General features: G+C 65.3%; 111 protein-coding genes and 3 tRNA genes (1 of these 114 running past the window's edge). 53 read left to right on the top strand and 61 right to left on the bottom strand.

Going from position 1 to position 109,508, the window contains the following annotated elements:
- The 3 genes from ACSSV8_RS02330 to ACSSV8_RS02320 all read left to right on the top strand — a co-directional run.
- On the top strand, nucleotides 1-510 hold the final stretch of the coding sequence (locus ACSSV8_RS02330; RefSeq protein WP_454281381.1) for a dihydrolipoyl dehydrogenase family protein. It extends 909 nt beyond the left edge of the window; 510 of the gene's 1,419 nt are visible here — the last part of the coding sequence; the start codon falls outside the window, past its left edge; its stop codon occupies nucleotides 508-510.
- A 21-nt stretch (nucleotides 511-531) separates the two neighbouring features.
- On the top strand, nucleotides 532-1,923 hold the full coding sequence (locus ACSSV8_RS02325) for a sensor histidine kinase (protein WP_454281380.1): 1,392 nt from the start codon (nucleotides 532-534) through the stop codon (nucleotides 1,921-1,923).
- A gap of 55 nt (nucleotides 1,924-1,978) precedes the next feature.
- Nucleotides 1,979-2,055: transfer RNA gene (locus ACSSV8_RS02320), tRNA-Arg, on the top strand.
- 99 nt (nucleotides 2,056-2,154) lie between these two features.
- Here the strand turns inward: ACSSV8_RS02320 and ACSSV8_RS02315 are convergent.
- From ACSSV8_RS02315 to ACSSV8_RS02300, 4 genes are all read right to left on the bottom strand, one after another.
- On the bottom strand, nucleotides 2,155-4,770 hold the full coding sequence (locus ACSSV8_RS02315) for a DEAD/DEAH box helicase (protein ID WP_454281379.1): 2,616 nt from the start codon (nucleotides 4,768-4,770) through the stop codon (nucleotides 2,155-2,157).
- Nucleotides 4,770-6,407 (bottom strand): site-specific DNA-methyltransferase, encoded by a 1,638-nt coding sequence (locus ACSSV8_RS02310; protein WP_354537031.1) that lies wholly within the window; start codon nucleotides 6,405-6,407, stop codon nucleotides 4,770-4,772. The genes ACSSV8_RS02315 and ACSSV8_RS02310 overlap by 1 nt, the downstream gene beginning before the upstream one ends.
- 328 nt (nucleotides 6,408-6,735) lie before the next feature.
- Nucleotides 6,736-6,810: transfer RNA gene (locus ACSSV8_RS02305), tRNA-Val, on the bottom strand.
- A gap of 18 nt (nucleotides 6,811-6,828) precedes the next feature.
- Nucleotides 6,829-7,239, bottom strand: a complete 411-nt coding sequence (locus ACSSV8_RS02300; RefSeq protein ID WP_354537029.1) for an HU family DNA-binding protein — start codon at nucleotides 7,237-7,239, stop codon at nucleotides 6,829-6,831.
- A 278-nt stretch (nucleotides 7,240-7,517) separates the two neighbouring features.
- On the opposite strand from ACSSV8_RS02300, the gene ACSSV8_RS02295 reads away from it, so the two are divergent.
- On the top strand, nucleotides 7,518-7,982 hold the full coding sequence (locus tag ACSSV8_RS02295) for a hypothetical protein (RefSeq protein ID WP_454281378.1): 465 nt from the start codon (nucleotides 7,518-7,520) through the stop codon (nucleotides 7,980-7,982).
- Nucleotides 7,983-8,024: 42 nt separating this feature from the next.
- Here ACSSV8_RS02295 and lon read toward each other — a convergent pair whose 3' ends face one another.
- Nucleotides 8,025-10,436 carry an endopeptidase La gene (gene lon, locus ACSSV8_RS02290; protein WP_354537027.1) on the bottom strand — a complete coding sequence of 804 codons (2,412 nt, stop codon included), beginning with the start codon at nucleotides 10,434-10,436 and terminating at the stop codon, nucleotides 8,025-8,027.
- A gap of 420 nt (nucleotides 10,437-10,856) precedes the next feature.
- Between lon and ACSSV8_RS02285 the strand changes: the two genes are divergently transcribed.
- A complete protein-coding gene (locus ACSSV8_RS02285) occupies nucleotides 10,857-11,624 on the top strand; it encodes a hypothetical protein (protein WP_454281377.1) in 768 nt (255 codons plus the stop codon).
- Between the two features lie 49 nt (nucleotides 11,625-11,673).
- Here ACSSV8_RS02285 and ACSSV8_RS02280 read toward each other — a convergent pair whose 3' ends face one another.
- The 4 genes from ACSSV8_RS02280 to ACSSV8_RS02265 are packed head-to-tail and all read right to left on the bottom strand — an operon-like array spanning nucleotide 11,674 to nucleotide 13,705.
- Entirely contained in the window at nucleotides 11,674-12,162 is a 489-nt protein-coding gene (locus ACSSV8_RS02280) for a periplasmic heavy metal sensor (RefSeq protein WP_354537025.1), read from the bottom strand.
- Nucleotides 12,162-12,494 carry a hypothetical protein gene (locus ACSSV8_RS02275; protein ID WP_354537024.1) on the bottom strand — a complete coding sequence of 111 codons (333 nt, stop codon included), beginning with the start codon at nucleotides 12,492-12,494 and terminating at the stop codon, nucleotides 12,162-12,164. Before ACSSV8_RS02275 ends, ACSSV8_RS02280 begins: the two co-directional genes overlap by 1 nt.
- On the bottom strand, nucleotides 12,478-13,071 hold the full coding sequence (locus ACSSV8_RS02270) for an RNA polymerase sigma factor (RefSeq protein WP_454281376.1): 594 nt from the start codon (nucleotides 13,069-13,071) through the stop codon (nucleotides 12,478-12,480). Before ACSSV8_RS02270 ends, ACSSV8_RS02275 begins: the two co-directional genes overlap by 17 nt.
- Nucleotides 13,072-13,129: 58 nt before the next feature.
- The gene (locus tag ACSSV8_RS02265; RefSeq protein WP_354537022.1) at nucleotides 13,130-13,705 is read right to left on the bottom strand and encodes an EF-hand domain-containing protein; all 576 of its coding nucleotides are present in this window, start codon (nucleotides 13,703-13,705) and stop codon (nucleotides 13,130-13,132) included.
- Nucleotides 13,706-13,924: 219 nt separating this feature from the next.
- On the opposite strand from ACSSV8_RS02265, the gene ACSSV8_RS02260 reads away from it, so the two are divergent.
- A complete protein-coding gene (locus tag ACSSV8_RS02260; protein WP_454281375.1) occupies nucleotides 13,925-15,115 on the top strand; it encodes a sugar-transfer associated ATP-grasp domain-containing protein in 1,191 nt (396 codons plus the stop codon).
- A gap of 103 nt (nucleotides 15,116-15,218) precedes the next feature.
- Here the strand turns inward: ACSSV8_RS02260 and ACSSV8_RS02255 are convergent, their stop codons facing one another.
- Both ACSSV8_RS02255 and tgt read right to left on the bottom strand, forming a co-directional pair.
- Nucleotides 15,219-16,295 (bottom strand): alkene reductase, encoded by a 1,077-nt coding sequence (locus tag ACSSV8_RS02255; protein ID WP_354537020.1) that lies wholly within the window; start codon nucleotides 16,293-16,295, stop codon nucleotides 15,219-15,221.
- 203 nt (nucleotides 16,296-16,498) lie between these two features.
- Nucleotides 16,499-17,623: a tRNA guanosine(34) transglycosylase Tgt gene (gene tgt / locus ACSSV8_RS02250; protein WP_354537019.1), complete on the bottom strand. Its 1,125-nt coding sequence runs from the start codon at nucleotides 17,621-17,623 to the stop codon at nucleotides 16,499-16,501.
- Between the two features lie 90 nt (nucleotides 17,624-17,713).
- Between tgt and ACSSV8_RS02245 the strand changes: the two genes are divergently transcribed.
- From ACSSV8_RS02245 to tpiA, 6 genes are all read left to right on the top strand, one after another.
- Nucleotides 17,714-18,604, top strand: a complete 891-nt coding sequence (locus ACSSV8_RS02245) for an SPFH domain-containing protein (protein ID WP_454281374.1) — start codon at nucleotides 17,714-17,716, stop codon at nucleotides 18,602-18,604.
- Complete coding sequence (locus ACSSV8_RS02240; protein WP_354537017.1) at nucleotides 18,604-18,876, top strand: hypothetical protein; 273 nt, start codon at nucleotides 18,604-18,606, stop codon at nucleotides 18,874-18,876. The genes ACSSV8_RS02245 and ACSSV8_RS02240 overlap by 1 nt, the downstream gene beginning before the upstream one ends.
- A 67-nt stretch (nucleotides 18,877-18,943) precedes the next feature.
- The gene (gene rimK, locus ACSSV8_RS02235; RefSeq protein WP_354537016.1) at nucleotides 18,944-20,347 is read left to right on the top strand and encodes a 30S ribosomal protein S6--L-glutamate ligase; all 1,404 of its coding nucleotides are present in this window, start codon (nucleotides 18,944-18,946) and stop codon (nucleotides 20,345-20,347) included.
- A gap of 99 nt (nucleotides 20,348-20,446) precedes the next feature.
- On the top strand, nucleotides 20,447-20,806 hold the full coding sequence (locus tag ACSSV8_RS02230; protein ID WP_454281373.1) for an SUF system Fe-S cluster assembly protein: 360 nt from the start codon (nucleotides 20,447-20,449) through the stop codon (nucleotides 20,804-20,806).
- 28 nt (nucleotides 20,807-20,834) lie between these two features.
- Nucleotides 20,835-21,185 (top strand): HesB/IscA family protein, encoded by a 351-nt coding sequence (locus ACSSV8_RS02225; RefSeq protein WP_454281372.1) that lies wholly within the window; start codon nucleotides 20,835-20,837, stop codon nucleotides 21,183-21,185.
- A gap of 36 nt (nucleotides 21,186-21,221) precedes the next feature.
- The gene (gene tpiA / locus ACSSV8_RS02220) at nucleotides 21,222-21,968 is read left to right on the top strand and encodes a triose-phosphate isomerase (RefSeq protein WP_354537013.1); all 747 of its coding nucleotides are present in this window, start codon (nucleotides 21,222-21,224) and stop codon (nucleotides 21,966-21,968) included.
- Between the two features lie 72 nt (nucleotides 21,969-22,040).
- On the opposite strand, the gene ACSSV8_RS02215 is transcribed toward tpiA, so the two are convergent.
- On the bottom strand, nucleotides 22,041-22,502 hold the full coding sequence (locus ACSSV8_RS02215; RefSeq protein WP_354537012.1) for an Lrp/AsnC family transcriptional regulator: 462 nt from the start codon (nucleotides 22,500-22,502) through the stop codon (nucleotides 22,041-22,043).
- Nucleotides 22,503-22,649: 147 nt separating this feature from the next.
- Between ACSSV8_RS02215 and cobA the strand changes: the two genes are divergently transcribed.
- The 6 genes from cobA to ACSSV8_RS02185 all read left to right on the top strand — a co-directional run bounded on the left by cobA (nucleotide 22,650) and on the right by ACSSV8_RS02185 (nucleotide 27,476).
- Nucleotides 22,650-23,420 (top strand): uroporphyrinogen-III C-methyltransferase, encoded by a 771-nt coding sequence (cobA, locus tag ACSSV8_RS02210; RefSeq protein WP_454281371.1) that lies wholly within the window; start codon nucleotides 22,650-22,652, stop codon nucleotides 23,418-23,420.
- A gap of 1 nt (nucleotide 23,421) precedes the next feature.
- Entirely contained in the window at nucleotides 23,422-23,733 is a 312-nt protein-coding gene (locus tag ACSSV8_RS02205; RefSeq protein ID WP_354537010.1) for a DUF2849 domain-containing protein, read from the top strand.
- Nucleotides 23,734-23,760: 27 nt separating this feature from the next.
- Nucleotides 23,761-25,431, top strand: a complete 1,671-nt coding sequence (locus ACSSV8_RS02200) for a nitrite/sulfite reductase (protein WP_454281370.1) — start codon at nucleotides 23,761-23,763, stop codon at nucleotides 25,429-25,431.
- Entirely contained in the window at nucleotides 25,418-26,152 is a 735-nt protein-coding gene (locus tag ACSSV8_RS02195) for a phosphoadenylyl-sulfate reductase (RefSeq protein WP_454281369.1), read from the top strand. Before ACSSV8_RS02200 ends, ACSSV8_RS02195 begins: the two co-directional genes overlap by 14 nt.
- Nucleotides 26,149-26,553: a DUF934 domain-containing protein gene (locus tag ACSSV8_RS02190; RefSeq protein WP_354537007.1), complete on the top strand. Its 405-nt coding sequence runs from the start codon at nucleotides 26,149-26,151 to the stop codon at nucleotides 26,551-26,553. The genes ACSSV8_RS02195 and ACSSV8_RS02190 overlap by 4 nt, the downstream gene beginning before the upstream one ends.
- A gap of 71 nt (nucleotides 26,554-26,624) precedes the next feature.
- Nucleotides 26,625-27,476: a ferredoxin--NADP reductase gene (locus tag ACSSV8_RS02185; protein ID WP_354537006.1), complete on the top strand. Its 852-nt coding sequence runs from the start codon at nucleotides 26,625-26,627 to the stop codon at nucleotides 27,474-27,476.
- Between the two features lie 240 nt (nucleotides 27,477-27,716).
- Here the strand turns inward: ACSSV8_RS02185 and ACSSV8_RS02180 are convergent, their stop codons facing one another.
- Nucleotides 27,717-28,472 (bottom strand): translation initiation factor 3, encoded by a 756-nt coding sequence (locus tag ACSSV8_RS02180; protein WP_454281368.1) that lies wholly within the window; start codon nucleotides 28,470-28,472, stop codon nucleotides 27,717-27,719.
- Between the two features lie 130 nt (nucleotides 28,473-28,602).
- Between ACSSV8_RS02180 and infC the strand changes: the two genes are divergently transcribed.
- From infC to ACSSV8_RS02160, 4 genes are all read left to right on the top strand, one after another.
- A complete protein-coding gene (gene infC / locus ACSSV8_RS02175; RefSeq protein WP_454281367.1) occupies nucleotides 28,603-29,232 on the top strand; it encodes a translation initiation factor IF-3 in 630 nt (209 codons plus the stop codon).
- Between the two features lie 13 nt (nucleotides 29,233-29,245).
- Complete coding sequence (locus tag ACSSV8_RS02170; protein ID WP_454281366.1) at nucleotides 29,246-29,584, top strand: hypothetical protein; 339 nt, start codon at nucleotides 29,246-29,248, stop codon at nucleotides 29,582-29,584.
- Between the two features lie 160 nt (nucleotides 29,585-29,744).
- The gene (locus ACSSV8_RS02165) at nucleotides 29,745-30,368 is read left to right on the top strand and encodes a J domain-containing protein (RefSeq protein ID WP_354537003.1); all 624 of its coding nucleotides are present in this window, start codon (nucleotides 29,745-29,747) and stop codon (nucleotides 30,366-30,368) included.
- A gap of 96 nt (nucleotides 30,369-30,464) precedes the next feature.
- Nucleotides 30,465-30,668 carry a YgaP family membrane protein gene (locus ACSSV8_RS02160; RefSeq protein WP_354537002.1) on the top strand — a complete coding sequence of 68 codons (204 nt, stop codon included), beginning with the start codon at nucleotides 30,465-30,467 and terminating at the stop codon, nucleotides 30,666-30,668.
- A 100-nt stretch (nucleotides 30,669-30,768) separates the two neighbouring features.
- Here ACSSV8_RS02160 and uvrA read toward each other — a convergent pair whose 3' ends face one another.
- The 3 genes from uvrA to ACSSV8_RS02145 all read right to left on the bottom strand — a co-directional run bounded on the left by uvrA (nucleotide 30,769) and on the right by ACSSV8_RS02145 (nucleotide 34,935).
- Nucleotides 30,769-33,627: an excinuclease ABC subunit UvrA gene (gene uvrA, locus ACSSV8_RS02155; protein WP_454281365.1), complete on the bottom strand. Its 2,859-nt coding sequence runs from the start codon at nucleotides 33,625-33,627 to the stop codon at nucleotides 30,769-30,771.
- A 244-nt stretch (nucleotides 33,628-33,871) separates the two neighbouring features.
- Complete coding sequence (locus ACSSV8_RS02150; protein WP_454281364.1) at nucleotides 33,872-34,429, bottom strand: methyltransferase; 558 nt, start codon at nucleotides 34,427-34,429, stop codon at nucleotides 33,872-33,874.
- Between the two features lie 44 nt (nucleotides 34,430-34,473).
- Nucleotides 34,474-34,935 carry a Fe-S cluster assembly transcriptional regulator IscR gene (locus tag ACSSV8_RS02145; RefSeq protein WP_354536999.1) on the bottom strand — a complete coding sequence of 154 codons (462 nt, stop codon included), beginning with the start codon at nucleotides 34,933-34,935 and terminating at the stop codon, nucleotides 34,474-34,476.
- Between the two features lie 157 nt (nucleotides 34,936-35,092).
- Here ACSSV8_RS02145 and ACSSV8_RS02140 point away from each other — a divergent pair, with 157 nt between their 5' ends.
- A complete protein-coding gene (locus ACSSV8_RS02140) occupies nucleotides 35,093-35,746 on the top strand; it encodes an alpha/beta hydrolase (protein WP_354536998.1) in 654 nt (217 codons plus the stop codon).
- Nucleotides 35,747-35,756: 10 nt separating this feature from the next.
- Nucleotides 35,757-36,020 (top strand): hypothetical protein, encoded by a 264-nt coding sequence (locus tag ACSSV8_RS02135; protein WP_354536997.1) that lies wholly within the window; start codon nucleotides 35,757-35,759, stop codon nucleotides 36,018-36,020.
- Between the two features lie 66 nt (nucleotides 36,021-36,086).
- Here the strand turns inward: ACSSV8_RS02135 and ACSSV8_RS02130 are convergent, their stop codons facing one another.
- Nucleotides 36,087-37,028 carry a hypothetical protein gene (locus ACSSV8_RS02130; protein WP_454281363.1) on the bottom strand — a complete coding sequence of 314 codons (942 nt, stop codon included), beginning with the start codon at nucleotides 37,026-37,028 and terminating at the stop codon, nucleotides 36,087-36,089.
- 376 nt (nucleotides 37,029-37,404) lie between these two features.
- Here ACSSV8_RS02130 and ACSSV8_RS02125 point away from each other — a divergent pair, with 376 nt between their 5' ends.
- On the top strand, nucleotides 37,405-39,813 hold the full coding sequence (locus ACSSV8_RS02125) for a GcvT family protein (protein WP_454281362.1): 2,409 nt from the start codon (nucleotides 37,405-37,407) through the stop codon (nucleotides 39,811-39,813).
- A 76-nt stretch (nucleotides 39,814-39,889) separates the two neighbouring features.
- Here ACSSV8_RS02125 and ACSSV8_RS02120 read toward each other — a convergent pair whose 3' ends face one another.
- Nucleotides 39,890-40,762, bottom strand: coding sequence for an NAD(P)-dependent oxidoreductase (locus ACSSV8_RS02120; RefSeq protein ID WP_454281361.1), 873 nt, complete (start codon nucleotides 40,760-40,762; stop codon nucleotides 39,890-39,892).
- A gap of 92 nt (nucleotides 40,763-40,854) precedes the next feature.
- On the opposite strand from ACSSV8_RS02120, the gene ACSSV8_RS02115 reads away from it, so the two are divergent.
- A complete protein-coding gene (locus tag ACSSV8_RS02115) occupies nucleotides 40,855-43,329 on the top strand; it encodes a penicillin acylase family protein (RefSeq protein WP_454281360.1) in 2,475 nt (824 codons plus the stop codon).
- A 52-nt stretch (nucleotides 43,330-43,381) separates the two neighbouring features.
- On the opposite strand, the gene ACSSV8_RS02110 is transcribed toward ACSSV8_RS02115, so the two are convergent.
- The 7 genes from ACSSV8_RS02110 to ACSSV8_RS02080 all read right to left on the bottom strand — a co-directional run bounded on the left by ACSSV8_RS02110 (nucleotide 43,382) and on the right by ACSSV8_RS02080 (nucleotide 51,536).
- Nucleotides 43,382-44,170, bottom strand: a complete 789-nt coding sequence (locus ACSSV8_RS02110) for an FAD binding domain-containing protein (protein ID WP_354536992.1) — start codon at nucleotides 44,168-44,170, stop codon at nucleotides 43,382-43,384.
- A 102-nt stretch (nucleotides 44,171-44,272) separates the two neighbouring features.
- Nucleotides 44,273-46,636 carry a xanthine dehydrogenase family protein molybdopterin-binding subunit gene (locus ACSSV8_RS02105; RefSeq protein WP_454281359.1) on the bottom strand — a complete coding sequence of 788 codons (2,364 nt, stop codon included), beginning with the start codon at nucleotides 46,634-46,636 and terminating at the stop codon, nucleotides 44,273-44,275.
- A gap of 118 nt (nucleotides 46,637-46,754) precedes the next feature.
- Nucleotides 46,755-47,240 carry a (2Fe-2S)-binding protein gene (locus ACSSV8_RS02100; RefSeq protein ID WP_454281358.1) on the bottom strand — a complete coding sequence of 162 codons (486 nt, stop codon included), beginning with the start codon at nucleotides 47,238-47,240 and terminating at the stop codon, nucleotides 46,755-46,757.
- 109 nt (nucleotides 47,241-47,349) lie between these two features.
- Nucleotides 47,350-48,342 carry a molybdopterin-binding protein gene (locus ACSSV8_RS02095; protein ID WP_454281357.1) on the bottom strand — a complete coding sequence of 331 codons (993 nt, stop codon included), beginning with the start codon at nucleotides 48,340-48,342 and terminating at the stop codon, nucleotides 47,350-47,352.
- On the bottom strand, nucleotides 48,339-49,301 hold the full coding sequence (locus ACSSV8_RS02090; RefSeq protein WP_454281356.1) for an XdhC family protein: 963 nt from the start codon (nucleotides 49,299-49,301) through the stop codon (nucleotides 48,339-48,341). Before ACSSV8_RS02090 ends, ACSSV8_RS02095 begins: the two co-directional genes overlap by 4 nt.
- Nucleotides 49,301-50,563, bottom strand: a complete 1,263-nt coding sequence (locus ACSSV8_RS02085) for a vWA domain-containing protein (RefSeq protein ID WP_454281355.1) — start codon at nucleotides 50,561-50,563, stop codon at nucleotides 49,301-49,303. The genes ACSSV8_RS02090 and ACSSV8_RS02085 overlap by 1 nt, the downstream gene beginning before the upstream one ends.
- 64 nt (nucleotides 50,564-50,627) lie before the next feature.
- Entirely contained in the window at nucleotides 50,628-51,536 is a 909-nt protein-coding gene (locus tag ACSSV8_RS02080) for an AAA family ATPase (protein WP_454281354.1), read from the bottom strand.
- A 201-nt stretch (nucleotides 51,537-51,737) separates the two neighbouring features.
- On the opposite strand from ACSSV8_RS02080, the gene ACSSV8_RS02075 reads away from it, so the two are divergent.
- Entirely contained in the window at nucleotides 51,738-52,679 is a 942-nt protein-coding gene (locus ACSSV8_RS02075) for a phosphoadenosine phosphosulfate reductase (RefSeq protein ID WP_354536984.1), read from the top strand.
- Nucleotides 52,680-52,714: 35 nt separating this feature from the next.
- Here the strand turns inward: ACSSV8_RS02075 and ACSSV8_RS02070 are convergent, their stop codons facing one another.
- The 3 genes from ACSSV8_RS02070 to rplM form a co-directional block, all read right to left on the bottom strand.
- Nucleotides 52,715-53,989, bottom strand: coding sequence for a flavin-containing monooxygenase (locus tag ACSSV8_RS02070; RefSeq protein WP_454281353.1), 1,275 nt, complete (start codon nucleotides 53,987-53,989; stop codon nucleotides 52,715-52,717).
- Between the two features lie 155 nt (nucleotides 53,990-54,144).
- Nucleotides 54,145-54,633, bottom strand: a complete 489-nt coding sequence (rpsI, locus tag ACSSV8_RS02065; RefSeq protein WP_454281352.1) for a 30S ribosomal protein S9 — start codon at nucleotides 54,631-54,633, stop codon at nucleotides 54,145-54,147.
- Nucleotides 54,633-55,097: a 50S ribosomal protein L13 gene (gene rplM, locus ACSSV8_RS02060; protein ID WP_454281351.1), complete on the bottom strand. Its 465-nt coding sequence runs from the start codon at nucleotides 55,095-55,097 to the stop codon at nucleotides 54,633-54,635. The genes rpsI and rplM overlap by 1 nt, the downstream gene beginning before the upstream one ends.
- 364 nt (nucleotides 55,098-55,461) lie before the next feature.
- Between rplM and speD the strand changes: the two genes are divergently transcribed.
- Both speD and speE read left to right on the top strand, forming a co-directional pair.
- Nucleotides 55,462-55,986 (top strand): adenosylmethionine decarboxylase, encoded by a 525-nt coding sequence (speD, locus tag ACSSV8_RS02055; RefSeq protein WP_354536980.1) that lies wholly within the window; start codon nucleotides 55,462-55,464, stop codon nucleotides 55,984-55,986.
- On the top strand, nucleotides 55,983-56,828 hold the full coding sequence (gene speE, locus ACSSV8_RS02050; protein ID WP_454281350.1) for a polyamine aminopropyltransferase: 846 nt from the start codon (nucleotides 55,983-55,985) through the stop codon (nucleotides 56,826-56,828). The genes speD and speE overlap by 4 nt, the downstream gene beginning before the upstream one ends.
- Nucleotides 56,829-56,847: 19 nt before the next feature.
- Here speE and ACSSV8_RS02045 read toward each other — a convergent pair whose 3' ends face one another.
- Nucleotides 56,848-57,528, bottom strand: a complete 681-nt coding sequence (locus ACSSV8_RS02045) for an FkbM family methyltransferase (protein WP_454281349.1) — start codon at nucleotides 57,526-57,528, stop codon at nucleotides 56,848-56,850.
- Between the two features lie 74 nt (nucleotides 57,529-57,602).
- Between ACSSV8_RS02045 and pth the strand changes: the two genes are divergently transcribed.
- The 4 genes from pth (at nucleotide 57,603) to ACSSV8_RS02025 (ending at nucleotide 60,385) form a co-directional block, all read left to right on the top strand.
- Complete coding sequence (gene pth / locus ACSSV8_RS02040) at nucleotides 57,603-58,283, top strand: aminoacyl-tRNA hydrolase (protein ID WP_454281348.1); 681 nt, start codon at nucleotides 57,603-57,605, stop codon at nucleotides 58,281-58,283.
- Between the two features lie 95 nt (nucleotides 58,284-58,378).
- A complete protein-coding gene (locus ACSSV8_RS02035; protein ID WP_454281347.1) occupies nucleotides 58,379-59,542 on the top strand; it encodes a serine hydrolase domain-containing protein in 1,164 nt (387 codons plus the stop codon).
- Between the two features lie 63 nt (nucleotides 59,543-59,605).
- Nucleotides 59,606-59,986, top strand: coding sequence for a DUF2237 family protein (locus ACSSV8_RS02030; protein WP_454281346.1), 381 nt, complete (start codon nucleotides 59,606-59,608; stop codon nucleotides 59,984-59,986).
- 3 nt (nucleotides 59,987-59,989) lie between these two features.
- The gene (locus ACSSV8_RS02025; RefSeq protein WP_454281345.1) at nucleotides 59,990-60,385 is read left to right on the top strand and encodes a carboxymuconolactone decarboxylase family protein; all 396 of its coding nucleotides are present in this window, start codon (nucleotides 59,990-59,992) and stop codon (nucleotides 60,383-60,385) included.
- Nucleotides 60,386-60,391: 6 nt separating this feature from the next.
- Here the strand turns inward: ACSSV8_RS02025 and trpB are convergent, their stop codons facing one another.
- Nucleotides 60,392-61,621 carry a tryptophan synthase subunit beta gene (gene trpB, locus ACSSV8_RS02020; protein ID WP_454281344.1) on the bottom strand — a complete coding sequence of 410 codons (1,230 nt, stop codon included), beginning with the start codon at nucleotides 61,619-61,621 and terminating at the stop codon, nucleotides 60,392-60,394.
- 115 nt (nucleotides 61,622-61,736) lie between these two features.
- Here trpB and ACSSV8_RS02015 point away from each other — a divergent pair, with 115 nt between their 5' ends.
- From ACSSV8_RS02015 to pqqE, 6 genes are all read left to right on the top strand, one after another.
- Nucleotides 61,737-62,411 (top strand): response regulator transcription factor, encoded by a 675-nt coding sequence (locus tag ACSSV8_RS02015; protein WP_354536972.1) that lies wholly within the window; start codon nucleotides 61,737-61,739, stop codon nucleotides 62,409-62,411.
- A gap of 106 nt (nucleotides 62,412-62,517) precedes the next feature.
- Entirely contained in the window at nucleotides 62,518-62,613 is a 96-nt protein-coding gene (gene pqqA / locus ACSSV8_RS02010; protein WP_354536971.1) for a pyrroloquinoline quinone precursor peptide PqqA, read from the top strand.
- 24 nt (nucleotides 62,614-62,637) lie between these two features.
- Nucleotides 62,638-63,534: a pyrroloquinoline quinone biosynthesis protein PqqB gene (gene pqqB / locus ACSSV8_RS02005; protein ID WP_454281343.1), complete on the top strand. Its 897-nt coding sequence runs from the start codon at nucleotides 62,638-62,640 to the stop codon at nucleotides 63,532-63,534.
- The gene (pqqC, locus tag ACSSV8_RS02000) at nucleotides 63,531-64,280 is read left to right on the top strand and encodes a pyrroloquinoline-quinone synthase PqqC (RefSeq protein ID WP_454281342.1); all 750 of its coding nucleotides are present in this window, start codon (nucleotides 63,531-63,533) and stop codon (nucleotides 64,278-64,280) included. Before pqqB ends, pqqC begins: the two co-directional genes overlap by 4 nt.
- Complete coding sequence (gene pqqD / locus ACSSV8_RS01995; RefSeq protein WP_354536968.1) at nucleotides 64,280-64,555, top strand: pyrroloquinoline quinone biosynthesis peptide chaperone PqqD; 276 nt, start codon at nucleotides 64,280-64,282, stop codon at nucleotides 64,553-64,555. Before pqqC ends, pqqD begins: the two co-directional genes overlap by 1 nt.
- Nucleotides 64,552-65,655 (top strand): pyrroloquinoline quinone biosynthesis protein PqqE, encoded by a 1,104-nt coding sequence (gene pqqE / locus ACSSV8_RS01990; RefSeq protein ID WP_354536967.1) that lies wholly within the window; start codon nucleotides 64,552-64,554, stop codon nucleotides 65,653-65,655. The genes pqqD and pqqE overlap by 4 nt, the downstream gene beginning before the upstream one ends.
- A gap of 12 nt (nucleotides 65,656-65,667) precedes the next feature.
- Here pqqE and ACSSV8_RS01985 read toward each other — a convergent pair whose 3' ends face one another.
- Nucleotides 65,668-67,257 carry an ATP-binding protein gene (locus tag ACSSV8_RS01985; protein WP_454281341.1) on the bottom strand — a complete coding sequence of 530 codons (1,590 nt, stop codon included), beginning with the start codon at nucleotides 67,255-67,257 and terminating at the stop codon, nucleotides 65,668-65,670.
- Between the two features lie 69 nt (nucleotides 67,258-67,326).
- On the opposite strand from ACSSV8_RS01985, the gene ACSSV8_RS01980 reads away from it, so the two are divergent.
- Nucleotides 67,327-67,512, top strand: coding sequence for a hypothetical protein (locus ACSSV8_RS01980; protein WP_454281340.1), 186 nt, complete (start codon nucleotides 67,327-67,329; stop codon nucleotides 67,510-67,512).
- A gap of 10 nt (nucleotides 67,513-67,522) precedes the next feature.
- On the opposite strand, the gene ACSSV8_RS01975 is transcribed toward ACSSV8_RS01980, so the two are convergent.
- From ACSSV8_RS01975 to ACSSV8_RS01935, 9 genes are read right to left on the bottom strand one after another with little or no spacing between them, the layout of a single operon-like run.
- Nucleotides 67,523-68,314: an ABC transporter permease gene (locus ACSSV8_RS01975; RefSeq protein ID WP_354536964.1), complete on the bottom strand. Its 792-nt coding sequence runs from the start codon at nucleotides 68,312-68,314 to the stop codon at nucleotides 67,523-67,525.
- Nucleotides 68,311-69,027, bottom strand: a complete 717-nt coding sequence (locus tag ACSSV8_RS01970) for an ABC transporter ATP-binding protein (RefSeq protein WP_454281339.1) — start codon at nucleotides 69,025-69,027, stop codon at nucleotides 68,311-68,313. The genes ACSSV8_RS01975 and ACSSV8_RS01970 overlap by 4 nt, the downstream gene beginning before the upstream one ends.
- Nucleotides 69,014-69,697, bottom strand: coding sequence for an ABC transporter ATP-binding protein (locus tag ACSSV8_RS01965; RefSeq protein WP_454281338.1), 684 nt, complete (start codon nucleotides 69,695-69,697; stop codon nucleotides 69,014-69,016). Before ACSSV8_RS01965 ends, ACSSV8_RS01970 begins: the two co-directional genes overlap by 14 nt.
- Nucleotides 69,661-70,413: an ABC transporter permease gene (locus ACSSV8_RS01960; RefSeq protein WP_454281337.1), complete on the bottom strand. Its 753-nt coding sequence runs from the start codon at nucleotides 70,411-70,413 to the stop codon at nucleotides 69,661-69,663. Before ACSSV8_RS01960 ends, ACSSV8_RS01965 begins: the two co-directional genes overlap by 37 nt.
- Complete coding sequence (locus ACSSV8_RS01955; RefSeq protein ID WP_454281336.1) at nucleotides 70,403-71,368, bottom strand: ABC transporter substrate-binding protein; 966 nt, start codon at nucleotides 71,366-71,368, stop codon at nucleotides 70,403-70,405. Before ACSSV8_RS01955 ends, ACSSV8_RS01960 begins: the two co-directional genes overlap by 11 nt.
- Nucleotides 71,369-71,396: 28 nt before the next feature.
- On the bottom strand, nucleotides 71,397-71,657 hold the full coding sequence (locus tag ACSSV8_RS01950; RefSeq protein WP_454281335.1) for a PepSY domain-containing protein: 261 nt from the start codon (nucleotides 71,655-71,657) through the stop codon (nucleotides 71,397-71,399).
- Nucleotides 71,658-71,673: 16 nt separating this feature from the next.
- The gene (locus tag ACSSV8_RS01945) at nucleotides 71,674-72,135 is read right to left on the bottom strand and encodes a hypothetical protein (RefSeq protein ID WP_454281334.1); all 462 of its coding nucleotides are present in this window, start codon (nucleotides 72,133-72,135) and stop codon (nucleotides 71,674-71,676) included.
- 26 nt (nucleotides 72,136-72,161) lie between these two features.
- On the bottom strand, nucleotides 72,162-73,133 hold the full coding sequence (locus tag ACSSV8_RS01940; protein WP_454281333.1) for a YVTN family beta-propeller repeat protein: 972 nt from the start codon (nucleotides 73,131-73,133) through the stop codon (nucleotides 72,162-72,164).
- A gap of 11 nt (nucleotides 73,134-73,144) precedes the next feature.
- Complete coding sequence (locus tag ACSSV8_RS01935) at nucleotides 73,145-74,332, bottom strand: ABC transporter substrate-binding protein (RefSeq protein ID WP_454281332.1); 1,188 nt, start codon at nucleotides 74,330-74,332, stop codon at nucleotides 73,145-73,147.
- A 142-nt stretch (nucleotides 74,333-74,474) separates the two neighbouring features.
- Between ACSSV8_RS01935 and ACSSV8_RS01930 the strand changes: the two genes are divergently transcribed.
- Genes ACSSV8_RS01930 through ACSSV8_RS01920 form a run of 3 tightly spaced genes read left to right on the top strand, consistent with a single transcriptional unit; the run spans nucleotide 74,475 to nucleotide 76,412 of the window.
- Complete coding sequence (locus ACSSV8_RS01930; protein ID WP_454281331.1) at nucleotides 74,475-74,963, top strand: DUF3280 domain-containing protein; 489 nt, start codon at nucleotides 74,475-74,477, stop codon at nucleotides 74,961-74,963.
- The gene (locus ACSSV8_RS01925) at nucleotides 74,960-75,502 is read left to right on the top strand and encodes an SRPBCC family protein (RefSeq protein WP_454281330.1); all 543 of its coding nucleotides are present in this window, start codon (nucleotides 74,960-74,962) and stop codon (nucleotides 75,500-75,502) included. The genes ACSSV8_RS01930 and ACSSV8_RS01925 overlap by 4 nt, the downstream gene beginning before the upstream one ends.
- Nucleotides 75,503-75,515: 13 nt before the next feature.
- Nucleotides 75,516-76,412: a YncE family protein gene (locus tag ACSSV8_RS01920; RefSeq protein WP_454281329.1), complete on the top strand. Its 897-nt coding sequence runs from the start codon at nucleotides 75,516-75,518 to the stop codon at nucleotides 76,410-76,412.
- Here ACSSV8_RS01920 and ACSSV8_RS01915 read toward each other — a convergent pair.
- The 7 genes from ACSSV8_RS01915 to ACSSV8_RS01885 all read right to left on the bottom strand — a co-directional run bounded on the left by ACSSV8_RS01915 (nucleotide 76,406) and on the right by ACSSV8_RS01885 (nucleotide 82,618).
- On the bottom strand, nucleotides 76,406-76,945 hold the full coding sequence (locus ACSSV8_RS01915) for a PQQ-dependent catabolism-associated CXXCW motif protein (protein ID WP_354536952.1): 540 nt from the start codon (nucleotides 76,943-76,945) through the stop codon (nucleotides 76,406-76,408). The two genes, ACSSV8_RS01920 and ACSSV8_RS01915, sit on opposite strands and share 7 nt — an antisense overlap.
- Nucleotides 76,942-77,787: a substrate-binding domain-containing protein gene (locus ACSSV8_RS01910; RefSeq protein ID WP_354536951.1), complete on the bottom strand. Its 846-nt coding sequence runs from the start codon at nucleotides 77,785-77,787 to the stop codon at nucleotides 76,942-76,944. Before ACSSV8_RS01910 ends, ACSSV8_RS01915 begins: the two co-directional genes overlap by 4 nt.
- The gene (locus ACSSV8_RS01905) at nucleotides 77,771-78,265 is read right to left on the bottom strand and encodes a c-type cytochrome, methanol metabolism-related (protein ID WP_354536950.1); all 495 of its coding nucleotides are present in this window, start codon (nucleotides 78,263-78,265) and stop codon (nucleotides 77,771-77,773) included. Before ACSSV8_RS01905 ends, ACSSV8_RS01910 begins: the two co-directional genes overlap by 17 nt.
- A gap of 74 nt (nucleotides 78,266-78,339) precedes the next feature.
- Entirely contained in the window at nucleotides 78,340-80,142 is a 1,803-nt protein-coding gene (gene xoxF5, locus ACSSV8_RS01900; protein ID WP_454281328.1) for a lanthanide-dependent methanol dehydrogenase XoxF5, read from the bottom strand.
- 132 nt (nucleotides 80,143-80,274) lie between these two features.
- Nucleotides 80,275-80,655 (bottom strand): c-type cytochrome, encoded by a 381-nt coding sequence (locus tag ACSSV8_RS01895; protein WP_454281327.1) that lies wholly within the window; start codon nucleotides 80,653-80,655, stop codon nucleotides 80,275-80,277.
- Nucleotides 80,652-81,509, bottom strand: a complete 858-nt coding sequence (gene fghA / locus ACSSV8_RS01890) for an S-formylglutathione hydrolase (protein ID WP_354536947.1) — start codon at nucleotides 81,507-81,509, stop codon at nucleotides 80,652-80,654. Before fghA ends, ACSSV8_RS01895 begins: the two co-directional genes overlap by 4 nt.
- Entirely contained in the window at nucleotides 81,506-82,618 is a 1,113-nt protein-coding gene (locus ACSSV8_RS01885) for an S-(hydroxymethyl)glutathione dehydrogenase/class III alcohol dehydrogenase (RefSeq protein ID WP_354536946.1), read from the bottom strand. The genes fghA and ACSSV8_RS01885 overlap by 4 nt, the downstream gene beginning before the upstream one ends.
- A gap of 179 nt (nucleotides 82,619-82,797) precedes the next feature.
- Between ACSSV8_RS01885 and ACSSV8_RS01880 the strand changes: the two genes are divergently transcribed.
- A complete protein-coding gene (locus ACSSV8_RS01880) occupies nucleotides 82,798-83,439 on the top strand; it encodes a hypothetical protein (RefSeq protein ID WP_354536945.1) in 642 nt (213 codons plus the stop codon).
- A gap of 10 nt (nucleotides 83,440-83,449) precedes the next feature.
- On the opposite strand, the gene ACSSV8_RS01875 is transcribed toward ACSSV8_RS01880, so the two are convergent.
- The 5 genes from ACSSV8_RS01875 to ACSSV8_RS01855 form a co-directional block, all read right to left on the bottom strand.
- The gene (locus ACSSV8_RS01875) at nucleotides 83,450-83,989 is read right to left on the bottom strand and encodes an RSP_2648 family PIN domain-containing protein (RefSeq protein WP_354536944.1); all 540 of its coding nucleotides are present in this window, start codon (nucleotides 83,987-83,989) and stop codon (nucleotides 83,450-83,452) included.
- Nucleotides 83,986-85,182 carry an RSP_2647 family RNA methyltransferase gene (locus ACSSV8_RS01870; RefSeq protein WP_454281326.1) on the bottom strand — a complete coding sequence of 399 codons (1,197 nt, stop codon included), beginning with the start codon at nucleotides 85,180-85,182 and terminating at the stop codon, nucleotides 83,986-83,988. The genes ACSSV8_RS01875 and ACSSV8_RS01870 overlap by 4 nt, the downstream gene beginning before the upstream one ends.
- Before the next feature lie 38 nt (nucleotides 85,183-85,220).
- A complete protein-coding gene (locus tag ACSSV8_RS01865; protein WP_454281325.1) occupies nucleotides 85,221-85,856 on the bottom strand; it encodes a DUF6778 family protein in 636 nt (211 codons plus the stop codon).
- Nucleotides 85,857-85,959: 103 nt separating this feature from the next.
- Entirely contained in the window at nucleotides 85,960-86,232 is a 273-nt protein-coding gene (locus ACSSV8_RS01860) for a hypothetical protein (protein ID WP_354536941.1), read from the bottom strand.
- Nucleotides 86,233-86,235: 3 nt separating this feature from the next.
- On the bottom strand, nucleotides 86,236-89,022 hold the full coding sequence (locus ACSSV8_RS01855; protein ID WP_454281509.1) for a [protein-PII] uridylyltransferase family protein: 2,787 nt from the start codon (nucleotides 89,020-89,022) through the stop codon (nucleotides 86,236-86,238).
- 92 nt (nucleotides 89,023-89,114) lie between these two features.
- On the opposite strand from ACSSV8_RS01855, the gene ACSSV8_RS01850 reads away from it, so the two are divergent.
- On the top strand, nucleotides 89,115-89,582 hold the full coding sequence (locus ACSSV8_RS01850) for a YbaK/EbsC family protein (protein ID WP_454281324.1): 468 nt from the start codon (nucleotides 89,115-89,117) through the stop codon (nucleotides 89,580-89,582).
- Between the two features lie 131 nt (nucleotides 89,583-89,713).
- Here ACSSV8_RS01850 and rsmA read toward each other — a convergent pair whose 3' ends face one another.
- From rsmA to lptF, 6 genes are read right to left on the bottom strand one after another with little or no spacing between them, the layout of a single operon-like run.
- A complete protein-coding gene (rsmA, locus tag ACSSV8_RS01845; RefSeq protein ID WP_454281323.1) occupies nucleotides 89,714-90,565 on the bottom strand; it encodes a 16S rRNA (adenine(1518)-N(6)/adenine(1519)-N(6))-dimethyltransferase RsmA in 852 nt (283 codons plus the stop codon).
- Complete coding sequence (gene pdxA / locus ACSSV8_RS01840; RefSeq protein ID WP_454281322.1) at nucleotides 90,562-91,518, bottom strand: 4-hydroxythreonine-4-phosphate dehydrogenase PdxA; 957 nt, start codon at nucleotides 91,516-91,518, stop codon at nucleotides 90,562-90,564. The genes rsmA and pdxA overlap by 4 nt, the downstream gene beginning before the upstream one ends.
- Nucleotides 91,515-92,762 carry a peptidylprolyl isomerase gene (locus ACSSV8_RS01835; RefSeq protein WP_454281321.1) on the bottom strand — a complete coding sequence of 416 codons (1,248 nt, stop codon included), beginning with the start codon at nucleotides 92,760-92,762 and terminating at the stop codon, nucleotides 91,515-91,517. Before ACSSV8_RS01835 ends, pdxA begins: the two co-directional genes overlap by 4 nt.
- Before the next feature lie 2 nt (nucleotides 92,763-92,764).
- Nucleotides 92,765-94,939, bottom strand: a complete 2,175-nt coding sequence (locus tag ACSSV8_RS01830; protein ID WP_454281320.1) for an LPS-assembly protein LptD — start codon at nucleotides 94,937-94,939, stop codon at nucleotides 92,765-92,767.
- Nucleotides 94,939-96,030, bottom strand: a complete 1,092-nt coding sequence (gene lptG, locus ACSSV8_RS01825; protein WP_354536934.1) for an LPS export ABC transporter permease LptG — start codon at nucleotides 96,028-96,030, stop codon at nucleotides 94,939-94,941. The genes ACSSV8_RS01830 and lptG overlap by 1 nt, the downstream gene beginning before the upstream one ends.
- Entirely contained in the window at nucleotides 96,027-97,175 is a 1,149-nt protein-coding gene (gene lptF, locus ACSSV8_RS01820; protein ID WP_454281319.1) for an LPS export ABC transporter permease LptF, read from the bottom strand. Before lptF ends, lptG begins: the two co-directional genes overlap by 4 nt.
- Before the next feature lie 131 nt (nucleotides 97,176-97,306).
- Here lptF and ACSSV8_RS01815 point away from each other — a divergent pair, with 131 nt between their 5' ends.
- Both ACSSV8_RS01815 and ACSSV8_RS01810 read left to right on the top strand, forming a co-directional pair.
- A complete protein-coding gene (locus tag ACSSV8_RS01815; protein WP_454281318.1) occupies nucleotides 97,307-98,779 on the top strand; it encodes a leucyl aminopeptidase in 1,473 nt (490 codons plus the stop codon).
- Nucleotides 98,779-99,237 (top strand): DNA polymerase III subunit chi, encoded by a 459-nt coding sequence (locus ACSSV8_RS01810; protein WP_454281317.1) that lies wholly within the window; start codon nucleotides 98,779-98,781, stop codon nucleotides 99,235-99,237. The genes ACSSV8_RS01815 and ACSSV8_RS01810 overlap by 1 nt, the downstream gene beginning before the upstream one ends.
- Before the next feature lie 17 nt (nucleotides 99,238-99,254).
- On the opposite strand, the gene ACSSV8_RS01805 is transcribed toward ACSSV8_RS01810, so the two are convergent.
- Nucleotides 99,255-100,943 (bottom strand): acyl-CoA dehydrogenase family protein, encoded by a 1,689-nt coding sequence (locus ACSSV8_RS01805; protein ID WP_454281316.1) that lies wholly within the window; start codon nucleotides 100,941-100,943, stop codon nucleotides 99,255-99,257.
- Nucleotides 100,944-101,088: 145 nt separating this feature from the next.
- On the opposite strand from ACSSV8_RS01805, the gene ACSSV8_RS01800 reads away from it, so the two are divergent.
- From ACSSV8_RS01800 to ACSSV8_RS01775, 6 genes are all read left to right on the top strand, one after another.
- Nucleotides 101,089-101,862: a sulfite exporter TauE/SafE family protein gene (locus tag ACSSV8_RS01800; protein ID WP_454281315.1), complete on the top strand. Its 774-nt coding sequence runs from the start codon at nucleotides 101,089-101,091 to the stop codon at nucleotides 101,860-101,862.
- Between the two features lie 61 nt (nucleotides 101,863-101,923).
- Nucleotides 101,924-102,013, top strand: a tRNA-Ser gene (locus tag ACSSV8_RS01795).
- Nucleotides 102,014-102,630: 617 nt separating this feature from the next.
- Nucleotides 102,631-104,847: a DNA methyltransferase gene (locus tag ACSSV8_RS01790; protein WP_454281314.1), complete on the top strand. Its 2,217-nt coding sequence runs from the start codon at nucleotides 102,631-102,633 to the stop codon at nucleotides 104,845-104,847.
- Nucleotides 104,844-105,662, top strand: a complete 819-nt coding sequence (locus tag ACSSV8_RS01785) for a hypothetical protein (protein ID WP_454281313.1) — start codon at nucleotides 104,844-104,846, stop codon at nucleotides 105,660-105,662. Before ACSSV8_RS01790 ends, ACSSV8_RS01785 begins: the two co-directional genes overlap by 4 nt.
- Nucleotides 105,655-106,890, top strand: a complete 1,236-nt coding sequence (locus ACSSV8_RS01780) for a DUF262 domain-containing protein (RefSeq protein ID WP_454281312.1) — start codon at nucleotides 105,655-105,657, stop codon at nucleotides 106,888-106,890. Before ACSSV8_RS01785 ends, ACSSV8_RS01780 begins: the two co-directional genes overlap by 8 nt.
- Entirely contained in the window at nucleotides 106,890-107,969 is a 1,080-nt protein-coding gene (locus ACSSV8_RS01775) for an MAE_28990/MAE_18760 family HEPN-like nuclease (RefSeq protein ID WP_454281311.1), read from the top strand. Before ACSSV8_RS01780 ends, ACSSV8_RS01775 begins: the two co-directional genes overlap by 1 nt.
- Before the next feature lie 138 nt (nucleotides 107,970-108,107).
- Here the strand turns inward: ACSSV8_RS01775 and ACSSV8_RS01770 are convergent, their stop codons facing one another.
- Entirely contained in the window at nucleotides 108,108-108,509 is a 402-nt protein-coding gene (locus tag ACSSV8_RS01770) for a hypothetical protein (protein WP_454281310.1), read from the bottom strand.
- Nucleotides 108,506-109,508: recombinase family protein (locus ACSSV8_RS01765; protein WP_454281309.1), on the bottom strand; the 1,003-nt coding region annotated here is incomplete at its 5' end. The genes ACSSV8_RS01770 and ACSSV8_RS01765, both read right to left, overlap by 4 nt.

The following is a 109,508-nucleotide window of genomic DNA, read 5'->3' as shown; positions in this document are numbered from 1 at the left end:
GTGGCGGGCGGGCTGCAATTCACCCATGTCGCGGGCTATCAGGCAGGGCTGATCATCCGTCAGGCGCTGCTGTCGCTGCCCGCAAAAAACCGCACCGATCACATCCCCTGGGCCACCTATACCGATCCCGAACTGGCGCAGGTCGGCCTCACCGAGGCGCAGGCGCGCGAGGACCATGGCGGGAATCTCGAGGTGGTGCGCTTTCCCTACAACCACAACGACCGCGCCATCGCCGAGCGCAAGACCGAAGGCCTTATCAAGGTCATGGTGGTTCGCGGGCGGCCCATCGGCGTGTCCATCGCGGGCGCGCAGGCGGGCGAGCTGATCAATCTCTGGGCCTTCATCCTCGCCAACCGGCTCAAGATGAAGCATGTGGCGAACATGGTCGCCCCCTACCCCACGCTTGGCGAAATCAACAAGCGCGCGGCGGGGGCCTATTTCTCGCCAAAGCTGTTCGAGAGCCCTATGGTGAAACGGGTGGTCGGCCTCATTCAACGCTGGCTGCCCTGACCGGGGCTTGGGAGGGCGCGCGTGTTAAGATCGCTTTCGGGGCGTTTCCTGATCCTCACGGCCATCTTCGTGATGCTGGCCGAGGTGCTGATTTTCGTGCCCTCCATCGCGCGGTTCCGTGAGCAATTCCTGCTCGACCGGCTGGAACGCGCGCAGATCGCGTCGCTCGTGCTTCTGGCCGCGGGCGAGGTGACGCCGGAGCTTCAGGAAGAGCTGTTGCGCAATGCCGAGGTGTTCAACGTCGTGCTCGCCCGTGACGAGGCCCGCCAGCTTGTGCTTTCCTCGCCCGTGCCCGCGCCCGTGACCGGCACCTTCGATCTGCGCAACGCCCCCGCCCTAACGCTCATCGGCGACGCCATGCACCGGCTCAGGACGCCCGAGCCGGAGGTGATCCGCGTCATCGGCGCGCCGGTGCGGATGGGCGGGCTGCTGATCGAGGTCACACTGGAAACCAGCGCCCTGCGTGCGGCGATGGTCGATTACGGGTTGCGAATCCTTTGGTTGTCGCTGGTGATCTCGGTCTTTACCGCGACCCTTCTTTTTGTTGTGGTGCAATGCTTTCTGGTGCGCCCGATCCGGCGCGTGGTGCGCAACATGCGCGACTATGCCGCCGATCCCGAGGATGCGCGCCTCGTGATCAAACCGAGATCCACCATCACCGAGTTGCGCGAAGCCGAAGAAAGCCTGCAAACACTCCAGACCCAGCTCACCGCCGCGCTCAAGCAAAAAGAGCATCTTGCCCAGCTTGGCGGTGCCGTGGCCAAGGTCAGCCACGATCTGCGCAACATCCTGACCTCGGCGCAGCTTTTCACCGACCGGCTCGAGATGAGCGAGGATCCGGGCGTCAAGCGCATGGCCCCGAAGCTGGTCAATTCGCTGACCCGCGCGGTGCATCTGTGCGAGGCGACGCTGGCCTATGGCAAGGCCGAGGAACCCGCCCCGACCCTTGCCCGCCACCGCCTGCGCGACCTTGTGGCCGATGTGATCGACAGCGAACGCATGGCTGCGGAGGGCCTTGATCTGCGCCTCGCGAATGCCGTTCCCGATGAATTGGTCCTGCTGGCCGATGGCGAGCAACTTCACCGGGTGATGTCCAATCTCATACGCAATGCCCGGCAGGCGATCACGCGCAGCGGCACGCCGGGAGAGATCACCGTCAGCGCCGCCGAGGATGCCCGCGAGTGGATCATCCGCGTGGCCGACACCGGCCCCGGCCTGCCGCCCAAGGCGCGCGAGCACCTTTTCAAGCCGTTTCAGGGCGGGGTGAGCAAGGGTGGCACCGGTCTTGGCCTGACCATCGCCGCCGAACTGATGCGCGGCCATGGCGGCACCCTGATGCTGGAAAAAAGCGACGAGAGCGGCACGTCCTTCTGCATCACACTGCCCAAGGGAAATTTCGCGGCGGTGTCATAAATCTGTCCCCTGCCCCTTGCATCACCCGGCGGCAAAGTCTAAACGCTGCTCCAACGGACCGATAGCTCAGCTGGATAGAGTACTTGACTACGAATCAAGGGGTCGGGGGTTCGAATCCTCCTCGGTCCGCCAAGCGCCATTGAAATCATGAGATAAAGTGGCGACTCTGGCGAAATACCCTGTACAAAGCCGCACTTGTCAGAATTCTTTGTGCGGACTGTGTCGGCAGGATCAGGGACGTCCCGCGACCAGTGCGGGCAACTGCGTGGTAATGTTCTCCATCAACACAAGAGCGCACTCCACCGTCTCGCCCGTCATCGCAATCTGAAGCTGCCCCGCAGGCACGGCTTGATCCCACGCGAAATTTGCCGTGAGAAAGTCCAGCACGGCGCGCTTGTAGTCCGTGTCGGGGTTTTGCAGGTGATCGCCTTTTGTCTCCAGCACCACGACACGCCCCGCGCCCGCCTTGCCGCCCGCAGCAAAGATGAAGTCAGGATAGATCCGCCTGCGTTTCCAGCCTTGAAGGCTCATGCCGTAACCAGCCTTTGCCACGTTCCTGTGCCACCACTTAACCGTGCTGTCGCCGTCCAAGTGAACGGCCACATTCTGTTCCTCGTCGTTCAACTCGTTTCGGAAGACCGGGCAAAACAGGCTGCGCTCCATGGGCCCGCCAGTGCCATTCTTCAAATCCGGCGCGTCTGCCGGTTCGGTCGTCGGCATGTGGTCAGGCATCGGCCAGTTGTTGCCGTCCAGACGCAGACGGAACTGAATGTGCCCCGCCCTCACGCCATTGCGAAACACGGTCTCGGCGCGGGCATCGCGCTCCTTGGTCAAGGCCAGCCGCAGAGCATCTATGATGACACCGGATGCGGCCCCCAGCTTTGCCGCGTCGAATCCCCGCACTTGCAGCCCCGCGACCAGATCGGCCACGATCCCGCGCGCCACGAACGGGTTGGGCACCAGATCGGAAATCGCCCGCACCGCGTAGGACGGGTCAAAGCGCAGCGCCTCCGCCGCAGCGGCCAGAACCTCGTCTTTGAAGAATTTGTCTTCTCCGGCGTCGGTCAGGGCTATGCGTTGCATCTGCCCGGCGGCCCGCGTCGGGTTGTCGGGAATCTCTGCGACAACGGACGCGGGCGCATAGTCCCGCCAGTCGATAGCCGCAAGGATATCGGTCTCGTAGTCGAGGTCGCGCTGATCCTCGCCGTCAACCCGCAGCACCTTTGGCAGATAGATTTTCAGGCTTTTGAATTCCGCGCGCCGCTCGATCTTGCGTGCCTCGCCGGAATTGCCCGTGGCCCCGCCGGGCGGCATTTCGATCACCAGATCGGCCAGGCCGTCGCGTTCAAGCCCGGTCTTGATCGCCCCCACCACGTCGCGCGTCGCCGCGTGATGCGTGACCACATAGCATTCATCCAGCGCCGCCACGCCGGTTTTCAGCGCATAGGGCTGGCGCAGGATGCGCCCCACAAGCTGCGTCATGGCCGATTGGTTCGACGCCGCCGCCAGCGAACAGAGCACATAGGCAAAGGGGCAATCCCAGCCCTCTTGCAGCGCCGCCTTGGTCACGATCACCCGCACCCGGTTCTGACGCGACAGAAGGTCCTGGTTCTCGGGTTGCTTCAAATCGTTCTGTTCGGCGGTCTTGATCGCAATTTCCGCCTCATCCAGCCCGGACGCCAACAGCCACTCCTTCACGTCTTCGGCGTGGATGTGCTGGCCGTCGCGCTGATCTCTGCCTGTCCGTTCCACCTGCACCAGCATGATGGGCCGGATATAGCCCAGCGCGCCCCGGTCAGCGCCATAGGCGGTTGCCTCGGCTTGCAGGATGTTGAGCCGGTCCAGCGCCGCCGTCAGCGTGCCGCGCCAGTCGGTGCCTTGCCGGGGGTCGAGGTTCAGCGGCATCTTGATCATGTCTTCGGCGTGCAGCTCGCGCCCCGTCACCTCCACCAGCAGGTTGGCATGGCGCGCCGGGCACGGGTTGGTCCCGCTCCGTGCCGCTACATCCTTGGGCGTCGCCGTCAGTTCCAGCACGAAAACGGGGTTGAAGCCATAAAGCGTGTCATGCGCCAGTTGCGACGTGGCCTTTTGCCCCTCATCCATCACCACGACCGGTTGGATTTTCCGCAAGGCGTTGCCAAGCGAATCCTTCACCATCGGCAACATGCCCTGATATCCGTCAAGGTTCGGCACCGCATCGAATTCGCGCGCGTGTGCCGCCTGATCGCCCTCGGGCGCGAAGAAGCCGTGCACATCGCCCCGGTCGCGGAACATGCGCAGGGTTTCCCTGTTCTGCCGGTTCCCCGATTGCAGCATCAACACCATGACGCACAGGTTGCTGTCCACGTCGCGCGCGTGCAGACGATCCCCTTTTTCCATGATCTTGACGCGCCCCGCCGCCGTGCGGTCAAGGGCCTGGCGATAGGGGTGCTGGCGGTTTTTCAGGCTCTTGAGGGTCTGGGAATAGATCGCCTCGTTCGGCACGACCCACAGGACAAAGCCGGTATTCTTGCCCAGATAGCGCCCCATGATCCGGCTCACCGCGTTGACCGCCAGCCAGGTCTTGCCGCCGCCCGTGGGCACCTTCAGCGTGGCATTGGGCACAGGGCGGCCAATGCCGTCCCGGCGCGGGGAAAACGGGATCGTGGCGCGCGATGCAGGCAAGCGGCCCGCCTCTTTCAAATTCGCCCATGCTTTCGCGGCGAAGTCGGGCACTTCCAGCCCAAGGTCCGGGTCGGCCTCTGCCATGGCAGCAATCTTTTCGGCCCGCGCCTTTTCCGGTTTCAACGCGTCCAGCCAGGCATCCAGCGTCTCCAGCACGCGCACCTGATAATCGAGCGTGCGCATCAGGTGCGGTCCACGCGGTAGAGGGCAAAGGGCAAGGGGGCGAAGTCCACCGCCAGACCTTCGGCATCGAGAAGCCGCTGCGACACGTAGCGCGCCGGGGCAAAGACAAGGTGGCGCGCGTCGGGCTGCGCCTCGGCCAATTGCCGCGCGAAGCTGAGCGTCAACGCCGCCTCGGGCGATTTCAGCCAATCCAGATCGGGGCGGTAGATGAGCCAGACATGGGTGCCGCCCGCCTGCCCGACATAGGCGTGCGCCTCGTCCATCTGCGCGGGGTCGAGCGCTTGCGAGGTGGCCATGTGAAACAGCACCCCCGCAAGGGCGGCAAAGCCGGGCAAATCCCGCCCGGTCAGGATCGCATCGAGCGCCACCGGCGCGCCCAGCGTGCAATAGGTGAATTCACCGCCAAGCCCCTCGGCGCGCTCCTCTACCCGGCGCTCGCCGGTGACGATCAATTCGCCGCCCTTCACCTGCTTGGTGATCCGGTCATATTCATGGCCGTGCAGGTTCTCGATCTTTTCGACCTGTTCGGTCAGGCGGTCGGCCTTTTGCAGCTTGGACCATGTGAGGGGTTCGCGCAGCAATTCGGTTCGCTGCGTGCCGGTAAAGGCATAGCCGTTGATGACGCGCCGCACCCGCTCGGCGGTGAGCCGGTCGGCATAGTCCTCCATCTCCACAAGGATGAAGCGCCGGTTGCCCCCGTCGCGCTTGTTGGCCTCCAGCACGGCATGGGCGGTGGTGCCGGACCCGGCGAAGGAGTCGAGGATGATGGAATCGCTACGAGTTGCTATCTCAATAACTCGACGAATTACATCAACGGGTTTTGGCGCGTGTATTGTCAAATCGTCTTCTGAATACTCGGAGAATATTTCTAGAAGCAGTTTCTTTGAACCCTCTGTGGTTCCAACTTCGGCGGCAGGCCAAAGCGTCATTGGCACAAGCCCCTTGGCTTCCTCAGGGAACTGCTTGATACGGGGCTTTCCCGCGCCGTTCTTGGGCCAATAGACAAGATCAAGTTTCTTGAGATTTTCAAATTCTGCCTCTGTAGCCCCCCAACACCGCCCTTTCGGCGGTCGATGTGTAACGCCTGTGGGTGTAGTTATCGGATAAACTTGGTTTTCACGAAAGCCTTGTGCTGAGAACGGGATTGAAGCCCAAGCGCCACGAGGATCGCTGTCAGGGTTCGAATAACCGCTATCTTTCGGTATGAGCCGATTACGTCTCAACTTCCAAGTGTCTTTAAGGGCTTTGGAATAAACTAGGATATGATCAAAACTTGGAGACAAAACTGCGCGATTCTCTCGGGACGTGCGTTTTTGCCAGACGATTTGACCGATTGAACAGTCTTCACCGAAGATCTCATCCAGCATTGCCCTCCCACGATGCACCTCATTGTCATCCAGCGTTATCCAGATGCTGCCATCATCAGCGAGCAATTCATGCAACAACCGCAGCCTCGGCCACATCATCGCGCACCATTTGTCGTGGCGCAGCCCGTCCTCGATCCCGATGGGGTTGGCGTCCATCCACTCGCGGATCATCGGCGCGTTGACATTGTCGTTATAGGCCCAGCCTTCTTCGCCGGTATTGTAGGGCGGGTCGATGAAGATGCAGTCCACCTTGCCCGCATACTGCGGCATCAGCGCCTTGAGCGCGTGCAGGTTATCGCCCTGAATGATCAGGTTGCCATCCAGCCGGGGCGCGCCAATGCCCTTGTCGGGGTGTGGGTCAAGGGGCCGAAACGGCACCGCAAGGTGATGATTCCAGACGAATTCCTTGCCCTTGAATACCAGTTCCGTCATCGCACGCCCCCTGCTCTGCCCCGATAGAACAGAAAACAGCACGCCGGGGCAAGGGCCGGATTGCCGCTCAGGCCATGCCCCGCATCAACCCGCCCTGCCGTGACGGCGACACGGGGTCAACAGGCGCGCAGCGCGGTGGCGGGAAGGGTCGTGGAAATCGTTGCGATGGTGGGTGATAAGAGATTCGAACTCCTGACATCTTCGATGTGAACGAAGCGCTCTACCACTGAGCTAATCACCCGTGACGCGGCTTTTAGCGTCACTCCAATGGCTCTGCAACCACCTCTTTCATCTCTTCGTCATCTTCTGCATCACGCTCGGCGCGCCCTGCCGCGCCCTGCCGGATGCGGGCGATAATGACGCGCCCTTTGCCCAAGTCTCGAACGCGGTTGATCTTGACCTTGCCCATGGGCGCAAGGTTGAGATCGCGCCCCTCCGCAAGGGCCTCGCCGATCACCGCAAGCGCGGCATCGAGCACCGGTTTGGCCAATTTCTTCTTGATATCGGCGCGCTTGACCACCTGCGCCAGCAATTCCTGCCGCTTCAACTCGGGCAGGGACGGCATTTCGGCTCCTGAGCTGTCCGCGACGACCAGCTTGGGTTTGTCAGCACCGGGCCGGGTCGCGGCGGGCTTGCGGGTCGTGCTGCGCGTGGAGGGTTTGGTCGCCATGGGGTGCCTCTGACTGGGTGCGATTGTTTCACATCTGGAAACACGCTAGCCGCTTATCCGCACCAAGGCCAGCGTGAGTTTATGGGCAAGTTGACGGGCGTCGTGACCTGTCGCGCGCCATTCGGTGCCATGGCTGCGCAAGCACGCAGACAGATTTTAAATTTATTGCTCAATAGTGTATTTTCATGATACAATATTTCGCATCGCGGCGTGCGTCATCAGTTGCCTGCGTTACCCGGTCTTGTTCGCCCGCGATCAAGTTACCTGGGGGAAGAACCATGAAAACCAAACTCATTTCTGCGGCTCTGGCCGCATCGCTTGTCGTGGCGGGTGCCGTGCAGGCCCGCGAACAGGCACGCATGTCCGCCGATCAGGTCCGCACGGCAACCCTGTCGACCAGAGGCAGCGCGCCCGGCAGTGCGCGTCCCGAGATCGTCATCTGGGCAATCCTCATTCTCGTGACCATCGCCGCCATCGTCTCGACCGCCAGCGCCGGCGGCGGCAACTATCCTTACATGATCGCCAGCGACGAGGCGCTCAAGACCGAAATCAAGCGGGTCGGCACCTCGGCACAAGGCTTCGGCATCTTTGAATTCCGCTACAAGGGCCATCCGCAGCGCATCCGCGGTGCCATGGCGCAGGATGTCGCCCGCATCCGCCCCGAAGCTGTCAGCCGCCACGAAAGCGGGTTTCTCATGGTCGATTACAGCCTGATCGACGTAACCCCGGCCTTGCTCGACTGACTGATCGGCGGCACGGGGGTGCCCCCGCGCCGCGTCACCGGATCAATGTGCCACGGCACCCCGGCCTGCGTCACCGGATTGCCGCGCGGCGTCTGCGGCGGCGGCCTCTTCGGCGGCCTCGTCCCAATCCACCGGCTCGGGCGTGCGCACCAGGGCCAGCTTCAACACGTCGCGCACGTGATCGACGGGGATGATCTCCAGCCCCTGCTTCACGTTCTCGGGGATCTCGGCCAGGTCCTTCTCGTTTTCGCGCGGGATGAGCACCGTCTTGATGCCGCCGCGCAGCGCCGCCAGCAGCTTTTCCTTCAAGCCCCCGATGGGCAGCGCATTGCCGCGCAGCGTCACCTCGCCGGTCATGGCGATATCCTTGCGGATCGGGATACCCGTCAGCACCGACACGATGGAGGTCACCATTGCCAGCCCCGCCGAGGGGCCGTCCTTGGGCGTCGCCCCCTCGGGGACGTGGACGTGGATATCCCACTTCTCGAACTTGGGCGGCTTCACCCCGATTTCGGGCGCGATGGAGCGGACATAGCTTGACGCGGCATCGATCGATTCCTTCATCACGTCGCCCAGCTTGCCGGTGGTCTTCATCCGGCCCTTGCCGGGCAGGCGCAGCGCCTCGATGTTCAAAAGCTCGCCCCCCACCGAGGTATAGGCAAGCCCGGTAACCACGCCCACCTGATCACTCTCCTCGGCCAGCCCGAACTTGAACTTGCGCACGCCAAGGAAATCGTTGAGGTTTTCGGGCGTCACGGTCACGCTCTCGGCCTCCTTGCGGATGATCTTCGTCACCGCCTTGCGCGCGATCTTGGCAATCTCGCGTTCAAGGTTCCGCACGCCCGCCTCGCGGGTGTAATAGCGGATGATGTCGGTGAGCGCCGCATCGGTCAGCTCGAACTCGCCCTTTTTCAGGCCGTTGTTCTTCACCTGCTTCTCGAGCAGGTGCTGTTTGGCGATCTCGCGCTTTTCGTCCTCGGTATAGCCCGCGAGCGGAATGATCTCCATCCGGTCCAGAAGCGGCCCCGGCATGTTGTAGCTGTTGGCCGTGGTCAGGAACATCACGTTCGAGAGGTCATATTCCACCTCGAGATAGTGATCGATGAAAGTCGAGTTCTGTTCCGGGTCCAGCACCTCGAGCATGGCGCTTGCCGGATCACCCCGGAAATCCTGCCCCATCTTGTCGATTTCATCGAGCAGGATGAGCGGATTCGTGGTCTTGGCCTTCTTCAGCGCCTGAATGATCTTGCCGGGCATGGAGCCGATATAGGTCCGGCGGTGGCCGCGGATCTCGCTTTCGTCACGCACGCCGCCCAGGGAGATGCGGATGAATTCGCGCCCCGTCGCCCGCGCCACGGATTTCCCGAGGCTGGTCTTGCCCACGCCCGGCGGGCCGACAAGGCACATGATCGGGCCTTTCAGCTTCTTGCTGCGCTGCTGCACCGCCAGATATTCGACGATCCGCTCCTTGACCTTCTCAAGCCCGTAATGATCGGCATCGAGGACCTCCTGTGCCTTGTGCAGGTCCTTCTTGGTGCGGCTCGTGACACCCCACGGGATCGACAGCATCCAGTCGAGATAGTTGCGCACGACGGTGGCCTCTGCACTCATCGGGCTCATGCTCTTGAGCTTTTTGAGTTCCGCCTGCGCCTTTTCGGCGGCTTCCTTGCTCAGTTTCGTCGCGGCGATACGCTCTTCCAGTTCGGCGATCTCGCCTGCGCCCTCCTCGCCATCGCCAAGCTCGCGCTGAATGGCCTTCATCTGCTCATTGAGGTAATATTCGCGCTGCGTGCGCTCCATCTGGGATTTCACGCGCGTCTTGATCTTCTTCTCGACCTGCAAGACGCTCATCTCGCCCTGCATCAGGCCGTAAACCTTCTCGAGCCGCTCACTCACGCTCAGCGTTTCCAGAAGCTCCTGCTTGCGTTCGACATCGAGGCCAAGATGGCCCGACACGAGATCGGCGAGCTTGGCTGCATCCTCGGCCTCGCTTACGGCCGCGAGCGCCTCGTCGGGGATGTTCTTGCGGATCTTGGCGTAACGCGCGAATTCCTCGCCCACCGTGCGCAAGAGCGCCGTCACCGTGGTCGGATCGCCCGGCATTTCGTCAAGCGCCTCGGCGCGGGCCTCGAAATAGGCGTCATTGCCGATATATTCGACGATCCGCACGCGGCGCACACCCTCCACCAGCACCTTTACGGTGCCATCGGGCAGCTTCAGCAGTTGCAGCACATTGGCCAGCACGCCGACGCGAAAGATGCCATCGGTCTCGGGATCGTCATCGGCAGGGTCGATCTGGCTCGACAGCAGGATCTGCTTGTCGTCGGCCATCACCTCTTCCAGCGCCCGCACGGATTTCTCGCGCCCCACGAAAAGCGGCACGATCATGTGCGGAAACACCACGATATCGCGCAGCGGCAGCACCGGGTAGGAGGCGTTGAGGGGGTCTTGCATGATCTATCCTTATAGTAGCAAACCGGTGCGGCCCCGCCAAGCGGCGGCGGCATCGGATCCTGTCAGACGGTTAAACTGGTGCAAACTGCGAGACTTTTCAACCGCACACGCCCGATTTGCCCCAAAATGCCTGCGCGTCGCGGACACCGCAAGGCACCAATTCGCCCGGAGTCCAAAAAGCCTGACCCCGCGAGAGCCAACTCCGCCGTAGCGGCCGGACTTGCGCTTATGTCCGAGACCCGTCACAGTCTCTCCGAGGATGGTCCCAAACCAGCCGCATGGACCGTGTATTGATCACTCGTCAACAAGGACACGCCGCCATGAAAGCTGTGATTTCGAAGCTGCTCTACTCCCGCGAGTTTCGCAACTCGGTGTGGGGGGGCCTTGGCGCGATGGCTGATCAGGCAAACCGCGCAGCGCATGAAATATTCGCTCGATTTCCAGGTCGATATGCTAGCCGTCGATCGCCCGCATTACGCCTGGTGCATGCTCAATGCCGCACGCCTTGCCAAGCGGCTGGGGCATGACCGGATTTCGGCCATCGAATTCGGCGTGGCGGGCGGGAACGGGCTGGCCTACATGTGCGAATTCGCCCGCGAGGTCGAGCGCGTGACCGGCGTCGGGATCGATTGCTACGGCTTTGACACCGGCACAGGGATGCCCGCGCCCGAAGGACCGTTCGACCTGCCCTACTGGTTCGCCGCGCAGCAATACCGGATGGATCAGCCTGCGTTGCGCCTGCGCGTGCCGCAGGCGCAACTGGTGATCGGCGACATCCGCGAGACGATCGCGGGCTTTCTCGACACGCATCGGCCCGCGCCCATCGGGGTCATGTTCAACGATACCGATTACTACAGCTCGACCCGCGAAAGCCTGCGCATTTTCGAGCAGGCAGCCGAGAAGCCCGAGCATTTCCTGCCGCGTCTGTTCATGTATTTCGACGATGTGCTGGGCTCTGAGCTGGAAATGTATGGCACGCATAACGGGCAGTTGCGCGCCATATCCGAATGGAACGCCACACAGGAGGGGGTGCGCATCCACCTCAACCAGAACCTGATCCATCAGGATTTCCTGCCCTATCGCCATCAGATCTATTGCGCCCATATCTTCGGGCATCCCGAATACGACACCTATATCGGCGACGGACGGCAGGAGGCGATAGAGGAACTGCTCAAGCTGCGCACCTAAGTATCGGAAGCTGGGCTGATGACACGACGCGGTAAGGCGCACGCACCGCTCAGTTCCGCCGCCGCGCGCCATAAGCGGCGATCTCGGCTTCCAGCCGGTCGGCATAGGCGGCGCGCTCGGACACGCTCATGGCGTCGAGATGCCCGACAAGCGCCGCCTGTCCCATCTCGAACCGCGCGGCAAAGACGGCGCGCTGTTCGGCCAGTCGCGCGGCGACCTTTCCGGCATCGAACGGCTCGGTGCGCAGATCGGCCACCAGCGCCGTCATGCTCTCGCGCAGCGCGCCGCGCGACCCGCCTTGCGCGCGCATGGCCTCGCGCATCCCGCGCGCGATTTCGCGCCGGTCGCCCTCGCTCAGCGCGCGGCTCAAAGGCCCGCCCGCCATGTCGAGCCGCGCCGGATGGTGCCCGTGATGCGCCCCGCCATGGCGCAGCCACCAGCCCGCCGCGATGCCCGCCACCGCAAGGTTGAGCGCCAGCGACACCACCAGCACCGCCCGCAAGCCTCCTGACAGGCCGTTGTTCCGCTCTGTCGCCATCAGAAATCCCCCGCCAGATCGAACGCCAGTTCCGGCGCGACATCGACCAGATACGCCGCTTCCGCCGCGCCGATAACCGCCTCGGGCAGTGCCGTGCCGATCCAGACCCCCGCCGCCGCCGCCGTGGCCAGCCCCGCGAGCGCGGGCCAGCCGCCGAACGCCTCGCGCAGCCGCGCCACCAGCGATGCACGGGGCGCGGCGGGCTGCACCCCTTCGGCCGCGCGCAGAACCGCCGCCATCAGCGCCGCTGACGGCTCGGGCGGGGTCCCGCGCGCCGCCTCGAAAAACGTCTCGAGCCGCGCATCCTCGTGCCTGTCATCGCTCATCGGCATAGCCCAATTCCTCTTTTCTCGTGCCGAGCGCCGCCGCCAGCGCGCGCCGTCCGCGCGTGGTCAGGCTCTCGACCGCCTCGACACTGGCCCCCATGATCCCGGCGATCTCGGGATTGGCCAGCCCCTCGATATGGCGCAGCACCACCGCCTGTCGCTGCCGCTCGGGCAGATCGTTCAACGCGGCCTGCAACGCCTCTGCGCGGGTGCGCATCTGCATCCGTTCGGCCACCCCCGGCTGAGGGTCGGGCGGCTCGGGCACCGCGTCGAGCGGCACAGCGCCACCCCGCGCCCGCCGCCGCCGGTCGATGCACAGATTGGCGGTGACGCGGTAAAGCCAGGTCGTGACCTTCGCCTCGCCCGCGCGCCAGTCGGGCGCCTGCCGCCAGAGCCGCAGCATCGCCTCCTGCGCCACCTCCTCGGCCTCGGCCCGGTTGCCCGACAGGCGATAGGCATGGGCCAGCACGCGCGGTGTCAACCGCATCGTCAGCACCCGCGCCGCCGTCCGGTCGCCCGCGGCAAAGGCCGCAAGCAGCGCCTCGTCGGGCGTGGTATCGGGGTCGTCAAAGGGCATGGCCATCGCGCGAGGCTACATCCGGCCCGCCACCGCCACAAGCGGCGGGCGGGCCGGCACCGCATCAGCGGTTGTAGTAATAGTGGTGGTGGATCACCGGCCCCTGCTCGCCCTGGCCCATGCCATGACCGCGATAACCGCCCTGCCGGTCGCCCTTGCCGTGATGGCTGCGCATCCCGTCGCCGTAACCGCCCTTGCCATGACCGCCCATGCCGTGTTGCCCGCCCTGCATCATCTGGCGCATCTCGCGCATCTTGGCGAATTCCTCGGACGATATGGCCCCGTCGCCATCGGCATCGAGCCGCTCGAACATGCGCGACATCGGCCCGGCCTGCAATTCCTCGATGCTGACCATGCCGTCGCCGTCACCGTCATGATGCTCGATCATCCGGTCGGCGCGGGTGGCCACCTGTGCGGTGGCGCGCTCGGTCATGCGGGCGACGATCTCATCGCGGCTGAGTTGCCCGTCACCATCGGTATCGGCCCCCTCGAAGCGCGTGGCCATGTCGCCCATGCCCATCATGCCCTGGCCCATCATGCCTTCCCTCGCACCTTGCTCCGTGCCTTGCGCTCGCACCTCGCTCAGCGCGCCAAGGCCGATGGCCATTGCAAGCCCAGTCATGAGAACGGTCTTTTTCATGGTGATCCCTCCTTCAGGGTCCGATTTGATACTCTTGCGACGCAGTCCTGTGACCCGCATCTGCAAGCTGATACGCCGCGCGCCGCCCATTCCGTCGCAAAAAACCCGCTGACCGGATTGCATCCATAAAATGGCCACAGTTTTGCGGTCTGATCAGCAGCCAGAGGCAGATCGGAAGATCAGGACACACGACAAGATCAAGAAACGACGGGGCATGAAATGACAAAACACAGCGCAGACCTGACCGCAGACACCAGCGCGACGGCCATCGACCACAAGATATGGTCCGAAGGCCAGAAGCCGAAATCAGTAGGGGAATTCCTCACCTTTGCGGCCAAACGCAGCGGGCTGTCGCCCCTGCATCTGGGCCGGGACTACATGCGCCACGCCAGGTCGGGGCGCGGCATCGAAATCACCGATTACGTCAACCACCAGCTCTGGGACAAGGCGATGCATCCGGGCGACACAGCGGATCGCTTCGTCGGGGCCAATACCAACTGGCCGATATCGCACAGCGTGAACTCCCGCACCTGGTGGGCGGCAACCGAAGACAAGTTCATGATGCAGACGATCCTCGCCTCCGCCGGCATCGCCATGCCGCGCACCCTTGGCGTGATCGACCTCCACTCGGCCCGGCTCTATCCCGGCGTCACGCGCATCACCACGCCCGAGGCGCTCCGCGAACTTGTTCTCGGACACCCTCCGGCAAGCCTCTTCGCCAAGACGCTGGACGGCATGATCGGTCGCGGCGCGCTCGTCATCGAGGCGGCGACCGACACCCATCTCACGGTCAGCGGGCGCGCGCCGGTGACATGGGCGCAGGCCATCGACACGATCTTCGGCACCACCTGCTATCTGATCCAGGAGCGCATCGAGAACCATGCAAGCCTCGCGCCCTTCTGCTCCGGTGTGCCCTCGGTGCGTCTGCCCGCGTTCATCACCGGCGACCGGGTCGAGGCCCCGATGGCCGCGCTCAAGCTGCCGCGCGCGGGCAATGTGACCTGCGCTTACTGGCGCAAGGAAAATCTCGCCTGCGGCATCGACCCCGAGACCGGACAAATCAACCGGGTGGCCGGACATGACGGCCCGGTCACGGCGGCCCTGCCCGATCATCCCGACCGGCCCGGATTGCTCGGCCTGCAACTGCCCTTCTGGGACGAGGTGCGCGCGATGCACGACGAAGCGGTGCGCGTTTTCGGCGCGATTCCCTATCAATCCACCGACATCGCCATTACCCCGACAGGGCCGGTCCTGATCGAGTTGAACTATGCAGGATCGTTCGACATCCTTCAGAACGCGACCGGCAAGGGCTTCCTGCAACCCGAGGTGCGCCGCTTCTTTGCGAGCCGCGATGTGAACTGGACGCCCGCGCCCCGGCGCGGCCTGTTGGAACGGCTCACCCGGCGCTGAGAGGGCCCGAAGAGCGGGATACCACAGCCATGGCTCTCGACACGGCATGAAAAAAAGCCGCCCCCCAAAAGGGGGCGGCGCGTTGGCGTCCATGGGCCTCCGCTCAGACCGCCTCAAGCGTGGGGTAATCGGTATAGCCCTCGGCCCCGCCGCCATAATAGGTGGCCTGATCGCCCTCGTTCAGGGGCGCGTTGGCCGCCAGCCGCTCTGCCAGATCGGGATTGGCGATATAGGGCCGCCCAAAGGCCACCAGATCGACCTTGCCCGACCCGACACGCGCCATCGCCAGATCGCGGTCATAATCGTTATTGGCCATGTAGACCCCCTGCCATTTGGCGCGCAGCGCGTCAAAGCCGCCCTCGCGCGCGCCGCCGGTGCTGCCCTCGATGAGGTGCAGATAGGCCAGCCCGCGCCCGTTCAGCCGCTCCACCACCCAGCCGAAGGTGGCATCGGGGTCGCTGTCCACGGCATCGTTGAACCCCGACCACGGCGAGAGGCGAATGCCGATCCGCCCCGGTGCCCAGACCGTTTCCAGCCCATCCAGTACCTCGAAGAGCAGTCGCGCGCGGTTCTCGACCGGCCCGCCATAGCCATCCTCGCGCCGGTTCGGCCCGTCCTTGAGGAACTGATCGAGCAGGTAGCCATTGGCCGCGTGCAACTCGATCCCGTCGAACCCGGCCGCCTTGGCGTTGCGCGCGGCCTGCACGTAATCGGCCACGATGCGCGGCATCTCGTCCTCGCGCAGCGCGCGCGGGGTCGATGTGTCCTCGAACCCCTTGGGGGTAAAGGTCTGCGCCTTGGCGGCAATCGCCGACGGGGCCACCGGGGCCTGCCCGCCGGGCTGCAAGGAGACATGGCTGATGCGCCCGACATGCCAAAGCTGCATGACGATGCGCCCGCCTTTCGCATGCACCGCCTCGGTCACGCCCTGCCACGCCGCGACCTGCTCGGCGCTGTGGATACCGGGGGTGGCGATGTAGCCCTTGCCCTCGGGGCTGATCTGCGTGGCCTCGGTGATGATGAGGCCCGCACTGGCGCGCTGCGCGTAATACTCGGCCTGCAAATCACCCACCTCGCCGCTCACATCATCGGCGCGGTTGCGCGTGAGCGGGGCCATGACGATCCGGTTGGGCAGGTCGAGGGTGCCGACCCGGATGGGGGAAAACAGGGTGTCGGACATGGGGGATGCTCCTTGAGGATGCTGTTGTCGGTCGGATCAGAGATATGCCCCGGACCCGACAGCACAAAGCCCTGCTCCCTCACAGCCACCCCCACAGGAATGCACAACGCCCGCCCCTTGACAGCGAGGGGCGCGACTGCGGGCGGGATGAACGGCGCGTGGCACATGATGCACCGAGCCGCGCGAGCGCCCGTCCTCCCCCCTCACAGCGGCGCAATATCGCCCTCGGCGCGGCCCGCGTGAAATTCCGCCTCCCAGGCCGCAAAGCGGCCTTCGGCAATCGCCGCCCGCATCCCCGCCATGATGTCCTGATAATAATGCAGGTTGTGCCATGTCAGCAGCATCCCCGCGATCATCTCGCCCGCGCGGTAGACATGATGCAAATAGGCGCGGCTATAGCCCCGGCAGGCGGGGCAGGTGCAGGCCTCATCGAGCGGGCGCGGATCGTCGGCGTGGCGCGCGTTCTTGAGGTTGATCTGCCCGTGGCGCGTCCAGGCCTGCCCGGTCCGGCCAGAGCGCGACGGCAGCACGCAATCCATCATGTCGACGCCGCGCTTGACCGCGCCCACGATATCGTCGGGCTTGCCCACCCCCATCAGGTAGCGCGGCCGGTCCTCGGGCAAGAGATCGCAGGCGTAATCGAGCACCGAAAACATCGCCTCCTGCCCCTCGCCCACGGCCAGACCGCCGATGGCATAGCCGTCGAAACCGATGGCGCGCAGCGCCGCCGCGCTCTCCTCGCGCAAGTCGCGCGTCACGCCGCCCTGCATGATGCCAAAGAGCGCATGGCCGGGCCGGTCCCCAAAGGCCGCCTTCGAGCGTTCCGCCCACCGCATCGAGAGCCTCATGGCGCGCGCCACCTCCGCATCCGAGGCAGGAAGCGCAGGACATTCATCGAAACACATCACGATGTCCGAGCCCAGAAGCCGCTGGATCTCCATCGAACGTTCCGGGCTCAGCATGTGGCGCGAGCCGTCCACATGGCTCTGGAATGTCACGCCCTCCTCGCTCAGCTTGCGCAGCCCGGCAAGGCTCATCACCTGGAAGCCGCCCGAATCCGTCAGGATCGGCCGCTCCCAGTTCATGAAGCGATGCAGACCGCCCAGCCGCGCCACCCGCTCCGCGCCGGGGCGCAGCATCAGGTGATAGGTATTGCCCAGAAGGATATCCGCGCCCGTCGCGGCCACGCTTTCGGGCAGCATCCCCTTGACGGTGGCGGCCGTGCCCACAGGCATGAAGGCGGGCGTGCGGATCTGCCCGCGCGGCGTGGTGATCGCCCCCGTCCGCGCCGCCCCGTCGCGCGCCGCCACCTGAAATCCAAACCCCATCGCCCGACCCTCTTTTCGGCTTTTGCCCTCCCTTAAAGGGGTTTACCCTGACGCGGAATACCCCTTGCCACGACATTCAAAGGCCAGACCATGACCGAAGACATGATTTTCGAGCTGATTTCCGCCAATATCCTCTGGGTCCTCCTTGCGATCTTCGGGCTGCTGATCATCACACGCGGCCTTCAGATCGTGCCGCAATCCGAGCAATACGTGGTCGAACGCTTCGGCAAGCTGCACAAGGTGCTTGGCCCCGGCATCAACCTGATCGTGCCATTCCTCGACAAGGTGGCGCATCGCATCTCGATCCTGGAGCGCCAGTTGCCCAACGCGAGCCAGGACGCGATCACCCGCGACAACGTGCTGGTGCAGGTGGAAACCTCGGTCTTCTACCGCATCCTGCAACCCGAAAAGACCGTCTACCGCATCCGCGAGGTGGACGGGGCCATCGCCACCACCGTGGCGGGGATCGTGCGCGCCGAGATCGGCCAGATGGACCTCGACGAGGTTCAGTCCAACCGCTCGCAACTCATCACCAAGATCAAATCGCTGGTGGAAAACGCCGTCGATGACTGGGGCATCGAGGTGACCCGCGCCGAGATCCTCGATGTCAATCTCGACGCGGCCACCCGCGCGGCCATGCTGCAACAGCTCAACGCCGAACGCGCGCGCCGCGCGCAGGTGACCGAGGCCGAGGGTTCGAAACGCGCGGTCGAATTGCAGGCCGATGCCGAGCTTTACGCCGCCGAGCAGCAAGCCAAGGCCCGCCGCATCGCCGCTGATGCCGAGGCCTATGCCACCGGCGTGGTGGCACAAGCCATCGCCGAGAACGGCCTTGCGGCGGCGCAATACCAGGTGGCTCTCAAGCAGGTCGAGGCGCTTGACGCCATGGCGCGCGGTTCGGGCAACCAGACCATCGTTCTGCCCGCCAACGCGGTCGAGGCCTTCGGCAATGCCTTCCAGATGCTGAAAGGGCGTGGCTGATGGGCGCGCTCTGGCAGGTCTGGTGGGTCTGGGCAGCGGCGGCGCTCCTCCTCGCCATTCTCGAAACGGTGCTGCCCGGCTTTGTCCTCCTGGGCTTTGCCTGTGGTGCCGCGCTGGTGGCACTGCTCGTGCTCTTGCCGCTCGATCTTGGCCTTTCGGCCCTGCTGGCGATCTTCGTGCTCTTCTCGCTCCTCTCCTGGATCGTGCTGCGCCGCGCCCTGCGCCGCCCCGACGACCAGACCCGCGTGATCCGTGAGGATATCAACAAGTAACCCGCCCTTGCGGGCCTGACCCTATCGCGGCTATGTCCTGCGCGCGCGCCCGGACAGGAGCAAGGCCATGACCGACGACACCGCACCCCAGCCGCTGCAATTCGGCTGGGAGGAATGGATTTCGCTGCCTGAGCTTGGCGTGCCCGCGATCAAGGCCAAGGTTGATACCGGCGCGCGCACCTCCGCGCTTCATGCCTTCGACATCGAGACCTTCGGTCCCTCGGCGCGCCCCAAGGTGCGCTTTACCGTCCACCCGATCCCGGGGCGCGACGATCTGGTGATTCCGTGCTCGGCGCTGATCATCGACCGGCGCGAAGTGGCCTCCTCCAATGGCGAGCGCGAATTGCGGTATGTGATCCAGAGCACGCTGTCGGTGAACGGCGATCACTGGCCCATCGAGATCACGCTGACCAACCGCTCCACCATGGCGAGCCGGATGCTGCTCGGGCGGCAGGCGCTCAAGGATCATATCTCGATCGTCGCCACCGATCGCTTCCTGCAACCCGAACTCAGCTACGATGTCTACCACACCTCGAAAATGCGCAGCGTCCAGCCCAAGCGCGCGCTGCGCATCGCCGTGCTCTCGCGCGAGAACAATTTCTCCACCCGCCGTCTTGTCGAAGAGGGCGAGGCGCGCGGCCATTCGGTCGAGGTGATCGACACAACGCGCTGTTACATGGCGATCAACGCGCTCGCGCCCGAGGTGCATTACGACGGCAAGCGGCTGCCGCGCTATGACGCCGTGATCCCGCGTATCGGCGCCTCGATCACCGCTTACGGTGCCGCCGTGATCCGCCAGTTCGAGACCATCGGCACCTTTTGCGTGAACCCCTCGGCGGGTATCACCGCCAGCCGCGACAAGCTCTATGCGCATCAACTCATGGCGCGCGCGCGGGTGGGGATGCCCAACACCGCCTTTGCCGCCTCGCCCAAGGATACCGGCAACCTCATCGGCCTCGTCGGCACCGCGCCGCTGATCGTCAAGCTGCTCGAATCAACGCAAGGAAAGGGCGTGGTGCTGGCCGAGACCAAGAAGGCCGCCGAATCGGTGATCGACGCCTTTCGCGGGCTCAAGGCCAATTTTCTCGTGCAGGATTTCGTCAAGGAGGCGGCGGGCGAGGATATCCGCTGCCTTGTCATCGGCGGCCGCGTGGTGGCGTCGATGAAGCGCACCGGGGCCGAGGGCGATTTCCGCTCCAACCTGCATCGCGGCGGCTCGGCCAGATCGGTGCGCATCACCAAGGCCGAGCGTGAAACCGCGCTGCGTGCCGCGCGGGTCTTTGACCTCGGCCTCGCGGGGGTCGATCTCCTGCGCGCCGATTCGGGGCCGAAGGTGCTCGAGGTGAATTCCTCTCCGGGCTTCGAGGGGATCGAGGGGGCCACCTCCAAGAACATCGCGGGCGCGCTCTACGACATGATCGAAGCGCGCGTTCGCCCCGCCCCGGTGCGACGGCGCAAGACCGCCGGATGAGGCTTTCGCGTCGCGCACACCGGCGTGAGCCGCGTGCCACTGGACGCGAGGCCGGATAAATCTTATATCTTTGGTCGGAATAAGCGCAGGACAATCAGCATGACCGCAGCCGAACCTCTCGAAGGGGCCCCGCTCATCGCCCCCTCCACCACGGATCACCCGCTCTACGAGCAGGTCGTCGAGGCCTGCCGTGGCGTCTATGACCCTGAAATCCCCGTCAATATCTACGATCTCGGGCTGATCTACACCATCGACATAACCCCCGAGAACGCGGTCAGCATCACCATGACGCTGACCGCGCCTGGCTGCCCCGTCGCCGGCGAGATGCCCGGCTGGGTCGCCGACGCGATAGAGCCTCTGGCGGGCGTCAAACAGGTCGATGTGCACCTGACATGGGAGCCGCAATGGGGCATGGACATGATGAGCGACGAGGCCCGGCTAGAGCTGGGTTTCATGTAGAAAACCAATAACCTGAAGGGCAAAGCTCATGTTCGGAATTCCCGGAAGACAAGCCGTAACCCTGACCCCGGCGGCGGTCTCGCAGATCACGCGGCTGATGGCACGCGACGGGGCCAAGGGCCTGCGTCTCGGCATCAAGAAGGGCGGATGCGCCGGCATGGAATACACCATGGAATATGTTTCGGAGGTCGATCCCCATGACGAGGTGGTCGAGCAGGACGGCGCGCGTGTGCTCATCGCCCCGATGGCCCAGATGTTCCTCTTCGGCACCCAGATCGATTACAAGAACGCCCTGCTCGAATCGGGCTTCGTTTTCAACAATCCGAACGTGACCGAGGCGTGCGGGTGCGGTGAGTCGATCAAGTTCGCCGAACAGTGAGAAGCGCCCCGCAAGGCACGCAAAGGTAATCCGAATATGCGAAAGATGGCTGCCGGAAACTGGAAGATGAACGGCACCGGGGACAGCCTGGCCGAGATCGCCGCACTCGCCGCCGCGCATCCCGCCCCCTCTGTCGATATCCTGATTTGCCCGCCCGCGACACTTCTGGCCCGGGCGGCGTCGATTGCCGCGCAGAGCGCCCTCATGCTCGGCGCGCAGGATTGTCACCCGTCCCCCTCGGGCGCGCATACCGGTGACATCTCCGCCCCGATGCTGGCCGATGCGGGTGCGCGCGCGGTCATTCTCGGTCATTCCGAGCGCCGCGCCGATCACGGGGAAACCAGCGCGCTTGTCGCGCAGAAGGCGCGCGCCGCCCATGCTGCGGGCCTCATCGCGGTGATCTGCCTTGGGGAGACCCTGGCCGAGCGCGAAGCCGCGCAGACCCTCGCCGTCGTGACCGAGCAATTGCGCGCCTCGCTGCCCGAGACCGCCAACGCCGCCAATGCCGTGATCGCCTACGAGCCGGTCTGGGCCATCGGCACCGGGCTCACGCCCAGCAGCGCGCAGATCGCCGAGGTGCATGGCGTGCTGCGCGCGGTCCTGACCGACCGTCTCGGCGCAGAGGAGGCGGGCACCCTGCGCCTGCTCTATGGCGGCTCGGTGAAGCCGGCCAACGCCGCCGAGATCTTCGCCATTGCAGAGGTCGATGGCGCGCTTGTCGGCGGCGCAAGCCTCACGGCAGAAGCGTTTTCCCCGATCATCGCCGCCCTCGGGGCCACCTGAGGCTTCACTGTTCCGGAAATACTCCGGGGGAGTCGGCCCGCAGGGCCGGCGGGGGCAGCGCCCCCTGCCCGCTCAGACCGGCAGCATCGTGGTCGATTTGATCTCTTCCATCGACAATAGCGCGGTGACGTTGTGGATCTTCACCTCCGCGATCAGCGCCTGATAGAACACGTCATAGGCGCGCGCATTGGCCACGCGCACCTTGAGGATATAGTCGATATCGCCCGCCAGCCGATGCGCTTCCATCACCTCGGGGCGCTTGTTCAGGGTCTCCAGAAACCGCGCCTGCCAGGCGGCCTCATGTTCCGAGGTGCGGATCAGCACGAAGAAACAGGCCTCCAGCCCAAGGGCCTCGGCATCGAGCAGGCAGGTCTGCTGCCGGATCACGCCCGCCTCACGCAGCTTGCGGATGCGATTCCAGACCGGCGTCTTGGAAGAGCCGACATTGCGCGCGATATCGTCAAGCGATTGTCCGGCATCCTCTTGCAGTTGCGCAAGGATTTTCCGGTCGAGATCGTCGATGCGGACGGGCATTCCAAATTTCCTCCAATCGAGGGAAGCCTTGCCACCTTGCGGTCGAATACGGAACAAACATCCTTATTAAGCGCCGCATATGGCCTTTAGCCGGGAATATTTCCTATATTGAAGAGGAAGTCAAACAACCCCGGACACGCTGCCGCCATGCCCGTCACCACACCCCCGACCGCCCCTGTCGCCTTTGTCGGCGCAGGCCCCGGCGACGCCGATCTGCTGACCGTGAAGGCGCTGCGTCTCATCGCGGCGGCGGATGTGGTGATCCATGACCGGTTGGTCAATGCGGATATACTCGCACTTGCCCGGCCGGGTGCGCACCTCATCGCGGCGGGCAAGGAGGGGTTCGGCCCCTCCACCCCGCAGGAGGCGATCAATGCGATGATCGTGGGGCACGCACTCACCGGGGCGACCGTGGTGCGGCTCAAGGGCGGCGATCCGGTCGTGTTCGGCCGGCTCGACGAGGAAATCGAGGCGGTCGAGGCCGCAGGCCTGCCCTATGAGATCGTGCCGGGCATCACGGCGGCCTCTGCTGCCGCCGCCGCCATCGGCCAGAGCCTGACCAGACGCGGGCGCAACGCCGCCGTGCGCTTTCTGACCGGCCACGACATGGCAGGCTTTGCCGATCACGACTGGCGCACGCTGGCACGCCCCGGCGAAGTGGCCGCGATCTACATGGCCAAGAAATCCGCGCGCTTCATCCAGGGCCGCCTCGTCATGCACGGGGCGGACCGCGCCACGCCCGTGACCGTGGTCGAGAACGCCGCCCGCCCCGATCAACGCGTCATTGCCACCACGCTGGGATGCTTGCCTGCCGACCTCAAGGCCGCCGCCCTCACCGGCCCGGCGCTCACCTTTCTCGGTCTCAGCCCCCGCGCGGCCGAGGCCCGGATGTCACAGACACAACAGGAGCTTGCCTGACATGGCCCGCGAATTCACCCCCAAGGTCGTGACCGCCAATGCCCTGATCGAGGGCGACGTGGTCTATCTCACCGCCGATGACCGCTGGACGCGGCACCTCTCGGAGGCCGAATTGCTGATCGACGAGGCCGATGCCGACTATCGGCTTTTGCAGGCGCAGGCGCGCACCGGTGAAATCGTCGGCGCCTATCTGGCCGACATGCGCCCCGGCGAGAGCGGCCCGGAACCCGCCCATTTCCGCGAGGATTTCCGCCGCAAGGGCCCCTCGAACCTCTTTCATGGCAAGCAGTCCGAAGGACTGTCCCACGCCTGACCCACGCGACCCGCGCAGGAGCGACCCATGTATCACTACACCGATTTCGACACCGCCTTTCTCGCCGAGCGCAACCGGCAGTTCCGCGCCCAGGTCGAGCGGCGCATCGACGGAAGCCTCACCGAAGACGAGTTCCGTCCGCTGCGCCTGATGAACGGGCTTTACCTGCAACTCCATGCCTACATGCTGCGCGTGGCGATCCCCTATGGCTCTCTCGATCCCGCCAAGCTGCGGCAACTGGCCTATCTGGCCGAGCGGTGGGACAAGGGCTATGGCCATTTCACCACCCGCACCAATATCCAGTATAACTGGCCGAAACTGAGCGATGTGCCCGACATGCTCGACGCGCTCGCAAAGGTGGGGATGCACGCCATCCAGACCTCCGGCAACACCATCCGCAACGTGACCTCGGATCACTTTGCGGGTGCTGCGGCGGATGAGCTGACCGATCCGCGCCCGGTGGCCGAACTGATCCGGCAATGGTCCACCGACCACCCCGAATTCCAGTTCCTGCCGCGCAAGTTCAAGATCGCCGTGATCGCGTCCGAGGCCGACCGCGCGGTGATGAAAAGCCACGATATCGGCCTGCGCATCATCGAGCGGGACGGCACGCGCGGCTATCAGGTCTGGGTCGGCGGCGGCATGGGCCGCACGCCCATGGTGGCCAAGCTCTTGCGCGATTTCCTGCCCGAGGCGGACCTTCTGCCCTATCTCGAGGCAGTGCTGGCGACCTATAACCGCCTCGGTCGGCGCGACAACAAATACAAGGCGCGCATCAAGATCACCGTGTTCGAGAACGGCCTCGACACCTTCCGCGACGCCGTCGAGGCGCTCTTTCCGCAGCGCCGCGCCGTGTTCTCGGGCGTGGATCAGGACCGGCTTGCCGATATCCGCGCGCGCTTTGTCACCCCCACCCTGCCCGAACGCGACGCGGCCGCCTATTATTCCGCGCGTGACACCGATCCGGTGTTTCGCGCCTGGGCCGATACCAACGTGACGCCGCACAGACACGCCGATCACGGCATCGTCTCCATCAGCCTCAAGGCACACGGGGCAACGCCGGGCGACGCCTCCGCCGATCAGATGCGCCTTGTCGCCGATCTTGCCGAACGTTACGGCCACAACGACATCCGCGTGAGCCACGCACAGAACCTCGTGCTGCCGCATGTGGCACTGGCGGACATTCCCGCCGTTCACGCGGCGCTGCGGGAGGCGGGGCTGGGCACGGCCAATATCGGCCTTGCCTCGGATATCATCGCCTGCCCCGGCATGGATTACTGCGCGCTCGCCACCGCCCGCTCGATCCCCGTGGCCCAAGGCATCGCCACCCGGCTTGAAGAGCTCAAGATCGAGCACGAGGTGGGCCATCTCCAGATCAAGATCTCGGGCTGCATCAACGCCTGCGGCCATCACCATGTCGGGCATATCGGCATTCTCGGTCTCGACCGCGCGGGGGTGGAGAATTACCAGATCACCCTTGGCGGCGATCCGTCCGAGACCACCGCCATCGGCACCCGCACAGGACCGGGTTTCGCCTATGACGAGATCGTGCCGGCGGTGGAGCGTCTGATCTTTGCCTATCTCGACCTGCGCGAGGGGCCCGAGGAGACGTTCCTCGAAACCTATAACCGTATCGGGATGGAGCCGTTCAAATCCGCGCTCTACGACGAGGAGGCCCGCGCCCATGCCGCCGAGTGACCTCAGCGAGCGGGTTGCGGCGCTCAACGACCGGTATCGCCACCATTCAGCGATCTCGGTGCTGGAGCACGCGCTGCGCGACCCGGAGGCCGGTCGCCTCGTGCTGGTCTCCAGCTTCGGGGCCGAGTCGGTCGTGCTCTTGCACATGGTCTCGGTCACGCGCGCGGCGACGCCGGTGATTTTCATCGACACCGAGATGCTCTTTGCCGAAACGCTGGTCTATCAGCAGGAACTGGCCGAGCGGTTGAATTTGCGCGATCTGCGCATCATCCGCGCGGACCCCGCCGACCTGCGCCAGCACGACCCCGACGACACGCTCCATCAGCGCGATACCGATGCCTGTTGCGCGCTGCGCAAGGCCCTGCCCTTGCAGCGCGCGCTTGCCGGGTTCGACGGCTGGATCACCGGGCGCAAACGCTATCAGGCGGGCACCCGCGCCGCGCTCGATTTCTTCGAGATCGAGGAGGGCACCGGGCGCATCAAGGTCAACCCGCTGGCCCATTGGGCGCGGGACGACATCCGCACCTATATGGAGGAAAACCGCCTGCCCCGGCATCCACTGGTGGCGCGCGGCTATCCCTCCATTGGCTGCATGCCCTGCACCACCCCGGTGCGCGCCGATGAAGACCCCCGCGCCGGCCGCTGGCGCGATCAGGACAAGACCGAATGTGGCATCCATTTCGCGAACGGCAAAATGGTGCGTAGAGGAGTTTCCGCATGACCATCATCGTCACCGACGCGGGCTTTGGCCCCGACACCTGGACCACCCCCATCGTGCCCCTGGAAGAGGCGCGCCGCGGCGTCGGCATCACTCTGCCCGCCAGCGCCGATCCGCTGGAACTGGCCGGACGTCTGCCCGAGGTGCAGATGATCAAGGTGCATTTCCCGAGCGTCGCCGACGGGCGCGGCTTTACCATCGCGCGGCAATTGCGGCTCATGGGCTACAAGGGACGGCTGCGCGCCTATGGTCACGTGATCGCCGATCAATACGCCATGGCGCGGCGCGCCGGGTTTGACGAGGTCGAGATTTCCGACGATCTCGCAGCGCGCCAGCCCGAGGCTCAGTGGCTGTCGCGCAGCGACTGGCAAGCGCATGACTATCAGGCGCGGTTGCGCGGCTGATAATCGCCTTCCCCTGACCTAGGTCAAAGATTAAAAGAGGATGTCGGTTTAATGGACCGGCAGTTGACACCATGAACGAGATGACCGCCGTGACACAAGCCACCGCAAAAGCGCCGAAAACCCTCGCCCTGCCCGACGCGCAGACGGTGACGCGGGTGACACACTACACCGACCGGCTCTTTGCCTTCCGGGTGACGCGGCCAACGAGCCTGCGCTTTCGCTCGGGTGAGTTCGTGATGATCGGTCTCATGTCAGAGGACGAGAAGACCGGCCGCGAAAAGCCGCTCCTGCGCGCCTATTCCATAGCCTCGCCCTCCTGGGATGACGAACTGGAATTCTACTCGATCAAGGTGCAGGATGGTCCGTTGACCTCTCGCCTGCAACATATCCAACCCGGTGACGAGATCATCCTGCGCCCGAAACCCGTGGGCACGCTGGTGCATGATGCGCTCCTGCCGGGCAAGCGGATCTGGTTCTTTGCCACCGGCACCGGGATCGCCCCCTTCGCCTCGCTGCTGCGCGACCCGCAGACCTATGAGGATTACGACGAGGTGATCCTGACCCATACCTGCCGAGAGGTGGGCGAGCTGACCTATGGCAAGGAGTTGATCGACAACATCCGCAGCGACGAAATGCTGGAGGAGTTGATCGGCGAGGGCTTTGCCGACAAACTACGCTATTACCCGACCACGACGCGCGAGGAGAGCCCCAAGATGGGCCGCATCACGGACCTCATGCGCAAGGGCGAGGTGTTCGCCGATCTCGGCGTGGCCCCGCTTTCGCCGGAAACCGACCGCGCCATGGTCTGCGGCAACCTCGCCTTCAACCTTGAAATCAAGGACATGCTCGAAGGCTACGGCCTGCGCGAGGGCGCGAATTCGGCCCCTCGGGAATATGTGGTGGAAAAGGCGTTCCTCGACTGAGGCAACATGGCGCCCTCGGACGTGACCCGAGGGCCTCCTGTTGCAAGAGATCCTCCGGTCAGGCCGGAGGATGACGCCGACCACAAACGCCCGTCACCCTCGGACTTGATCCGAGGGTCTCTGGTTGCCCGACGGTCTTTCGTTCAAGGAGATCCTCCGGCCAAGCCGGAGGATGACGTCGCATGAAAAAGCCCGCACAAGGATCGCCTTGCGCGGGCTTTTTCGTGTCAGCGGCCTTGCTCAGTAGCCAAGCGCCGTGCGGGCCGCCTCAAGCGCGGATTTGAGCAGATCGGGATTGTTCTGCGCCGCCCGGATGCCTTCGATAAGCATGGTTTCCTGCATCGAACCAAGTCCCGCGCCCTCGATCAGGCTACGCGCCTGCTCGAGGTCGAACCCGCCCACGGTCAGCGCCTCGGGGACCTCTGCCGCGGCCTGCGCGGCCGCTTGCTCTTCCGCAGAGGGTAGACTGTCGGTCACCGCCTCTTGTGCGGCCTCGGTCGCACTCTCGGTCGCCTGATCGGCCGCATCCGTGGCGGCATCTGCTGCATCGGTCGCCGTGTCGGTCGCGGCATCCACCGCGTCAGACGCCGCATCGGTCGCAGTGTCTGCGGCTTCGGTCACGGTCTCGGACGCCGTGTCCGCCGCACCGGTCGCAGCCTCCTGCGCCGCTTCGACGGCTTCGTTGGCAGTCTCGGCCACAGCGCTCGCGGCCTCGCTCGCCGCCTCCTGTGCCGCCCCGACCGCCTCGGTCGCGGCGTCTGCTGCCCCTTCTGCGGCCTCGGCCACGGCCCCCGCAGCCTCGCTTGCGGCGTCCTGTGCGGCTTCCACCGCCTCGCCCGCTGCGGTCGCGGCCTCTTCCAGTGCCGCCGGTGCCTCGACCTCCGGCGTGGTCTCGGTCACGCTCTCGACCACCTCATTGACCGACTTGCCGGTGACGAGCATGTAGCCGCCCCCCAGCACCACGACCGCAACAACGACCCATATCAGATTTTTCATCACCCATACTCCTGTCCATGCCGGGAAAGCGCCTAAAACGCCCCCGTTCACAATCCGGTGTGACAGATGGCCCCCCCGGAGAAAAGCCGCAAGGGGAAAAAGCCCTGATTTCGGCCCGCTCCCGCCGATTTTGCCGCTTGAAAGCCCGCGCCCCCGCGTTTACCGTGCCCAGCCTGAATACACCGGCAAAATCAACTATCGAAGGACCAAAGCCATAGCCCGCAGACCCCACAATGCGCCCCCCACGCGCGAAACCGGCCCCCGCGTCAATGATCGTATTCGCGGCGATGAAATCCGCCTGATTGGCGCCGATGGCGAGAATGTCGGGGTCGTGACCCCGCAACGCGCGCTGGAAATGGCCGAAGAGGCCGGGCTGGACCTGGTGGAAATCTCTCCCAGTGCCACGCCACCGGTCTGCAAGATCATGGATTTCGGAAAATACAAATACGAAACCCAGAAGCGCGAGGCCGAGGCCCGCAAGAAGCAGAAGATCATCGAGGTCAAGGAGGTCAAGTTCCGCCCCGGCACCGACACCCATGATTATGACGTGAAAATGCGCAATGTTCTGAAGTTTCTTGAAGGCGGCGACAAGGTGAAGATCACCCTGCGCTTTCGCGGCCGCGAGATGGCGCATCAGCATCTCGGGCGCGAATTGCTCGAGCGCATCGCCGACGATGTCAAGGAGGTGGGCCGGGTCGAGAACATGCCCAAGATGGAAGGCCGACAGATGATCATGGTCATCGGCCCCGGCCCGAAATGAACGCGCGGCACCCGTGACCCTGCCCCGCTGCGAATACCGTGTCATCCCCGCGCCCACGCGCGGGCGCAAGGCCCCGGGCGTCAAGACGCCCGAGGGCCGTTTCGCGCTCGGGCTGGAGGATGTGCTCAACGAGATGGCGCGCGAGGGCTGGACCTATCTGCGCAGCGACATCCTGCCCAGTGAGGAACGTCAGGGGCTGACCTCGACCGCCACGGTCTATCGCTCGGTGCTGGTCTTCTCGCGCGACGTCGTCCCCCGCGCGCCCCTGCAATCGCCCGTGCCCGAGGCGCGGGCGGCCCTGCCGCCCGAGGATGCGGCCTCAAGCCTTCGCCCGTTGCTCCGGGCCGACTGACCGACGCCTGTTTTCATCGTGATTCGAACCGCTTGCGCGCGCGTGCCCGGCGCCGCATGGCGGATTTGTCATCAGAATATCACCGATTTTTTCGCCTGCCCCCCTTCTCATCGGCGCGTTTTGGCATACACTCTGCGCCCTGACTCGTTGAGGTTTGCCAATGTCCAAGACTGATCCTTTCGGTTTCGATATGTCGGTGTCGTCGGCCAAGCGCAAGAATCCGCGCGGGCGGCGGGGCATGTCGGGGGCGTCCGAAACCTCGACCCGCGTGTGCGAACATCCGGGCTGCCAGGAGGCGGGGCTTTACCGCGCGCCGAAATCGCCGGACGTGCTCGACGACTATCTCTGGTTCTGTCAGGAGCATGTGCGCGAATACAACCTGAAATGGAACTTCTTCGAAGGCACCACCGAGGCAGAGCTGAACGCGCAGATGTCGCGCGACAAGGTCTGGGAACGCGAGACGCGCCGCTTCACCGACCCCGAGGCGCGCGCCTGGGCGCGGCTTGGCATCGAGGACCCGCATCAGGTTCTGGGGAACAACGCCACCCGCAATCCCGGCCGCAAGCAGGGCGGCGGGCGCAAGCTGCCGCCGACCGAACGCCGCGCGATCGAAATCCTCGAGGCCGCCGACAGCTGGACCAAGGCCGAGCTTCGCCAGGCCTACAAATCGCTCATCAAGGTGCTGCACCCCGATATCAACGGCGGCGACCGCAGCCAGGAAGAGCAGTTGCAACAGGTGGTCTGGGCCTGGGATCAATTGAAGGACAGCCGCAATTTCAAGTGAGCCTTGGTGACAGGATCACCGAACCGCGCAGAGCGATATGCGATCATGGTGCCATGAAGCCGGGCTTGTCGTCCGGTCGCTTTGAAAGGCAGTATCATGCTCCGCAAAAACGTTGGCACCACCGACCGCGCGCTGCGCATTCTCCTCGGCCTCGCGCTGCTGGCCGGCTTCTTTCTCAACCGGGACGGGGCCTATAGCTGGCTCTACCTCATTGGCGTCGTGCCGCTGGTCACGGGGCTGATGTCCTCCTGCCCGCTCTATTCGATCCTCGGGCTGAGCACCTGCCCGATGAAGAAGTGACTGACAAGCAGCGTCACCCTCGGACCTGATCCGAGGGTCTCTCGCCGCACGGGATCCTCCGGTCGAGCCGGAGGATGACGGCGGGGTTCAGACTGGCGTCTTACTCCGCCGCCACCCGCCGCGCGGCCAGTATCTCCTTGAGGTAGTGCCCGGTATGGCTGCGGGGTTCTTCCGCCACCTCTTCGGGCGTGCCCTCGGCCACGATCTCACCGCCGCCGTCACCACCCTCGGGGCCGATGTCGATGATATGATCGGCGGTCTTGATGACATCGAGATTGTGCTCGATCACCACCACCGAATTGCCCTGATCGACCAGTTCGTGCAGCACCTCGAGCAGCTTCTTCACATCCTCGAAATGCAGACCCGTGGTCGGCTCGTCGAGGATATAGAGTGTGCGGCCCGTCGAGCGTTTGGCGAGTTCCTTGCTGAGCTTCACCCGCTGCGCCTCGCCGCCCGAAAGCGTGGTCGCCTGCTGGCCCACCTTGATATAGCCAAGCCCCACGCGCATCAGCGCATCCATCTTCTCGCGGATCGAGGGCACGGCCTGGAAAAATCCCTGCGCCTCTTCCACCGTCATATCAAGAACGTCCGCTATGCTCTTGCCTTTGAAGCGGATTTCCAGTGTCTCCCGGTTATAGCGCGCGCCCTTGCAGGTCTCGCATTCGACATAGACATCGGGCAGGAAATGCATCTCGATCTTGATCAATCCGTCGCCCTGGCACGCCTCGCAGCGCCCGCCCTTGACGTTGAAGCTGAATCGCCCCGGCTTGTAGCCGCGCGCCTTGGCCTCGGGCAGACCGGCGAACCAGTCGCGGATCGGGGTGAAGGCCCCGGTGTAAGTGGCTGGATTCGAACGAGGAGTTCGGCCAATGGGGCGTTGGTCGATATCGATCACCTTGTCGAGATGCTCCAGCCCCTTGATCGTCTCGCAGGGTGCGGGCGTCTGCCGCGCGCCGTTCAATCGCATCGACGCGGTCTTGAACAGCGTCTCGATGGTCAGCGTTGACTTGCCCCCGCCCGACACGCCCGTCACGCAGACGAATTTGCCCAGAGGAAACTCGGCGGTAACTGCTTTAAGATTGTTCCCTGTCGCATTGACAACAATAAGTTTTTTCTTGTTTCCCTTGCGCCGCATCTCGGGCACCGCGATCTCGCGCGTGCCCGACAGGTATTGCCCGGTCAATGACGCCGGATCGGCCGCCACCGCCTCGGGCGTGCCATGGCTCACCACGCGCCCGCCATGCACGCCTGCGCCGGGGCCGATGTCAAAGACATAGTCGGCGGTGCGGATCGCCTCTTCGTCATGCTCCACCACGATCACCGTATTGCCCTGATCGCGCAGATTGCGCAGCGTCTGCAAAAGCCGCCCGTTGTCGCGCTGATGCAGGCCGATCGAGGGTTCATCGAGCACGTAAAGCACGCCGGTGAGGCCGGACCCGATCTGGCTGGCCAGCCGGATACGCTGGCTCTCGCCGCCCGAGAGCGTGCCCGCGTTGCGCGACAGCGTGAGGTAATCGAGGCCCACATTGACCAGAAAGCCCAGCCGCTCGCGGATTTCCTTCAGAATCGCCCGCGCGATCTCGTTTTTCTGGTTGCTGAGGTGCGCGGGCACCGTCGCGCACCAGTCATGCGCCTCGCGGATCGACATCTGCACAACCTGCCCCACATGCAGGCCCGCGATGCGCACCGCCAGCGCTTCGGGGCGCAGGCGGTAGCCCTCGCAGGTGCCACAGGGGCGGTTATTCTGGTAGCGCTCGAATTCCTCGCGGATCCAGGCCGAATCCGTCTCGCGGTAACGCCGTTCCATGTTGGGGATCACCCCTTCGAAGCTGCGCGCAACCTGATAGACGCGGCCCCCCTCGTCATAGCGAAAGGTGATCTCCTCCTCGCCAGAGCCATGCAGGAACACCTGTTTCACATGGGCGGGCAGGTCGCGCCATGCGGTCGCCTTGTCGAATTCGTAATGCTTTGCCAACGAGTTGATCGTCTGGGTGAAGTAGGGCGATTTACCCTTGCGCCAGGGCGCGATGGCCCCGTCCGTCAGTTTGAGCGCCTCGTCGGGGACGACCAGACGCTCGTCAAAGAAAAGCTCCGCCCCCAGCCCGCCGCAATCGGGGCAGGCCCCGAAGGGCGCGTTGAAGGAAAAGAGCCGCGGCTCGATCTCGGGAATGGTGAAGCCGCTGACCGGACAGGCGAAATTCTCGGAAAACGTGATCCGCTCCGGCTCTCCCTCGCGCGGGGCGGTTTCCAGAACGGCGATGCCCTGCGCCAGATCGAGCGCGGTGCGGAAACTGTCGGCAAGCCGCGTCTCCAGCCCCTCTTTCACCACGATCCGATCTACCACCACGTCGATATCGTGGCGGAATTTCTTGTCGAGCACGGGCGGCTCGTCCAACTCGTGGAATTCGCCGTTCACCTTGACCCGCTGAAACCCCTGCTTGCGCAGGTCCAGGAATTCCTTGCGATATTCGCCCTTCCGGTCGCGCACGATGGGGGCCAGAAGATAGGCGCGCGTGCCCTCCTCCATCGCCATCACGCGGTCCACCATATCCTGAACCTGCTGCGCCTCGATGGGCAGGCCGGTGGCAGGGCTGTAGGGCGTGCCGACGCGGGCAAAGAGCAGGCGCATATAGTCGTAGATCTCGGTGACGGTGCCCACGGTCGAGCGGGGGTTCTTCGAGGTCGTCTTCTGCTCGATGGAAATCGCAGGTGACAGCCCGCTGATGTGGTCCACATCCGGCTTTTCCATCATGTCGAGGAACTGCCGCGCATAGGCGCTGAGCGATTCGACATAGCGCCGCTGCCCCTCGGCATAGATCGTGTCAAAGGCCAGCGAGGACTTGCCGGATCCGGAAAGACCGGTGATCACAACGAGTTGGTCGCGCGGAATGTCCACGTCGATGTTCTTGAGATTGTGCTCGCGCGCGCCGCGCACGGAGATCGTCTTGAGTTCGGCCATGAGAGCCCCCTTGCCACCCGTCCTGACATAGAGGAGTGGGGCGAGTCGTCCAAGCCGAAATTGTGAACGAAGCATGAACACGCAGAAACGAGGCACCGCGCCTGCCCGCCCTGCCCCCGTCATCCCCGCACAGGCGGGGTTCTCCGCGCGGCAAGAGATCCTCGGGTCAGGCCCGAGGATGACGGCAAGGGGGCAAGAGATCCTCGGGTCAGGCCCGAGGATGACCGGCCCTGGACCCGCGATGCTATTTCTGCGCGATCGCCCAGGCGCAGATTGGAAATTGCGGATCGTCGGTCAGGTCATCGGTTTCGGGATGATGCGTCGGCGGCCAGATGTCCTCGAGGTTGCGCCGCGCGGCGGCGCGGTTGCCCCATTGGCGGGCGGTGATGTTGGCCTCGGCGAAACCGGCCTCGATGAGCAGGTTCTTCAGCCCCCGCGCCGACCAGCGCGAGCAATCCACCGGGTCGCCGTGATACGGGATGAAGAACGGCACGGCGAGCCAGAACCACCCCCCCTCGCGCAGCATGGCGCGCACGTTCTGCGTGGCGGCATAGGGCCGGTCGAGATGCTCCCAGACCTGATTGGCGAGGATGATGTCATATTGCGCCACCCGGCCCGCCTCGTCGGTGAACGGGCCCTTGCAGATGTCGTGGCGCGGATAGCGGTAGCGGGTATAGCTGCGAAACTCGAAGCGCCGCCCGAACTTGCCCGAGATTTCGGCGGCATCCATGCTTTCGGGGTCCAGCGCCGAGAGCCAGCGCCGCGTGGCCTTCTGCATGACGATGCGGTTGAGACTGGCCACGATGCTGCCTTTCTGCCCGGTTCAGGCCTAACAGAGAACGCGCGCTACTCGTCGTCAACCAGCGAGAAGAGGTGCGGCACCGCCGGACAGGGGGCCAGCGTGTTGCCGGCCACATCGCTCAGCCGGGTCTGGTGCAGGAAAACATAGACATGCGCGCTCAGCCCCTCCCAGAGACGGTTTGACAGCGATTGCGCGCGGCTTCCGCTCGCCCCGCCCGAGGCCCCCGCCCCCTTGTGCATCGCATCCACCGTCTCATCCACCGCCGCCAGCACATCGGAGACGCGGATCTCGGAGGCGGGCCGCGCCAGCCGGTAGCCGCCCCCCGGCCCGCGCACCGAGATCACCAGATCGGCGCGCCGCAGCTTGACGAAAAGCTGCTCGAGATAGGGCAGAGAAATGTCCTGTCGCCGCGACACCTCGCTCAGCGTGACCACGCTGCCCGAAGGCTGAAGCGCGATATCGACCAGCGCCACCATCGCATAGCGCCCCTTTGTGCTGAGTTTCATGGCCTTCTCCCCCGACCGTCACCGATTGACCTTGGCCGATACAGGGCTTATCTGCAATCGGACCGGTCCGGGACCGATCATATCCGAACCACGCCCAGGGATGCGAGAGCGAATGCATCATACCGATCGCCCGCGCGCGCAAGAAGGACAGTAGCACATGCCAGAGGTTATATTTGCCGGCCCCGAGGGCCGTCTGGAAGGCCGTTACCATCCGCAGCGCGACCGCGATGCGCCGATTGCCATCGTGCTGCATCCGCATCCGCAATTCGGCGGCACGATGAACAACAAGGTGGTCTACAACCTGCATTATGCGTTCTACAACATGGGCTTTACCGTGCTGCGGTTCAATTTCCGCGGCGTGGGGCGCAGCCAGGGCGAATACGATCAGGGTCTGGGCGAATTGTCCGATGCCGCCTCGGCGCTCGATTACCTGCAATCCATGAACGCCAATTCCAAGCATTGCTGGGTGGCGGGGTTTTCGTTTGGCGCGTGGATCGGGATGCAGCTTCTGATGCGGCGTCCGGAGGTGACGGGGTTCATCTCGGTGGCGCCACCCGCCAACATGTATGATTTTTCGTTCCTCGCCCCCTGCCCCGCCTCCGGCCTCATCATCAACGGCACCGGCGACCGGGTGGCACCGCCGGCCGACACGGCCTCATTGGTGGGCAAGTTGCAGGAACAGCACGGCATCACCATCACCCATCAGGAAATCGAGGGTGCCGATCACTTCTTCAAGGAGCCGCACATGGAGACGATGATCGACAGCGTGACCGGCTATGTCAAACGCCGCCTGACCGAAACCACACGCTGAGGGCCGCGCCATGGGCATCACCGAGGACATGGCCGACGAACTGGCCCGGGACGTGCTCAAGGCGATCGAGGTGACGGGCGACGAAGACCTCTTTGGCGTCATCGCCAAGGTGCTGGCCGAAAGCTCTCAAACCGCCGAAGAGGCCTTCCTGACGGCCTTCCGCGTGCGCCGCGCCAATGCCAAGGCGCGGGCGCTGCTGGTCGAGAAGCTTCAGAAGTTCAAGGCCGCGAAAGAGGCCGCTGCGGCACCACCGCCCAAATCAGACGAGGCGTGATCCGGCACAGGCGCCGCAAAAAGGGGCGGTCGCCCGCCCCTTTCGTCGCGCTAGGCACATGCCATATCAGACAAAGTCGAACACATCAGTCGTTTCGGGCACATCAGTGAGCCCGAACACATCAGTGTAAAGATATGTCTTATCGATCGCGTTGGTCGGCTGGACATTCGCGCTCGTTCCGCCACCTGGAACGTTTTCGTCTGGCAGGGCGAACCCGATCCCCTCAGGAAGATCATCGGCCTCCGTGCCATTGGTGTTGTTGTCCCCAAAGGCAAAGAACTCGGTCGCCGCCTGATTGCCGCCCTTGATCACCACGCCCAGAAGATCGCTGTCCGCCGTGATGAACTCATCATTTGCAACAAGATATGCAAGGATATCGTCGATCGAGTTGTCGAGGTCATCATCACCCTCGTTCGGCCAGTTGTCGATCTTGACGGTGTAGAAGCCATCGCCATCGGGGGTGGGTTTCGTATCCCCGTCCTTCTGATCAAACACCAGAACGACGTTGGAGATATCCTGCGGCCATTCCGGGAAATCGTCCTTCGGCTCTTCGGGATCAACCGGTTCTTCCGGCACAGCGATGGTCTTGATCGATCCCTCCGGCGTGCTCGTGCTGGTTGCACGAATGCCGAGAAAATCGATCTGGTCAAGGCTGCTCAGACCGTCAAGGGTCAACGTCACGCTCTCGCCTTCCTGCAAGAAGGTTTGCTTGTCCTCACCCTCCTTGCCCAGACCGGCCGAGGACAGCTTTTCAGCGCCGTCCCACTCGACGGCCTCGCCCTCGAAGGTCGAGCCTTCGGCACCGTTCATGTTGAGGCTCTTGTCGCGCCCGCCAAATCCGTCGAAATCGGAATTGCCGGCAACGTCATCCCCCCAATAGATCGCGTTGAAGTCGGCGTAACCTTCTTCGACGTTGATTGTCGCCTTGAAGACCCCGCCTTCCTCGAAAACAGTCACGCTGAACTTCAACCCGTCAAGCTCGTAGTTGAAAACTTTACTGTCTGTCATGGTTTCCCCCAATGATGGAATGGTCGGGAAACTGCCCCGAACCTGCCATGATTTTACCATAATCGCGGTTGGTTGCTCTGATTTAAATCAATGAATATAGTGGCAACACTCTGTTTCTAAAGAGTTTTTCAACCGAAGGGTGCGCTCCAGTTGATGGAAACTCAGCTTCAGGGTACCAAAAGATTGTTTTTATATTGCATTTTTGTATTACCCACACGCAGTAGATGGCTCGCTGATTCGAAGACTTCCATCATGATCCGACACGCGACACAGCAACCGCGCCGCCCCCAAGAAAAACGACCGAACCTGTCGCAAACCGACATGCGCGCGGCGTCCGGGTGGCCAGTGTGGCCGAAACGATCCTCGGGAGGCGTCCATGAAAACCACCACGCGCGTTTGCGTCATCGGCGGCGGTGTCGTCGGGTGTTCGGTGCTCTATCACCTGACCAAGCTGGGCTGGTCGGACGTGATGCTGCTGGAACGCTCGGAGCTTACCTCCGGGTCCACCTGGCATGCGGCGGGGGGGTTTCACACGCTCAACGGCGATACCAACATGGCAGCCCTTCAGGGCTATACCATCCGGCTCTACAAGGAACTCGAAGAGATCACCGGCATGTCCTGCGGGCTGCATCATGTGGGCGGCGTGACGCTGGCCGACAACCGCGACCGCTTTGACATGATGCTGGCCGAGCGCGCCAAGCATCGCTACATGGGCCTCGATACCCATATCGTCACCCCCGAAGAGATCGCGCAGATTGCGCCGGTGACCAATATAGACGGCATCATCGGCGGGCTTTACGACCCGCTCGACGGCCATCTCGACCCGTCGGGCACCACCCACGCCTATGCCAGGGCCGCCCGCATGGGGGGCGCGCAGATCGAGACCCATTGCATGGTCCGTGAAACCAGACAGCGCCCCGACGGCACATGGGATGTGGTGACGGACAAGGGCACCATACACACCGAGCACGTGGTCAACGCGGGTGGCCTCTGGGCGCGCGAGGTGGGGGCGATGGCGGGCGTCTATCTGCCGCTGCACCCGATGGAGCATCAATATATCGTCACCGACGAGATCCCCGAAATCTACGAGCGCGACAGCGAACACCCGCATGTGATGGACCCCGCCGGCGAAAGCTATCTGCGCCAGGAGGGGCGCGGCCTCTGCATCGGCTTTTACGAGCAGCCCTGCAAACCCTGGGCGGTGGACGGCACGCCATGGGACTTCGGTCATGAGCTTTTGCCCGACAACCTCGACAAGATCGAGGCCAGCATCGAGTTTGCCTATCGCCGTTTCCCGGTGCTGGAAAAGGCGGGCGTCAAATCGGTCATTCACGGTCCCTTCACCTTCGCCCCCGATGGCAACCCGCTCGTGGGTCCCATCCCCGGCCTGCGCGGCTATTGGTCGGCCTGCGGGGTGATGGCGGGCTTTTCCCAGGGCGGCGGCGTGGGGCTGATGCTGGCGCAGTGGATGATTCATGGAGAGTGCGAGCGTGACGTGACCGCGATGGATGTCGCCCGCTTCGGCGACTGGATCGGACCGGGCTATACCCGCCCGAAAGTCATTGAAAACTATCAGAAACGTTTCTCCGTCAGCTACCCCAACGAGGAACTGCCCGCCGCGCGCCCCCTGCGGCAAACGCCGATGTATGACATCTTTGACAGCATGGGCGCGGTCTGGGGGGCGCAATATGGGCTGGAGGTGGTGAATTACTTCGCAGAAGGGGACGAGCCGCGGTATGAGACGCCCTCTTTCCGCCGCTCCAACGCCTGGGAGGCGACCGCGCGCGAGGTGCGCGCCGTGCGCGCGGGCGTGGGCATCAACGAGGTGCATAATTTCGGCAAATACCTTGTCACCGGGCCGGGGGCGCGCGACTGGCTCGACCGGATCATGGCGGGGCGCATCCCCAAGCCGGGGCGGCTCTCGCTCACGCCCATGCTCTCGCCCAAGGGGCGGCTATGGGGGGATTTCACCGTGTCCTGCCTCGATGACAAGACCTTTCAGTTGACCGCCTCCTACGGCGCGCAGGCGGTCCACATGCGCTGGTTTCAGCAGAACGGGGCGACGGGCGTGCGGGTGGAGAACATCTCGGACCGCCTCACCGGGTTTCAGATCGCGGGACCAAAGGCGCGCGAGGTGCTGATGGCCTGCACGCGCAATCCGCTGGGCGAGATGCGCTTCATGGATGTGCGCCGCGCGACCCTGGGCATGGTCGATTGCCGCGTGCAGCGCGTGAGCTACACCGGCGATCTGGGCTATGAGATCTATTGCGACCCGATGGCGCAACGCGCGCTCTGGCAGGTGCTGTGGTCCGAGGGTCAGAACCACGGGATGCGCCCCTTCGGGATGCGCGCGATGATGTCGCTGCGGCTGGACCGGTTCTTCGGCTCCTGGCTGAGCGAATTCTCGCCCGACTACACCCCCGGCGAGACGGGCATGGACCGCTTCATCGCGTGGACCAAGAATACCGATTTCATCGGGCGTGCCCCGGCCGAGGCCGAGCGCGCCATTGGGGCCGCGCGGCGGCTCGTGGCCTTCGAGGTTGACGCCACGGACGCCGATGTGAACGGTTATGAGCCGGTCTGGATCGAGGGCACCGTGCGCGGGTTCTGCACGTCGGGTGGCTATTCGCACCATGCGGCCAGGTCGATCGCTCTGGCGCTCATTCCGGCGGAGATGGCGCAAGCGGGGCTCGAGGCCGAGATCGAGATCCTTGGCCAGCGCCGCGGGGCCCGGCTCATCACCGAGCCGCTTTTTGACGCGGACGGCGCGCGCATGCGCGGCTGAGCCATCCGGCCTGACCGTCGGACTTGAGTATTTCAAGAACGGTGAAGGGGCAGGCGCGGCCCTGCCCCCGGCCCGGTCAGCCCAACTTGCGCAGGCGCGCCAGCAGGCTCGAGGTATCCCAGCGCCCGCCGCCCATCTTCTGCACATCCTTGTAGAACTGATCCACCAGCGCGGTGACCGGAAGGCTTGCGCCCACCTCGTCGGCGGTATCAAGGCAGATACCCAGGTCCTTGCGCATCCAGTCCACCGCGAAACCGTGGGTCCAGTGATCGTCGAGCATGGTCTGGTAGCGGTTCGACATCTGCCACGAACCGGCCGCGCCCTGGCTGATCACCTCGACCACCGCGCGCCCGTCAAGCCCGGCCTTCTCGGCGAAATGCAGCGCCTCGGAAAGGCCCTGCACCAGCCCGGCAATGGCGATCTGGTTGGCCATCTTGGTCATCTGGCCCGCGCCGCTCTCGCCCAGGCGGCGGCATAGCTTGGCATAGGTGGTGATCACAGGCTCGGCGGCGGCATACTGCGCCGCATCGCCGCCGCACATGATCGACAGCTGCCCGTTCTCGGCCCCCGCCTGCCCGCCCGAGACCGGCGCATCGACAAAACCGAGACCGGCCGCCCCGGCCGCCTCATACATCTCGCGCGTCACCTTGGCCGAGACCGTGGTGTGATCGACAAAGACGGCGCCCTTGCCCATCCCCGCGAAGGCCCCGTCCGCGCCGAGGCAGACGCTGCGCAGATCGTCGTCATTGCCGACGCAGGCCATCACGAAGGCCGCCCCCTCGGCCGCCTCGCGCGGGGTCGGCGCGTGCCGCCCGCCATGCTGGGCCGCCCATTTTTCCGCCTTGGCCGCCGTGCGGTTGAAGACACAGACATCGTGCCCCGCCGCCTGCAGATGGCCCGCCATCGGATAGCCCATCACCCCCAGACCCAGAAATGCCAGTTTCGCCATGTCATCTTCCTCCTGTCGCGTTACCGTTGTCTCGGGCCGGATTTCTGACTATCCCCGTCGGGGATGCAAGCAGAAACTCCGAAAGGCCCCTCATGCCGGTGATCCTCAAATGGCTGATGCGTATCGCGGGCGGGCTTGTCGTTCTGGCGGTGATCGCGGTGGGCGTGCTCTACCTTCTGCTGGCGCGCTCGCTGCCCGATTACGACAAGCAGATCGCCGTGACGGGCCTTGCCGCGCCGGTGGAAATCGTGCGCGACAATGCCAATGTGCCGCATATTTTCGGGCAGAGCGACGCCGATACCTTCTTCGGGCTGGGCTATGCCCATGCGCAGGATCGGCTGTGGCAGATGATGATGATGCGCCGCACCGTTCAGGGGCGGCTTTCGGAGGTGTTCGGCGCGCGCACGGTCAGGATCGACACGACGCTCCGCCGGTTTGATCTCTACACCCTGGCGCGGGCCTCGGTGGCGGCGCAGGATGCCGAGACGCTGGCCGCGCTCAAGGCCTATTCCGACGGGGTCAACGCGCGCCTCACCGAGATCAACCGCGAGGCGCTGGGGCGTGGCGCGCCCGAGCAGTTCCTTTTCAACGCGCCGATCGCGCCCTGGCAACCGGCGGATTCGATCGCCCTGATCAAGTTGATGGCGGTGCAATTGTCGGGACATCTCAGCCGCGAGGTGCTGCACGCGCGCGCGGCCCTCGCGCTCGAGGATCCGGCGCGGCTCGAGGATATCGTGCCGCTGGCACCGGGGGGCGGGATTGCGGCGCTGCCAGATTATGCCAGCCTCTTTCCGGGTCTCGAACCGGCGCGCGCGCCGCAGATGGCCGAGGCGGACCCGCTCTCGCCCTTCCCCCGACCCGCCTTTGCGGGTGCGTCCAATGCCTGGGCTGCGGCCCTGTCGCGATCGGCCACCGGCGGCACGCTTCTGGCCAACGATCCGCATCTGGGCTTTTCCGCCCCCGCGATCTGGTATCTGGCGCGACTGGAGCTTGAGACGGGCGGCGTGATCGGCGGCACCATCCCCGGCATCCCCGCGATTCTCACGGGGCGCAGCGCGCGGCTCGGCTGGGGCCTCACCTCGTCTTATCTCGATGACCAGGACGTGTTCATCGAAGAGGTGAACCCCGACAACCCGGATGAATACCGCACCCCCGACGGCTGGAAACCCTTCCGCACGGCGCGCTCGATCGTCGAGGTGAAGGGGGCCGATCCGGTCACGCTGACGCTGCGCTGGACCGATAACGGCCCGGTCCTGCCCGGCAGCCACTACGATCTTGCCGAGGTGACACCGCCGGGCCATGTCGCCGCCGTTGCGTGGACCGCGCTTTCGGACCGCGACACCACGATGACCGCCGGGATGCGCCTGATGCGCGCGCGGTCCGTGTCCGAGGCGCTGGAGAGCACCACGCTACACATTGCCCCCTCGCAGAACCTGACGCTGGCCGATGAGCGCGGCATCGCACTCAAGCTCATCGGCGCCATGCCCCGCCGCGATGCCCGCCACGAAAGCCGGGGCCGGATGCCCAGCCGGGGCTGGGTGAGCGAGAACCGCTGGCAAGGGATACTGCCCGACAGCGCCAATCCCGTCTTTGTCGATCCCTCGGGCGGCATCCTCGGCAACACCAACAACAAGATCGTGGATCGCCCCTTTCCGATGCATGTGAGCCATCACTGGGGCGATACGCAGCGCATCCACCGCTGGCGCCGCCTCATGCAGGGGCGCGAGGTGCATACCCGCGACAGCTTCATCGAGGCGCAGCTCGATACCGTCAGCTTTACCGCGCGCTCGCTCCTGCCGCTCATCGGCGCGGACCTGTGGTTCACCGGCGAGGCGGCCCCGGAGGGCACGCAAGAGCGCCTCCGCCAGCGCGCGCTTGGCCTGCTCGCCGACTGGAACGGCGAGATGAACGAACACCTGCCCGAGCCGCTGATCTATGCCGCCTGGATGCGCGCGCTGATGGACCGGCTCACCCGCGACGATCTCGGGCCGCTCTCGCGCGAATTCGACCACCCCGACCCGGTTTTCATCGAGCGCGTCTTCCGCGACGTGAACGGCGCGGCCGCCTGGTGCGACGTGCGGCAATCGGCGGCTGTCGAGACATGCACGGACATCGCGCGGCTGGCGCTCGATGATGCGCTGATCTGGATATCGGAGCGCTACGGGCGCGCCCTCGAAAGCCTGCGCTGGGGCGACGCGCATCAGGCCACCCATGACCACCAGGTGCTGGGCGAGGTCCCGCTCTTGCGCTATTTCGTCAATATCCGCCAGTCCACCTCGGGCGGCGACAACACGCTTCTGCGCGGGCGCACCCGGGGCGGTGACGGGCCGGACCCGTTCCAGAACGTCCATGGCGCAGGCTATCGCGGCGTTTATGACTTCGCCGATCCCGACAGCAGCGTCTTCGTCACCTCCACCGGGCAATCGGGCCATTTCCTCAGCCGCCATTACGACGACATGTCCCGCCTGTGGCGACGGGGGGAATATATTCCGATGTCGCTTGACCAGGACCTTGCGCGCGCGGCCCCCGTGGGGATCACCGTGCTGATGCCGGAGGGACAGGAATAGAAAGGGCCGCGCCTCTGCCAAGGCGCGGCCCCGGTTTGAAATCTGCCCGGGCTCAGTGCGCCGCCGCCACCGCGCGCCGCGTCATCACGCCCACCAGATGCGCGCGATACGCGCCCGACCCGTGCAGGTCCGCGATCATGCCATCCCCCGAGAGGCTCAGCCCGTCGAGGGCACCGGGCGTGAAGCTGCGCGACAGCGCCGCCTCGGCCTCGGACCAGCGGAACACACCCTCCTCCGAGGCCCCCGTGACCGCCACGCGCACGCCATCGGCATATTTCACCACGAACACGCCCACGAGGGCAAAGCGCGAGGCGGGTTGCTCGAACTTCTGATAGCTCGCCACCTCCGGCACCGGAAAGCGCACCTCGGTGATGATCTCGCCATCCGCAAGCGTGGTGGTGAACATCCCCTCAAAGAAGTCGTCCGCCGCGATCTGCCGGTTGGTGGTCACCACCACCGCCCCCGATGCCAGCACCGCCGCCGGGTAGCAGGCCGACGGGTCGTTGTTGGCGAGGCTCCCGCCGATGGTGCCGCGATTGCGCACCGCGGGATCGCCGATATTGCCCGCCAGTGCCGCCAGCGCCGGATAGGCACCCGCCCCCGCCGCCACATCGGCATGGGTCGTGCCCCCCCCGATGCAGAGCGCGCCATCGTCGGCGGTGCAGATGCCCTTGATCTCGGCCACGCCCGACAGCGCCACCAGCCGCGCCGGTGACGCCAGTCGCTGCTTCAGCGCCGGGATCAGGGTCTGCCCGCCCCCCAGCGCCTGCGCCTCCTCGGCCCCCAGCGCCGTCACGGCATCGGCCAGGGACGTCGGCCGGTCAATCTCGAATGCATACATCTCTCTCTCCTCCCATGGGCCAGAGCGCCTCATCGCCGCTTCTTCTGGCCGGAAATATCCCGGGGGGCCGAGGGGCTGGCCCCCCGGCCCTTCCCTCACGCCTCAGCCCTGCATCGCCGCCCAGACGCGCGAGGGCGTCAGCGGCATGTCGATATGGGTGATATCCCTGCCCGCCGATCGCAGCGCATCCACCACCGCGTTGACCACCGCAGGCGGGCTGCCGATGGCCCCCGCCTCGCCACAGCCTTTTACCCCCAGCGGGTTGTGGGTGCAGGGCGTCTGGCAGGAATGATCGACCGCAAAGAACGGCAGATCGTCGGCGCGCGGCATGGCGTAATCCATGTAGCTGCCGGTCAGAAGCTGCCCCTGCTCGTCATAGGCGCAGGCCTCGAGCAGCGCCTGCCCGATCCCCTGCCCGATCCCGCCATGGACCTGGCCCGAAACGATCATCGGGTTGACCACATTGCCGAAATCATCCGCCGCCGAGAACCGCTCTATGGTGACGCGGCCCGTATCGGGATCGACCTCCACCTCGCAGGCATAGGCCCCGGCAGGATAGGTGAAGTTCGACGGGTCGTAAAACGCCGTCTCCTCCAGCCCCGGCTCGAGATCCGCCAGCGGGTAGTTGTGCGGCACGTAAGCGGCAAGCGTGACATCGCCCCAGGCCACGGATTTGTCCGTGCCCGCGACGCTGAACCGGCCATCCTTCAGCTCGATATCGCCCTCGGCGGCCTCCATCAGATGCGCCGCGATCTTGCGCGCCTTGTTGATGATCTTCTCGGTCGCGCGCACCATGGCGGACCCCCCCACCGCAAGGCTGCGAGAGCCATAGGTGCCCATGCCCATCGGCGAATTGGCGGTGTCGCCATGCACGATCTCGACCTGATCGGCGTCGATTCCGATCATCTCGGAAATCACCTGGGCAAAACTCGTCTCGTGCCCCTGCCCGTGGCTGTGGCTGCCGGTCATGACGGTGATCCCGCCGGTGGCGTTGACGCGCACCGTGGCACTCTCGTAGAGGCCCGCACGCGCGCCCAACTGCCCGACAAGGTTCGACGGCGCGATGCCGCAGGCCTCGATATAACAGTTGACGCCAAGCCCGCGCAGACGGCCCTTGGCCTCGCTCTCCTTGCGCCGCGCGGCAAAGCCCTTGAGATCGGCAATCTCCTCGAGCTTGTCCATCGTGGCGTTGTAATCGCCGGTGTCGTATTCCACCGCGACCGGCGTGGCATAGGGAAACTCGGTGATGAAGTTCTGGCGGCGCAGCGCGATCGGATCGACGCCCAATTCGCGCGCCGCCTTGTCAATCACGCGCTCAAGCTGATAGGTCGCCTCGGGCCGCCCCGCGCCGCGATAGGCATCGACCGGCACGGTATTGGTGAACACCGCCTTGACGTTCACATAGATATGCGGCGTCTTGTAGTTCCCGGCCATCAGCGTGCCATGCAGCCATGTCGGGATCGACGGCGCGAAGGTCGACAGATACGCGCCCATATTCGCATAAGTCTCGGTGCGGATGGCGGTAAAGTTGTTGTCCTTGTCGAGCGCCAGTTCGATCTTCGTCACATGGTCGCGGCCATGGGCGTCGGACATGAACGCCTCCGACCGGCTCGAGGTCCACTTGACCGGGCGGTTCAATGCCTTGGCCGCGAAAGTGCAGAAGGCCTCCTCGGCATAGTGGTAGATCTTGGAGCCGAACCCCCCGCCCACATCGGGGGCCACCACGCGCAGCTTGTGCTCGGGGATGCCCAGAACGAAGGCCCCCATCAGCAGCCGGATGACATGCGGGTTCTGGCTGGTGGTGTAAAGCGTGTGATCGCCGGTCGAGCGGTTGTAATCGCCCACCGCCACACGCGGCTCCATCGGATTGGCGACAAGGCGGTTGTTGACCAGCTCCAGCGTGGTGACATGCGCGGCGTTCTGGAACGCCTCGTCCACCGCGCCCTTGTTCTCCTCCACGAACCCCCAGTCATAGCAGAGGTTCGAGGTCAGATCGTCATGCACCTTGGTCGCGCCGTCCTTGAGCGCGGCCATCATGTCCACCACGGCAGGCAATTCCTCGATATCGAGCACGATGGCCTCGGCGGCGTCGCGCGCCTGTTCGCGCGTCTCGGCCACCACGGCGGCGATGGGATCGCCCACATGGCGCACCTTGCCATGGGCCAGCACCGGATGCTTCGGTTCCTGCATCACCTCGCCGAACCGGTCCGTCACCTGCCAGCCGCAGGGCAGCCCGCCCAGGTCGGCAAAGTCCGCGCCGGTGAAGATGCGCAGCACACCGGGCATCGCCTCGGCAGCAGCGGTATCGACCGATGTCAGCCGCCCATGCGCCACATCCGAGCGCAGGAAATGCACATAGGCCTGCCCGCGCAGGTTGATGTCATCGGTATAATGGCCGTTGCCGGTCAGAAACCGCACGTCCTCGCGCCGCTTGGTGCTGGCGCCTATGCCTCCGTCTTTCGGCATGTCTCATCCTCCCTGTATGATCCGGGGCTTCCCCCGTCAGAACCTGCCGCGCTTCATCTTGCCCGAAATATCCCGGGGGAGCGCCGCAGGCGCGGGGGCAGCGCCCCCATTGCATCGCCTATTCCGCCGCGATCCGGCTCACGTCCTGACCGGACGCCGCCAAAATCGCCTTGACGATGTTGTGATAGCCCGTGCAGCGGCAGATATTGCCTTCGAGATAGTCCCGCACCTCGGCCTCCGTGGGCGTCGGGTTCTCGGCCAGAAGGGCTGCCGCCGACATCACCATCCCCGGCGTGCAAAAGCCGCATTGCAGCCCGTGATGCTCGCGGAACGCGGCCTGAATCGGGTGCAGCGTGCCATCGGGTTCGGCCATCCCCTCGATGGTCCTGATCTCGGCCCCGTCGGCTTCGGCGGCGAACATGGTGCAGGCCTTGACGGCGCGTCCGTCCACATGCACCACGCAGGCCCCGCATTGGCTGGTATCGCAGCCCACATGCGTGCCCGTCAGGTTCAGGGTATCTCTCAGAAAATCGACAAGAAGCGTGCGGCCCTCGATCTGGCCCTTCGCTGGCTTGCCGTTCACGGTCATGGTGACCTCTGGCATCGGCTCCTCCCTAATTTTCGTGACTTGAACCGGAGGGTAGCGCACCCGTCCCGGCTGTCACCCGCGACTAAAGCATGGGATCGGCGTTCTGAGAACCCCGTTCTTTGCCTCAGCCGCGCGGGGCGCGCCGGGGCTGCGGGCGTGTGGGGATCTCCTTGAGAAGCCCCCCCACCCCCATGCCTGCGATCTCGGCCGCGCCGCAGGGCAGCCCGCAGGCCACCCGCGCCAGCACCCAGTCGGCCCCGTGCAGCACCGGGCTGCGGGCACTGCCCGGCAGACCGATCACCGGCTTGCCCATGAACTCGCCCAGAAAGAGCAGGTTGCCCGGATCGACCGGCATCCCGAAGCGGATGAGCCGTCCGCCCGCAAGGCAAAGCGCGGCAGGCGCGGTATCGCGCGAATCGGATGTGGCCGAGGCGGTGAGGATAAGCACGATCTCGCCCCGCGCCGCCGCGATGGCCCGCGCGAGCGGCGCCTCGTCATGCGCCACCACCACCGTCTCGATCAGGTCCATGTCCAGCGCCGCGATCCGCGCCCCCACGGCCTCGGCCCCCTTCGCCGCCGGTGCCCCCGCCGTCTCGGTCAGAATGAGGCTCGCCGTGGCATGGCGCGGGGCCGCCACCCGCAGCGCGCCGCGCGCCGCGTCGGCCGCGCGGGCCACAAGCGCGCCCGCCACGCCATAGGCGATGATCTTGACCGTGGCCGCCATGCCGCCCGCGCGGATCTGGTGAAAGGGCGCGACCGTGGCCACCGTGATCATCGGATCGACCGCGTTGGCCGCGTGGATGGCATCGGTGTCGAGCGTAACCACGCCCGCGCGCGCCGCGATGACATTGACCCTGCCGGTGAACGGCGCCGACAGCGTCAGCCCTTCGGCGCCTTGGACCAGCGCGCGCGCCAGCACCTCGGCGGCGGCGTCCTCGTGCAGGTCGCCCGGATCGAGCCGCGCCACCGTGACCTCGGCATGGCCCGCCGCGCGCAGCGCCGCGATAGCCTCGGCCCCCAGCACGACACCCTTGCGCAACCGCCCCGCCTCCACCCGCTCGGAATGGGCGAGGATCGCGCCCAGGGCCTCCTCGAGCGGCACCGGGCCGAACCTCATCCGCCGCGCCTCAGCACCCGCGTCATCTCGGCGAGGATGCTGACCGCGATCTCCGCAGGTCCCGCCGCCCCGATATCAAGCCCGATGGGCCCGTGAATCCGCGCGATCTCGGCCTCGGAAAACCCCGCCTCATGCAGCCGCGCCACCCGATTGGCATGGGTGCGCGTCGAGCCGAGCGCGCCGATATAGAACACGTCCGAGCGCAAACCCGCCATCAGCGCCGGATCGTCAAGCTTGGGATCATGCGTCAGCAGAACAAGGCCCGTGCGCCCGTCCAACCCCAGCGCCGCCACCGCCTCGTCGGGCCAGTCCGCAATGAGCCGCGTGCCGGGAAAGCGCGCCGGGCTGGCAAAGCTCTCGCGCGGGTCGATCACCACCGGATCATAGCCCAGGGTCCGCGCCATCGGCACCAGGGCTTGCGCGATATGCACCGCGCCGACGACGATCAGGCGCAAAGGCGGGTTATGGATGGCGACAAACGTCTCGCCATCCTCCAGCAACCCCGAGCGATCCATGCGAAAGCGGTCTTCATGACCCGCCCGCTCCAGCCTGCGTCCCGCCGGCCCGGTGACATAGGCCACGGCCTCGCGCGCCGCCCGCGCCGCCACCAGATCGGCCAGGAGCGCCTCGGGCAGGACGCTGCCCACCGGCTCCACCAGCACCCGTATCGTGCCGCCACAGGCAAGCCCCACGGCAAAGGCATCGCCGTCCGAGACGCCGTATTCCAGCATCACCGGCCTGCCCGCCGCCATGGCATCGAGCGCCTCGACCACCACCGCGCCCTCGACACAGCCGCCCGAGACCGAACCGGCGATCTCGCCCGCGCCGGAAATCGCCAACTGACTGCCCACACGGCGCGGCGCGCTGCCCCATGTCTCGACCACGGTGGCCAGCGCCGCGCCCTTGCCCGCCCGGTGCCAGGCCAGCGCCGTCTCGGGTATGTCGTCGAACCGGTCCATCATCCCCCCATCGCGGCCATCAGCCGCGCCTTCTCGCCGCCATCCTCGCCGCGCGAGAGCGCCTCGGCAAGCGCCTCGAGCGTGGCGATGGAATGGCCCGCGCGGAAGGCGTCCACATGCGGCAGCATCGCGCGGATGCCTGCCGCCTTGGGGGCGAACCCCTCCCACCGCAGAAGCGGGTTGAGCCAGATGAGCCGCCGCGCCGAGAGATGCAGCCGCTCCATCTCATGGGCTAACTGCCCCGCCTCCTCGCGGTCAAGACCGTCGGTGATCAAGAGCACCACCGCGCCCGCGCCCATCACCCGGCGCGACCAGTCGCGGTTGAAGGCATGCAGCGAGGCCCCGATGCGCGTGCCACCCTCCCAGTCCTGCGCCTCACGCCCCGCCGCCGCCAGCGCCGCATCCACGTCGCGCGTGGCCAGATGCCGGGTGATGTTCGTGAGCCGCGTGCCGAAGGTGAAGGCATGGACCTTCGACCAGCCCGCCCCCTTGTGATTGGCAACGGCATGAAGAAAATGCAAAACCATTCGGCTGTATTGGCTCATGGAGCCGGAAATATCGCAAAGCACCACCAGGTTGGGCCAGCGCTCGCGCGGGGCCTTGCGGTGCAGGCGGCGCATCTCTCCGCCCCGCCGCAGCGCCGCGCGGATCGTGGCGCGCGCATCGAGACGACGCCCGTGCGGATCGGCAATGCCGCGCCGCGACGGCAGCGGGCGCACCGGCAGGGTGAGGCGCGCCAGCATCCGCTTGGCCTCTGCCATCTCGGCATTGGACATCTGCTCGAAATCAAGCCGCCGAAGACGCTCCTCGCGCGACATGGTGGCGGTGGCGTCGATCTCGATCACCACCTCCTCGCCCGGCGCGTCCTCGCCCGTCTCGGGCGGGGCGCGGTCCACGCCGTCCAGCAGCGCCTCGGCCGCGCGTTTCTCGGCGGGGGCGGCGGCGCGCTCCTCCTGCACGCCGCGAATGGCGGGCAGCATCATCGCCATCATATGCTCCATATAGCGCGGGTCGCGCCAGTAGAGCCGAAAGATCTGCGCGAAAACAACCATATGCTCGGGCCGCGTCACAAGGCAGGCGCGCAGGGTATAGAAGAAATCCGCGCGGCTCGTGAAGCCCACGGCGGCCACCGCGCGCACCGCATCGATCACCCGACCGGGGCCAACGGGCAGGCCCGCCGCCCTGAGCGCGCGCGCGAAATGGGTGATGTTATGGGTGAGCTTGGGATCGTCCGGCAATCCGAGCGTCGGGAATTCGGTCATGGCGCGCCACGGGGGGCTGTCTGCCCCCCGCACCCCCCGAGGAATTTTGCGGCCAGAAGAAACATCACGCGGGATCGAGCGTGGCGCGCGCCTCGTCCAGAAGCCGCTTGGCCTCCGACCCCTGCAACCGCGCGATGTCGTCCTGATATTTCAGCACCGCGCCAAGCGTATCGGCGATCACCTCGGGCGAGAGCGCGACCACGTCGAGCGCCAGCAGGCATTTGGCCCAGTCGATCGTCTCGGCCACACCGGGTTTCTTGAAGAGGTCCTCGGTGCGCAGGCGCTGGACGAAGGCCACCACCTCGCGGCTGAGGCGCTCGGAGGCCTCCGGCGCGCGGGCGCGCAGGATCTCGATCTCGCGGGTGAAATCGGGATAATCGACCCAATGATAGAGGCAGCGGCGCTTGAGCGCATCATGCACCTCGCGGGTGCGGTTCGAGGTCAGGATGACGATGGGCGGCTCGGGGGCGATGATCGTGCCAAGCTCGGGGATCGTCACCTGATAGTCGCTGAGCGCCTCCAGAAGAAACGCCTCGAACGGCTCGTCGGTGCGGTCGATCTCGTCGATGAGCAGCACCGGCGCGCCGCCGGGTTGCGGGCGCATGGCCCGAAGAAGCGGGCGCTCGATCAGAAATTCTTCGGTGAAGAGTTCGTTCCTGAGATGGGTGCGATCCACCCCGCCCGCCGCCTCGGCGGTGCGGATGGCGATCATCTGCTCGGCAAAGTTCCATTCATAGACGGCCGTGGCCGCATCGAGCCCCTCGTAGCATTGCAGGCGGATGAGGCGGCGGCCGAGGGCAAGGCTGAGCGCCTTGGCAATCTCGGTCTTGCCGGTGCCCGCCTCGCCCTCCAGAAAGAGCGGGCGGCCAAGCGTCAACGCCAGATACGTCACCGTGCCGAGCGCGCGCCCGCAGACATAGCCTTGCGCGCCCAGCATCTCCTGCACGCCGTCGATGGATGTGGGTTTGTGCACCTCGGTCCGCCTCTGTCCTGTTGCCCCGCACAGGACTGCATGGCGGGGGCGTGCGGGTCAAGGGCGCGCGCTTGCCACCTTGGTCGCAAATGCCCCTGCTTTCTCCAAAGTTTCGCCCCATTCGACCGGCAGTTTGAGCCGCAAGCACGGGCACAGACCCGCAGAGGCAGCACGGCACACGGCACGAAGGGCGACGAGCGGATGCAGGACAGCAGCGACATTTTCGAGGCCGATCTTTCCGGTCTGGACTGGCAGGACTGGCTCGGGCGGGCCGGGGAGCTTGCCGGCGAGGCGGGCTATTGCCAGCCGCTGGGTGAGCGGCACGCCGCCCTGCTGATCGAGCGCAAGCCGGTGTTGCTGGTGAGTTTCGAGAATTTCGAGCGCCTCGAAGTGACCTCGGACCTCGGTCAGCCGCTTGGCTGGACGATGATGGAGGCGCTTGGCTGGTCACATCTGTGCCTTCTGAGCGAGGGCGAGACATGGTTTCGCGACGCCCGTGTCTATGGCTATTTCGACCGGCTCGTCGACGACGGGTTCTTTGACGGCTACGACGAGGTGATCTTTTACGGCGCGGGTGCCTGCGGCTATGCGGCGGCGGCGTTTTCGGTGGCAGCACCGGGGGCGCGGGTGCTGATGCTGCGCCCGCAGGCGACGCTTGATCCGCGCGTGACCGAATGGGACGACCGCTATGTGACCATGCGGCGGACCTCCTTCACCGACCGGTACGGCTATGCGCCCGACATGCTCGACGCCGCCGCGAATGCGGTGCTGCTCTACGACCCCGAGGTGGAGCTTGACGCGATGCATTCGGCGCTTTTCAACCGCGCCAACGTCTTGCGGTTCCGCACGCGCCACATGGGCTATGACATCGAGGAGCGGCTGGCGCGCATGGGGATGATCGCGCGCCTGCTGGCACAGTTGAGTGCGGGCAAGCTGTCGGAACTGAGCCTTGCGCGGCTGTGGCGGGGGCGGCGCGAGGATACGCCCTATCTGTTCAACCTGCTGCGCCGCCTCATGACCGATCAGCGCGACCACCTTACCGTGATGCATTGTCGCAACGCGCTCACCCGGCGGGTGGGCGGACCGCGGTTCCGCAAGGCGATGCACCTCGCCGAGGCCCGCCTGCAAGGTGCCGGGGGCTAGGTCGGGCGGGACAGCGGGGCGTTTGTCAGGCCAGATCAGGGGCTGGACGCGCCGCGCATGTCGCCGCTCTCGGCGTCGTGGCGCTGCATGTAGCCGCGCTGGATGGCGATCTGATCGGCGATGAATTTTGCATCATGCCAGACCCCCCAGATGAACGACGAGCCGCGCCGCGTCTGCCAGGGCAGGCCGACGAAGTAGAGCCCGCGCTCGGGGCTCACGCCACGGCTGTGGACCGGGCGGCCACGGTCGTCGAACGTGTCGATGTCAAGCCATCCGTAATCGAGCCCATAGCCCGTGGCCCACAGGATCGTGCCCACGCCCTCGGCTGCAAGATCGAGGCTTCGGAGCGGCGCGCGCACGCAATCGGGGTCCTCCGGGATGAGCCGCGCCTCGGGTTCCTCGGGCAGATCAAGCCCGTTGGCGGCGGCAAAGGCATCGGCCGCGTCGAGCATCGAGAGGTAATCGGCATCGCCCGCATCGAGGGTCTGCTTGAGATCGCCATCAAACCGCATGGTGCCCCCCTCAAAGCCAGCGGTGCGCCCGACCAGCACCATGCCGCGCTGCGCGAGGCGGCGGAAATCGACGGTCCTGCCGCCGTCCGCGCCGCTCACGGCGATGGTCACGTGTTCGGTGCCGGGGCCGGGGGTGTCCATGTCCCACTCGCCCAGAACCCCGAGCCACCAGACGTTGTCGCGCCCGCGATAGCGGCGCGGCGGGCGGCCATGGGGCCCGACCGAGAGGAACACCTTGCGCCCCGCCGCCATCAGCTCTTCGGCGATCTGTGCCCCGGAGGAGCCCGCGCCCACCACCAGGACCGCGCCCGCGGGCAGGTGATCGGGGTTGCGATAGTCAGCGGAGTGGAGTTGGTGGACCGGCGCGCTTTCCGGAACCAGGGGCGGGATCATCGGGCGCTGGAACGGGCCGGTGGCGGCGACCACGTTCAACGCCTCGATGACGCCCTCGGAGGTCTCGACCCGAAAACCGCGCGCGCCCTTGCGGCGCGTGACGCGCCGCACCTCCACGCCTTCGCGGATCGGCGCGTTCAGCATGCGGGCATAGTCGACGAAGTAATCGGCAACCCGCTCCTTGGCGGGGAACGCCCCCGACGGGCCGGAAAATTCCATCCCCGGAAACCGGTCATGCCAGGCCGGGCCATTGGCCACCAGACTGTCCCAGCGGGCCGAGCGCCAACGCTCGGCGATGCGGGCGCGCTCGAGCACCACATGCGCGATGCCCAGGCGTCCGAGATGCTCGCTCATGGCGATGCCCGCCTGTCCGCCCCCCACCACAACCGTGTCCGTCCGTTCCATCGCGCTGCCCTTCGTCGCCTGCGTCCGGGGCAGATTAGACCGGGAAGCGCGTGATCGAAACCTGCCAATCGTGAAGCCTTGGCAAGGGCGCGGCTAAGCCAGACGCAAAAGGGCCACCCGAACGGGCGGCCCTTTTCTCTTTTTGTCCGTAAAGCTCAGCGCTTGGAGAACTGGAAGCTCTTGCGCGCCTTGGCCTTGCCGTATTTCTTGCGTTCCACCACGCGGCTGTCGCGGGTGAGGAACCCGGCGGCCTTGAGCGCGGCGCGCAGGGTCGGATCATAAAGCTGGAGCGCCTTGGAGACGCCATGCTTGACCGCGCCCGCCTGCCCCGACAGACCACCGCCCTTGACGGTCGCCATCACGTCGAACTGGCCTTCGGTGCCCGACACGGTGAAGGGCTGCTTGAGGATCATCTGAAGCACGGGGCGCGCGAAATACTCGTTGATCGGCTTGCCGTTGACGACAACCTTGCCCGAGCCGGGCTTGATCCAGACGCGGGCGACCGCATCCTTGCGCTTGCCGGTGGCATAGGCGCGGCCAAGCGCATCGCGCTCGGGTTCGCGCGGGGCGGCCATGGCGACGGCGGCACTCGCACCGCCGGCCACGGATTCGAGACCTTCGAGGGTTTTGATCGTGTCGCTCATCAGTAGGCCACCCGCGTATTCTTGCTGTTCATGGATTTCACATCGAGCACTTCGGGGCTTTGTGCCTCGTGGGGATGCTCGGCGCCGGCATAGACGCGCAGATGGGTCATCTGCGTGCGCGACAGGCGGTTGCCGGGCAGCATCCGCTTGACGGCCTGCGTGACCACGCGCTCGGGGTGCTTGCCCTCGAGGATCTCGCCGGTGGTGCGGCTCTTGATCCCGCCGGGATGGCCGGTATGCCAGTAATTCGGCTTCTCGCGCTTGTTGCCGGTCAGCTGCACCTTGTCGGCATTGATCACGATGACATTGTCACCCATGTCCATATGCGGGGTAAAGGTGGCCTTGTGCTTGCCGCGCAGGCGCATGGCGATGATCGAGGCGAGACGGCCCAGAACCACGCCTTCGGCGTCGATCAGGATCCATTTCTTGTCGATATCTGCCGGTTTTATGGAAAACGTCTTCATTTTTTGGCAGAACCTTGTTGTTGTTCCAGTTCGGGCGGTCCGGGCACGCGGTCCGGTCCGGTGATGGGCGGGTTATACGCGGAAGATTTGGCGCGTCAACGGTGAATGTTCCAACATAATACAACAAAATCAATGTCTTGAAAATTAGGTATCATAATACCCCAAAATTTTGCACCCCCGGAACATCACAATCGGATATCGGCTCCATGAAATTCTCGCAGTTGCAGCAAAAACCGCTTGCGCGTTTCGTCCCCTGCCCCTATCTGCGCCTCACTTGATCGGGACCGATCCCAACTTCGGATGTCTTCCGGGGGGGCGCTAAGGGACCGACTGGATTCAATCTGCTGGAACGAAGGGGAGCGCCATGAAGGACGCCAGCCTCTTCCAACTGGGGATCGGTCTGGAGACAGGCGCCCAAGAGGAAGACACCGCACGCGGGAACACCCCCGCGAACGACCACACCATTTTGCCCCGCGACGTGATGGACGAGGGCCGCGATGATCATTTCATCCGGCGCGACGGTGCCGTGTTCGCGGGCACCCATCTGATCATCGAGGTGGTGAATGGCCACGGGCTCGATGACGAGGCGCGTATCCAGAAGGCCTTCCGCGACTGCGTGGAGACGTGTGGTGCCACGCTGCTGCACATCCACACCCACAAATTCAACCCGCAGGGCGTGTCGGGCGTGGCCGTGCTCGCCGAAAGCCACATCTCGGTCCACACCTGGCCCGAGATCGGCTATGGCGCGTTCGACGTCTTCATGTGCGGCGAGGCAAAACCATGGCTTGCCGTGGACGTGCTGAAAGCCGCCTTCGGGACCTCGGATGTCCGCGTCAAGGAGCTGTTGCGCGGCGAGGGTGTCGTGCTTGAGGCCGGGATCGCGGCATGAGCGGCTGGCTGCGCGAGCCCCTGCATCCCGACTACGCGCAATCGCTTCGCGTGGGAAAGATGCTTTATGACAGCGAGACCGACCATCAGCGGCTGAAGGTGTTCGAGAACGGCACCTTTGGCCGGGTGCTGACGCTGGATGATGTGGTGCAGGTCACCGAGGGCGACAATTTCATCTATCACGAGATGCTCACCCATGTGCCGATCCTCGCCCATGGCGCGGCGCGCCGCGTGCTGATCATCGGCGGCGGTGACGGCGGCATGGCCCGCGAGGTCCTGCGCCACACAACGGTCGAGCATGTCACCATGGTCGAAATCGACGCGGGCGTGGTGGAGTTCTCGAAGGAATACCTGCCGATGCTGAGCGCGGGGGCGTTTGACGATCCCCGCCTTGAATTGGTCATCGCCGACGGGGCCGCGTTCATCCGCCGGACCACGGCCGGCTATGACGTGATCATCGTCGATTCGACCGATCCGGTCGGCCCCGGCGAGGTGCTCTTTACCGACAGCTTCTACGGCCATGCCAAGCGCGCGCTGGCCCCTGACGGCATTCTTGTCACGCAAAACGGCGTGCCCTTCCTGCAAGGGGACGAGTTGCACAACACGATGCGCGCCTTTCGCGCGCTGTTCGTCGATGCCACCTGCTATCTGGCCACCATTCCCACCTATGCGGGGGGGCCGATGGCCTTTGGCTGGGGCACCGATAGCCCGGCGCGGGCCACGCCGCCTGACGTCCTCCAAGGCCGGTTCGACGCCGCCGGGATCGCCACGGATTACTACACCCCCGAGGTCCACAGCGCCGCCTTTGCCCTGCCGGGATACGTCGCGCGCCTTCTGCCCTGACCTCGGCGACACGGGACACCTATTCCCCCCGCACCCGGCGAAAACACAGGATCCGCCCGCGCGACGGCCCCGGATCATAGGTCAGGTGGGATGCGGACATGCAATCGACGATGCGCTTGATCACCGTGTCGCCATAGCGGCCCGGATGCAGCTCCATCATCACATGGCGCACATGCTCGGGCCACGGCGCGTCAAAGAGATGCGCCTCGGCCCCCTCGATATCCATGATCACCACATGCGGGCTCACGCGGTTCAAAAGATCACCCAGCCCCAGATGCGGCACCTCGGCCAGTGTCTCGGGCCGCGCCCCCTCATCGGCGATGCGCGCGGCCCAGAAGCTGCGCGCGGCGTCAAAGGCCAGCGGTGCCGCGCCCCCCGTCATGCCCCCCACAGCCCCATGCACAAGCGTCACCGCGCCAAATCCGTTACGCTCCAGATTGGCGCGGATGACCGGCAGCATCACGGGGTTGGCCTCGACCGTGGTGACATTCTGCGGCCCCACCACCCGCGCGCAGACCGAGGCGATATAGCCGATGCCAGACCCGAGTTCGAGCACGCGGTGGCGCGGCTTGAGCCGCATCGCGGCGGCCTGCGCCTCGTGCGCCTCATACCCGCCCGAGGCAAGCTTGGCGTGGATGCGCTCGTTCAGAAGGGCCTCGGGCACCTCGAGGCGCAGCCCGTCGATCTCATACTCTGCCATGCCCTGCCCCTTGCCGTTGATTCCGCGCGGCCAAACCCCTAGACCATCCACATCAAAGAACGGGGACGCGGGCAATGCAACTCTATGTCGGGCTTGGCAATCCGGGCGCGAAATATGCGGGCAACCGCCACAATATCGGGTTCATGGCCGTGGATGCCATCGCCGGGGCGCATGGCTTTGGTCCGTGGCGGGCCAAATTTCAGGGACAGGTGAGCGAGGGCGTTCTGGACGGCGAAAAGGTGATCCTGCTCAAGCCCGAGACCTTCATGAACCTTTCGGGGCAATCGGTCGGAGAGGCCGCGCGTTTCTACAAGATCGCGCCCGAGGCCGTGACCGTCTTTCATGACGAGCTTGACCTTGCCCCGGCCAAGCTGCGCGTCAAGCGCGGCGGCGGGCACGCGGGCCATAACGGGCTTCGCTCGATCACGGCCCATATCGGGGCCGAGTTCCAGCGCGTGCGCCTTGGCATCGGTCATCCGGGGCACAAGGACCGGGTGGCGGGGTATGTGTTGCAGGATTTTGCCAAGGCGGATGCCGCGTGGCTCGACGACCTGATGCGCGGCATCGCCGAGGGCGCGCCGTGGCTGGCCAAGGACAAGCCCGATCGGTTTCAGACCGCAGTGGCGCAACGCATGGCGCCGGCAAAGCCCGAAAAGACCCGGCCCAAGCCCGAAGCCGAAACCAAGTCCGCGCCGGATGCGCCCGAAGAGGACACCCGCAGCGCGCTCCAGAAACTCATGGACCGGTTTCGCTAGCCGAAGTCCCTGCCCCCCTGCCCGGAAACGCCGTCGCGTCACCCTTGATTTTGCCTGCGCCGTTGGCTCCTCTTGGGTGGCAGGGAGGACGGAACATGCGCGCAGGTTTGAAATGGCTCACCCGGATCTTTCTGGCGCTTGTGCTCGCGGCACTGGTCGTGGGCCTGTGGAAGCGCGAGGAGATCACGCGCCTCATGGCGGTGAACACGCTCTTTGACGAGGGGCGGATCGTCTCGAATTTTTCCAACATGGACCGCGCCTTTCTCAGCGTGCCGGTGCCGCGCGGCGCGGGGCCGGTCTCGGACCTGCCGCAGGGCACGGCGATGAGCCTGCCCGACGGCGTGGCGGGCTGGATCGAGCGCCGCGCCGTCACCTCGCTTCTGGTGCTGCATGAAGGGCGCATCGTGCACGAAAGCTATCACCGGGGCACCGGCCCCGAGGACCGGCGCATAAGCTGGTCGGTGGCCAAAAGCTTTCTGTCCGCGCTTTTCGGCATCGCGGTGGCCGAGGGCCATATCGCCTCGCTCGACGATCCGGTGACGGCCTATGCGCCCATGCTGGCGGGCAGCGTCTATGAGGGCACCACCATCCGCCACCTTTTGCAGATGACCAGCGGGGTGGAGTTCGACGAGGATTATCTCGATTACGAGTCCGACATCAACCGCATGGGCCGGGTGCTGGCCCTTGGCGGGACGATGGACGGGTTTGCCGCCTCTCTGACCGCCCGCGCCGCCCCGCCCGGCACGCGCTGGCACTATGTCTCGATCGACACGCATGTGCTGGCCATGGTCCTGCGCGGTGCCACCGGGCGCGCGCTGCCCGGTCTCATGTCGGAAAAGCTCATCGTGCCCTTGGGCTTCGAGGCAGAGCCCTATTTTCTCACCGATGGCGAGGGGGTGGCCTTTGCCCTTGGCGGGCTGAACCTGACCACGCGGGATTATGCGCGCTTTGGCCTGATGGTCGCGCGGATGGGGCGCCATGGCGGAGTGCAGATCGTGCCCGAGGACTGGATCGCCGCCTCGACCACCCCGAGCGCGCCCACCGAACCGGGCAAGCTGCAATACGGCTATCAATGGTGGATGCCGTCGGATGCGCGCGCGGGCGAGGTGTTCGGCCACGGCATCTACGGACAATACATCTATATCGACCGCGCGCGCGATGCGGTGATCGTCGTGACCTCCGCCGACCGGGGCTTTCGCGCGCCGGGGGTGACGGAGGGCAACATCGACATCCTGCGCCGGATCGCCGCCGCACTCTGAGGCGCGCTTGCCCCCGCCCCGCCCCGCCTTATAGTGAGAGGGGATCAACAAGGAGGCGCGCGCATGAGCATCAGGATGGTTCCATCGGAAAACGTGCTGGGCGGCACGCTTGCGCCCTGCTCTTCCGCCCCGGTCACAGGCTTTTTCCGCGACGGGCATTGCAATACCTGCGCCGAGGATACCGGCAGCCACACGGTCTGCGCGGTGATGACCGCCGAGTTTCTGGCCTTCTCCAAATATGTCGGCAATGACCTGAGCACACCGCACCCCGAGTTCCGCTTTCCGGGGCTGAAGCCCGGCGACCGCTGGTGCCTGTGCGCGGGCCGCTTTCTTCAGGCCCATGACGAGGGCTGCGCGCCGAAAGTCGATCTGGCCGCGACCCATGCCCGCGCGCTCGACATCGTGCCGCTTGCGGTCCTGCGCGAACACGCGGCGGAGGTCTGAGCGATGACCACGGTCCCGCTTTTGTCGGATGCGGAGATGAGCGCCGAGGCGCGCGCGGTGCTCGACGATATCCGCGCCGCTCGCGGCTCGGATTTCATCAACAATTTCTGGCGCGCGCTGGCCCATGACCCGGCGCTGTTGCGCGCCACATGGGACCGGCTCAAGGCGGTGATGGCCCCCGGCGCGCTCGACCCGTTGACCAAGGAGTTGCTCTATATCGCCGTCTCGGTGGCCAATGGCTGCGACTACTGCGCCCATTCCCACACCGCAGCGGCCCGCGCCAAGGGCATGACGCCCGAACAGCATGGCGAGCTTCTGTCCGTGATCGGCATGGCCGCGCAAACGAACGCACTCGCCACCGCGCTGCAAGTGCCGGTGGACGAGGCGTTCAAGGCCTGACCCGGCTCAGCCCGTGTTGATTTCGGTTCCCAGATGCTTGGCGACGGTAAAGATGTCCTTGTCGCCGCGACCGCACATGTTCATCACCAGCAGGTGATCGCCCGGCAGGGTGGGCGCGATCTTCATCACATGGGCCAGCGCATGGGACGGCTCCAGCGCCGGGATGATCCCCTCCATCGCACAGCAAAGCTGGAACGCCTCCAGCGCCTCCTTGTCGGTGATAGAGACATATTTGGCGCGGCCCGTCTCGTGCAGCCAGCTATGCTCGGGGCCGATGCCGGGATAATCAAGCCCCGCCGAGATCGAGTGCCCTTCAAGGATCTGACCGTCATCGTCCTGCAAGAGATAGGTGCGATTGCCATGCAGCACACCGGGCCGCCCGCCGGTCAATGACGCGCAATGCTCCATCCGGTCATCGACACCGTGGCCGCCGGCCTCGACCCCGATGATCGCCACCTCCTTGTCATCGAGGAAGGGATAGAACAGCCCCATCGCGTTTGAGCCGCCACCAATGGCCGCGACCAATGTGTCGGGCAGACGGCCCTCGGCCTCCTGCATCTGCTCGCGGGTTTCCTTGCCGATGATCGCCTGGAAATCACGCACCATCGCCGGGTAGGGGTGCGGGCCCGCCACCGTGCCGATGCAATAGAACGTGTCGCGCACATTCGTGACCCAATCGCGCAACGCATCGTTCATCGCATCCTTCAAGGTGCCACGTCCCGAGGTCACCGGGATCACCTCGGCCCCCAGAAGGCGCATCCGGAACACGTTGGGCGCCTGCCGTTCGACATCATGCGCACCCATGTAGACCACGCATTGCAGCCCGAATTTGGCGCAGACCGTGGCGGTGGCCACCCCGTGCTGGCCTGCACCCGTCTCGGCGATGATGCGGCGCTTGCCCATGCGGCGGGCAAGGATGATCTGGCCCAGCACGTTGTTGATCTTGTGCGCGCCGGTATGGTTCAGCTCGTCGCGCTTCATGTAGACCTTGGCACCACCCAGCCGCTCGGTAAGCCGCTCGGCCAGATAGAGCGGGCTGGGGCGCCCCACATAATGCTTCCAGAGGAATTCCATCTCGGCCCAGAAATCGGGGTCGGTCTTGGCGTGCTCGTAGCGCTCTTCCAATTCAAGGATGAGCGGCATCAGCGTCTCGGACACGAACCGCCCGCCGAAATCGCCGAACCGGCCCTTCTCGTCAGGGCCGGTCATGAAGGAATTGAACAGGTCATTGGCCATGGATCGCGCCCCCCTTGCTGGTTCTGACCGTCCTAGTGCGCAGCGCGCCCGAGGGCAAGGCGGCGCGCGCCCTGAAAGCGGTGGCACGCGCGCGAAAATCGGCTAGGGTCGCGCCATGACCACGCCTTTGCTCATCGTCGAGGACGACCCCGAGATCACCTCCGCCCTGATCCGGGGCTTGCGGCTTCACGGTTACGGGGCCGAGGCCGAAAATCGCGCGGCGCGCGCGCTCGAGCGGCTGTGCTCGGGCCGGTTTGCCTGCGCCATCGTCGATGTGATGCTGGGGGCTGACAGCGGCCTCGATCTGGTGCGCGCGGCGCGGGCGCGCGGTGCATCCCTGCCCATTCTCATGCTCTCGGCGCTTGCGGATGTGGAGCATCGCGCGGCGGGGCTGGAGGCGGGGGCGGATGATTACGTGGTCAAGCCCTTCTCGCTCGATGAGCTGGTGGCGCGGCTGCGGGTGCAGGAACGGCGCGCCGAGCGGCAACAGCCCGCGCGGCTCTTGCCCGACCGCAGGCTGGTGCGCGGCACCGCTGAGGTGGTGCTGACCGAGCGCGAATACGCGCTCTTGCGGCTGCTCATGGCGCACGGCACCGCCCCCCTGCCCCGCCACGCCATCTTCGAGGCGCTCTGGGCGGCAGAGGGATCGGCCAGCGAGAACGTCGTCGATGTCTATATCGGCTATCTGCGCAAGAAGCTGACCGAGGGCGATTTCGGGTTTGAAATCAGGACAATTCGCAATCAGGGCTTCGTCATCGAGGGGCTGGCCGCACAGACCGCCACCCCCTGATCCCGACCAAAGTCTGTATCGGTCTTATAAATTAAGAGTCGCCCCCACGCGCCCCATGTGGCAAGTTTGCTACGTCCGACACGCAAATCTTGAGGAGGGAATTGTCATGGCATGGACCAAACCGACCATCCGCGAACTGGAATGCGGCATGGAAATCAACATGTATGGACCCGGCGCAGACGACGACGGCGTCCTGTTCTGAGACCCTGACCGCGCGGGGTGACAGATGACATTCCGCGCGCGTATTCTCGGGGCTGCCGCTGGCGGTGGACTGCCGCAGTGGAATTGCGGTTGTATCAATTGCAATCTGGCGCGGTCCGGTGCTATCCCCAAACTGACGCAATCCTCGCTTGCCCTTTCGGGTGGGGATGGGTCATGGGCAATTCTCAATGCCTCTCCCGACATCAGGGAGCAACTCACGCAGGCCCGGTCTCTCCATCCTTCGGGGCTGCGCGAGTTGCCCCTGACTTCGGTGCTGCTGACCAATGGCGATATCGACCATGTGGCCGGGCTGCTCACGCTGCGGGAATCGCAACCCTTCACGCTCTTTGCCACACCCGGCATCCACGGGGTGCTCGACGCCAACCCGATCTTCGATGCGGTCAATCGCGATCTGGTGCCACGCCGCGCCATCGCGCTGGAAGAGGCGTTCGAACTGGTGCCCGGCGTCTCGGCGCGGCTATTTCCCGTTCCGGGCAAGGTGCCGCTCTATATGGAGGCGGGTGAGGTGGTGACCGATCTCATGGGCGAACAGACCGTGGGGGTTGAGCTTCTGGCATCGGACAAGCGGGTCTATTACATTCCCGGCTGCGCGGGCCTCAACGCAGAGCTTGCCGCGCGCATCCGGGGCGCGGACCTTCTGTTCTTCGACGGCACGCTCTGGCGCGATGACGAGATGATCCGCGCGGGGCTGGGCCACAAGACCGGCGCGCGCATGGGCCACATGTCGATGAGCGGACCGGGCGGCTCCATCGCCGCCATGGCCGGTCTCGGCATCGCGCAAAAGGTATTCGTGCACATGAACAACACCAACCCGGTGCATCGCCCGGATTCGGATGAGCGCGCCGAGGCCGAGGCAGCGGGCTGGACCATCGGACAGGACGGAATGGAGATCACACCATGACCGCATCACGCGAGGCCTTCGAGGCACGGCTGCGCCAGATCGGGGCGGACCGCTATCACGACCGCCACCCGTTTCACAAGCTGCTGCACGGTGGCGGCTGCACCCCCGATCAGGTGCGCGCCTGGGTGATCAACCGCTATTACTATCAGCATACCATCCCGATGAAGGACGCGGCCTTCATGAGCCGGGTGGAAGACCCGGAGTTGCGCCGCATCTGGCGCTCGCGGATCGAGGATCACGATGGCACCGCCGGGAATGAGGGCGGTATCCGCCGCTGGCTCCGGCTGGCCGAGGCGGTGGGGCTCGACCCCGATTACGTGGCCTCCCGCAAGGGCGTGCTGCCCGCCACGCGCTTTGCCTGCGATGCCTACACGCGCTTCGTGCGCGAACGCCCGCTGCTCGAGGCCGTCGCCGCCTCGCTGACCGAGCTTTTCGCGCCGAAAATCCATGCCGAGCGGATCGAGGGCCTGCTGGCCAATTACGCTTTCGCCGATGATGCCGCCCTGTCCTATTTCCGCAAACGGCTGACCGAGGCCCCGAAGGACGTGGCCTTTGGTCTCGCCTGGGTGCTCGACCATGCCGACACCGCCGAGAAGCAGGACGCCGCCGCCGCAGCCCTCGAATTCAAGACCGATGTCCTTTGGGCCCAGCTTGACGCGCTGCATCACGCCTATGTCACCCCCGCCGAAATCCCGCCCGGTGCCTGGCAGCCCGGCGAGGGGCTGCTGTCCGAGAGGGCCGCGTGATGGCCCCCGAGGAGATCCCCGCCCTGCCGCGCGGCGTGCGGCTGCATTTCGACCGGGTGCGCGAGGCCTGGGTGCTCCTCGCGCCCGAACGCGCGATCACGCTTGACGCCACCGGTCACGCGATCCTCAGTGAAGTCGATGGAGCGCGCAGCTTCGGCGAGATCACGCAGACGCTGGCCGACCGCTATAACGCGCCCGCCACGCAGATCGCCGAGGACAGCGCGGGCTTTCTCGACGCCTTGCGCGCGCGCCGTTTTCTGGACGTGCGGCCATGAGCACCGTGCGCCCCCCCATCGCCATGCTGGCCGAGGTCACGCATCGTTGCCCGCTGGCTTGCCCCTATTGCTCGAACCCGCTGGAATTGACGCGGCAGGAGCGCGAGATGGACACCGCCACCTGGGCCGACATCTTTCGGCAGGCCGCCGATCTGGGCGTGTTGCAGCTTCACCTTTCGGGGGGCGAGCCTGCCTCGCGCCGCGATCTGGTCGATCTGGTCGCGGCGGCGCGGCAAGCGGGGCTTTATGTCAACCTGATCACCTCCGGCATCGGCCTGACCGAGCGGCGCTTGCGCGAACTGGACGCGGCGGGCCTCGATCATGTGCAACTGTCGCTTCAGGGCACCGACCCGGCCACCGCCGACGAGATCGGCGGCTATCGCGGCGGCTTTGCGCGCAAGATGCAGGTGGCCGGATGGGTGGCAGAGGTGGGCTTTCCGCTGACGCTCAACGCGGTGCTGCACCGGCGCAACCTGCACCAGTTGCCCCGCGCCATCGACATGGCGCTCGAGATGGGCGCGCGGCGGATGGAGGTGGCCACCGTGCAGTTTCACGGCTGGGCGATCGAGAACCGCGCCGCGCTCATGCCGACGCTTGATCAGGCGCGCGAGGCGACGCGCATCGTCACGGAGGCGCGCGCGCGGCTCAAGGGGCGGCTGGTGATCGACTATGTGCCCGCCGATTATCACGAGGACCTCCCCAAGCGCTGCATGGGCGGCTGGGGCACGACCGGCCTCAACGTGACACCCGAGGGGCTGGTGCTGCCCTGTCACGCGGCGCAGACCATCCCGCATCTGGTGTTCGACCGCGTGACCGACCGGCCCCTGCGCGAGATATGGTATGAGGGTGCCGCCTTCAACGCCTATCGCGGCACCGGCTGGATGCAGGAGCCCTGTCAAAGCTGCGAACGCCGCGAGGTCGATTTCGGCGGCTGCCGCTGTCAGGCGATGGCGCTGGTGGGGGATGCGGCGGCGACCGATCCGGTCTGCGGCAAATCCCCCCATCATGCGCGCATCCGTGCGCAGGCGGTGGATTATGCCGCCGATGCCGAGGCCCCGCTGGTCTATCGCCGGATGCCCGAGCGGGAGGGCGCGGTGTAGCGCGAGCGCGCATCACCCCTGCGGCCAAAGCACGGTGATGCACAGCCCCGGCGCATCGCCAAGCGCCTCGGCCTCTGGCACGGGGCTTCTGAGCCGCATCTCGCCGCCTTCCGCCTCGACCACCCACCGCGCCAGCGCCAGCCCTATGCCGAACCCCTCGGCGCGCCCGCGCTCCCCGCGCGCGAACCGTTCCAGAACGCGCGCCTGATCCTCTGGCGCGATGCCGGGGCCATTGTCGATCACCGACAGCCCCGCGCGACCCCCCTCCGCCATCCCGCGCAGCGCCAGGCGCCCGCCGTCCCGCGCATGGCGGATCGCGTTGCGCATCAGCCCCACCACCACCTGCCGCGCCCAGTTCGCATCACAGATCACCGCGCCCTCGGGCACCGGGCCCAGATCGAGCACCAGCCCCGCCGTGTCGATCTCGGCGCGCATTTCGGCCACCGCCTCCGATGCGATGCGCGCGAGCGGCACCGCCACCGGATCAAGCGCCAGTTGCCCGCTGTCGGAACGGGCCACGCGCAACAGATCGTCGATCCGCCGGTTGAGCCGCGCCGCGCGCGCCTCGATGGTGGCAAAGGCCGCGCGCGCCTCGCCCGCGCTTTGCTGCCGGCCGATCTGCGCCTCGGTCAGGATCACGGTGAGCGGCGTGCGCAATTCATGGCTGATATCGGCAAAGAAGCGGCGGCGGTTCTCGTCCACTTCCTCGAGCCGGGTGTTGGCGGCGCGCAACGCCTCGGTGCGCGCGGCGATGGTCTCGTTGAGGTGCGCCCATTCGCTGCGCACCTCGTCACGCCGCAGTGCCAGCGCGCGCGCCATGCGCCCGGTCTCGGAATAGATCTGCCCGATCTCGTCGCCCTCGCCCGCGGGCAGCACCACGGCGAAATTCTCCTGCCCGATCTCGCGCGCCGCCGCGCGCAGCCGGTCAAGTCGGCGGAATTGCGGGCGGATGAGCAAATGATAGAACCCCGCGACCAGCGGCAGGCTCAGCCCGCCGATGATCACCGCCGCAAGGCTGAGGGCGCGCCGCAACCTGTCGATGCCCGCCAGCGCCTCGTTGCGAAAGAGCACCTCGGCCTGCACCGCCTGATTGAGCAAGGGATCGAAGCGGCCCGCGAAGGTGTCGAGATGGGCGCGCAGCGTGGCCACGTCCCCCTCCTCCGAGCGCAGCGCGGCCAGCGTGCTTTGCAAAAGCGCCTCCATCCGCGCCAGCCCCAGCGATTGCGTGGCCTGCCGCGATTGCGCATCCAGCCCCTCGGCCAACGCCACCGCCCGTTCCAGATCGCCGCGCAGCAAGGCGAAGGTCCGCCCCAGCGTCGCGGCCACCGGCTCCAGCCGCTCGGCGCGCACGTCCGGCGGCTGGCCCGACTGCACCGTTTCGGTGGCGATCACGAGAAAGGTCGACACCTCGCGCGAGAGGGTCGAGTAGCGCGCCAGCCGCGCCTCGGTGCCAAGCGCCGCATCAAGCCTGTCGGCCACGCGCATGAGGCCGATGTAAAAGATCGCGGCGGCCAAGAGCGTCAGCCCGCCAAGGATCGCCGCCCCGATCCCGAGCCGCGCCTTGAGCGAGGTGGCGCGCCCCGTCATGACCGCCCGCGACATCGACGCGCCGGGGGTGACTTTGACACGCCACGCGCTAGGCTGTCAGTCTCAGCAAGAAGAAGTCTCGTCATGGTCGAATTGCTTTTCATCGTCTGTCTGTCCGTCAACCCGACGGAGTGCAATGAACAACGCCTGATATTCGGGGATATGACGCCCGCGCGCTGCATGGCCGCAGCCCAGCCCGAACTTGCCCGCTGGAGCGAGTTGCACCCGGAATTGCGCATCAGCCGCTGGCGCTGCCGGGCCCTCACCTGAGCCATCGCCGCTACCCCTTGCGCCGCATGAGCGCGCGGCCCGGATCATAGGCCCAGATCGCCAGCGCCCCGAGCGCCGTGGCCCAGCCCAGAACCCACAAGAGAGCGCCCGAATTCAATTGCAGATAGGCCGCAAATCGAATGAGTTCGACCGCGTGGGTAAACGGGTTGGCGGCGCTGATATCGTGCAGGATCTCCGAGCTTTCGGCCATGCGCCAGAGCGGGTAGAGCGCCGAGGAGAGGAAAAACATCGGGAAGATGACGAAATTCATCACCCCCGCGAAATTCTCCAACTGCTTGATGAAGCTCGACAGAACCAGCCCGAGCGCCCCCAGCATCAGCCCGGCGGGAATGAGCGCGGGCAAGACGGCGACATAGCCCCAGCCCGGCAGGGTGACGCCGAAAAGCGCCGCCGCGCCCAGAAAGGCATAGACCTGAAGCACCGAAATCAATGTCGCCCCGAGCAGGCGGCAGAAAAGCAGCCAGCCGCGCGGAAAGGGGCTGGTGAGCAAGAGCCGCATCGACCCCATCTCGCGGTCATAGACAAGGCTGAGCGAGCTTTGCATGCCGTTGAAAAGCAGCACCATCGCGCAGAGCCCCGGCACGATATAGGTCTCGTAGGTGATATAGGTCTGGTAGGGCGGGATGATCGAGAGGCCGAGTGCGGCCCGGAACCCGGCGGCAAAGACCACCAGCCACACCAGGGGGCGCACAAGGGCCGCCAGAAACCGCTCGCGCTGATGCACGAAACGCAGGAATTCGCGCGCCATGATCGCGCGCATGACACCGAGATACGCGCTCATGTCACGGCCTCCGTGTGCGTCAGGAACCACTCGGCCAGCGGCTGCCCGCCCCGTATGTCCCGCGTCACCCCATCGGCCAGGATACGCCCCTGATGCAGCACCAGAAGCCGGTCGCTGTCGCGCACCTCGTCGGTCAGGTGCGTGGTCCAGAGCACCGCCAGCCCCTCATCGGCCAGATCGTGCACCTGCGCCACGATCGAGGCGCGCGCGGCGGCGTCAAGCCCCACGGTCGGCTCGTCCAGAAGCAGGACGCGCGGCTCATGCAGCAGCGCGCGCGCCAGTTCCATCCGCCGCCGGTGCCCGCCATTGAGCGCGCCGACCTTCTCATGCGCGCGCTCGGCCATCGAAAGCCGCGCCAGCGCCGCGTCGATGCGCGCATCGAGGCCCTTGCGCGGCAGGCCGTGCAGGGCAGCGAAATAGGCCATGTTCTGCCGCACCGTCAGGCTCAGATCAAGCGTCGGTTGCTGAAACACCACGCCAAGCGCGCCAAGCGCCCGGCGCGGCGCGGTTTGCAGGTCGTGCCCGGCGATGGTGATGCGCCCCTCGGGCGCGACCAGAAGCCGGGTGAGACACGAGACCAGCGTCGACTTGCCCGCGCCATTGGGACCCAGCAATGCGCAGAAGGTGCCACGCGGCAGGGCAAACCCCACCCCGTCAAGCGCCTGTTTCGCACCGTAGCGATAGCGCAACCCGCTGACCTCAAGCTCGGCCATGCCCCTCCCCCGTCTCATTCGTCCCACCCTGCCCCGGCGTTGCGTCCCCCGCAAGGGTCGCAGGTCGCCCCGAGAGGCGCAGGATGCGCGTGGCCAGCCGCGCCGCCTCAACCTCGGAATGGGTGACCAGAAGCGTGGCGGGCCGCGCTTCGGCGATCAGGCTCTCGGTGAGGGCGAGCATCGCCTCGGCGGTGGCCGCGTCGAGCGACACGAACGGCTCATCGAGGATCAGCAATTCGGGCCGCCCGGCAAAGGCGCGCGCCAGCGCCAGCCGCCGTTGCTGCCCAAGCGAGAGCTGCCCCGGAAAGGCCGCCGCCTTGTCGCCCAGCCCGACGCGGTCAAGCGCCGCCTCTGCGTCGCTCTCGCTCAGACCCGGATGGACCAGCCGCAGATTGTCACGCGCCGAGCGCCACGGCAGAAGCACCGGCTCCTGAAACACCATGGCAAGGCGGTCGGGGCGGGTCACCTCCCCCTCGTAATCGCGGTCGATCCCGGCCACGATCCGCAAAAGCGTGGATTTGCCGATGCCTGAGGGGCCGAGGATGGCCACCACCTCGCCCGCCGCGATGGAAAACGCCACCGGCCCCAGCACCGGGGTGCCGCCAAACGCCTTGGCACGGATCGCCACATCGGTCATGCCGTGCGCCAGCGCCGCACGCGCGCCTCCCATGGTTGCAACACCAGCCATTCCACCGCCAGCATCACGGCGATGAACGACAGCGCATAGACCAGCACCATCGCCACATCGAAAAGCTGAAAATACATGTGGATCTGAAAGCCAATCCCGTTGGAGCGGCCAAGAAACTCCACCACCAGCACGATCTTCCATATGAGAGCCACGCCTGACCGCGCCGCCCCCGCGATATAGGGGGCCAGTTGCGGCAGGATGACATGGCGCAGCCGGGTGCGCGCGGGCATCGCATAGACCCGCGCCATGGCATCGAGATCGGGGCTGAGCGCGCGCGCGCCCTCGCGCAGCAGGGTGGCGACATTGGGGATCTTGTTGAGGCTGACGGCAAGGATGGCGGCCACCTCGGTCAACCCGATCCAGAGATAGCACAGCACGATCACCACCAGCGCGGGCAGGTTGAGAAACACCACCAGCCACGGATCGAGCCAGCGATCGGCCCGCGCCGAGCGCCCCATGACAAGGCCAAGCGCCACGCCGATCCCCATCGCCAGCACGAAGGCCGCGATCACGCGCCCCAGCGTTGCCGCAAGATGGCGGAACAATTCGCCGCTGCGAACCTCTTGCAGGAAGGGCGCGGCCAGATCCCACGGCGCGGGCAGGATCATCGCGTCCCCGGTCAGCAGCGCGGCGATGATCCAGAGGCCCAGAAGCGCCGCAAGCGAGAGTGCGGTCGTGCCGCGCCCCTCAGGTGACATCGGCAAGAAGCCCCTCTGGCAGGTCGCGCACCGGCCCCATCAGCGCCGCGCCGCCCAGTTCCGCCATGAGCGCCAGCATCGCGCGCGCGCCTGCCGGATTGACCGGCCCACGTCGCGGCACACCGTCCAGCCAGCCCGCGCGCAGGGCGGCGAATTCCGCGTCCTGCGTGGCCCCCATCAGCGGGCGCAGCGCCTCCCACGCGGCATCGGAGCGGGCCAGAACCTCTTTCGCCTCGCGGCTGGCATCGTAGAATGCCTGCGCAAGACCGGGATGGGCGGCAAGATAGCTTTCCTTGAGGTAGTAGCCGATCAGCGGCGTCTCGGGGTCAAGCCCGAGCGCGCCCGCCGCCTGCGCCACCGAGACCAGATCACGCATCCCGCCCGCGCGCATCCGCGCCAGGAAATGCCAGAAATTCACCGCCCCCCCATAGCCGCCGCGCAGGGCCGATTTGTAGATGAGCGGCGGCGCGCCATAGACCTGTTCGGTCTCGGCCTGCAAATCCATGCCGTACTGCGCCTGCGCATAGGCGCGCAAGATCAGCCATGACTTGTCGAGCGGCCCGCCCGCAATGCCGATCTTGGTGCCGCGCAAGTCCGCCAGCCCCTGCGCCATGCTGTCCCCCGGCACGACAAGCCCGCCCACGGCGCGCGAATAGGGGATCATCACATAGTCGCGCCCCGCCACCCGCTGCCGCGCCAGCCAGATCATGTCGCTCACCGCCAGATCGGCCGCCCCCCCCTCCACCGCCAGATGCGCGGCGGTGCCGTCGGCATAGCCCTGCACCTCGAGGCGAAAGCCGTGCTTTGCGTCCAGTCCCTCGCGCAGGATGGTCTGCAATTCCCAGTTCACCGTGCCGATTTGCAGCACGGCGGCGCGGATCACGGGCCGCTCCTGCGCAAATGCGGGCCAGCCGAGCAAAAACGGCAGCCCCAGAAACAGGCGGCGGGAGGGCAAAAGCCCCCCTGCCCGCGCGTGGCCCGGATCATTCCGCACGTTGCTCGATTACCTCGAAATCGGCGTTGAGCTTGATGTCGAACTGCTTGCCGCCCTCGCAGATCACATCGTCAAGATCATAGCCGCCATCGTCCAGTTCGATATCGTCGGGGTCCATCTGGCAGTTCATATCGGCCAGCAGCGCCTCGATCGTCGCGATGGTCTCGGCATCGGGGTGGTCGTCTTGGTGCGCCGCGAACGCGGGCACGGCCAAAAGCCCGGCAAGGGCAAGTGTCATCAGGTGTTTCATGGCAGATTCCTCATGGTTACTGGATGGAAAACGTCACTTGCTGGCTTTCGCCGGTCGAGCCGGGGATACGCAGGACATGGCGGCCCGGCTTGATGGCGATGAAGGACAATTCCACCGTGCCCGCCTTGTCGAATTCGATCGAATCGATGGCCATCGGGCGGATTTCGATGCTGTTGATCACGATCTCGTTCATCCAGATGGCGCGAAAGAAATCCGGGCCCGACACGGCCAGTTCCGCCGAGCCGTCGGCAGTGATCTCAAGCTTGTAATAGGCCCCCGATTCGAGGACATGATCCTCGCCCAGAGGCTGACCCGAAGCCAGCGTCAGGTGGATCGTCTCGCCCCGGTTACACTTGGCCAGAAGCCCGGCAAAGCCCAGATTGTCGCAGAGCGGCGCGGCATGGGCGGGCGTTGTGGCCATGGGGACCGCGGGTGCGGCCAGCAGGGCCAGCGCGCAGGCGGTCAGAATTTTTTTCATCTCTCGTCTCCCTTTCCGGTTGTCGGTCAGTCGATGGTCACGACGCCCCAGGGCGCCTGCCCCACCGGGATCGAGCGGATCGCCTTTTCGGCGGCCACGTCGATCACGGTGATGTCGTTGGAATTGCCGTTAGTGCTGAGCAGGTATTTCTGGTCAGGCGTGAAATCGAGCTGCCAGACGCGCTGCCCCACGAGGATGTAATCCAGAACCTCAAGGCTCTGTCCGTCCACCACCGCGACGCGGTTGGCGGGCCCCAGCGCGACAAAGACGCGGGCACCGTCCTCTGTCACCTTGACGCCCACCGGTTGCAGCCATTCGGGCTGCACGCCCGGCACCTCGAAACTGATCTTGCCCACCACCGTGGGTGTGCCGTCGGGGGCAATATCCATCGCCGTCACCGTGCCGCCGATTTCGGATGACACATAAAGCCGCGTTCCATCGGCCGTGTATTGCGCGTAGCGCGGGCGCTGATCGACCAGCACGTTGTGCTTGATCTCGTAATCCTCGGTCGAGATGAAATGCGCCATGTTGGTGGTCTCGGAGGTGTTGACCACGAACCTGCCATCGGGGCTGATGCCCATGCCCTCGGGCTCTACCCCCACGGGGATCTCCGCGAGGATGGTGCGCGTCTCGGTATCGGTCACGGTGACAAGGTTGTCGTCCTCGTTGGCGATGTAGAGCCGTTTGCCGTTCTCTTCGAGGATGAACAGTTCCGGGTCCGGCCCCGAGGGAAGGCTGGGCAATTCCTCGTAGGTTTCGGTGTCGAAAACGCGCACCAGATCGTCATCCGAAGCGCACACATAAAGCTTCTTGCCATCGGGGCTTGCGGTGATGCCGCGCGGACGGTTGCCGCCGGCAAACTCGGTCAGCACCTCCCATGTGTCGGTGTCGATCACGGTGATCGTATTGCCGCGCTCGTTCGAGACAAAGGCCTTGCCGGCCATCGCCGGGGACAGGCCAAGGGCCACAAGGGCGGTGCTGAGCAACAGGGTTTTCATGCGCGTCTCCGTCAGTTGAAAGCGGTGCAGGCGGATTCGGGGCGGTCCAGCCCCAGCGTATCAAGCGGCGAGACCTGATGCAGAAAGCCCTCCTGCGGGCTGACGCTCACCGTGGTCCAGCCGTCATAGAGCAGGATGGGCTGGCGCAATTGCCCGTTCCAGTCGCGGAACGTGACCTTCTGCCCCTTGAACGCGGCCAGTTCGAACGCATCCGAGAGCGCGTAGGCGCGGATCGTGTCAGGCTCTGCCGATCCGGTGCGCGTCACCGCCTCGCCGATCACCCGCAGCGCCAGCCAGACGTTGTAATCCTCGGGCGCCACGCGGCGCTGTGTCAGCTTCTCGAAACGGGTCTGGAACTGCGTTGCGCCCCAGGCCTCGTGCGCGGCGTGCATCGAGACGGGCCGCAGCCCGCCCGATCCCATCACCGGGCGCGGCGTCCAGAGGTGATAGGGCAGGTATCCGGCAAAATAATCGGTGGCGTCGGCGGCAATCACCACGTCATGCGCCCGTGCCCCCTGCATGAAAAGCGGCAACTGGCGCTGCACCAGAACATGCCCCGAATCGGTGCGCCGACTGCCGCCGGTATCCTCGAACACCCGCTCTTCGACCAGCTTGGCCCCGAACTTGCCCGCCGCGCGGTGGAAGGCCTCGCCCAGGGCCTGGTCGGCGGGGTTGGAACCGGTCACAAGGAGCCACTCGCGCCATTTCTTCCACACCGCGAATTGCGCCACCGCATCGGCCAGCATCTGGTTGGAGGGGGCGATATGCATGAGGTTGGCGCGGCACTCGGTATCGCGCAATTCGGTCTCGGGGGCGGAGGCGTTGAAGACAAGCGCCCCCGCCTCCGCCGCCCGATCCGCAAGGCGCAAGAGGTCCGCGCCCCCGGCCTGCACCACGACAAGGCGCACGCCATCGGCAAGGATCGCGTCAAGCGCGGCATCGGCCTCCTCGGGCAGGGCGGCGTGAGTGGTGGTTGAATAGCCGTGCCCGAGAAACCGGCCCGTGGTGCCGTTATCCTCATCCGCCAGCACAGCACCCGCAAAGCCGATATCGTCCGCGCGCAGATCGTGGCGCGAGACCGGCAGCAGGCGCGGATACTCCACCCGCAGCACGGCTGCGCGCACCTCGACCGCATGGGCCGCCTGTCCTGTTAGAATAAGAATGGAGAGCGCAAGAAGCGCCTGTCTCAAGCCTGACATTCGTTCCTCCCTTGCCCGTTGCGCACCTCTGCCAGGATGCACGCGGGTTTCTCCCGAGACACCCGCGACCTTTGTCCGGGTTGCAAGACTCACCTTATCAAGCCGATTCTAAAGCTCGATTCTTATTTTATAAGAGTGCGCCATGAGGCTGATAACATTAGTGTTTCTTGGATTCGCCTCGGCAGCGGCCGCAGGCGAGAGGGTGGCGTTTTTCGGCCTCACCCTGCTCGACGAGTCCCTGCAAAACCAGACGCAAGGCGCGGACCCGGCACAGGCCGCCCGGATCGCCATGCTGGAAGAGATCGTGCGCGACCGCTTTGCCGCCGAAGGCTTTGATCTGGTGGATATCTCCCCGGTGCAGGCCGATCTTGACCGCATCGTGAACCCGGCCAAATGCTATGGCTGCGACACGCGCATGGCCACCAAACTGGGCGCGGATTTCTCGCTGGTGGGCGAGGTGCACAAGGTCTCCAACCTCATCCTCGCCATGAACCTGCAACTGCGCGACGCCGCGACCGGCGATCTGGTGCGCGGCGGTGTTGTCGATATCCGCTCGAACACCGATGAAAGCTGGCAGCGCGGTATGCGCTACATCCTGAAGAACCGCATTTTTCGTGAGGAGGAAAAATGAAAAGACGTCTGTTCCTGATGGCGGCGGCGGCGATTGCGCTCCCGTCGCTGGCGCTCGCCCATGGCCCGACGCGGCAAAAGGTGACGGTCACGGCTGAACTGGCCGCCGAACCGGCGGAAGTCTGGGCCGCGATCGGCAATTTCCAGGACATGAGCTGGCACCCGGCGGTGCATGGCTCGACCGGCGAGAACGGCAACGCCATCGACGCCACGCGGCGGCTTGTTCTGGGTGGCGAGGGCGGCCCGACCATCGACGAAGAGCTTTACAAATACGACGCGGACAAGATGACCTATTCCTACCGCATCACCGAGGTGGATGTGGCAGTGCTGCCGGTCACCAATTATTCCGCGCATCTGACGGTCAGGCCGCGCGACGGCGGCGGCTCGGTCGTGGAATGGCGCGGCGCGTTCTATCGCGGCTATCCCAACAACGATCCGCCCGCCGAGTTGAACGACGAGGCCGCGATTGCCGCCGTGACCGGCGTCTATCAGGCGGGGATGGATGCGCTGATCGAGCGGTTCGGTGCGCCGGGCAGCTAGGGCGCTGGCACTCGTGGCCCTCGCCGCACCGGCTGGGGCGGACATGGCCTATGTCACCTGCCAGAGCGGCGACACGCTCTCGGTGATTGACCTGGCCGCGCTGACGGAGGTGGCCCGCTGGCCGCTGCCCGGCAAACCTGCGGGCGTGGCGGTGGCGGGGGGGGCCGTCTATACCGTCGCCACCGACGCCAAGACCGTGCGCCGCCATACCCTTTCGGGCGCGCTTCTGGCCGAGGTGGTGCTGGACGGCGGCCCCATCGGGATTGCCGTCGATGCGGCGCGCGGGCGGGTGTTCGTGTCGGACTGGTATGAGGCGCGGGTGCGGGTGCTTGATGCCACGACGCTCGCGCCGCTGAGCGATCTGGCCACCGGGGCCGCCCCGGCGGGGCTGGATCTGTCATCGGGTGGCCGTTTCCTCGCCGCCGCCGAGCGCGATGCCGACCGGGTCTCGGTCTTTGACGCGATCACCCTCGCGCCGCTCTGGCGGGCACCCGTTGGCACCCGGCCTTTCGGCCTGCGTTTTGCCCCCGACGGGCGGCTCTTCGTGGCCAATGTCGGCAGCGATGATGTCACCGTGCTTGACCCCGAGACCGGCACCCCCCTTGCCACAGTCCCGGTCGGCGCGCGCCCCTATGGGGTGGCCTTTGCGACGGGCCGCGCCTTCGTCACCAACCAATATGCCGAAACGCTGAGCGTCATCGCCCTCGACACCCTCGCCCCCGTCGCCACGCTCGATACGGGCGAGTATCCCGAGGGGGTGGACAGCACCGGCGACGGGCGCATCGCGGTCGCCAACTGGTTCTCCAACACGCTGAGCGTGATCGACGCCGCAACGCTGGATACCATAGCCGAGATAGAGACCTGCGACGGCCCGCGCGCCTTTGGCGCGTTCATCGCGCGCGATCAGTAGCCCGGTTCGGGCTCCACCTCCTCCAGCGGATAGCCCGCCGCCGCCCAGCCATCGGTGCCCTCGGGCAGCCAATGGACATTGGTATAGCCATACTCCATCGCGCGCCGCGCGGCGTTCCACGACATCCAGCAATCGGCGAGGCAGAAGATCACCAGCGGCGCGGCCACATCGCCGCCCGTTGCCCTGTCCAGACCGGCCTTGAAATACGCCTCCGTCTCATCCGCAATCGCGCCGTAGCCCACATTCGGCAGCCACGTCGCGCCGGGGATCGAGGGGCGCGGTTTTTCGCGCCAGATCGTGCCTGCGGGCAGATTGGCGGGCTTGGGCGGGCGCGGCAGGACATCGACAAAGACCGCCCCCCCGGACCAGAGCGCCCGCGCCTCTTCGGCCGTCAGGACCGTCGCACCCGGCAGATCATCGGGCACCGGCGCGCGGTAATTCTCCATCCGGTAACTCTCGGGCGCACGCACACCCTGCGCCACCGCCGTGACCGAAAACGCCAGCAGCACGGCGAGAAAGGCCGCGTGTCTCATTGCCCCGGCCCCACCAGCGCCGTGCCCATGTCATTGGCGAGCGGCACGCCCGCCTCATGCAGCAGCGCGTCGATCTCGCCCTGATGGCGGCGGATCAGCGAATTGAGCTTGCGCTGCCAGACCTTCTCGCCCTGCCGCACGCCCATGGTGATGCGATAGAAGAGACGCGGCGCGCCCTCCTCACCCACCAGCGGAATGACCTTGAGGCCGGGATGCGACTGCTTGACCAGCGGCCCTCCCAAAGGCCCCCAGAGGATCGCCGCGTCGATCTCGCCCGCCTCCAGATCGGCCAGCATGTCCTGCGCCGGACTTTGATAGCGGCGGTCCACCACCAGCGGGTAGGGTTTGGCGCGCGCAATCAGCCCGTGCCGCGCCAGATGGCCACCGGGCGGTGTGCCCGCGACAATACCGATGCGCCGCCCCTTGAGGCGCGGATCGGCCAGCGTCTCGACCCCGGCCAGATCGCCGCCTTCCGGCACGATCAAGGTATAAACCGAGGTCATGTAGTGATTGGTGTTGAGCACAAGCTCGTGCCCCTGCGCGAAACCGATCACGATATCGCATTTCTTGTCGCGCAGCGTGTTGCGGATAAAGCCGGTGGACATCGGATACCACTCGTAAGCGACCGGCACGCCAAGTTTTTCCGCGATCAGTTCGGCCAGCGCATTTTCATAACCCGTGCCATCTTTGGACGACATCGGCGCGTTGGCCGGATCGGCGCAGACGCGCAGCGCGTCCGCCGCCACCAGATCGGAGGTCTGCGCCTGCGCGCCTGCCGCAAGCCCCGCACTCAGCACGAGACCTGCCGCCAGACGGCGTAGCGGCTCAGCCCATGCAGGCATGTTCCGCCTCGGCGATCTCATCGGATTTGGCATCCTTCTTCGCAGGGCGTCCACGGGCCACGGCATCGGTGCCGCGCGCCTTGAGATAGACGTAGATATCGTCAAGATAGCACATGACGTTCCGATTATCGCCGAAATGCGGCATGACCGAATTGCCATTCACGCGTCCGTTCACCACGACATCGACGAAATCGTAGTAATCCATGCTCAGGGCCGATTTCTTGAGCGCGGGCGCATAGGTCGAGCCCTCGCCATCGGGGCCGTGGCAGACATGGCATTCCGAGTGGTAGCGGCGGAAGCCCGAGAAGGTGAGCCAGTCCACGGTGCCATCCTCGGCCACGTTGAAGGTCGGGATGTCGTCCTCGGTGAAGTAGCGCCCGCCTTCGTCATAGGCGGCAGTGATGTTGTCCTGCGCGGTGGCGGCGGTGCCTAGAGCCACTGCCAGCCCGGCGGCGAGAAGCCGTGGAATGAATGTCATGCTGTCCTCTGTCTGGTCTTGGAGAAGCGGCGCGGGGGTGATGCGCCCCCGCGCCGTTCCGGTTTCAGGCCCGATCAGTCAGGCAGGGCGAATACGGTCAACTGACCACCCAGAGCGGTATAGTCGCTGAGCGCGGCATAGCCGCCCACGGCACCCAGACCGTCATTAGGATTGGTCAGACCCGCCGCAAGGCCGATCCCGGCCCAGCCGCCGACACCCGACAGGATGCCGACATACTGCTTGCCGCCCTGCTCATAGGTCATCACGTTGCCGATGATGCCCGAGGGCGTCTTGAAGCGGTAAAGCTCCTCGCCCGTCTCGGCGTGCACGGCCTTGAGATGACCTTCGAGCGTGCCGTAGAACACCACGTCGCCCGCCGTGGCCAGAGCGCCCGACCAGACCGAGAACTTCTCGGGGATTGACCACTTGATCTTGCCCTCGATATTGTCCCAGGCGATGAAGTTGCCCATGCCGCCATGGCTGTCCGGCGCAGGATACATCGCCAGCGTCGCGCCCACATAGGGCTGACCGGCGGTATAGCTCACGCGGAACGGCTCGTAATCCATGCAGACATGGTTGGTGGGCACGTAGAACGTTTCCGTCCGGGGCGAATAGGCCGCCGGCTGCTGGTCCTTGGAGCCAAGCGCCGCCGGACAGATGCCGGTGGAGTTCACGTCCTCGCCGTTCTGCGCGGTCGAATACTGCGCCACCACCGCCGGACGCCCGAAGGTGGCCGAATTGGGGTCCATATCGACGCCCGTGGTCCAGTTCACCGCCGGATCGAATTTCTCGGCCACGAGCAACTCGCCCGTCACCCGGTCGAGCGTGTAGCCAAGACCGTTCCGGTCGAAATGGGTGAGCAGCTTGCGCTTCTCGCCGTTGATCTCCTGTTCCGTCAGGATCATCTCGTTGACGCCGTCGTAATCCCATTCGTCATGGGGCGTCATCTGGTAGACCCATTTCGCCTCGCCCGTGTCGATGTCGCGCGCGAAGATGGTCATCGACCACTTGTTGTCGCCCGGACGCTGCGCCGGGTTCCAGGTCGAGGGGTTGCCCGAGCCGTAATAGAAGAGGTTCTCTTCCAGATCGGCCGAATACCAGCCCCAGGTGGTGCCGCCGCCGATCTTCCACTGATCGCCTTCCCAACTGTTGAGCGAGCTGTCTGGGCCGACGGGCCTGCCGAGCGCGGTGGTCTTTTCAGGATCGAACAGAAGCTGGTCGTCAGGGCCGACCGAATAGGCGCGCCACAGGCGTTCGCCGGTTGCGATATCATAGGCCGTGACATGGCCCTGAACCCCGAATTCGCCGCCCGAGATGCCGACGATGACCTTGTCCTTGACGGGCAGAACGGTGGCGGTGTTGGTCTCGCCGATGGAGGGATCGCCATTCGTGGCCTCCCACTCGACCTGCCCGGTATCCGCGTTGAGCGCGACGATCTTGGTATCGGCCTGGTGCAGGATGATCTTGCCATCGGCATAGGCGACGCCGCGGTTGACGGTGTCACAGCACATCACCGGGATCACGTCCGGATCCTGGCGCGGCTCGTATTTCCAGATGATCTTGCCCTCATTGGCCAGATCGAGCGCATAGACGATATTCGGGAACGGCGTGTGCACATACATCGTGTCGCCGATCACCAGCGGCGAGCCCTCATGCCCGCGCAGCACGCCGGTCGAGAAGGTCCAGGCAACCTGAAGCTTGCCCACGTTGTCGGCGTTGATCTGGTCCAGTTCCGAAAAACGCTGGTTCTTGTAATCGCCGGTCTGGATCACCCATTGCTTGGGGTCGTTCATCTTGGCGACGAGATCATCGTTTGCCATGGCCATGCTGGCCGTGCAAAGCGCGATCCCGGAGGTCAAAAGCGTGAGCTTTCTCATTCTTGCTCCTCCCTGAGCAGCGGCAGGTCTGCCGCGGTTAGGTGACGACCGTTTCCGCAGGAAACGGCCGTCCTTGGCTTACGGTGACGGGCCGGTCTCTCCAACGCCCCGCCGCCGCAATCTCGCCGCGACCTACTGCGAGAAGGTCGCGAGATAGGCGATCACATCGGCGCGCTCTTCCTCCTTGCGCAGCCCGGGGAACGCCATTTTTGTTCCTTTGGCATAGTCCTTCGGATTGGTGAGGAAGGCAGCAAGCTCTTCCTCGGTCCAGACCGCGCCAGATGCGCCCTTTTCCGTAAGCGTGTCGGAATATTTGAAATCCCCGACCGACGCGACCGCGCGGCCCACCACCCCCGTCAGCACGGGACCCACGCGGTTCTTGGCATCGTCGCCGACCATGTGGCAGGCCTTGCACTTGTTGAACACCTTCTCGCCAGCAGCGGCATCGCCCTCTGCCGCAGCCATCAGCGGCAGGGCGGCAAGGCAAAAGCTGGCAATGGTCAATCGTTTCATTCAGTCACTCCCTGAGGTTGTTTGCCTGTCAGGCGTTCAGCATGCCACGCGACGTGATCGGCGGCAAACGAAGATACGAAAAAATAGGAATGGTCATAGCCCGCTTGCAGCCGGAATTGCCCCGCCTGCCGCCGCTTCGCCATCGCCCCGGCCAGTGCCTCGGGCATCAAGAGATCAAGGAAGTTGTCGGCAGTTCCCTGATCCACAAGGATATCTCCCTTCCAGCCCCGCTCCTCCAGCAGCAGCACGGAATCGTGATCGGCCCAGGCGCTCTCATCCTCTCCGAGATAGGCACCCAACTGCTTGCGCCCCCAGTCAGAGCGCGTGGGATGCGCGATCGGGGCAAAGGCCGAGAGCGAGCTGAACATCTCCGGGTTGCGCAGCGCCAGCGTGAGCGCGCCGTGACCGCCCATGGAATGGCCGGTGATGCCGTGCCGGTCGGCCAGCGGAAACGCGCCCATGACCAGCCCACGCAGGTCGCCCAGGACATAGTCATACATGCGGAAATGCGGTGCCCAGGGCGCACGGGTGGCATTCACATAGAACCCCGCCCCCTGCCCCAGATCATAAGCCCCGTCATCGGCCACACCCTCGCCGCGCGGGGAGGTGTCGGGAAAGATCACCGCCACCCCATGCCGCGCCGCATGTTCCTGAAATCCGCCCTTGACCATGGCATTTTCATGCGTGCAGGTCAGACCCGACAGATACCACAGCACCGGCACCGGGCCATCCGCGACCTGTGGCGGCAGGTAGAGGCCGAAGGTCATGTCGCAATCGCACACCTCCGAGCGGTGCCTGTAGACACCCTGCACACCACCGAAGCTTCGGTTTTCGGAGACGGTTTCCAAGCTCAATACTCCACCACCGCGCGAATGCTCTCGCCCCGGTGCATGAGGTCGAAGCCGTGGTTGATCTCGTCAAGCGTCAGCTTGTGCGTGATCATCGGGTCGATCTCGATCATGCCGTTCATGTACATGTCGACGATCTTGGGCACATCGGTGCGCCCGCGTGCGCCGCCGAACGCCGTGCCGCGCCAGACCCGGCCGGTCACAAGCTGGAAGGGCCGTGTGCTGATCTCGGCCCCGGCAGGTGCCACGCCGATGATGACGCTTTCGCCCCAGCCCTTGTGCGCGGCCTCGAGCGCCGTGCGCATGACATTCACGTTGCCGGTGGCGTCGAATGTGTAATCCGCGCCGCCCCCGGTCAATTCCACCAGATGCGCCACCAGATCGCCCGTCACGTGCTTGGGGTTCACGAAATCGGTCATGCCGAAATGCGTCGCCATCTCGACCTTGCCGGGGTTGAGATCGACGCCGACGATCTGTTTCGCGCCCGCCAGCCGCAGTCCCTGAATGACATTGAGGCCGATGCCGCCCAGCCCGAACACGATTGCGGTGCTGCCCAGTTCCACCTTGGCGGTATTGATCACCGCGCCGATGCCGGTGGTCACGCCGCAGCCGATGTAACAGATCTTGTCAAAGGGCGCATCCTTGCGCACCTTGGCCAGCGCAATCTCCGGCACAACCGTGTGATTGGCGAAGGTCGAGCAGCCCATGTAGTGATGAATGGGCGTGCCGTCGAGCATGGAAAACCGCGTCGTGCCATCGGGCAGAAGGCCCTGACCCTGTGTCGATCGGATGGACTGACACAGGTTCGTCTTGGGGTTGAGGCAATAGTCGCATTCGCGGCATTCGGGCGTGTAGAGCGGGATGACGTGATCACCCACCTCAAGGCTCGTCACCCCCTCGCCCAGCTCAACCACCACGCCCGCGCCCTCATGGCCGAGGATGGCGGGAAAGATCCCTTCGGGATCGTCGCCCGAGCGGGTGAACTCGTCGGTATGACAGAGGCCCGTGGCCTTGATCTCGACCAGAACCTCGCCTGCGCGGGGCCCCTCGAGATTGACCTCCATGATCTCCAGAGGCTTGCCTGCCTCCACTGCAACTGCCGCTCTCGTTCTCATGTGATCCTCTTGTTTTCAAGTGTGTGACAATGGCCCGATGATGGCGCGCCATACACTCACTGTCCACGGCAGTATGCGAGTGAGCCCGCGCGCCGAACAATTGCGACCTTGGTAGGTAGTGCGCGCGGTGGACAGGGCACCGAGGCTTCCGCATAGTGAGACCAAGAGGAGATTGCGCGATGAAACAAGGACCCTGCCCCGCCCCGCTCCGACGTCTGGCCGCGCTCGCGCTCGCAGGCATGATCGCCGCCGGGCCGGGCATGGCCGCGGATTTCTCCGATCCCACATGGCCCTGCATCCAGCGCAAGGTGGGCGCGCTCTCCGTCGGGCTGATGTGGCCCCATCCGATCCCCGACGAGGTGCCGGGCGATCCCGCTTTGCGGGCCGAGATCGACGCGTTGGCCGCGCGCCTTGCGCTGCGCCGTCTCGACCCCGAGGCGCTGCGCCCCGAGATCGTCGGCTTTGCCGCCCGCCATGACGGGTCTCCGGAAATCCTTGGCCGGGTCTTTGCGCAGGCGTTCGATACGCTCTCGACCCGTCGCGGGCATGTGATCAAGGGGATCGAGAATTTTTCGCTCAGCCAGATTGCGCTGGCCGAGCGCGTCAAGGCGGCGCGCGCCGAGATGACGGGCCTCATGGCTTCCGACAGCCCGGATTTCGACCGGATCGACGCGCTCGAGGAACAGATCGACTGGGACCAGACGATCTATAGCGACCGGCAGACCACCATCACCTATCTCTGCGAGACGCCGGTGTTGATCGAACAGCGCCTGTTTGCACTGGCGCAGATGCTTCAGGGCGCACTCCGCCCGCCGGGCTGAGGCGCGGACGCTATCCGAGCGCCTTGGCCAGACGCGGCAGGCGCGCCTTTTTCAGAAGCGGGCGCATCTCCCACTCCCGCGCCGAAAGGTGCCGCGCGGTCGCCAGCACCTGCACCGCCACGCCGCCCACCATCGCCGGTTGCGCCTGCCAGATGCCGTGCAGAAACGCATCGGGATCGGCCCGCCACAGCCCCTCCTCGGCCAGGATGTTGCGCGGGAAGTCGCGCGCATTCAGCGTCAGGATACCGTCGGCATGACCCGCGACCGCGGCCGCCAGGACATGAATATCCGCCGGGTCCGGCAGGTAGAGCCGTGCCTCGAGACCGGGCGGACAGGTGATGCAGCCACGCGGCCAGCGCGCCGCCATGCGCGCGGCCTCGGCCTCGGCCTGCGCGCGCCCCTCGGGGCCGTGCCGCGATGCCGTATGCTGCCATTCTCCCAGCAGGCGCGGCGACCAGAGTGGATCAAACGCCCCCGCCGCCGCCACCCCCAGCAGCATCTCGCGCATCACCGTGGGATAGAGCAGGCAGGCGTCCAGAACCACCTTCATAGGCGAAAGAACAGCGCCTTGAGATAGCCCGATTCGGCCAGTTGCGGATGCAGCGGATGATCCGGTCCGGCAAAGCCCGTGCGGATCAGCGCCCCCGCCCGCCCCGCGCGCCCGATGCCACGGGTGCAGGCGGTGCGGAACCGCGCCAGATCGGCGGCGTGGGAACAGGAGCACAGGCCCAGATACCCACCCTCGGCCACAAGACCGGCCGCCAGCCGCGCCACCCGCTCATAGGCGCGCAAGCCCTTCTCCAGCGCCGGTTTCGAGGGCGCAAAGGCGGGCGGGTCGCAGATCACCACGTCAAAGCGCGCGCCTTCGGCCGCCAGCGCCTCCATCACCTCGAACGCATCGCCGCGCCGGATTTCGAGCCGCGCGGCCATCCCCATGCGCGCCGCCCCCTCGCCCGCCAGATCAAGCGCGGGCTGCGAGCCGTCGACCGCCAGCGCGCTATCCGCCCCCCCGGCAAGGCAGGCGAGCGCAAAGCCGCCCACATGGCTGAACACGTCGAGCACCCGCGCCCCCTGCGCCAGCCGCGCGGCAAAGCCGTGATTGGGGCGCTGATCATAATAGAGGCCGGTTTTCTGACCACCTGTCAGATCGGCCATATAGGTGGCCCCGTTCATCGCCACCGGCACCGGACCGCCCGGCGCAGAGCCGGCCAGAACCGCGCTTGCATCGTCGAGACCCTCAAGCGCGCGCGCGCGCCCCGAGGCGTTCTTGAGCACATGCGCCACACCCGTCACCGCCTGCACGGCGGCGGCCAGATCGGGCAAGAGCGCCTCGGCCCAGGCGGCATTGGGCTGGATCACCGCCACATCGCCGAAGCGGTCGATCACCACGCCGGGCAGGCCATCGGCCTCGGCATGGACAAGGCGGTAATAGGGGGCATCGAAGAGCCGCGCGCGCAGGGCATGGGCGCGGGCAAGGCGCGAGATGAGCCAGTCACGGTCGATCCGCGCGGCCGGATCACGGTCGAGCATCCGCGCCATGATCTTCGAGGCAGGATTGACCGCGACCACGCCAAGCGCCTCGCGCGCATTGTCCTCCAGCAGGGCGATCGTGCCGGGGGCCAGCGCGCGCGTGCGGCGGTCGATCACAAGCTCGTTGTCGAATACCCAGGGGCTGCCGTGGCGGATCGCGCGGGCATCGGTCTTGGGCAAGAGGCGTATAACGGGATAAGGGAGCGGTGTCATACCGCCCCCTTTAGGCCCTTTGCGCGGGCTGGGAAAGCTCAGATACGGTTGAGCGTGCGCAACATGGCGACCGCTTGTGCCGGGTCGCCTCCCCCGGTGGACAGCTCCTCGCGGATCACCTGCGCCAGATGCTCGGTGATGCGCACCTTTTGCGTGATCCCCTTGCGTTCGGCGTTGATGGCCTCTTGCCCGCCAAGCGCGCGAAAGCTGGCATCGACGGATTTCGGCGCGGTGAGCACGGCACCGGTCGCGGCGTCGCGCAGCACATAGCTGAACCTGATCCCGTGCCGTCCGCCGACGGTATAGCGCGCCTTCTCGCTCAGCGCGTGAAACCGCTCCAGTTCCACATCGAGCACGACCGGCACCGTGCCTTGCGGCAGGCTGGACGCGCCTCGGTCAAATGCCGTCTCGAGGATGGCCTTGACCTGTGCGTGCCGATCACCGGGCGCTTCCTCGCGCCAAACGATATCGCCCGACGGCAAATAGCGGTTGGCCTCCGAGACCTTGAGCGATTTCGGCACCGAAACACGGATCTCCTGCACGTGGATCGGAAGCGCGGCAGGCGCGCTCAGCAACACGTCAAGCGGTGCGTTGCGGCTGGCTGTTTCGGGGCTGGCACAGGCCGCAAGGCCAAGGCCAAGCATCAGCGCGGTACCAAGTTTCACAATACGCATGTCATACTCCATCGGCTGAGCCTTGTTTCTCACCCCGTGGATGCGCGCCTAATAAGGCGCATTTTAGACGAATCCGGTGCATTCCAGCGGCGGGACTCTCCGGTCAGTCGCGCGGTCGCGAGCGCCAGCCTCCCCGGCGGCGCGGGCGCGCGGCGCTCTCCAGCCCCTCGCGCAGAACGGCGGTCATCGGATGATCGGGATGGTCGGGTGCGTGTCGGGCGATCAGCGCCTCCAGTGCGCCGCGCACCTCCTCGCCCTCGGGCACCGCCAGCGCCCAGTCAAGAAAGATAGACCGGCATTCCCCCGGTCCGATCCCCTCGATCCGATATGCCTCGCGGATGAGGCCTTTCGCGTCATGCACCTCGCCGCGTGCCATGGCCTAGCCTTCCCTTTCCCCAAGCGCCCGGTCGATGACCTTGGCCGCCGCCCCGCAGAGCGCGCCCAAGCGCCGCTCCAGCGCCTCAAGGCTCTCTGCCCCGCTCTCACGCAAGACAAGCGCCGCCCCCCCCTCGCCGATCCGGTCCGGGGCCAGCACCGCACCGTTCAAGAGGCGCGCCACCATCTGCACCTGCCAGCAAAGCGCATAAGCCTGCCCCAGCGCTGCGCCATCCGCGGCATCCATCCAGCCGGTTGCGACAGCGCCCTCGAACCCGGCCGCGACATCGCGCGCGCCCTGCCCCGCCAGCAGGTTGCCCGCCTGCGCCACCAGCTCCTGCTCCATCAGCCGCCCCGGCCCGAGCTTTACATCCCACGCCCCCTCGGGCGGCTTGGCACCGGCCACGCGGGCGCGCATCTCGGCCACGGCGCGGATCACGTCGCCCCGCGCGTGCCCGCCCGCCAGAAGGCCTGTGCGAAACGCCTCGACATCGCGCGCAAGGCTCTGCTCGCCGCAGATCACCCGCGCCCGCGTCAACGCCAGATGCTCCCAGAGCCACGCCTCGCCCTGCTGATAGCTGCGAAAGGCGGGCCAGCTTGTCGCCACCGGCCCCTGATTGCCCGAGGGGCGCAGGCGCATGTCCACCTCGTAAAGCCGCCCCTCGGCCATGGGCGCGGTCAGCGCGGTGATCATCGCCTGCGTGAGACGTGCATAATAGGGCCGGGGTGCCAGCGGGCGGCGCCCGTCCGACCCGTCCGCCCCTTCGGCGTCATAGATCACGATGAGATCAAGGTCAGACCCGGCATTGAGCCGCCCCGCCCCGAGCGAGCCCATGCCAAGCACCACCGCGCCGCGCCCCGGCGGCGCTCCGTGCTTCTCGCCGAACTGCGCGATCACCATGGGCCAGAGCGCGCCGATCACCGCACCCGCCAGATCGGCATAGTGCGCCGCCGCCGTCCCGGCATCGCTGAGGCCGCGCAGGTGATGCACGCCGACGCGGAAATGCCATTCCTTGTGCCAGCGCCGCGCCTGATCGAGCGCGCGCTCGTAATCGGCCTCGGCGCGCATGACCTCCGCCAGCGCCGCCTCCAGCGCCGCGCGCCCCGGCCATGGCGCAAAGAAATCCCCCGCGATCACCGCGTCGAACACGGCGGCATTGCGCGAGAGATAAGCCCCGAGCGCAGGTGCCGTGCCGACGATATCCACCAGCAGGTCGATCAATTGCGGATTGGCATCGAAGAGCGAGAACACCTGCACACCGGCAGGCAGCCCGCGCAGGAACCCGTCAAAGGCCAGAAGCGCCTCGGCCGGATTGGCGGCGCGGGCAAGCCGCGCAAGGATCTCGGGGCGCAGCCGCTTGAAGATCTGTTGCGCGCGCTCGGACCGCAGCGCCGGATAGCCGCGCCAGCGCGCGATCACCTCCTCGTCGAATTGGGTTTCAGGAGCGGGCGCGGGCGCGGCACCGGTCGCCTCCTGCCGGAAGAACCCCTCGATCAGGTCATCGACCGCCAAGAGCCGCTCGGTGATCTCGGCGCGCAATTCCGCCACGTCACGCCCGGTGAAGGCGGCAAGGCGGTCGAACTCTTCGGGCGTCGTGGGCAAAAGATGCGTCTGCGCGTCGCGCAGCATCTGCACGCGGTGTTCGATCTCGCGGTGAAAGCGGTAATGCGCGGTCAGCGCCTCCGCCGCCTCCTGCGGCACCCAGCCTTTTTCGGCCAGCCGCGCCAGCCCCTCGACCGTGCCGCGCACCCGCAGGTCGGCATCGCGCCCGCCCGCGATGAGCTGCCGTGTCTGGGTGAAGAACTCGATCTCGCGGATGCCGCCGCGGCCCAGCTTCATGTTGTGCCCTTCCAGGGTGAGCGTGCCGCCCAGCCCCTTATGCTCGCGGATCGCCAGCCGCATGTTGTGGGCGTCGTCGATGGCCGCGAAATCGAGGTGCCGCCGCCAGACAAAGGGCCGCAGCGTCTCGATGAACCGCGCGCCCGCTTCCCGGTCGCCCGCGGCCGCCCGCGCCTTGATCCACGCCGCGCGCTCCCATGTGCGGCCAAGGCTCTCGTAATAGGTCTCGGCGGCGGCCATGGCCATGCAGACGGGTGTGACGCCCGAATCGGGGCGAAGCCGCAGGTCGGTTCGGAACACATAGCCCTCGGCGGTGCGGTCGCCCAGCATCGCCGCCATCTTGCGCGTGGCACGCACAAGACTTGCGCGCGCCTCGTGGAAATCCTCGCGCCCAAACCGCCCTTCATCGAAGAGGCAGATGAGGTCGATGTCAGAGCTGTAATTGAGTTCATGCGCGCCCATCTTGCCCATGGCAAAGACGGCCATCCCCGCGCCGCTGTCCAGATCGTCCTCGGTCATGCCCGGCAGCTTGCCGCGCCGGATCTCGGCCCCGAGGGCGGCACGCAGCGCCAGATCACAGGCCAGGTCGGCGAAATCGGTGAGATGCCCGGTGACCTGCTCCAACGGCCAGACGCCCCCCAGGTCGGCCAGCCCCGTCAAGAGCGCCACGCGCCGCTTGGCCATCCGCAGCGCGCTTGGCAGCGCGTCGGGGGCGGTTTCACGCAGGTCGTCGTAAAGCGCGGCCAACGCCGCCTCGGGGGCCAGTGCCGCCTCGATGAGCCACGCCCCTTCCTGCATCACGAGCGACTTCAGGAACGGGCTGCACCCCGCCGCCCCCGCCACCAGATCGGCCAGCGGACCGCCGAGGCCGGGGACATGGGCGCGCGCCTCCGCGCCCTCGGAGGGCTCGAACGGGCGCGGGCATCGGGTGAGGTGGCTGGCAAATGTCATGCCCGCGAGTGATACAGCCACGGCGGGTCTGGTCAATGGCAAGGCCGCGTGAAAAACTCACCCGGCACCGAGACAATACCGACAGGAGACCGATGAGCAAAAGTGTCGCCCGCGTCCGCCGCGCCCTTGCCGAGGCAGGGCTTGATATCGAGCCGGTCGAGATCGGCGACGCCACCACCGCGCAGATGGCCGCCGATCTTGTCGGTTGCGACGTGGCGCAGATCGCCAAGTCGATCATGTTCCGCGACGAGGCGAGCGGCGCGGCGCTGCTTTTCGTCACCTCGGGCGCGAACCGGGTGGATGCCGCGCGCGCCTCGGGCGTGGCGGGTGCCCCTCTGGGCAAGGCCGATGCGGCGCTCATCCGGGCGCAGACGGGCTTTGCCATCGGCGGGGTGTCGCCCGTGGGGCACCTCACCCCGCCGCGTGCGTTCTTCGACCCCTATCTGCTCGAATTTCCAGAGGTCTGGGCCGCGGCGGGCACGCCGCGTCATCTTTTCGGGATCGCGCCCCGGACCTTGCTGGAGATTTCAGGGGCGGAGGTGGCGGCGTTCACGGGGTGAGGTTGGCACCCGCTTGGCGCGACGTTTGGCCCAAAGCGCCACATCAGAGCCAACCCCGCGCGGAATCAAGGCGTGCCCCGCACGCCGCCGCGCGAGCGCCCGACCGCCCCCCGGGCGGGCGCTCGCGCGGCTCAAGGCGTCGACAACTCCGCCAGCCCCCGTGCCAAGGCGCAGAACTGTTCCAGCCCCACCGTCTCGGCCCGCTCCGTGGGCTGAATACCCGCCGCCAGAAGCCGGTCCTCGATATCGGGGGCCACGCCCTTCAGGGCCGCGCGCAGCATCTTGCGGCGCTGGTTGAAGGCCTGCGCCACCACCCGTTCCAGCACCCGTGGATCCGCCGGATAGCGCGGCGCGGGCAGCGCGGTCAGATGCACCACCGCGCTCGACACCTTGGGCGGCGGGGTGAAGGCCTCGGGTGGCAGGTGCATCACGATCCGCGCGTCGCAGCGCCATTGCGCCAGAAGCGCCAGCCGACCATAGGCCTTGGCACCGGGCCGCGCCACGATGCGCTCGGCCACCTCGCGCTGAAACATCAGCGTGAGCGATTGCCAGAACGGCGGCCAGTCGGGCGGCGTCAGCCAGCGGATCAACAATTCGGTGCCCACATTATAGGGCAGGTTGGCGACGATACGGATGGGCGGCGCGAGATGCGACAGCGGATCAAACCCGAGCGCATCGGCATTGAGCACCGTCAACCGCCCCTCTGCGGCCTCTGCGATGTCCTGCAGCGCGGGCAGACAGCGCGCGTCCTTCTCGATGGCCAGCACATGACGCGCGCCCTCCATCAGGAGACCCCGCGTGAGGCCGCCCGGACCGGGGCCGATTTCCAGCACGTCGCACCCCGAGAGATCGCCCGCCTGCCGTGCGATCTTGGATGTCAGGTTCAGGTCCAGAAGGAAATTCTGCCCCAGCGACTTGCGCGCCGAAAGACCATGCGCGGCGATGACCCGGGCCAGCGGCGGCAGGTCGTCAAGCGCGCTCATGCCCGCGCCCGCGCCAGCGTATCCGCCAGCCGCAGCGCCTCGATCAGCGAGGCGGGATTGGCGCGCCCCTGCCCCGCGATGTCGAGTGCCGTGCCATGATCGGGCGAGGTGCGGATGAAGGGCAGCCCCAGCGTCACGTTCACGCCCCGGTCGAAATCGAGCGTCTTTACGGGGATGAGCGCCTGATCGTGATACATGCAAATGGCCGCGTCATAACCTGCGCGCGCATGGGCATGAAACATCGTGTCAGCCGAAAGCGGTCCGCGCAGGTCCATCCCCCCGGCGCGCAACCGGTCCAGCACCGGCGCGATCACCTCGATCTCCTGCCGCCCCATGCGCCCGCCCTCGCCCGCATGCGGATTGAGCCCCGCCACCGCCAACCGGGGTGCCGCTATCCCGAAATCACTGATGAGCGCGGCATGGGTGATGCGGATCACCTCCTCCAGCAATTCGGCGCTCAGCGCCTGCGGCACCTCCGACAGGGGGATGTGGATCGTGGCGGGCACGACGCGCAGCGCGGGGCTGGCCAGCATCATCACCACCCGGCCCACCCCGGCCAGATGGGCGAGATATTCGGTATGGCCGGGAAAGGCGAAACCCGCCCCCTCCTGCAAGGCGTGCTTGTGGATGGGGGCCGTGCAGAGCGCGGTTGCCTCTCCGCCCTGCACCAGCGCCACGCCGCGCGCGATCACGTCGATCACGGCCTGGGCCTGTGCGGCCTGCGGCTGGCCGGGGGTGCGGGGGCCGGGAAAGGGGTGGGCCAGCACCGGCAATGCCCCGACCACCGCCGCCGCCTCCGATGGCCGCCCGATCACCGCCACCGGCACGCCCTCGGGCAGATGCGCCGGATCGCCGATCACGAAGAAGGGCACGGACCCGCGCAAGGCAGACCATGCGCTTGCGGCAATTTCGGGGCCGATGCCCGACGGCTCTCCGCAGGTGAGCGCGATCACGGCTCGACGATCCGCGCCTCGGCCTTGAGCTGTTCGAGATATCCGTCTGCCAGCGACTGGATGCGCTGGTTACGGATGAAGTTGGTGAGGTTTTCCACGGTCGGCGCCTCGCCGTCGATCAGGGGCGAGCGCCCGCACAGCATCAGGAACACAAGGGTTTGACCGTTCGCGCGGGTGAGGTTGGTCGAAACCTCGCCGGGATCGAGCCGGGCGAGTTCGGCGGCGATATCGGCGGGGATATCCTCGGGCGGCAGGGATCCGCGCTCCAGAACCTCGGGCGGCTGCCCGAAAGCCACGCCGTAAAGGTCGTCGCAGGTGTCGACCGAGGCACGGACCTGCGCCGCGCGCGCCAGAGCCTGCTCGCTGCGACCGCCGGGGATGTAATAGGCGGCGTATTCGATGGCGGAATAGCGCGGCGTGGGCGGCTCGCCCTCCGCGATGTCGCGCAGCATGATGAGCGCGATACCGCCCTCGATGGGCAGCGGATCGGAAATCTCGCCCGGTCCGAGGTCAAGCGCGACCTGACGCAGAACCGGCGGCAGATCCGACAGCGCCTGCCAGTTCATGCGCCCGCCCGCGCCGGCCGAGGGCGCGGCGGAATGCTGGCGGGCAAAACTGGCAAATTGCGCCTCGCTCTGCGCGGTTGCGATTCGAGCGGCCAGCGCCTGCTTGGCCTCGGCATCCTCGAGGCTGATAACGGGCAGGACGATTTCCGACAACAGAACCCGAACCGGCGCCCCCCCCGAAAGCGCCCGTGTGGCGCGGTCGATCTCGGCCTCGGAGACCGAGACGCTTGAGGCGAAGCGCGCCCGCGTGAATTCGCGCCAGGTGATTCCGGCCTCGACGAAGGCCCGGAACGACTCCTTGGAGACGCCCGATTGTGCCAGACCGGCGATGAGTTCCTCGGCGGTCATGTTGGCGCGTCCGGCAAATTCCTCCATCCCCTCGGTCACGAATTCCTCGGGAAGGTTCATACCGATCGCACGGGCCGCCTCCTGCTTGAGGCGTTCCTCGATGAGTTGCTCACGCGCAAGGCGGTTGGTGTCGCCCGGTGCGCGAAACAGCGTCAGCATCCGCGCGCGCTGTTGAAGCTCGTAGCGCGTCACCGCCATGTCATTGACGAAGATGACCGGTGCGAAAAGATTCTGCGCCCGCGCCGGAGCCTGCGGCAGGGCGAGAGCCAGGATCAGCGCCAGGCTGAACGCGACAAGCGCGTGCGGGAAACGGGTAAGGCTCGGGGTCATGCTCATGAGGTCCTGCATTTGCGAGTGTAGCTTGTGTCGCGGGTCCCGCTGCTAAAGCCGCGCAGCCCGATCACAAAGCCGAAATTCGTCTCGGGATCAAGGATAGTGGACGAGGTGAACCGGCGCGAGACCGAAAAGGTGATGTCGACACATTCGTTGGTGTAGGTCAGGCCTGCCCCCGCGCGGATGCTGCGTTGATCCGTGGTATCGAAGCGCCACTCGCCGCTGGCCGTCCAGTGATCGGCAAAGCGGTAACTGCCGTCGATGGCCCATTCGGAGATGGTGTCGGGGCGGTTTTCGCGCGGGTCTTTTTCCAGCCAGATATAGGTGGCCCCGATATCGGTGCGCGGATTGCGCCAACTGCCGCGCGCTTCGGCCTTGGTCACCTCGAACCCGTCGTCGAAAAGGCCGCGCGCGGTCAGCACAAGGCCGCTCAGGTTGCGGAACTGTCCGGCCAGAAGCAGGTTGGAGGTGCGATCACTCAGGCCCGAGGACGGGGTAAAGCTGCTCAACCCCGACTTTTCGCGCAAGCGGTCGTCGCGATAGACCTGCCCCACGGCAAAACGCCCCTCCCATCCGGTCGGATCAATGCGCGAATAGCTGGCGCCATAGGCCGCGCTCAGGCCGCGCTCGCGCCGGTCGGGTGCGACGAAACGCGAGATGTTGAAAAGATTGCCCTCGTCGAATTCGATCACCGTGTTTTCGTCATTGGGAATGTTCGGGTTCGATCCGCCCGACCACGCCACCTGCATCATCGGCTCGATGACATGGGTCGCACCATTCCCCGCGATCTTCTGCAAGGGCCAACGCAGTTGAAGCGCGGCGCGGGGGGTGATCTCGGTGGCCTCCGAGTCGGCCGTCTGGCCGATGTCGCGCAGTTCGAAATGATCGAAGGCGAGACCCGTCTCTATCCGGGCGATCACCCCCGCGGGCAGCACCCATTGCCGCATCCAGTCCGCCTCGACGGTTAATCGCGCCATGTCGCGCCCGTCGGCGAACGGGTCCGTGTCTGGCCCGTCGGTGCTCAGGCTCGAATTGCGCTGATGGCCATGGGCCAGGGCGGTCAGCCGCACCTCGCCTCCCAGCCAGCGCGGGAAGAGCCGCCGCTGATACTCGCCATTGGCGGCAAGGCTCGGCAGGGTCGAGTTCTCTTCCCCCACTCGCAGGGTGCGGAAATGATCGAGCGCGAGGCGCACATACTCGTCGCGCCGCGCCCGCTCGACCGAAATGCCGCTCTGAAGCCGGTCCTTGTCCGAGAAATCGTGATCGAGCAGAAATGTATCGTCGCTCGTGTATTCGATGCCGAAGCGCAGCACGAAATCGCGCGGCAGATCGAAGCGCCCGGTGGCGAAGACATAGCCGCGCGTGCCCTCGTTGCTGAAATCATCATCGGCAATCGCGCCGTTGAATTCGATCTCGCCACGGCGGAACATCTGGCGATAGCGCAATTCCAGCCGCTTGGAGTTGGTCGCATAAAAGGGCGCGATGGTCAGGTCGCGGTGCTCTCCCAGCGTGATGAAATAGGGCACCCGCACGCCCGTTCCCAGAAGGCTCGAATTGACCACGGAGGGGGTGAGGAACCCGGTCGCGCGCTTGACCGACCCATCGGGCAGGCTGAGGCGCGGCAGGTAGAAAACCGGCGTGTCAAGCACGCGGAACTGTGCGTTGTAGAAGTAAAGCCGGTTCTTGTCCTGATCGTGCACAAGCCGCTCGGCGCGGATCTGCCAGAGCGGCGGGCGGCCCGTGTCGCAGACCCGGCAGGATGTGACCGTCGCCTTGTAAAGCTCGTTGAGGCGTGCATCCGTGCGGCGCATCTCAAGGGCGGCAAGCTGAAGCTGCTCGTGCATCACCACCCGCGCACCGCGCAGGATGCCGTCGGACAGATCGGTATCGAGCGCGGCACTGTCGGCCAAGACCACGGTCTCGGTGCCCTCGCTGAGGCTGAGCGGGCCGGTGATCGTCAGCCGGTCGGTGGCGCGGTCATAGATCACCTCTCGCGCGGTCAGCCGGCGGCCCTGATAGAGCGCCTCGACATTGCCGCTTGCGATCAGGCGGTTATCGGCGGTCAGGCGCACCTCGTCGGCCACAAGCATCGCCATTTCGGCCGGCGCCTCTTGCGCTTCCAGCGGCGCACTCCACGCCAGAAGGGCAAGGGCAAGGGCAAACACGCGCCGCATCAGCCATCCTCCAGATGCAGGATGATCCCGAGCGCAAGCAACAGCGCCGCCACCGGCGGTGCCCAGGCCGCCAGCGCCACGGGTATCTGTCCGTTCTCGCCAAGGATCTGCGCGAAATTGCGGATGTAGTAAAGGCCGAAGCCCGCGATCACAGCAAAGAGAACCTTGAGCCCGACATTCGCGCCGCGCACATGACCGATGGTGAAGGCCGCCGCCATCAACACCAGTGACACCAGAAACAGCGGGCGGGACAATTCGCTCTGGAACCAGACCGCGTAGCGGCGCGCGGAAAAGCCCGACGCCTCCATCTGCGAAATGAAGCGCGGCAATTCCCAGACCGGGATGAAACGCGGCCGACCGAAGCTTTCGAGGATTCGATCCTGCGTAAGATCCGACGGCAGCGAAATCGCCGCCTGCCGGTCGGCCTCGGCCTCGGGATTGGTGCCGCGTTCCAAGTTCCAGATCTTGGCGTTCTCAAGGCTCCATGCGCCGCGTTCCAGCCGCGCCACCTCGGCGTTGATGCGCCTTTGCGGCGTCCCGTCGCGCGCGAATTCCAGAAAATTCGGCCCGTAGAGCGTGCCCAGATCAGAGCTTGCCCGCTCGGCAAAGATCACCGTCTGACCGTCCGCATCGCCCTGCCGCAGCCACAACCCCTCATCGGAGAGCGCAAAGGCCGCCGTCTCGACCCCCTTGTAGCGGTTGGAGAGATCATGCTCGCGCTTGGAGGCGGCGGCGACGATGGGATTGCCCACGGCGACCACGAGAACACCCAACAGGAAGGTCGCCACGACCGGGGCCATCAGGCCCCGCAGCGCCGAGCGCCCCGCCGCGCGCAAGACCACAAGTTCGGACGAGCGCGCCATACGCACGAAGAGCGCCACCGAGGCAAGGATCACCACCAGGGGCAGGATCTCGTAATTGGCCCAGGGCATCGACAGCGCCACGAGGCCCAGAACCTGCCCGAGCGGCAGGTTGGGGTGATCCCCCAGCGAATCCATCAGTTCGATCAGCGCCATGACGGTGCCCAGGGAGAGCGCCACGCCAAGCACGCTGAACAGGAACCGCCGCGCGAAATAGACATGCAGGATCATGTCGCCGCCTCTGCGCGCCTGCGCCGAAAGCCTGACGTGACCCAGGCCCAGACCACAGGATGATGCGCCAGCCACAACAAAAAGAGCGACAGCGCGCCACCCGCGAGCACGGGCAGATAAAGCAGCGGCCAGAGCGCGGCAGTCGAGATGACCGGCCCGAGGCTTGCGCTGCGCGCCACCTCGACCCCGACCAGAAGCCCGAAGGCCACCAATACCTGACGCCAGACGCCAAGCCGGTTATAGGCCCCCACCATCAGCGTGCTGAACCCGACAAGGGCCGCCACGATACACATGAGTGCGGCGGTAAAGCGGCCGTGAAGCTCCACCATCACCTCACCGGGGCTTGCGCCCGTGCGCTCGGCAACGCCACCGGGATCGCGCAAAAGCTCTGCCGTGCCCGCGAAGGTCACCTTGTTGAGGTTGATCCCGCTGCGGCTGAGCAGGCTGGTGATGTCATAGGAAAAATCGTCGAAATGCGTCACGAAGAGCCGCGCGTCCGCAACGCGGACATTCTGCGCCAGCCCCGAGACCATCACCAACCGCGACCCCGCCCCGTCCGACACCAGATAGGCGCGCGAGGAGGTATAGGTCATGGTCCTGTCGGGGTCGCGCCGGTCCGACAGGAACACGTCGCGCAATTCGCCCTCGGGGGTGATCTGCCGGATATAGAAGGTGATGCCGGGTGCGGGGTGCAGGAATTCACCCTCGCTCAGCAGCCTTGCCGCGACATTGGCCGAAATCTCGCTCTCGCGCAGGCGCAACTGGCTCAGGCTGCCCGGGATGAGCATATGCGCAAGCAGGCTCATCATCAGCGCCACGATCACGCCAAAGACCAGCACGGCGCGGCCCAGACGAAAGGGCGAATACCCGGTGGCCTGAATGACGGTCAACTCGCTCTCCGACGAGAGGCGATGGACCACATAGACCGCGGCGGCAAAGGCCGCGATCGGCAACATGCCGCCGATCACCGTCGGCAGCGTCAGCGCCGTGAATTCCAGAAACACCCATGCCGGCTGGCCATCGCCAATGAGCTTGTCGAACATGCGCACCGCCTTGTTGATCCAGAGGATCGAGACAAGCACAAGCGCGAAAAAACCGAACAAAACCATCAATTGCGACAGCAAATATCTGTCGAATCTGGTCAACGCGTCCCCCAAGTCAGCAGTTCTGACCGGCAACCTAGCCGAAACATGCGCCGGGGAAAACTGCTAACTGGCCATTGGCGAACGGGCGCGCTAGGTCTGGAAAAACCACCGGACAAAAGGGAGACGCCACCATGACCGCAATCGCCGATCTGCGCTTTGCCGAAACCGATCTTGATGCCATCGCAGGGGCTTTGGGCCGCGTCGCGGTCTTCGTCACGCCCGACGGCAAGCTCGACGCCGAGGGGCGGCGCGTCAACCGGCTGATGCGCGGGGGGCTCAACCGGCTGATCGAGGGCGGGGCGCTGGCGAAGAAGGCGGCAGGCGACGTGATCTCGCTGGGCTGGCCCGCAGGGCTGGCGGCGGAGGCGCTTGACGTGGCGGTGCTGCCGCGCAACGCCACCGTGGACGAAAGCCGCCGCGCCGGTGTGGCGCTTGGCCGCGCCAAGGGCGACAAGGCGCTGACCATTCTCGGGGCCACGCTCAGGCGCCCGGGAGAGGTGGCGCTCGGCGCGGTGCTGCGCGGCTATGACTATGCCGCCCACAAGACCGGCGACAAGACCGACCCCGGCGCGATCACCGTGACCGTCAAGGACCCGGCCGAGGCCGAAGCGGCATTTGCGCCTGCGCGCGCCGTGGCCGAGGGGGTTTTCCTCACCCGCGATCTGGTCAACGCGCCCGCCAACCACCTGACCACCACCAGCTTTGCCGAAGAGATCAAGGGGCTCGCGGGTCTGGGCCTCAAGATCACCGTGCTTGAGGAAAAGGACCTCGAAAAGCTCGGCATGGGCGCGCTGCTCTCGGTCGGTCTGGGCAGTGCCAGCCCGACCAAGCTGGCGGTGATGGAATGGCAGGGCGGCACCAAGGGCGACGCGCCGCTGGCGCTTGTCGGCAAGGGCGTGGTGTTCGATACCGGCGGCATCTCGATCAAACCCGCGCAGGGCATGGAGGAGATGACCATGGACATGGCGGGCGCGGGCGTGGTGACCGGCGTCATGCGCACGCTGGCCGCGCGCAAGGCGCGCGCCAATGTGGTGGGGCTCGTGGGGCTGGTGGAAAACATGCCGTCGGACCGCGCCACGCGCCCCGGCGATGTCGTCACCTCGATGAAGGGCGACACGATCGAGGTCATCAACACCGATGCAGAGGGGCGGCTCGTGCTGGCCGATGTGCTCTGGTATGCGCAGGAAACCTATCGCCCGCGCGGCGTGATCGACCTCGCCACCCTCACGGGGGCCTGCATCGTCGCCCTCGGGCATGAAAACGCCGCAGCACTGTCGAATGACGATGCGCTCTGCGACGCTGTCCTCAAAGCCGCGAAATCCGAGGGCGAGGGCCTGTGGCGGCTGCCGCTCGGCAAGGCCTATGCCGACATGATGAAAAGCCGCATCGCCGATGTGAAGAATTCGGGCGGGCGGCCCGCCGGCACGATCACCGCGTCGGAATTCCTGCATCGCTTCATTCAGGACGGTGTCCCATGGGTGCATCTCGACATCGCGGGCGTGGCCAGTGTGGGGGCCGAGACGACCTATGCCCCCAAGGGCGCGTCGGGCTGGGGCGTCATGACGCTCGACCGGCTGGTGCGCGAGATGTTCGAGACGGATTGATGGGGGCTGCCTATTTCTATCACCTGACCCGCCGCCCGCTGGAGGAGACCCTGCCGCTGCTGCTGGAAAAGGCGCTTGGCGCGGGCTGGCGGGTGGCGGTGCGCGGGGTTGACGCCGCGCGTCTGGACCGGCTCGACGCGCGGCTCTGGCTTGGTCCCGAGGACGGGTTCCTGCCCCATGGCCGCGCGGGCGGGCCGCATGATGCGCTGCAACCCGTGCTGCTGACGACCGATACCGACTGTCCCAACGGGGCCGCCTGCGTGATGGCGGTGGATGGCGCGCCGGTCGCGGCCGAGGAAGTGAAGGCGCTGGAGCGCGTGTGCATCCTTTTTGACGGCAATGACGGGCGGGCGGTCGAGGGCGCGCGCGCGCAGTGGCGCGCCCTCACCGGTGCGGGCTGTGCCGCGCAATACTGGTCCGAGGCGTCGGGCCGGTGGGAGAAGAAGGCCGAGGCCTGATCGTCCCCCTGCCCGTCTCAGCCGAGCAGCCGCCGCGCGATCACCTGCGCCTGAATCTCTGCGGCCCCCTCGAAGATGTTGAGGATGCGCGCATCGCACAGGATCCGGCTGATCGTGTATTCCAGCGCGAACCCGTTGCCGCCATGGATCTGGAGCGCATTGTCGGCCGCCGCCCAGGCCACGCGCGCACCCAGAAGCTTGGCCATCCCGGCCTCAAGGTCGCAGCGCCGCCCGTGATCCTTTTCCCAGGCCGAGAAATAGGTGAGCTGGCGCGCCACCATGATCTCGACCGCCATCATGGCAAGCTTGTTGGCGACACGCGGAAACTCGATCAGCGCGCGCCCGAACTGCTTGCGGTCCTGCGCATAGCGCATCCCCACATCGAGCGCGGATTGCGCGACACCCACGGCGCGCGCGGCGGTCTGGATGCGGGCCGATTCAAACGTCTCCATCAACTGCTTGAAGCCGCGGCCCTCTTCGCCGCCCAGAAGGTTCTCAGCCTTGACGTGGAAATTGTCGAAGGCCAGTTCGTATTCCTTCATGCCGCGATAGCCCAGAACCTCGATCTCGCCGCCGGTCATGCCGGGGGTGGGGAACGGGGCCGCGTCCGTGCCCGGCTCCTTTTCCGCGAGGAACATCGACAGGCCCCGGTGGTCGGTCGTGTCGGGCAGCGTGCGCGCCAGAAGCGTCATCACATGGGTGCGCGCGGCATGGGTGATCCAGGTCTTGTTGCCGGTCACTTTCCAGTCGCCGTTTTCATCCCTGACCGCGCGGGTGCGCAGGCTTCCCAGATCCGAGCCGGTATTGGGTTCGGTGAAAACCGCCGTGGGCAGCGTCTCACCGCTGGCAAGGCGCGGCAGCCATTTTTTCTTCTGCTCCTCGGTGCCACCGCAAAGGATCAGTTCCGCCGCTATTTCGGAGCGGGTACCAAGGCTACCCACGCCGATATAGCCGCGGCTCAACTCCTCCGAGACCACGACCATGGACGCCTTCGACAGCCCGAACCCGCCATATTCCTCGGGGATGGTCAGACCGAACACGCCCATTTCGGCCAGTTCCTCGATGATCTCCATCGGGATCAGCTCATCCTTGAGGTGCCATTCATGCGCATGCGGCTCGACCTTCTCGACCGAGAAGCGGCGGAACTGCGCGCGGATCATCTCCAACTCGTCATCCAGCCCGCTGCGGCCCACGGTGATCTCGGCGGCGCGCTCCTGCATCAGCGCAACAAGGCGCAATCGCGCCGCCTGCGTGTTGCCTTGGGCGATGAGCGTGCGCACCTCCGGCGTGCGGAACCGCGACAGCGCCCCCTCGTCGAGGCCAAGGTCGGCAAGGCGCAGCACCTCGCCCTGATTCATGGCAATGCCACCCGCGATCTGGGCCAGGTATTCGCCAAAGGCGATCTGGTGGATCAACTGCTCCACCTCGCTGAACGTGCCGGCCTCCGACAGCCGCGTGGCCCAGCCCTGCATCTGGCGCAGCGATTCGACATAGGTGGCCAGCCACGCAAGACCGTGCGTGGCGCTCTGTTCGGCATCCATCGCCGCGCCCGAAACGCGGCCATCGCGCGTGACAGCGGTGCGCACCGCGTCCTTGGCCTCTGCCAGAAGGGTTTCGGCGGGCCCGATCGCCGCGCCGGCAAGTGTCAGAAGATCGCCGATAAGGGTGGGTTGGGCCATCGCAACGTCCTGTCCGTCATGCGCCATGAATCGCATCCTTTCCTGTTTGCCGGAGTTCTATCTATTATGCAGATGCAGCGCAACTATTATGCCAATTGTCGCAGGGTTTTGTTCGAAAGTTGCGCGTTGATATTTTGCAGCGCGGCGCTAGCGGGTGTGCTAACGATTGGCGATGGACCCTATCCTGTCAGATTTTCCGCTCTGGATCACGATCTTTGCCGTGGCCGTGGCGGTTCTTGCCGGGATCATCAAGGGCGTGGTGGGCTTTGCCATGCCGACGGTGCTGATGGCGGGCCTCAGCACGGTGCTGCCGCCCGACCTGGCGCTCGCCGGGCTGATCCTGCCGACGTTTCTGAGCAATCTGTGGCAGGCCTTGCGACAGGGGGCGCGGGCGGCGCTTGCGTCGCTCAGGCAGATGCGGGTCTTCCTGATCGCGGGCGGCGTGGTGATGGCGGTGGCAGCGCAGCTTGTGCCCATGCTGCCGCCCTGGGCGATGTTCCTGATCATCGGGCCGCTGATCACGCTCTATGCGCTCGGCACGCTGATGGGGCGCGGGCTGCGGGTAGCCCCGGACGCAGGCGGGCGCGGCGAGGCGGGCATGGGCGCGCTGGCGGGATTTTTCGGCGGCATATCAGGCATCTGGGGGCCGCCCACGGTGGCGATGCTGATCGCGCGCAACACCGAGAAAACAGAACAGATCCGCGTGCAGGGCGTCATCTACGGGCTGGGCTCGGTGCTGCTCCTGGTCTCGCATCTGGGCTCGGGGGTGCTGCGGGCCGAAACGCTGCCGCTGTCGCTCGCGCTGGTGCCACCCGCACTGCTGGGGGTGCTGATCGGCTTCCGGCTTCAGGACCGTTTGGACCAGGGCATGTTTCGCAAGATCACGCTCTGGGTTCTGCTTCTCGCGGGGCTGAACCTCATCCGGCGCGGCGTGCTTCTCATGTGACACGCACCGCGCGGTTCTCCCCTTGCCAAGCCCGCCCGTCCCCGTCTATGAAGCGCGGCACGGAGCGGTGGCCGAGTGGTCGAAGGCGCACGCCTGGAAAGTGTGTAGGCGGGAGACCGTCTCCAGGGTTCGAATCCCTGTCGCTCCGCCACTTGCCCTCGCGAAAGCGTTCTCACGATCCGGCCGCGGCCGGATTTTCTCGTTGTTTACGAGGGTTATGCGGGTGGGGCTGAGCACTGGCCTCGGTGCCAGGTGGCCCGGAAGCCGTCTCTCCGTGCCGATATTCTCCGGACCTCATGACTGCACCGATTTGGTGAACAGCTAGTAAGCATATGAAAAGACGATACTTCTTGATGGCGTCAGCTAAACACTTCGACGACAGTGGCGTTCGCGAGATGGAACTGAAATCGAACTCTGCCGCGAGATTATCTACCGCCGCCCCGAACTGGGAACGACATAATTCGCGGTTCGCGCCATCTTCTCGGTAGCGCGGAAGGAGGTTTGGGGCGGCATGACATTGAACCGTCACGACGCCACGCGATGTGCCGACGGGCTGCCTGATGGCGCTGTCTGGCAGACTGCCTTGATCCTTCCGCTTCAAGACGAAACAGCAAGGACCTCGGCACTGCAGCTTGTCTCTGCCGACTACGCCTGTCATAAGTCTCATACTACTGCATGCGGTAGTGCCTTGGCCGCGCGACCGCAGATATTGCGCCGCGCTACCAGCCCACCGGGTGTCCGGCCAGCATTCAGTCAGGACGGAGATCAATGACGACCAGAACAGACAGGATACAAAGACGCCTCGATCTCCGACCAGCCACGGATCCCGATGATGTACTCTCGTGCTTTGTTGGCCCATGTGCACTTGAAGATGATCAATTCCCTTTCGAGGCCATCAGCGATGTTGCTGAAGTCGAGAGCTGGCGGAAGGAGATAAACCGGCCCATCTATCACATCCATAAATGGTGGGCTCAGCGGCTTGGCACGGTGTTTCGCGCGATTGCCCTTGGTGCATTGACGCCATCCGGCACCGATATCCTGAGCGCGTTCTACCGCCCAGTGCGAGTGAAGGACCTGACCGTCTTCGATCCCTTCATGGGCAGCGGCACAACTATCGGTGAGGCTGCGAAACTGGGAGCGCGCGCTATCGGCCGCGACATCAATCCAGTGGCGCATTTTCTTGTGAGAAATGCTCTTGCGTTCCACGATCGGGATGAGGTGGTGCGCACGTTCCGAGACATTGAGCGCGACGTTGCCGATCAAATCCGAATTCACTACAAGACGATCTTGCCGGACGGAACCGAAGGCGAGGTTCTGTACTATTTCTGGGTCAAGCAGGTTGATTGTCCAGAGTGCGCAGAACAGGTTGATCTCTTCTCATCGCGGGTGTTCGCTAAGCATGCGTATGCGAGTAAGTATCCGGAAGCAAAGGCAGTTTGTCCGTCTTGCGGTGAAATCAATTCGGTGCGGTACGATTCAACCCATGCTGCATGCGTGAGTTGTGCTGTGGAATTCAACCCGCAGAATGGACCGGCCAGCGGGCAAAAAGCGACGTGTCCCAGCTGCGATCATAGCTTTCCCATTGCCAAGACAATTCGCGAAAAGAACGCACCGCCAGCCCACCGGCTTTACGCAAAACTTGTCCTGATGCCGGATGGCACCAAGACCTACGCCGCCGCCACTGAAGAAGACCGCAAAGCCTACGAGTTTGCTGAGAAGGCGCTTGGGGCCAGACCAAACGCCTATCCGGTGGTTGGGATTGAACCTGGTTACAACACCAATCAGGCTCTCGGTTACAATTACCGCTACTGGCACGAGATGTTCAACCCGCGACAGCTTCTCTGCCTGTCCATCCTAGCCGAGCGAATCCGCGCCATACCCGAGCCCGTGTTGCGCGAGCTTTTCGCGTGCCTGTTCTCTGGCGCGCTCGAATTCAATAATCTCTTCACTTCCTACAAGGGCGAGGGCACCGGTGCCGTGCGCCACATGTTCGCCCATCACATCCTGAAGCCCGAGCGCGTTCCGCTGGAAGCGAATGTCTGGGGTACACCGAAAAGCTCCGGTTCCTTCATGACCATGTTTGAAGGGCGGATACGCCGCGCGTTGGATTATGCCGACGAGCCCTTCGAGCTGCGACTCCAAGGCTCGCAGGGCCAGAAGAAGACGACTGAAAAGGTCTTCGGTCTATCCGAGCGCCTCGGCTTTGACCTCGCCGAAGACTTCCAATCCTTCAAGGACGGAAAGCGCGTCTACCTCTCGTGCGGCGATTCCAGCGTCACTGACATCGATGACGGTGCTGTCGACGCGATCATCACTGATCCGCCGTTCTTCGACAATGTGCACTACTCACAGCTTGCAGACTTCTTCCATGTCTGGCAGCGATTCATTCTTGGTGAGGCAGGCACACGGGCTACCAACACGACCCGCTCACCAGCCGAGGTCCAGAACGCCGATGTTTCGGCCTTCACCGAGCGCCTCGGCGCGGTTTGGGCCGAGTGTCACCGCGTTCTCGCGGACGATGGTGTACTAGCCTTCACCTATCACCATTCGCGCTCTGAGGGCTGGAGCTCCGTTTTGCATGCGCTCATGGAAGCGGGCTTTGGGATCAGCGCAGCATTCCCGATCAAGGCCGAGATGTCGGTGGCCATGCCCAAGCATCAGGCCAAGGAGCCTATCGACCTTGATATCGTACTGGTCTGCCGCAAACGTTTGGCCCTGAAACAACATCAATGGAATGGTGATCTCTGGGGCACGATCCGTCCGAAGGCCGCAAGCCAAGTCGCCCGTCTTCGTGGGGCGGGACGAAAGCTCAGCCGCAATGATGTGCGCATCATTGTCATGGCTCAGCTCATCCGGCAGCTTTCCCGATCGCACAGTCAGGAAGCCGCCTTGTCTTTGCTCGAGGTCAGCAGCCCTGAAATTGAGGCTACCATCGAAAGCCTTCATGAGATCAATAAAAATAACTCTACCGGAGGTCTTTCATGAGTCTCGTTTGCACGGTCTTCAAACATTGCGTTTCGGCCATGCGCACCAATGTTCTCATTGAGCGTGAAGGCCGAAACGACAAAGAATTTCACTTCCAGAACTGGTTCAAGGCACGTCTTGATGCCCTGGCAGAGCACTATGATGAGCCGGGCCGCAACACTTATCCCGACTTCAAGTTGGTACGCTACACGGAAGGCTACGAGCTGAAAGGGCTTGCGTATCCGGGCCGCGATGCGGACTACGATTGCAATAGCCAGCTTCCATGCGGTGAACACAACGGTCGCCAGGTTTTCTATGTGTTTGGCCGCTATCCGGTCGCACCCGATGGGAACCGCTACCCCGTGCTCGATTTAGTTGTCTGCCACGGCAGCTTCTTGAATGCCGACAACAGCTACCAGCATAAGAACAAGAGTTTCCGCGGCTTCGGAAGCTATGGTGACATTCTTGTGCGCGATCGGAAGATGTATGTTGCGCCGACTCCCTTCGCCCTCGCAGACGGCGCAGCCCATCACCGGACACTGATACTGCCTGACGATATGCTGGTTGATGATGATCTGGTAGAAATAGCAACCCTGACGCGGCGCGAGGTCGAGCGGATGGTCGTCGCCTACAACTTCGACCTGCGCTCGAACACGCTGAAGACTGAGCTTGTACCAAACCCCAACGCGGGCAAGGAGCATGTCTTCAAGGCATACCGCATGCAGGGCGATCCCCTGACACCAGTTACCTTGGTGGAACGCTCGCGCGGCAAGGCAGAGGCGGCATATCAGGACCTTTTTGGCGTTGATGACGAGGGAGGCACCGACGATGAGTGAAGATACTGCCGAAACTCCACCGCTCTTGCCCGATGAATTTATTGACAACGCCCCAAGCCTTGGCACGTCTGCGAGCAAGCTCTCCGATTCCGAAATAAACAACAAATACGTCAAGGGCGAAGTGCGGATCGTAACCGAGCAAGCCCGCTATCCCATAAATTCTATTGCCGGAATCGTTGAAGATACATCCTACCGTATGTCGCCCGAGTATCAACGGCGCCATCGCTGGGACCAAGATCGGAAATCCAAACTCATTGAATCACTCATCATGAACGTGCCCGTTCCGCCCATTTTCCTCTACGAGTACGACTACTCGAAATACGAGGTTATGGATGGGCTGCAGCGCTTGACGGCCATTCATGAATTCTACCGAAACAAGTTTAATCTCAGTGGTTTGACTGAGTGGCCTGAGTTGAATGGTCGCACATATGATCAACTTCCCTCCAAAGTTAGGGAAGGCATTGACCGCCGGTATTTGTCATCCGTGATCCTGCTCAAGGAAACAGCCCACAGTGAGGAGGACGCACTCCGCCTCAAGCAACTTGTTTTCGAGAGGATCAATAGCGGCGGCGTCAGGCTGTCACCGCAGGAATCCCGCAACGCGCTTTTTGACGGACCCATGAATCAACTTTGTATCCGCCTTTCGCGGACGCCTGCTTTGTGCCGCCTCTGGGGCATACCGGAACCGGAAGCCCAGGAGGTCGAAGGCGGTCTTCCTTCGGATGAGCGCATCAAAAATGAAGACTTCCGAAAAATGACGGATGTTGAACTTGTGCTGCGCTTTTTTGCCTACCGGCAAAAGCACCGCCTGCACAAATCCGGTGAGCCATTGTCGTCGTATTTCGACAGGTACTTGCGCAAAGGCAACTTCTTCCCGCAATCGACCCTTGATTCACTCGGCGCGCTATTTTTCGACACCATTGAGTTTGCGGAGGCGCTTCTGGGCTTTCGGTGCTTCTATCTCTACCGGAAGCGTTCACGCAGCGGCGCGGATCATTGGTCCTGGCGCGAGAGCCCGACAACCACGGTCTATGACCCTCTGATGCTCGTGCTCAGTGAGTTTGTACCACAGCGCGAAATTTTGCTGAAAAAGTCCCAGCAAATTCAGATCGATATCGAGGGCCTGTATACGGCCGAGTATGACACGTTCGAAGGCCGCAATGTGAATCCGTCCGCGCTTCAGCAGCGCGAAGAGCATTACCGGACATTTTTCAACGCCTATCTCTGATGATGGAAGAGGCCCTTACCTCATTCGAGGCCGAACTCGATAAGCTGAATCGTTTTCTGCAAGCATCTGACGCAGAGGATGCACTGATCACGCATATCCTTAGTCTACCCCAAGAGGAGCGAGCTGCGCTTGCCGCGCCACTGAAGCCAATCGAGGCGAATAGCACGATCAAGCGGCGGCAGAGCTATGTGTCTGCCATCATCGTTCTTTATGGAGCCTTGGAACGCTATGTAGAAGAAGCTGTGTCCGAGTACTCCGGGCAGCTGGTGGTGATCCACAAGGAGTTTCAGAAACTTCCGGAGAAGCTGCGTGCCCAGCACACCCTGCTGACGATTGACTATCTGGCCTCCCTCAAGGACGGCAGAGTCCGCGAAACCGAAGACATCTCCAGCATCGTTGCGACCCTGCATGATTGCCTCACCGGGAAGGCTCCGTTCAGGCTTAATGCCCGCGCGTTCTCGCTTCGGTCATCGAACATGAAGTTTGGGCGGATCCGCGAGATCATGGGGAACCTGGATATCCAGGTTCATGGTAGGCGGGTTCTTGCAGCGCCCAGCTACGCCCGATTCTTGCGGGACATGACCGGTATTTCTTTAAAGGATATGCAGGACAGTGAAATTGAGAGCACGCTTGATCACATTGACGAGCTCGTCGTCTTGCGAAACGACATCGCCCATGGCGTTGCCAATCTTGAATCAATTGAAGACAGCAATATCGTGCGCGAGCGCGCCTCAAAGCTCCATGCTTTTGTTTCAGCAATCAATGACATCTTGAATTGTGAACTAATGAAGCGCAGGTTGGAGCTGGGTCAACTGATAGCTGTCGAAGGGGACATCCACACTTTTGGCGATCACATCGTCGGCCTCTCGTGGCCATCAGGCCGGATTGTGCCAGGCGATATTCTTGTGATGCAACCTTCTGAAAAGGGTGCCGACCTCAGGTATGGCGCAATAGTCTCGATCCAAATTGATAACGCAAACCAAGATGAAGTCTTTGGGAAGGGCGGGCTGATGATTGGTGTTCGAGTTCCCTTTCGGGTAAAGGCAAATGGTCGGTATTACGTATTGCATCTGAAATGAATCGGGTTGTGGCGTAGCCTACCCGCTGGTGGAATGGAGCTTGCTTCACGGCGACACCAAACGGCTTTATTCAGATTGCTGGTACATGGACAAAACATCGATAGAAAATGCGAAATAGTAATTCGCCAGCCAATGGGGCTAAGTAGGCAATTGGCGCTTTGCGAGCGAGTTCCGCTGTTCTTCAAAGCATGCCGCAAATGGCTCTAACAGTCGCGCCAGCGTGACCTCCGGCCTGTGCTTCCCGTCCAGGATCGCCTCGACGATATCGGGCGCGAGCAGGGTCATCCGCAGGACGCGGGTCATGTAGGAGGATGCGATCCCTTCGCGCTCGGCCAGTTCGGCGATGGTGGCGAACTCCCCGGAATCCAGCATGCGCTTCCACCGGAAAGCGCGTGCCAGCGCCTTGACCAACGTATTGTCCGGCGTTCGCTCTGGTCGGACACGGTCGGGCATCTGCATCTCCTTGCGCCCTCCGCGCTTCACGACGCGGAATGGCACGTGGATGGTGACCGTCTCGGAGACCGCAGTCGCCCGGGTCATACCGCTTCTCCGATGCTGCCAGACAGCATCTCGCGCGCGAGCCCTCCGAGGCCGTCCATCCGGAGCCGGAAGTTGAGACCGTTCGTGCCGATATCGATGCGCTCGACCAGCAGCGTTATGATGCGCGCCTGCTCGGCGGGGAATAGTTCGTCCCAAAGCGGATCGAGTTGCTGCAAGGCTGCGCGGGCGTCGACCTCGGTGATGTCGTCCGCATGGGTGCGCGCCGCCTTCCAAGTCCCCGCGACAATCTCCGGCTGGCGGAACACAGCGCGGAGCTGGTCTATGACGGCGCCCTCGATCTCGCCCGCAGGTACTCGGCCGACCGGGCATGATCCGGCACCATGCTTCAATACGGTCTGGCTGACATAGTAGCGGTAGAGCCTGTCGCCCTTGCGCGTGTGGGTCGGCGAGAAGGCCGCGCCATCGGGGCCGAACAGCAGCCCCTTCAGCAGCGCGGGCGTGTCGGCGCGGGTCCGCGCGGCGCGCTTGCGCGGGCTCTCCTGAAGGATGGCGTGAACCTTGTCCCATGTCGCGCCGTCAATTATCGCGTCGTGCTCGCCGGGATAGCTTTCGCCCTTGTGGACAGCCTCGCCGATGTAGGCGCGGTTGCTAAGCATCCGGTAGATGTATTTCTTGTCGATTCGATTGCCGCGCGGCGTGCGGATGCCGCGCGTGCCGACCTCGCGCGCCAGTTCCGTGCAGGAACCGATCGCGAGGAAGCGGTCGAAGATCCAGCGCACATGCGCGTTGGCGTCTTCGTCGACCACCAGCTTCCGGTTCTCGACGCGATAGCCGTAGGGCGGCACCCCGCCCATCCACATGCCCTTGCGCCGAGAGGCCGCGACCTTGTCGCGGATGCGCTCGGCAGTGACCTCGCGCTCGAACTGAGCGAAGCTGAGCAGGATGTCAACGGCGGAGTAAAATTCGGCCATTGTGGCGGAGCAAAAGTCGGCCAGTTTGGGGCGAGCGCCTTGGAGCGTGCGGCCCTCATATAGCAAG

It is taken from the genome of Roseovarius sp. MBR-79 (assembly GCF_053628555.1).
This window is presented reverse-complemented; position numbering and strand designations above follow the sequence as displayed.

Excerpts from the sequence above, each read along its gene's own strand:
- ACSSV8_RS02160 (WP_354537002.1), top strand. The coding sequence starts at position 30,465 with ATGCTCCGCAAAAACGTTGGCACCACCGACCGCGCGCTGCGCATTCTC.
- ACSSV8_RS01780 (WP_454281312.1), top strand. The coding sequence starts at position 105,655 with ATGAGTGAAGATACTGCCGAAACTCCACCGCTCTTGCCCGATGAATTT.
- ACSSV8_RS01965 (WP_454281338.1), bottom strand. The coding sequence starts at position 69,697 with ATGGGAGGCGCGCGTGCGGCGCTGGCGCACGGCATGACCGATGTGGCG.
- ACSSV8_RS01785 (WP_454281313.1), top strand. The coding sequence starts at position 104,844 with ATGAGTCTCGTTTGCACGGTCTTCAAACATTGCGTTTCGGCCATGCGC.
- ACSSV8_RS01830 (WP_454281320.1), bottom strand. The coding sequence starts at position 94,939 with ATGCGGCGCGTGTTTGCCCTTGCCCTTGCCCTTCTGGCGTGGAGTGCG.
- speE (WP_454281350.1), top strand. The coding sequence starts at position 55,983 with ATGAGCGGCTGGCTGCGCGAGCCCCTGCATCCCGACTACGCGCAATCG.
- ACSSV8_RS01975 (WP_354536964.1), bottom strand. The coding sequence starts at position 68,314 with ATGAGCGCGTATCTCGGTGTCATGCGCGCGATCATGGCGCGCGAATTC.
- ACSSV8_RS01800 (WP_454281315.1), top strand. The coding sequence starts at position 101,089 with ATGGACCCTATCCTGTCAGATTTTCCGCTCTGGATCACGATCTTTGCC.
- ACSSV8_RS02180 (WP_454281368.1), bottom strand. The coding sequence starts at position 28,472 with ATGAAAAATCTGATATGGGTCGTTGTTGCGGTCGTGGTGCTGGGGGGC.
- ACSSV8_RS01790 (WP_454281314.1), top strand. The coding sequence starts at position 102,631 with ATGACGACCAGAACAGACAGGATACAAAGACGCCTCGATCTCCGACCA.
- ACSSV8_RS02255 (WP_354537020.1), bottom strand. The coding sequence starts at position 16,295 with ATGTCCGACACCCTGTTTTCCCCCATCCGGGTCGGCACCCTCGACCTG.
- ACSSV8_RS02140 (WP_354536998.1), top strand. The coding sequence starts at position 35,093 with ATGCCAGAGGTTATATTTGCCGGCCCCGAGGGCCGTCTGGAAGGCCGT.
- ACSSV8_RS01980 (WP_454281340.1), top strand. The coding sequence starts at position 67,327 with ATGGTCGAATTGCTTTTCATCGTCTGTCTGTCCGTCAACCCGACGGAG.
- ACSSV8_RS02205 (WP_354537010.1), top strand. The coding sequence starts at position 23,422 with ATGGCCCGCGAATTCACCCCCAAGGTCGTGACCGCCAATGCCCTGATC.
- ACSSV8_RS02120 (WP_454281361.1), bottom strand. The coding sequence starts at position 40,762 with ATGGCGAAACTGGCATTTCTGGGTCTGGGGGTGATGGGCTATCCGATG.
- ACSSV8_RS02270 (WP_454281376.1), bottom strand. The coding sequence starts at position 13,071 with ATGGCCATGCCCTTTGACGACCCCGATACCACGCCCGACGAGGCGCTG.
- ACSSV8_RS02165 (WP_354537003.1), top strand. The coding sequence starts at position 29,745 with ATGTCCAAGACTGATCCTTTCGGTTTCGATATGTCGGTGTCGTCGGCC.
- ACSSV8_RS02295 (WP_454281378.1), top strand. The coding sequence starts at position 7,518 with ATGAAAACCAAACTCATTTCTGCGGCTCTGGCCGCATCGCTTGTCGTG.
- trpB (WP_454281344.1), bottom strand. The coding sequence starts at position 61,621 with ATGGCCAATGACCTGTTCAATTCCTTCATGACCGGCCCTGACGAGAAG.
- ACSSV8_RS01775 (WP_454281311.1), top strand. The coding sequence starts at position 106,890 with ATGATGGAAGAGGCCCTTACCTCATTCGAGGCCGAACTCGATAAGCTG.
- ACSSV8_RS01865 (WP_454281325.1), bottom strand. The coding sequence starts at position 85,856 with ATGCGTATTGTGAAACTTGGTACCGCGCTGATGCTTGGCCTTGGCCTT.
- ACSSV8_RS02125 (WP_454281362.1), top strand. The coding sequence starts at position 37,405 with ATGAAAACCACCACGCGCGTTTGCGTCATCGGCGGCGGTGTCGTCGGG.
- pqqE (WP_354536967.1), top strand. The coding sequence starts at position 64,552 with ATGAGCACCGTGCGCCCCCCCATCGCCATGCTGGCCGAGGTCACGCAT.
- ACSSV8_RS02030 (WP_454281346.1), top strand. The coding sequence starts at position 59,606 with ATGAGCATCAGGATGGTTCCATCGGAAAACGTGCTGGGCGGCACGCTT.
- ACSSV8_RS02130 (WP_454281363.1), bottom strand. The coding sequence starts at position 37,028 with ATGACAGACAGTAAAGTTTTCAACTACGAGCTTGACGGGTTGAAGTTC.
- ACSSV8_RS02300 (WP_354537029.1), bottom strand. The coding sequence starts at position 7,239 with ATGGCGACCAAACCCTCCACGCGCAGCACGACCCGCAAGCCCGCCGCG.
- ACSSV8_RS01805 (WP_454281316.1), bottom strand. The coding sequence starts at position 100,943 with ATGGCGCATGACGGACAGGACGTTGCGATGGCCCAACCCACCCTTATC.
- uvrA (WP_454281365.1), bottom strand. The coding sequence starts at position 33,627 with ATGGCCGAACTCAAGACGATCTCCGTGCGCGGCGCGCGCGAGCACAAT.
- pqqC (WP_454281342.1), top strand. The coding sequence starts at position 63,531 with ATGACCGCATCACGCGAGGCCTTCGAGGCACGGCTGCGCCAGATCGGG.
- ACSSV8_RS01770 (WP_454281310.1), bottom strand. The coding sequence starts at position 108,509 with ATGACCCGGGCGACTGCGGTCTCCGAGACGGTCACCATCCACGTGCCA.
- ACSSV8_RS01855 (WP_454281509.1), bottom strand. The coding sequence starts at position 89,022 with ATGACATTTGCCAGCCACCTCACCCGATGCCCGCGCCCGTTCGAGCCC.
- ACSSV8_RS01875 (WP_354536944.1), bottom strand. The coding sequence starts at position 83,989 with ATGAAGGTGGTTCTGGACGCCTGCCTGCTCTATCCCACGGTGATGCGC.
- ACSSV8_RS01870 (WP_454281326.1), bottom strand. The coding sequence starts at position 85,182 with ATGACACCGCTCCCTTATCCCGTTATACGCCTCTTGCCCAAGACCGAT.
- speD (WP_354536980.1), top strand. The coding sequence starts at position 55,462 with ATGAAGGACGCCAGCCTCTTCCAACTGGGGATCGGTCTGGAGACAGGC.
- pth (WP_454281348.1), top strand. The coding sequence starts at position 57,603 with ATGCAACTCTATGTCGGGCTTGGCAATCCGGGCGCGAAATATGCGGGC.
- ACSSV8_RS01910 (WP_354536951.1), bottom strand. The coding sequence starts at position 77,787 with ATGCCTGCATGGGCTGAGCCGCTACGCCGTCTGGCGGCAGGTCTCGTG.
- ACSSV8_RS01895 (WP_454281327.1), bottom strand. The coding sequence starts at position 80,655 with ATGAAACGATTGACCATTGCCAGCTTTTGCCTTGCCGCCCTGCCGCTG.
- lon (WP_354537027.1), bottom strand. The coding sequence starts at position 10,436 with ATGCAAGACCCCCTCAACGCCTCCTACCCGGTGCTGCCGCTGCGCGAT.
- ACSSV8_RS01835 (WP_454281321.1), bottom strand. The coding sequence starts at position 92,762 with ATGACCCCGAGCCTTACCCGTTTCCCGCACGCGCTTGTCGCGTTCAGC.
- ACSSV8_RS01860 (WP_354536941.1), bottom strand. The coding sequence starts at position 86,232 with ATGGCACGCGGCGAGGTGCATGACGCGAAAGGCCTCATCCGCGAGGCA.
- ACSSV8_RS02315 (WP_454281379.1), bottom strand. The coding sequence starts at position 4,770 with ATGCGCACGCTCGATTATCAGGTGCGCGTGCTGGAGACGCTGGATGCC.
- ACSSV8_RS02115 (WP_454281360.1), top strand. The coding sequence starts at position 40,855 with ATGCCGGTGATCCTCAAATGGCTGATGCGTATCGCGGGCGGGCTTGTC.
- rimK (WP_354537016.1), top strand. The coding sequence starts at position 18,944 with ATGACCGACGACACCGCACCCCAGCCGCTGCAATTCGGCTGGGAGGAA.
- ACSSV8_RS02095 (WP_454281357.1), bottom strand. The coding sequence starts at position 48,342 with ATGAGGTTCGGCCCGGTGCCGCTCGAGGAGGCCCTGGGCGCGATCCTC.
- ACSSV8_RS01970 (WP_454281339.1), bottom strand. The coding sequence starts at position 69,027 with ATGGCCGAGCTTGAGGTCAGCGGGTTGCGCTATCGCTACGGTGCGAAA.
- ACSSV8_RS02265 (WP_354537022.1), bottom strand. The coding sequence starts at position 13,705 with ATGAAAAAGACCGTTCTCATGACTGGGCTTGCAATGGCCATCGGCCTT.
- ACSSV8_RS02145 (WP_354536999.1), bottom strand. The coding sequence starts at position 34,935 with ATGAAACTCAGCACAAAGGGGCGCTATGCGATGGTGGCGCTGGTCGAT.
- ACSSV8_RS02230 (WP_454281373.1), top strand. The coding sequence starts at position 20,447 with ATGACCGCAGCCGAACCTCTCGAAGGGGCCCCGCTCATCGCCCCCTCC.
- lptG (WP_354536934.1), bottom strand. The coding sequence starts at position 96,030 with ATGATCCTGCATGTCTATTTCGCGCGGCGGTTCCTGTTCAGCGTGCTT.
- ACSSV8_RS02015 (WP_354536972.1), top strand. The coding sequence starts at position 61,737 with ATGACCACGCCTTTGCTCATCGTCGAGGACGACCCCGAGATCACCTCC.
- ACSSV8_RS02285 (WP_454281377.1), top strand. The coding sequence starts at position 10,857 with ATGAAATATTCGCTCGATTTCCAGGTCGATATGCTAGCCGTCGATCGC.
- ACSSV8_RS01930 (WP_454281331.1), top strand. The coding sequence starts at position 74,475 with ATGAGGCTGATAACATTAGTGTTTCTTGGATTCGCCTCGGCAGCGGCC.
- ACSSV8_RS02085 (WP_454281355.1), bottom strand. The coding sequence starts at position 50,563 with ATGACCGAATTCCCGACGCTCGGATTGCCGGACGATCCCAAGCTCACC.
- ACSSV8_RS01950 (WP_454281335.1), bottom strand. The coding sequence starts at position 71,657 with ATGAAACACCTGATGACACTTGCCCTTGCCGGGCTTTTGGCCGTGCCC.
- ACSSV8_RS02075 (WP_354536984.1), top strand. The coding sequence starts at position 51,738 with ATGCAGGACAGCAGCGACATTTTCGAGGCCGATCTTTCCGGTCTGGAC.
- ACSSV8_RS02275 (WP_354537024.1), bottom strand. The coding sequence starts at position 12,494 with ATGCCGATGAGCGATGACAGGCACGAGGATGCGCGGCTCGAGACGTTT.
- ACSSV8_RS01935 (WP_454281332.1), bottom strand. The coding sequence starts at position 74,332 with ATGTCAGGCTTGAGACAGGCGCTTCTTGCGCTCTCCATTCTTATTCTA.
- ACSSV8_RS02225 (WP_454281372.1), top strand. The coding sequence starts at position 20,835 with ATGTTCGGAATTCCCGGAAGACAAGCCGTAACCCTGACCCCGGCGGCG.
- ACSSV8_RS02025 (WP_454281345.1), top strand. The coding sequence starts at position 59,990 with ATGACCACGGTCCCGCTTTTGTCGGATGCGGAGATGAGCGCCGAGGCG.
- ACSSV8_RS02260 (WP_454281375.1), top strand. The coding sequence starts at position 13,925 with ATGACAAAACACAGCGCAGACCTGACCGCAGACACCAGCGCGACGGCC.
- ACSSV8_RS01925 (WP_454281330.1), top strand. The coding sequence starts at position 74,960 with ATGAAAAGACGTCTGTTCCTGATGGCGGCGGCGGCGATTGCGCTCCCG.
- ACSSV8_RS02310 (WP_354537031.1), bottom strand. The coding sequence starts at position 6,407 with ATGCCGCAGTATGCGGGCAAGGTGGACTGCATCTTCATCGACCCGCCC.
- rsmA (WP_454281323.1), bottom strand. The coding sequence starts at position 90,565 with ATGAGCGCGCTTGACGACCTGCCGCCGCTGGCCCGGGTCATCGCCGCG.
- ACSSV8_RS02090 (WP_454281356.1), bottom strand. The coding sequence starts at position 49,301 with ATGGACCGGTTCGACGACATACCCGAGACGGCGCTGGCCTGGCACCGG.
- rplM (WP_454281351.1), bottom strand. The coding sequence starts at position 55,097 with ATGAAGACGTTTTCCATAAAACCGGCAGATATCGACAAGAAATGGATC.
- ACSSV8_RS01880 (WP_354536945.1), top strand. The coding sequence starts at position 82,798 with ATGAAACAAGGACCCTGCCCCGCCCCGCTCCGACGTCTGGCCGCGCTC.
- ACSSV8_RS02195 (WP_454281369.1), top strand. The coding sequence starts at position 25,418 with ATGCCGCCGAGTGACCTCAGCGAGCGGGTTGCGGCGCTCAACGACCGG.
- ACSSV8_RS02240 (WP_354537017.1), top strand. The coding sequence starts at position 18,604 with ATGGGCGCGCTCTGGCAGGTCTGGTGGGTCTGGGCAGCGGCGGCGCTC.
- ACSSV8_RS01945 (WP_454281334.1), bottom strand. The coding sequence starts at position 72,135 with ATGAAAAAAATTCTGACCGCCTGCGCGCTGGCCCTGCTGGCCGCACCC.
- ACSSV8_RS01850 (WP_454281324.1), top strand. The coding sequence starts at position 89,115 with ATGAGCAAAAGTGTCGCCCGCGTCCGCCGCGCCCTTGCCGAGGCAGGG.
- tpiA (WP_354537013.1), top strand. The coding sequence starts at position 21,222 with ATGCGAAAGATGGCTGCCGGAAACTGGAAGATGAACGGCACCGGGGAC.
- ACSSV8_RS02045 (WP_454281349.1), bottom strand. The coding sequence starts at position 57,528 with ATGGCAGAGTATGAGATCGACGGGCTGCGCCTCGAGGTGCCCGAGGCC.
- ACSSV8_RS01985 (WP_454281341.1), bottom strand. The coding sequence starts at position 67,257 with ATGTCGCGGGCGGTCATGACGGGGCGCGCCACCTCGCTCAAGGCGCGG.
- ACSSV8_RS02135 (WP_354536997.1), top strand. The coding sequence starts at position 35,757 with ATGGGCATCACCGAGGACATGGCCGACGAACTGGCCCGGGACGTGCTC.
- pqqB (WP_454281343.1), top strand. The coding sequence starts at position 62,638 with ATGACATTCCGCGCGCGTATTCTCGGGGCTGCCGCTGGCGGTGGACTG.
- ACSSV8_RS02200 (WP_454281370.1), top strand. The coding sequence starts at position 23,761 with ATGTATCACTACACCGATTTCGACACCGCCTTTCTCGCCGAGCGCAAC.
- ACSSV8_RS01905 (WP_354536950.1), bottom strand. The coding sequence starts at position 78,265 with ATGACATTCATTCCACGGCTTCTCGCCGCCGGGCTGGCAGTGGCTCTA.
- tgt (WP_354537019.1), bottom strand. The coding sequence starts at position 17,623 with ATGGGGTTTGGATTTCAGGTGGCGGCGCGCGACGGGGCGGCGCGGACG.
- ACSSV8_RS02280 (WP_354537025.1), bottom strand. The coding sequence starts at position 12,162 with ATGGCGACAGAGCGGAACAACGGCCTGTCAGGAGGCTTGCGGGCGGTG.
- ACSSV8_RS02100 (WP_454281358.1), bottom strand. The coding sequence starts at position 47,240 with ATGCCAGAGGTCACCATGACCGTGAACGGCAAGCCAGCGAAGGGCCAG.
- ACSSV8_RS02215 (WP_354537012.1), bottom strand. The coding sequence starts at position 22,502 with ATGCCCGTCCGCATCGACGATCTCGACCGGAAAATCCTTGCGCAACTG.
- pqqD (WP_354536968.1), top strand. The coding sequence starts at position 64,280 with ATGGCCCCCGAGGAGATCCCCGCCCTGCCGCGCGGCGTGCGGCTGCAT.
- ACSSV8_RS01815 (WP_454281318.1), top strand. The coding sequence starts at position 97,307 with ATGACCGCAATCGCCGATCTGCGCTTTGCCGAAACCGATCTTGATGCC.
- pqqA (WP_354536971.1), top strand. The coding sequence starts at position 62,518 with ATGGCATGGACCAAACCGACCATCCGCGAACTGGAATGCGGCATGGAA.
- ACSSV8_RS02105 (WP_454281359.1), bottom strand. The coding sequence starts at position 46,636 with ATGCCGAAAGACGGAGGCATAGGCGCCAGCACCAAGCGGCGCGAGGAC.
- rpsI (WP_454281352.1), bottom strand. The coding sequence starts at position 54,633 with ATGAGCGACACGATCAAAACCCTCGAAGGTCTCGAATCCGTGGCCGGC.
- ACSSV8_RS02110 (WP_354536992.1), bottom strand. The coding sequence starts at position 44,170 with ATGTATGCATTCGAGATTGACCGGCCGACGTCCCTGGCCGATGCCGTG.
- ACSSV8_RS02035 (WP_454281347.1), top strand. The coding sequence starts at position 58,379 with ATGCGCGCAGGTTTGAAATGGCTCACCCGGATCTTTCTGGCGCTTGTG.
- ACSSV8_RS01810 (WP_454281317.1), top strand. The coding sequence starts at position 98,779 with ATGGGGGCTGCCTATTTCTATCACCTGACCCGCCGCCCGCTGGAGGAG.
- ACSSV8_RS02185 (WP_354537006.1), top strand. The coding sequence starts at position 26,625 with ATGAACGAGATGACCGCCGTGACACAAGCCACCGCAAAAGCGCCGAAA.
- ACSSV8_RS01960 (WP_454281337.1), bottom strand. The coding sequence starts at position 70,413 with ATGTCACCTGAGGGGCGCGGCACGACCGCACTCTCGCTTGCGGCGCTT.
- ACSSV8_RS01940 (WP_454281333.1), bottom strand. The coding sequence starts at position 73,133 with ATGAAAACCCTGTTGCTCAGCACCGCCCTTGTGGCCCTTGGCCTGTCC.
- ACSSV8_RS01885 (WP_354536946.1), bottom strand. The coding sequence starts at position 82,618 with ATGAGAACGAGAGCGGCAGTTGCAGTGGAGGCAGGCAAGCCTCTGGAG.
- xoxF5 (WP_454281328.1), bottom strand. The coding sequence starts at position 80,142 with ATGAGAAAGCTCACGCTTTTGACCTCCGGGATCGCGCTTTGCACGGCC.
- ACSSV8_RS01915 (WP_354536952.1), bottom strand. The coding sequence starts at position 76,945 with ATGAGACACGCGGCCTTTCTCGCCGTGCTGCTGGCGTTTTCGGTCACG.
- ACSSV8_RS02245 (WP_454281374.1), top strand. The coding sequence starts at position 17,714 with ATGACCGAAGACATGATTTTCGAGCTGATTTCCGCCAATATCCTCTGG.
- cobA (WP_454281371.1), top strand. The coding sequence starts at position 22,650 with ATGCCCGTCACCACACCCCCGACCGCCCCTGTCGCCTTTGTCGGCGCA.
- ACSSV8_RS02070 (WP_454281353.1), bottom strand. The coding sequence starts at position 53,989 with ATGGAACGGACGGACACGGTTGTGGTGGGGGGCGGACAGGCGGGCATC.
- ACSSV8_RS02190 (WP_354537007.1), top strand. The coding sequence starts at position 26,149 with ATGACCATCATCGTCACCGACGCGGGCTTTGGCCCCGACACCTGGACC.